A 105,702-nucleotide genomic window follows, 5' to 3' on the forward strand; every position below is an offset into this window, starting at 1 on the left:
CGGGTCCCGCGCCAGGGCGCGAACAAACCCAGCGAGAGGACCTTCGTGGACGTCGACGAACAGTTGCCGTTCACGAACCGCCCGACGAAGGAGGTCGAGCTCTGCCGGCTTCGACAGGTTAGTGATCGAGAATGAGGTTGCGCCGCGACGATCCCCTCGCAGGAACTGCCTCAACTCACCGAAGGCCTGAGGGCGCTGGAAGAACGATGGGCACCCCGTCACCATCACATTCCGTACGCCCGCATAGTCACGCAGGATGCTCGCTGAGAACTCGCCACGGACCGACACCACCTTGCTCTTTTCGCCTATCACCTTCAACAGCTGGACCGCTTCCGCTGGCAGCTGGTGTTCCAGCGGGTTCCACCTCTGCGGAGCCTGTACCCCTAGGCCAAGCACAACGAGCGGGATCTCCAGGCGCGAGAGATCGTCCCCCAGCCTGCGGTAAGCGGCGCGGCGAGCCTCCGAGAACCCGTCGAACTGGATGAAGTTCGCGGCCGACAGGAGGAACTTGTCCGCATACTCGTTGGCGAAAGTGACGGTGTCCCCGAATGTCATACCGGTGCGGTGCCGAAGTCGCCGCCCGTCAAGGACAGCCCCTGCCCCGTCGTCCCACAGAGAGAACGGGCTCTCGGCGTGAATCGTGTTCCCGGCATTGTCATATGAGCTCGCAAGCAGGTCGAACCCCTCCGGAGTCGGCGGGACGTCAAGAAGATCTCGCGCCACTCCATCTGCGAGATACCTGGGGCTGAGGACCGGCATACCGCCGCCCGCCATCACAGGGAGAGCTTCCTCTGAGGGAGCCCGTACGTCGCGAGGTACTCGTTGAAGGTCTCGAACAGTTTCGGAAGCGCTTCGAACATTGGATCGAAGTCCACGGAGTTCTCGATCTCCTCGGTCGTCATCGAGGCAGCGTCGGAGACGGTGAGCGCAGGGAGGTGAAGCGTGCGGGTGAGTTCGGCCGTCCGCGAGTCGTGCGTCAGCCAGAGGCCCGGCCGGCCTGCGAGCAGGGCCGCCATGTTCCCATGGAACCTGGTTCCATAACTCAGTCGGACATACTCCTTGTTGAACTGATACCACGGACGGGTATCGCGGAAGATCCGATAGCGGTGGGCGAAGTAGGCGACGAGTTCGTCACGGCGAACGTCCGGCGCTGTTCCAGCGAGCATGTAGTGAAGTGGCAGTGGCGGCTCTGCGAGCTCCGGATCAGTCATCGCGTCGACATGGAATCGGTGAATCTCGGCAGAATGCACCTCCAACCAGTACTGGTGTTCGAGGATCGCTCGTTGCATTAAAACTCGCTCTTCCTTGGAGCGCAAGTGCGTGGCGTTGTAGAAGAGAACCCCTTCCCGAGGCCCCTTCAGGTACTCCTTCAGCTCGGCGAACGCGTCGGGTCGCTGGAAGAAGGAAGGACACCCAGTGACGAGAGTGTTCTCAACACCAGCCAGTTCACGGAACACTCGCGCCGTAAATTCGCCACGAACACTGATTACCTCGCATTTCTCGCCAAGGAATTTCATGAACTCCACAGCCTCAGGAGGAATGCCGTCCGGAGATATTTCCCCAGACGCGGGAGCCTGGGCACCGAGCCCGAAGATCACCAATGGGACCTCTACCGGCTCAAGGGACTTCTGGAGCGAGCTGTAAGCAGCCCTCTTGCGGTCCGTAAAATTCCCGAATTGAAGGAAATTCGCGCAAGAGAAGACATAGTGAGAACACTGACCATTGATGAAGTCGATGGGCGTTCCTGCTTGGTAGTACTTCCGCCACCCGGACCGGCGCACATCGACAGCCGAATTGAACATCTCGAACGGGGCGCGGCCGTGGATCATGTTGCCCGAGTTCTCGTCGGAGAACGGGAAGTCGTCCACCATGTCCTGGGCGATTCCACCCACAGCGATTGGCTTCATGTCAGTTCCTTCGATCGATTTTCATAGAGGCGTGGCCATCGAGTGCACTACCACCAATAGGTTCAATGGGACGACTGGCGGTCGAGACTGCGAAGGATAGTTTCGTACCACCAACCGTATGAAAACTCCACATAATGGAACGGAGCGGCATTCCACCTATGATGAGGAGTTGTCACTGCGAGCGAATCTGGAAGCATCAGCGTCTGGAACCCGATGTCTCGTGCCCGCTCGTAATAGGGTCGATAGAGTCGGTTCCACTCATCGGCGCCCCGCCCGAGTGCCTGAGGCACTTCGGCACCGTCGATGGACCTCGCCGTGAAGTTCGCGCCGAGCAGGAAAGCTTTGTGCCTGTACTCGCCGAGTGCGGACCAGATCGTCCGCGCTGCCGCGGTCCACAGTTCCAGATGCTCCGACGTGCCGAACGGGATGTGTTCACCGAGCTCGAGCATGTTGCGGAGGCCAGCCGCATGAAACTCGGCGGTAGGCGTCAGGAAGCCGGCACCGCAGGGGTAGACACCGAATCTGTCGTCGACGATGTCCAGAAGGATCGCACCGGCTTTTCCCGCACCTTGCCGAAGCTGCTCGAGAGCGTCGCCAGCGAGGTCCCCTGCCAGCATTCGGCGTTGGAACGCGGAACCGAGGCCGAACTCTACGTCCGCTATGCCAGTCGGCGCTGCGGCACTGATCCACGACTGCCGTGCAACGTAATCGATACACGTCGCGTCGACACTGGGGATCTCAATCAGATCACGCGAAACGCATGAGCCGTACACGAATAAACTAAGACCCTTTTGCGCAGGCACTGCGCCCCCATCAATGGTCAGAGGCATGTCATCCCACCTTCTGAAACAGTCTGCGTACTCGTTGGATGAAGCGACCGATGTCGTACGAGTCCTTCATGAATTCCCGACCTTGCTCAGCCACTACGTTGAACTCGTTCAGATCGCGCATCCTAAGAACGTGACTGGCCATCTGCTCGACGGTGTCGAAAACCTGTTCTTCCGGGTACACGAACTCTGCACCCCGCCACCTGAGGAAGATGCCCTGATTGCCCGCGCAATACGCTTCGCCAGGCCCGACGTGAGAGCCTTCATGCTCGCTCGTGGAGAGGACGAAGCCATACTTACGAGCTTCCTTCCTCACATCCGTCCATCCGACCCACGTTACGGCGTCGTCCATCCCGTTCTCCCGCACAAACTCTTCGCATGCGGCGAAGTAAGCCTGCTCGTGCGGATCCCACGCGATCCAGGGCATTTCCGAAACTTCCTTGCCCAAGATCGACAAAGTGTAGCGCTGGTCAATTTCTCGCAGGCTGCGAAGAAGCTCTAGTGCCCTGAGTAGACCTTTACGGCGGGGGACCGCACCGATCACCGCGAGCCTGAAGAGCCGACCCTCATCGTCCGCCTCAGACCTATCGTAGGAATCAACCTGATAGAAGTTCGGGATATAGTGGACTTTGGCGCGATCGAAACTGAACCGCTCGATCATGTCTTCCAAGCAATGGGGAGCAATCGCTACGAATGCTCCCACCTTGTGCACTGGGATCTGGTCACCATAACTGCGACCGAGCTCGTAACGATGCATGCGAACTACCAGCTTCTGGGTGGGCCGCACATGTTCTGCATACCAGACGGAAGCGGCAGTCAGCCACTCAACCCACACGTAGTCTGCCCAGGCGAGGAGCTGCTTGCTTTGCCGCTCATCATGCATGATCTCGGAAGGCCACTCGTCGACCCTGACTTCGAACCACTCGCGCAGCAACGGGACCGCAGACTTGATGAACTTTAGATCGTGCCCGGCGATCAGTAACCGAGGGCGCATCATCTCCCAGAATGCTGACGCCCCTCTGATGGAAACCACTGACACGAAGTCAGCGACATGGGCGTCCGCAAACTTCAGTCTAGACAGCTTGGTTGAGTTCCTTACGAAGAAGTCGCAAAAGTCCTCCATATCTTCCGACCCGATGCTGCCGCGATCGTGGTAACGGAAGACTAGCCGGAGAGCGTAGTTGATCGTCTTCTCGCCATGGAGCTCGAAGTAACTCAGGCCGCGCGTGAGGAAGCAATCCTCCACGGTTTGCCATGACGTTACCAGCTCACGAAGCTCCCGCCCAGAGTAGTAGTGCATGGAGGAGTTCCCTCCCCCTGGTTGGCGGAGATAATGGAACAGCGGGGTGTCAACGTAGCCAATGCTCTGCGCTTGCGACATGGCCTGCGCTGTGAAGACGATGTCCTCGCCCATCTTGACGCTCTCGTCGAAGGCCAACTGGTGCTCGATGAGAAGATCCTTGCGCCAAAGAGCCGAGCAGTTCAGGCTCTGCTCCCTCGCGATCAGCTCGAGCATTGCAGCGGCGCTCGCGTCATGATCCGGCGACATGCGATCAATGAGCACGCGCCGGTCCTCGCCCAAGTAATGCACTAGCACAGGTCCGCGGACGACATCGTGGGAAGAGCCATCCGCGAGTTCCAGTGCCGCGCGAATGCCCTCTCCATTGACTTCGTCATCTCCGTCCAGGAAAAAGACGTATCGGCCCCGGGCCTGTCTCAGTCCCAAGTTTCTCGGTGCAGACGGGGAGCCGGAGTTCCTTGGCGTCTGCAGCACGTACCAATGGTCGTGCGCCTCTGCGGCGTCCGACAGAAGTGCGAAGGTGGCATCGGTGGAACAGTCGTCGATGAAGATTGCCTCGAAGGACAGGTTTCCGCCGCCGTTCCGAGGCGAAGGGAGTGCGGCCTCGAGTTCACGAAGTGACGCAACGCATCGGCTGAATTTCTCCTCAGCGTTGTACATCGGGACGATGAAACTGATGTCCACCACCGGTCTGTTCACGATTGTTACCTCGCTCATCGGGTTACCTCGAGTACAGGGCGCACGGTGGATTGCTCCGTCAATGCCGGAATGACATCGATCGCTGAAAGTCTAAGACCCGGGCCTAGCGCTCTAGCCGTCATCGCGGGCCTGTCGCGGTGGCCGAGCCCCATGGGAAGCCTGCTGTACTCGCCGTGCATCATGAGGGCCTTGATTTCATGGACGGCCGGCACATCACTTCCATCCACCCAGATGATGTCAGGGGTGCGGAGGAAGTTAGTCGAAGGGACTCGTTCCGTCGAGATCAACTCCTGTGACACCACGTCGACGTCCGGACCAGCGTATTCCGCGTAGTACTTTCCCGTGCGAGAGGACGGGACTTCCCTCGAAACTACGAGCAGAAGTCTGGAGAAGTCCCGCTTTCGCGCCCGGAAGGCCCTGGTCGCCTCTTCAGCATCCCCGAAAGAACTGACAATCGACATCATGGTGGGGGCGGGGCGACTAGAAGTAAATTTCAATCCAAGGAATTGAAGGATCTGTTCAAATCTCTGCCTGTACGTATGGTGCGTCATCGTCACGCGAAAGGCGCGAGCCGTCTTGTCAAGAACATCCTTCTCGGTCAATTCTTCCAGGCGTTCTCTGGTTCGATCGTAGAAGTAGACGTCGTCACCATAGATGCACTCGATTCCTGGCGAAAAATTGCTTACCACCAGAGCGTTCGACGCAGCAAGCTCGAAGACGCGCCGTGCAAACATTGTCCTGGAATCAGTCACCGTATTGAAGTTCAGCCCGAACTTGCTGTTGCGGTAGACCTTTGCTGTGGCTTTGTGCGAGATCGCGGGACTGACAAAGCTGTCGTAGGGCGCCGGAAAGTTTGTCTCTCGATCCAGGCTGCGGAGGTTCCGATCATGAATGACAAGCGGGATGCCTGCCTCCAGGACCGAATCAAAACCCTGCCGCATGGTCTCAGAGCGACGCTCATGAATGTCGTACCACGCGCCAGCGAAGACGGCTCGCTCCTCCAGTTCCCCTACGTGCAGAGGATTGAAATCGCGGGGCTGCGCAGCGAACTGCAGGACCCCCACCCTGTCGTCCGGAAGGAACTTGCGGTACTCGTCGAGAACTTCCTCCGCCGTCGTGAGCACGTAATCGAAGCGCGAAGCGGTTGAGACGAAATCGTTCACCCGGTCATGATAGTGGGTCGGATCCTCCTTGTTCCAGAAGACGCTGGGGATCGATTTCTCCCTACAGTACGCAAGTATGGAGAGAAGGGCGCCGCGATTCTCTCTCGGAAACTTGACCGACGCATAGACCTGCCCTCGCCAAGGCCGGCGGTGAGAATCCACCCCCGACCATGTACTCTCACAGAACAGGAAGTCCGGCTCGAATTCCTCAAGCGTCTCCCGCCAGTTGCCCGGCTCCAAAATTGCGTATTCGAACTCGGGGCTAAACGAGTTGAATGTGAATTCGTCGCAGATCAGGGCCACCTTGAAGCGATGCGCCTCCTTGCTTCCATGTGACCGGTAAGCGTCGCGATTCGCGTCCAACGCGAGGGGAGCCCCGACGATCTCCTTCGCCAGCGACCATGCGATCTGGTCTGATCCGTTTCCGGGCTCGACAGGGCCGCGATCCGGGAAACGCAGGCCCCATCGGGACCTGAATCTTCGGGGCACCCCGTCCAGGAGCCATTGTGGGACATCAGAGTCCTCCGATGCGCCAAGGCCTCCTTCCGGGACGGCTGCGACGACCAGCTCATCCAGGAAGGCCGTCACCCCTCGTGTCCAATGCCGCCCGGAGAGCTCGATTCTGACGACGCCTGGCGGAACAGAGAGGACCTTGACAGTCTCGGATGATCGGGGATTTTCATCACCTTCCTCCACCTCGAGGTAGAAGAAGTACCCGACATGGGGGGAACGATAGTGATGGCCGTTCGGAGCCGAAACGTTCCCCAGCTCATCGATCAGCTTGTATGCGATCAGAGCGGGTCGGTCCGTAACCGGCCCCCTGATGCCAGCCTTGACTCCTATGACAATGTCTCGGACACCCGACGGCACGTCGATGCTCAACGCCAGCTCGTCGATCAGGGTTCCCGCCAGTTGATGATGCTCGAGCACGCAGTCCTCCATGAATATTTTGTCGGCGGTGTGTCAGTTAGCGACGAACCCGACCGGTTCGTCTCCGCCCGAGAACTTCCACTTGATTGCGTCGATGGTCCGCTGAGCAGCCCGGCCGTCTCCGTAGGGATTCACCGCATTCGCCATCCCGAGATAGGCCTCTTCGGAGTCGAAAAGAAGCGCAACTTCGTCGACGAGCCGCTGCTTGTGTGTACCGATCAGCTTCACGGTGCCTACCACCACGGCCTCCGGACGCTCGGTGTTCTCGCGCATCACGAGCACAGGTTTGCCCAGGCTCGGCGCCTCCTCCTGAACGCCGCCGGAATCGGTGAGGACCACATCGGCGAGGCTGAGCACCTGGGTGAACTCGGCGTAGGCGAGGGGCTCGATGAGATACACGTTCTCGAGATTCTCCACCGCCGGGCGGATGGCGGCGCGAACCTTCGGGTTCTTGTGAATCGGGAACACCACGGTGAGGTCCGGGTACTTCCGAGCTAGCTCGGCCACGGCCTGGCCGATGTCTTTCATGGCGGAGCCGAGGTTTTCACGGCGGTGAGCGGTGACCAGCAGGACCCGTCCGGCAGTGCCGGATTCCTTCTCCGAGCGGAGGTCCTCGAGGCGAGAATCCTCGAACGGCACTCGGAGCCTCGCCGCGGCGAACATGAGCGTGTCAATCACACTGTTGCCGGTGACAACGATGTCGTTCTCGCTGACGTCCTCTCGCGTCAGGTTCGCCTTGCTGGTGGAGGTGGGCGCGAGGTGCAGGGCTGCGATCTGGCTGGTCAGCTTCCGGTTCGCCTCCTCGGGGAACGGCGAGTTAATGTCTCCGGAGCGCAGGCCGGCCTCAAGGTGGATCACCGGGATCTGACGGTTGAACGAAGCGATCGCGGCGCTCATGACGGTCGAGGTATCACCCTGCACGATCACAGCATCCGGCTTCTCCTGCTCGAGAATCCCGTCTATCCCCGCAATCACCTTCGCCACGATCGTGTTGAGCGACTGGCCTGCGCTCATGATGTTCATATCGTGATCGGGCACGATCCCGAACATCGTATTGACCTGATCCAGCATCTCGCGATGCTGGCCCGTCACCACAGTGATGCTCTCTAGATCGGGGTCGGCCTCGATCGCCTTGATGATCGGGGCAACCTTGATCGCCTCGGGTCGGGTGCCGTAGATGGTCATGATGCGCATAGCCACGGGATGCCTCTCGTCGTGTGCTTCATTGGTCGTGGAAGGGGAGTTTGTAAGGGCAGGATGGGGGCGATCAAGGGCTGTCCCTATCACTCGGGAGAACGGTGCCGGGGAAGCGCCGTGCCTTCATGTCCTGGGCGAAGACGCTCAGGAAGGGGTCGGGTTCGAGCTCCGGCGCTCTGTCAGTCGGCTCCTCCGGCTCAGGCTCGTCGGGCAGAGTGAGCATCGAGGCGGCTCGCACCGACTCACCCTCGAGGATTGCGTCGCGGAGCAGCGCGGTGGCCTTTTCCTCGTTGCCTTGGGCAAGGTTGTGGGCGAACCAGCGGTACTTGCGTGCCACGTCGACAGCGTCGCCATCGAGCACAACGCGGCCCTTCTCCATCCAGATGGCGCGGGAGCACATGTTCTCGATCGTCTGGGCGGCGTGGTTGACCATGAACACTGTGCCGGCGTCGGCAAGCATGTCGTCCATCTTCTTGGCCGACCGCTCGGAGAACGTGGCATCGCCCGTGGAGAGTGCCTCATCGATCATGAGGATCTTGGGCTCGGCCATGACCGAGATCGCGAACTTGAGGCGAGCACCCATACCCGATGAGTAGGTGCGCATCGGCAGGTCGATGGTCTCGCCGAGGGCAGAGAGATCGGCTGCGGCGGGGAACCTCTCCTCAGCCTCCTCCTCCGAGAGGCCCATCGCGAGGAAACCGAGCTTGATGTTCTCGGCTCCAGTCAGCTCCGGGATCAACGCCGCGCTCACGCCCAGTAGCTGGGGCCTCGCACTGGTCATCACCACGCCCGAGGTGGGCGGTTCAACGCCGGCGAGAACGCGCAGCAGCGTCGACTTACCGGAACCGTTGCGGCCGATGATGCCGACGAACTCCCCGGAGCGCACCTGGAGATCCACCCCGCGGAGCGCGGAGACCGAGACCATGTGCTTGCGCTTCGCGACTTTCCCCAGCAAGCCTTTGCGCGGCGTGCGGTCTGTGCGCTGGGCCTTGTACCGCATCCGGAGCCTGTGGGCGACAACCGTGACCGGAGATTCTTCGGGGGCCACCCAGCGGGTGGTGGTCGGAGCGTCCCCGGTGTTCTCGCTGTCCTGCTCCCACTCAGCGTTGTTCACGGCCATAGCTCGCCTCCCCTCGCCAGAAGAAGATGAATCCGAGAATCAGGATCCCCATCGTGACGGCTGTGGTGAACAGCCAGGTGCTCAGCGGCGGCATGACCCCGTCCATGAGCAGCGACCGATAGATCGAGATGACCTGGAAGAGTGGGTTGGCTTCGATGATCGCAAGTGCCACCGGGTGAGTCACGAAGCGTTCGATCGGGAAGATCACTCCGGAGCCGTACAGGAGGAAGCGGCTGATCACCGACATGATCTGGCTCATGTCCGGAAGGATGAATCCGAGGCGGGCGACCCAGAAACGGATCCCCAGGTTCAGCACATTGTGGATGGCAAAGATCAGGGGGAGGAACACCCACGTCGTGGTGGGTGGTGCAAAGGGCGGAACCATCCAGATCACCAGGCACATCACCACCACCGCGATCACCGAGATCATCGTGTCCCTCACCGCTGACGCCAAGGGGATGGCCGCGCGTGGGAAGTTGAAGGCCCGGATCATCGACTTCCCAGCAGTCATCGCCGACACGCCTTGAGAGATCGCGGCTGCGGTCGAGCGGTACGTCAGGATCCCGATCACCACGAAGGCCGCGTAGTTCTCGACGTCGCCGCGTCCGCCGAGGATGAGACCGAAGATGATGAAGTAGAAGACGGAATCGACCAGCGGCCGCAGTATGAGCCAGACATTACCGAGACGGTTCTTGGCGTTCTGCGTCGCGGCGCGATGGCGCGAATCCATCCAGATGAAGGCCCTGCGGTGCCAGAGCTGCACGATGTAGGCACCCAGCGGCGGACGGATCCCGATAGGTCGCAGCTCGCTGGAATCGAGGCCACGCACCTCGAGAGCCTGTTTGACCTCCGCGATGCTCGTCACCTCGCTGTCTGTTGCACGTCGTGCCATCTCGTCCCTATGCCGCCGTTCCGTACATTCGCTCGTATCGTGCCACCAATGCGCTCCAGGTCCGTGCGCGGGCCACCGCCGTTCCCCCTGCCGCCAGACGCTCCCTCAGATCGCCGTCACTTGCGAGTTCCGCTATCGCCGCAGCCAAATGCTCCGCAGAGCCAGCCGGCATAAGCACCGCATGCACGCCGCCATCGGGATCGGTGACTGTCTCCCGAAGTGCCGGCAGGTCACTGAGGATCACAGGGCGACCCAACGCCAAGGCCTCAATGGGCTTCTGCGGGGTCACAGTACGGGATACAGCACGGTCCAATCGCGGCACCGTCACCACATCGAGCGATTCGACCCAGCGTCGCGCCTCGGCGACGGGCACCCGGCCCGGCAGGTGAACTCTCTCCTGAATGCCGAGCTCGAAGGCGAGCTCGGCGAGACCGGGAGCTGCGACGCCGTCTCCCACGATCACCACATGGAGCCTTTCGCGGAGGTCGGGGGCGGTTCTCGGATCCGTGAGAAGACGCGCTGCCGCGCGCACGAGAGTCTCGAATCCCTCGTAGTCCACCAGGGCGCTCACGGCACCCACGGCGAACGCTCCGTCTGGGAGGTTCAGTCCCACCTCGCGCCGGGCGTCGGCCACCTCGGCATGGTCCTCGAACAGAGCCTCATCCACCCCGTTGGGCACCAGAGTGATGCGGTCACGCTTCACGCCCCTTTCCACGAGCTGCTCCGCCATCGTGGAACTGAGGGTGACCACCGCTGCGGCGTTGCGTGCGAGCTCGCCTTCGCGCTCCCGGACCAGGCGAACCTTCTCGGACCCCTCGGCCGCTGCACGCGCTTGCATGGTGTGGCGGGAAGCGACCCAGGTCTGTTCCATGAGACCGCGCACCTCGAGTACCCACGGGATGCCGGTGGCGGCGCTCACCGCTTGCGCGACGAGGGCATTGCGGTAGTCGGTGGTGGCGTGCAGTACGTGGGGACGCAGGTCCCGCACCACGTCCAACGCAACGTTGACCTCCTGATCCAGGCGCTCCTCCGGGGTCGTCCCGAGGGCGGTGGGAAGCACGCGGCGGTACTCGACCCCGTCAATGACGTCGGTGTCGTCGGCGAGCATCTTGCCCACCATCACGGGATAGCCGGTACGGGTCAACGCCACCGAGCGCATGCCTCTCTCCTGCAGTGCGCGCAGGATCCGGTGGGTTCGCAGCGAGTACCCGGACTGCGTATACGGAAGTGAGTTGGTGATCAGGTGCAGAACTCGAAGTTGCTCTCCGGCACGGTGGGGTGCGCTGGCGAGGGCAGGGGCGGATGGAGCCGCCAACCGGTATCCAGGGCGCAGCAACTGGAGTTCACTCCGCAGTCGTTGTGCATAGGTGGAGCTTCCCCGTCCTTCTGCGTCCAGAATTTCGAGCGCCTCACGCATCTCCCCGCGGGACCATGCGGAGCGGGCGCGGGTCGTGGCCGTGGCCTCGGAGGAGAGCAGCTCGGGTCGGTCCAGAAGGACAGATACCTCGGCGTGCATCGTCGAACGGGAGTGCGGATCCGCAGCAATGCGGTTCTGCGCGTCCCTGACGTCCCCGGCCATGAAGGCACCGAGCGCCGCGGCGCCGATGCCTCCGGGCACCCCGGAAGCGATGGCGCGCAGCGCTCTCCCTGCTCGAATCCGCACGGCAAACGGCAGACGACGACTCACCTGCACCACCAGCAGCGCGGGGTCATCCACCGCATGCTGGAGCGCGGACTGAAGGAGAAGTCGCGCATTGAGCGCCACACGTCGTGGGCTGGGCACTTTCCTCCGCTCGGTCCGGGATCGACCTCTGGGTCGAAAGTCTCCTGCGATCTTAGCGATCCCTGGGAACTTAGCGACGCGTGCCTGGATGGAGACGTGATCGACCTAGCTCAGCCGCGCGAGAAGTTCACAGGAATGTTGTTCAGTCGTTACTTCCGTGCGAACCGCGTTTGCCGCGCGCCCTTACCCACCGATGGCAAGGTCGCGTACCGCGCAAGGACCTCACTCGATGATCTCGACCCGCCCCGTCCGTCGCAGCTTCGCGAGCTTCTCACGCATCACGGACACCAGCTTGGTGGTGCAGTAGGAGCGGGTGGGGTTGCCGGGGACGCGCTGGTGTTGGCGCTCGCTGAAACTCCCCTGGTCTGCTCGCCGAAATTCCCCAGTCTGGGTCGCTCCGTCGACTGAGTCGGGCCTCCCTGGATGCTGGTGGTCTCTGACCACACACCAGCCATCCAGGGAGGCCCGCCACTCATGCTCTTAGAGAGGAGCAGCGTGGACATCCAGGCTCTGCACCGGCAGGGAATCACGATCAGTGAGTTTGCCCGTCGTACCTCAGGTGCTGGTGTAGCGGTAGAGGAACGCGGCCATCGCATCACGCTTGACCGACTGCAGCGGTCGGTACGTACCATCCGACCAGCCCTTGGAGATGCCCGTGCTCTTCATCCAGCACATCTCCTTGGCGAACTGCTGATTCGACCTCACATCGGTGAAGCAGGCCCCCTTCGGGGTGGTGTACCTCGGGGAGTCCGCGTAGCGGTAGAGGAATGCCGCCATCGCATCGCGGGCGATGGGCTGCACCGGCCGGAATTCCCGGCCCTTGGACGTCGCCCAGCCGGTGGTGATCCCTTTCTGGTACGCCCAGACGATCGCCTTGTAGTGCTCGTCGGTGCGCTTGAGATCCCGGAACGGGGAGGTGCGCGGCAACGTCACCTTCGGCGACCCGGCATCACGGTAGAGGAACGCCGCCATCGCATCGCGGTTCACCGAGGAGAGAGGTCGATAGGTGCCGTCGGACCAGCCGGTCGAGGTGCCGCTCTCCTTCATCCACACCATCGCGTCGTAGTGCTCCATTCCCGGGCGTACGTCCGTGAAAGGGCTCGCCGGGGACACCGTGAGCGAATACTGCTTGCCCCGCGTCACGTCGTTGGCGAATCGCGAGGAGATATGGACGTAGAGGTTGCCTGCGGGGACCGTGACCCGCTGCCCCCGCAGGCCAGCGCCGTTGCACTCAGAACCCGTGAGCCCGCGATCCAGGAGCTGCTTGCCCTTGTTGTCCAGAAGCCGGAGGCGATACAGCTCCTCCGTGCCCAGATTGCAGGCGAAGCGGAAGTCCACCTGCACTGTGGTCCGCTTCGACAGCGCAACTCGGAAGTAGTCGTTATCCCTCGCGGCCCAATGAGGATCTTCCAGTGTTGCTCCGACTGTCTTCTGTCCCAGCGCGATCACATCTGCCGTCGCCGTCGTGCCGTTGGGCTCCGTCTCGGAAGCCATTGCTGTCACGGTGGTCTTGAGCGTGTAGGACGCTCCGTACCACTGGGAGCGATAGGTGTCGAGAGAGACGTAGAAGGTCCCGGCCTCTACGAACATGGCCAAGCTGCGGAGCTTCGCACCGCTGTGATCCGCGGGCGTCAGGATGATCCTCTCGATCTGGGTCCCCGAGGAGTTGAAGATCTTCAGTGTCAGGTCGCCCTCAGTCCCCAGGTGGTCGCCGAAGCGGAGGTCGAGCGTGAGCTTGCCCGGCTTGGGTGCCGAGAACCTGTAGAAGTCCGTGACCCAACCGCGGTCCTCGATCTTCCCCTGGACAGTGGTGCCGAGGTCCACGCGCTGGGCCGTGGCTGTGGTGTCGTTCGGCTCCTTCTCCTTCACCGTCGGCGCCGCATGCGCTGCCGACGGATTGAGAAGGCTGGCCATGAGCAGCACGGTGAGCAGGAGCGCCATCAATGCCACCAGGCGGGGTGGCGCGAGAGTACGAGAGTTGTGAACCACAAGAACCTCCGACGAGAAGGGGCAGGAGCGCCTACGCAGACGACCAGGGGAGCCAGTGCTGTCCATCGGCTCTGACGCGCTCAACCTATGGGAGGAGTGCCCGAAAAGTCCGGGTTCAGGACAGACCCGTACAGCCGTCCGCGACGCCGACACGTCCGGACATCACCGAACGAGGTTCGCTCAGTCGATGATCTCGTCGGCCCCATCGCGCCGCAGCGCCTCGAGTCCTTCCCGCATCGCCCGCACGCTCTCCTCGCTGTGCCGGGGCCAGTCCTTCAGCTCGCGCACCACGCGCACCGGTTCGGTGCTGCGGTAGGAGCGGGTGGGGTTGCCGGGGAGGCGCTTGTCGGTGACGTTCGGATCGTCCTCGAGCCGGCCTGTCGGCTCCACGACGTAGACCCGGGGCTCTCCGTCGCCGCGCGCGAGTTGCGCGCCCCAGGCCGCGGCGTGCATCGTCTCGGTGACATACACGTGCCGCAGCGGGGCGTCGTCGCGGTAGTTCGAGGGCTGCGCCGGGGTGAGGAGATCTCCCGGTGCCAGCACGGCCCTGGTGCCGTGGAGGTAGACGCCCTCTTCGTACACCTCGAAGGGGACTGGCTCGCTCATCGCACCCTCGCTCTCCGTCGGGCCAGCGCCCGGCCGGCCCTCATCCTCCCGTATACGGACCTGTTGCGCACCGCCGTGCGGGAATCCCCCGCCCCACACTGGGGCTTGCCCCATCGTCCCCGCACCGCGGCCTCTCGTAGCCTTCAGGCATGACGTTCGCCGGGATCCTCGCCTTCTTCGGGCTCGCGGTCGTGACGATGGATGTACTGGGAGGCGTCATCGCGATCGGCGTGATGCTGCGCGGCGGCACGATGCGACATCTGCTCGCCTTCGCCGGCGGGTACACGGTGGTCATCATCGCGGCAACGCTGATCCTGCGTCCGCTGCTGGAGCTGCTGAACCGGTGGCTGCGGCCCGTGCTGGATTCCGACAACGCGATCGGCGCCGTCGAGATCGTGGTGGGGCTCGCCCTCGTCGGCTTCAGCGTGCACCAGTTCCGGGCCGCGTCCCGACCGCCCGTGCCGCAGGGCCGGCTCGAGCGGCGCTCCACCCCGAAAGCTCTGGCTACCGCTCCGCTGGTGCTCGCGGGCGTCGGCTTCGCGGCGACGGCGCTGGCCGATCCCGGGTTCACGATCGCTGTCGGCATGGCCTCTCAGGAACAGCACCTCGTGCGCCATGTGGCGCTGCTGGTGCTGTGGAACCTCGTCTATCAGCTGCCGCTCGTCGCCGTGCTCACCGCCGCCGCGTTCGGCCGGCACGAGCAGCTCGTCACGCGGGTCATGGAGGTCCTCGGCCCCAGGCGCCGCGCCCTGCAGACAGGTCTCGCCGCCCTGCTCGCCCTCGCGGGCATCGCCGTGCTGGGCGACGGCGCCATCGCCCTGCTCAGCGAACACGTGCCGTGGCTTCGCCAGCTGCTCCTGCTGCGGTGAGCCAAGGGGCGCCGCGGCGGGCCCCGTGCAGGCCCGAGGGTGCGTCCTCGCCCCGCGCCCCGCACGACCTTGGCCCCGGTCAGCACCCAGCGATCGCCGAAAGTTGACACATGTCAGCAAGACCACAACCGATTTCCGCGTCAAGTGTCTGACCGATAGCTGAAGATGTCATCACTCGGCGCTCCGCCTCAAGATTGGGGCACCGATGCGCACGGCTCGTCCCGCTGCTCACCGGTCTGACCGACCTGCAGCTGGCGACCTGGGCTCACCCACCCTCATCGGGCGACGTCACCGCTCCCGAACCCATGCACAGGAGCACCCCGTGACCTCGATAGACCCGCAGGGGGTCCTACACTCTCCGGTAAGCGCTGGCCTGCCAGCGCCCGATGTGCGTGCGCCTGCGCCCCATGCGTCATCCCGGGGTTCGCCGCCTTTCGGCCCACCGACCATCTCGACGGGAGTGCCCCGACATGCTGACGCCTGATGCCGCCGCCGATCTCCAGCACGTCCCGCGGTTGACCTCGCGGGTGCTCCCCCGCCCCGCCCTGCTCGCGCGCCTCGACGGGCCGGCTCCGCTGACCGTGCTGCGCGCGCCCGGCGGCACCGGCAAGACGACGCTCATGGCCCAGTGGGCGGTCGCGACCTCCCCCGACCAGCGCGGCACCCTGATGTGGATCGAGGCCGACGACGGCACCCGCACCCGCACCGGGTTCTGGATGCGCGTGCTGGGCCGCTTCCACGCCCGCGGGCTGCTCGCGGATCGTGCCCTGTACCGGGAGATGGCCTCGATCGCCGACCACGCCGACACCATCCCGGCGACGATCTGCCGCGTGCTCGAGGACCACGGGCAGCCGGTGACCCTGCTGCTGGACGACGCCGGCTCCGCCGCCGACGGCGGCTACTGGGACGAGGTGTGCGAGGACCTGGTCGAGATCCTGCGCCGCGTGTCGTTCGCCCGTGTCGTGGTCGCGGGCCGTTTCCCCACCGTGCTGGAGTCCGTCCGCATCCACGCGGTCCTGGACATCCAAGTGCTCACCGAGGAGCATCTCGCACTCAGCCTCGAGGAGATCTCGACTCTCCTGGACCTGGCCGTCCCCGCCCTGCAGGGCGATCCACGACGCGCAGGAGTCCTGCACCAGCTCGGAGCGGTGCCCTCCTCCCGCCGGCTCGCCTCGATGCGCTGGTCGCTCGGGGTGCTGCAGCACGCCCTCGAGACCCGGCCCACCGAGGAGGATCTCGATCTGGATGACCTGCTGGTCACAGCATCCCGCCACGAGCTGGCCGCCCGCCCCGGAGACCCCGTGCTGCAAGAGTTCCTCGAGGTCACCGCGCAGTCGCCGCTGGTGGACGTCGACCTGGCGCGGCAGCTGAGCGGCCGCCACGACGCCGAGACGCTGCTGGGCACGCTCGAGCAGCTCGGTTCCGGGCAGTGGCTGCGCGGCCCAGAGGGCAGCGCGCCCGTCTTCCAGTACAGCCACCACCTGCGCCTCGCCGCCGCGGCGAACTTCACCCCGCCTACGCCGGCCAGGCTGCGCGAGCTGCACTCGACGATCGCACACTGGCTGGCCGAGGTGCGCGGCGAGAAGCTGGCGGCGATCGAGCATGCGCTGCGGGCCGAGGACATGGCCCATGTCGAGCATCTGCTGATGCGTTCCCATCCCCTGCCTGCGGAGGACGCCCGGCACCTCTCCCGCCTGCTGCAGGCGCTCCCCGCGGCCCGCATCCATCGCCACCCCATGCTGGCGCTCTGGCACGCACTGGTGCTGAACCGCTCCGCCGACACCCAGCCGAGGGCCATGCAGTTCTTCGTCTCCGCGGCGATGATCGGTCGCGTCCGCTCCTCCTCCATCCCGCCGCTGGACCGTGCGATCCGTCAGGGGATCCAGTCCGCTGTGCATCGGATGCTCGGCCAGTCCCGGTCGATGAAGGACCTCGCCCTGCGCGCCCTGCCCGTCCTCGAGAGCGCCGTGGAGGATCCGCAGCGCGATCACCAGCTGGACGGGATCCTGATGACCGCGATCAGCCAGACCGCGACCACCCTGTTCTACGCCGACGACTTCGCTGCGGCGCGCGATGCCCGCCTGCTGCAGGCACGCCTTGCGGAGACCGTGCACCGGGCGCACCACCGCAATGTCGCCCATGCGCATCTGGCGCTGATCCACGCGGTGAGCGGGGACATCACCGCCGCGGCCACCTCCCTGGACCGGATCGATGCCGAGGACTGGCCGCACTCCTGGCGCAGCGGATACCACGACGCCGTGGAGATCATCGCCCGGGCCTGGGTGTCGCTGAACGAGGCCCGCCCCGAGGAGGCGCTCGCGCAGCTGGCCCGCCTCGATCCGCACTTCGCCACCATCGAGTACTGGGACCTGATCACCGCCGTCCGCAGCCTCGCACTGGCCCAGCAGGGCCTCCCGGACGAGGGAGAGGCATTCCTCGCTCGCACCACGGCCGAGCGACGCTCCGAACGCACTCTCCCGTCGGCGATCCAGCGCTTGGACACTGCGGCGGCGATGCTGCGGATCCTCGCCGGCGGCGTGCCCGCCCGTCGGCCCGCAGGCGTGCGGGATGCGCCGGTGGCGGCGATGCTGTCGGCGCTGTCGGCGCTGACCGTCCTCGCCGAGGGGCGGCCCGAGGAGGCGCTGCCGCTGCTGGCACGGGCCGAGCTCGCCGCGACCACCCCGCTGCACCGGATGATCACCGCGATCGCCGGGGTGCACGTGGCCCGCCGTTCCTCGCAGGGCCTGGACCTGGCCGGCTACGGGCTGCAGATCCGCGAGCTCTCCGGCGGCCATGCTCTGCGCTGGCCGCTGGTGCTGCTCTCGGAGGGGGATCGCGAGGCCCTGCTCGGCGCCCTCACCGACTCCGGCCGGGAGCAGGCCGCCGCTCTGCTCGAGGCGGACCTCTCCCGGCTCCCGCCTGGGACGGGCGTGGCCGAGCCCTCCCGCGTCCCGCAGCTGACCGCCCGGGAGCGCGAGGTGCTGACGCTGCTGGCCGAGACCGACCGGCGCAGCGAGATCGCCGCGCGCCTGTTCGTCTCCCTCAACACCGTCAAGGCCCAGCTGCGCAGCCTGTACGCGAAGCTCGGCGCGTCCACCCGCGAGCAGGCCCTGGCCAGGGCGATCAGCGCCGGCCTGCTGCACCCGGCGGACCCGCCCGGCGAGGACCGGTCTCACCGGGACCGACCCCGCAAGGACCGATGACGCGATGACCCGGATCCTGCTGCTGGCCGCGATGCAGTGCGCCGCGCTCGGCGCCCTCACCGCCCCCGCGGTGGTGGCCGTATCCCTGCTGGTGCGGCGCATGGTCGGCGACGACTCCGCGCCCGACGTGTACGCGCTCATCGATGCGGCCGCCGCGCTCACCGCGATGATCGCGGCGCCGCTGTGCGGCCTGCTGGCCGATCGGACGATGAGCCGCCTGGGCAGGCGACGCCCCTGGTTGCTCGGAGGCTCGGTGGTGGGACTGCTCGGCAGCGCCGCCATGGCCTGGGCGCCCGACCCGCTGACCCTGGCAGCGACGTGGATGCTCACCCAGGCCGGGTACAACGCCGTGTTCGCCGCGATCAACGGCCTGCTCGCCGAAGGCCTCGCCCCCACAGACCGCACCCGCGCCGCCGGTATCTTCTCCGCCGCCGCCTTCCTCGGCACCGCCCCGGGGCTCCTCGTGGCGGCCCTGCTGGCCGAGAACGTCCGCGCGATGCTGCTGGTGGCCCCCGTCGCGGCCCTGGCGGTGATCGTGCCGCTCGCGCTGCGGGTGCCAGATCCGCCACTCACGGCGCGGCTTCCTGCGGTCCCGCGCACGCCCCGGCGATGGCTCCGAGCAGTCAAGTCATCGGACATCTCCACCGCGCCGTTCCTCACCGTGCTCGCGATGCGCTTCCTGTTCTCGCTGCAGCTCTCGGCCGGCCTCGCCTTCGCGCTGTACCTGTTCCTCTCCCGCTGGTCCCTCGCCGAGGGCGCGGCCGTGCGCGCCACCTCGCTGACCACCTTCACCGGAGTCGTGGGGGTGGTGGCCGGCTCCATGCTGCTCACCTCCTCACGGTGGCGCAACACGCGGATGACACCGGTGCTCGGTGTCGCGCTGGTGCTGCTCGCCGCCGCGATGCTGGGCCGCGCCCTCGCCCCGACGCTGCTGGTCTTCCATGTCGCCACGGCCGTGGCGGGACTCGCGATCGGGCTGGGCATGACCGCCACCCGCTCCCTGGCCTACGCCCTGCTGCCGGCGTCCGCAGCGGGCTTCGGGCTCGGGCTGGTGGGCGCCGCCGGGAGCCTCGCGGGGCTGATCGCGCCGCTGGCCGCTGCCGCACTGCTCACGCTGAGCACGAGCTGGGGAGCGGCGGACCCTTACACCGGGATGTACACGCTGCTGGCCCTCCCGGCGCTGCTTGGCCTCGCCCTGCTCCCCCTCACCCGGGCGCCGAGCGCTTCCCAGCAGTCCCTCGCGGAGGTCGTTCCGTCCTGAGCCGAGGCGCGCAGCGGTGGGGACGCACGACGATTGCTGTCGCGTCGTGCCGGGGGCGGTCGCTCCGCGCTGCCGCGCGTGCGGTGACGTGCCGCTACGCGGCGCGGGTGTAGGCACCGAGCACCTTCAGCGCATCTCTCAGCGAGTCGGCGGGGAACGGGCCGACGGTGACTTCGTCCCCGTCCGTCGTGCAGGTGAACCAGATGCCCCCGGCGTCCGTGGTGAGAGTGAGAGCGTCACCATCGGGATCGGTGAGCTCGGCGACGTCGAGCGGCAGCATGCGCTCGGGCGCCGCACCGAACCGGTGGGCGGTGATGGGTTCCACGGGGGTCACAGAACTTCTCCAAAGAAGAGCGGGGACAGAGCCCCGCAGACGGGCGTGCTGCCGGATGCCGTAAACGGGCAGGCGGGCAGCAGTGCGGTGAAGTCAGTCTTGAGGAGGAATCGCGCCCGCGCGCTCCGTGCGCCGCCGAACCGCGTCTTTTCACCCCCGGCTCACCCACGAGGGCCATCGGCCGCTCGGGCGAAGGGCTGCGCCGATGGACGCTGAGAGGCTCTCCTTGGATCCGCCCCCGCTGATCCGCCCCGCGCGAGGCACGAGACCCTGAGCGCTGGACCTCGGGACCCTGGAACGATGCCTTCTCCTCGGCGGCCGGGCACCCCGGCGAACCGGCTCCGCGCCGCCGCGAGGCCGTTCCCGAACTCTGGCACTCTCGCCCGGAGAGTGCTAATCTGCTCGTACTTGAGTCGGAGGGACTCAAGGTTCGGCGACCACCGGACGACCGGGGGTCACATCAGAGAGGAGAAGCAATGGCCACCACCGATCCGTTCCGAGAGATGGAGCGATTCGCGGGCACTTTTCTCGATGCTGGACGTCGGGGACCGCGGCAGATGCCGATGGATCTCTACCGCGCCGGCGATCACTACGTCCTCGCGGCCGATCTGCCGGGTATCGATCCCGGTTCGGTTGACGTCGACGTGGACGGTCAGCTCCTGACGATCCGTGCGGAGCGGACCCTTCCGAAGGACGAGGGCGCGCAGTGGATCACGCGCGAACGCACGGGCGGGACCTTCCTGCGCCAGCTCAGCCTCGGACAGGGCCTGGACACCGAGCGGATCTCCGCGAGCTACAGCAACGGTGTGCTCAGCGTGAGGATCCCGCTCAGCGAGAAGGCCAAGCCTCGCAAGATCGAGGTCACCGCTGACAGCCCACCCGCGCAGATCGAGTCCACCGCGACCTGAGGCTCCCCCTGCTGCCGGGCCCCGGCATCCCACGATGCCGGGGCCCGGGCAGCACCGACCTTCCCACGGCGAGCGAAGGAGTGACAGCCATGCATGACGAGCTCACCGCGGCGACGGTGCGCACCTGGGTGGACGGATGGGCCCGCACCCGGGAGTACGAGGTGGTCCATGAGGGCACCTCGCACACCGTCGGTCCGCGCACCGAGCACGGGGATTCGGAGACCGTCCTGTTCCGCTGGAGCGAGGACGAGCTGCGCAGGGCGACCTCCTCTGTCGCGGGGAATCCGGGTCACCTGCTGACCCTCATCTCCGAGGTCGGCGAGGCGCCGCCGGCCCTCGGAGAGACCGGCGATCTCGAACTGATCAGCGATCAGGAGAGACTCATGGTCACCGATATGGAGCTGCAGGACGTCGAGGCCCCGATCGTGCCGGACTCCTGCACGGTCGCCCGCGAGACGTTCGACGGCTGGACGCTCCTCACCGTCATCCAGGCGGGCCGTGTCGTCACCCGAGGACGCATGGCGGTGGTCGACGGCTGCGCCGTGCTCGACCGGATCTACACCGCCAGCACGCATCGCCGGCGGGGTCTGGGCACCTTCGTCACCCGCACGCTCCTGGCGATCGCCCATGAGCACGATGTCGACACGGGCCTGCTCGTGGCGACTGGACGGGGCGTCGAGCTCTATGAGCACCTCGGCTGGACGCCCCTCGCGGACGTGCGCGTCCTCGGCGCCCCGGGGGCGCGGAACCGGCGCCGGCCCTCGCACGCCCAGATCGACGAGGAGCTCGGCTAGCGCAGCCGAGCGTCGGCGTCGATCCTCGCTTCGACGAAGCGCCCCGGGTTCTTCACCCGCCTCTTCGGTCGCTGATCGGAGTCACACGAGCATCGCGTCGTACCCGGAGCGGAAGTCCGGATGCCGGAGCTCTCCGAGCAGCTCCCTCATCCGCGCCCCGCTCAGCACGGTCCCGTGGCCGGAATCGGGGTCGGCGGCGGGCGGGACCGGCAGGCCGAGCCGGAAGGCGAGGTGGGTGACCACCTCGCCGAGGCGCGCGGGCGCGCCGTCGACCGCGTGCAGCAGCACCGGCGGTTCCGGATGCGCCAGCAGGGCGAGGAGCACGCGTGCGAGGTCCTCCTCGTGGATGCGGTTCGTGCGTCGGCGGTGGTCGACGGGGCGTCCCTCGCGCACCGCGCGCAGCAGCCGATCCCGGCCCGGGCCGTAGATCCCGGCGGGGCGCACCACGATCGCGTCGAAGAGCTCCCTAGCTAGGCGCTCCCCGTTCAGGAGGCTCTGGGCCCGGTCGCCGAGCGGCTGCGGGGCATCCTCCTCGGTGAGCACCGGGGCCGGATCGGCACGGTTCGCGTACCCCTCGAACACCCTGGTGGAGGAGACGAACACGGTCCGGGCGGGCCGGTGGGGCAGGGCGGCGGCCAGGTGGCGCAGCGGGGTCTCGTACCCGTCGGCCCCCTCCGGCGGGGGCAGGGTGATGACCATCGCCTCGCAGGCGGGCAGGGCCCCCTCCAGGGGTGAGGAGAGGTCCGCGGCCAGCGCGCGGAAGCCGCTCGGCACGGCGCCCGGATCTCGGCGCAGCGCGAGCACCTCTCCCCCCGCCTCCAGCAGGGCAGCGCCGGTGCGCCCGCCAAGGCGCCCGCAGCCCACCCACAGCGTCCGCGTCGGGACCGGTCCGCTCACTGCCCCACCTCTTCCTCGGTGAACCTGCGCTGCCTCTCCCGCTGGCCGTGGGTGAGACTGCGCATATCGGTGTCCTTGTCGAAGCTCGAGCCCAGCGCGCCGGCGACCACGCCCATCGCCGCGCTCAGCCACGCGATGTCCAGATACCGCGCCAGGACGGGCTCGCGGCCGATGACCTCGGCGAGATAGTCCGGAGCGATGACGATGAGCGCGCTGGTGAAGATCAGCACCACCAGGCACACGTACAGCAGCGCGACGATCATCAGCAGCGTGAGCACTGTCGAGAGGTTGTACAGCAGCACCACGCGAGCCAGCCGCTCGTATCTGGGTGCGTCCCACAGGCGGTTGCCGACGATGAGCCAGGCCGTGATCGCGCCGATCGCGAGGATCCCGATCAGCAGCAGCCGCTGGGTGGTCAGGTGCATCGACATCGACCAGATCGAGCTGTAGAAAATGCCGAAGGCCCCGGTCGCGGCGGCCGCGGCGAGGGCGCTGGAGAGCTTCGGGGCGGTGCGGAGGGGTTCGTTGCCGGCCACCATCCCGGCCACGGTGCGCGCTCCCCCGATCACCCGCGATCCCAGCAGCAGCTGGTGATCGTCAGGGCCCGTCAGCTCCTCCCACTGCGCCCAGCGCCGGGCATAGCGCGCGGCATCAAGCGATTCTGACGTCGGCGCCATGCGCAGGGTGCAGCGCATCAACGCATCGAGGATGCGGCGCCGCGTGGTGAGCACCCCGAGCGTAGGGCAGGAGATCACCGCGATGTTGTGCTCGGGGAAGATCTCGGCGACCAGCGGCCTGCCGTCACGCAGACGCGGGATCTCCGTCAGCAGCAGCACGGCGTCCGGGTCGCCGGAGGACCGCGCCTGCTCCAGCACCTCGGACAGGTCCAGCGTCCCATCCGGGCGCAGCCGGAGCATAGAGGTGCGCACCTGAAGGCGGATCGGCGGGTGGTACACCTCATCGAGGTGCTGCTGCAGGGAGTCCTCGATCGACCTCGCCCGGTGCGTGGGCAGGCCGGGGTCGGCGACCAGCAGCACCGTGGCCCCGGCGGCAGGATCCGGCGCGGGGCCCTGTGGCGAGTTCTGCGTCTCCGACATGCGTCCTACCCTGGCAGATCACCCGGTGTGCGGCCAGCCCTGGTGCCGCGGACGCCCAGTGCTCCTGCCCACGAGCACCAGGACACCCCTGCCGACCAGCCGGTCGCTGTCCTCACCGACCCGCTCCAGTACCGGGCCCCGGCACCAGCGCCAGCGCCACGTCCGCGACCATTGGTTGTAGATCCGCACAACCACCGTCGGCCGGCGCTGTCCCCAGATCCGAGGCGGAGCTCACCCTGCCGGGTCTAGGCTCGAGGTCACCCTGCCCTTCGCCCGCCGGCATCGCCGCCGGTGGCCGTGAGGGCTGATACCAGCCGACAGGAGGGACAGCGATGTCCAAGGTCTCGGACGACGCAGCAGCCCAGCTCACAGCGGTGCTGCGCGACGACATGACCATCGCGGTGGGAGGCTTCGGCCTGTGCGGGATCCCCACCGATCTGATCACGATCGTGCGCGACAGCGGGGTCACCGGCCTCACCATCGCCTCGAACAACCTCGGGGTGGACGGCAAGGGCCTGGGCCTGCTGCTGGAGAACGGGCAGATCGCCAAGGTGCTCTCCAGCTATGTCGGGGAGAACAAGCTGTTCATGCAGCAGTACATCGACGGGCAGCTCGAGGTGGAGTTCGTCCCCCAGGGCACTCTCGCCGAGCGGATGCGCGCCGGCGGCTCCGGGATCCCCGCCTTCTACACCCCCACCGGGTACGGCACCCCGATCGCGGAGGGCAAGCCGACGGCCGAGTTCGACGGCCGCACCTATGTGCTCGAGCGCGCGATCAACGCGGACCTCGCCCTGGTCCACGCCCACACCGCGGATCACTACGGCAACCTCCGCTACCGCCTCACCGCCCGCAACTTCAACCCGCTGGCCGCGATGTGCGGGGAGGTCACCTTCGCCGAGGCGGAGCACCTCGTCGCCCCCGGCGGGATCGACCCTGACGACATCCACACCCCCGGCGTCTACGTGCATCACCTGATGCAGGCCACCGCCGAGAAGGACATCGAACAGCGCACCGTGCGTCCCCGCCCGGAGGTGCCCAGAACCGACGCCCCCCGTACCGAGACGCAGGAGGTGGCCTGAGATGGCCTGGACCCGTGATGAGATGGCCGCGATCGCCGCTGCCGAGCTGCGCGACGGCGAGTACGTGAACCTCGGCATCGGCATGCCGACCCTGGTCGCCAACAACCTTCCTGCCGGTGTGAACATCACCCTGCAGTCCGAGAACGGTGTGATGGGCATGGGGCCCTGGCCCTATGAGGGCGAGGAGGATCCTGACCTCATCAACGCCGGCAAGCAGACCATCACCCTGCTGAAGGGCGCGACGATCTTCGACTCCGCGACCAGCTTCGGGATGATCCGCGGCGGCAAGATGGGTACCGCGATCCTCGGCGCCATGCAGGTCACCGGCACCGGCGACATCGCCAACTGGCAGATCCCCGGCAAGCTCGTCAAAGGCATGGGCGGGGCGATGGACCTGGTCGCCGGTGCGAAGCGGGTGGTGGTGATGATGCAGCACGCCGCCAAGGACGGCTCCGCGAAGATCAAGCACGAATGCTCCCTGCCGCTGACCGGCGTGGGCGTGGTGAATCGGATCATCACCGAGCTCGCCGTCTTCGACGTCACCGAGAACGGGCTGGTGCTCACCCAGCTCGCCTCCGGCGTCACCGAGGACGAGGTCCGCTCCCTCACCGAGCCCGACTTCACCGTCTCCCTCACCCCGGCATCGTGAAAGGTCCCTCCATGCGCTCCAGCGATGACCCGATCGTCGTCCTCGGCTACGCCCGCACCCCCGTCGGCTCCTTCGGGAAGTCCCTCGCGGGCGTGCCCGCCCACATCCTCGGCGCGACCGCCGCGAAAGCTGCGCTCACACGCGCCGGCGTCGCGGCCGACGAGGTCGACGAGTGGGTGATCGGCTGCGTCGGCTCCACCGGACGGGACGCGTACATCTCCCGCCGCGTCGCGATCGAGGCGGGCGCCGCCGTCACCTCCACCGCGATGACTGTGAACCGGCTGTGCGGCTCCGGCATGCAGGCCATCGCGCTCGGCGCCGCCGAGCTGATGGTCGGCGAGAGTGACATCGTGGTCGCCGGCGGGACGGAGAACATGTCCGCCCAGCCGTTCCTGGACTACTCCGCCCGCCAGGGCTACACGCTCGGGGACCGGGTGCTGATGGACGGCACCTCGGCGCTGATCACCGACCCCTTCGACGAGGTGCCGATGGGCGTGACCGCCGAGAACGTCGCCGCCCGCTATCACGTCACCCGGCAGGAGCAGGACGAGTACGCACTGGAGTCCCAGCGCCGTGCCCAGGCCGCCCAGCAGGCCGGGGCCGTCGCCGCGGAGATCACCCCGGTGACCATCAGCGGCAGGCGCGGAGACACCGTGGTCGACACCGACGAGCACCCCCGCGAGGTGACCCTCGAGAAGCTCGCCGCGATGCGCACCGTCTTCCAGCGCGAGAACGGCACCGTCACCGCCGGCAACGCCTCGGGCATCAACGACGCCAGCGCCGCGATGGTCCTCACCCGCGCCTCGGTCGCTGCGGAGCGCGGCCTGACCCCACTCGCGGAGCTCGTGGACTTCACCAAGGTCGGCATCGACCCCCAGGTGATGGGCTACGCCCCCAAGCCCGCGATCGAGAAGATCATGGCCCGCAACGGGCTCGCGAACAGGGACCTGGGGTGGATCGAGCTGAACGAAGCCTTCGCCGCGCAGGCCGTGCCGATCGTGCGCGACCTGGACCTGGACCCGGCGCTCGTGAACCCTCTCGGTGGGGCGATCGCCTGGGGCCACCCGATCGGTGCGACCGGCGCGATCATCTCCGCCCGCACCATCGAGAACCTGCGCGTGAACGACCGCGAGCTGGGCCTGGCGACCATGTGCATCGGCGGCGGGCAGGCCGTCGCCAGCCTATGGCGAGCACTGTGAGCCTGTGGCGAGCACTGTGAACGCCCAGCACGCAGCATCATGAGAGACACAGACCCGTCGGACGAAGGAGTACCCGCTGTGACCACGATCGACTTCGAGGGCGATGCGCCCCAGGTGCCCGCGACCGCATGGGTGGCCCCGAACGCCACCCTGATCGGGAAGGTGACGCTCCGTGAGAACTCGAGCGTCTTCTACAGCTCCGTGCTGCGCGGAGACATGGACTCGATCACGATCGGTCCCGGCAGCAACATCCAGGACGGCTGCGTCATCCACACCGACGAGGGCTTCCCCGCGGTCGTCGGCTCCGGCGTCTCCGTGGGCCACCGGGCTGTGCTGCACGGCTGCACCGTCGAGGACGACTCCCTGATCGGCATGGGCGCCGTGGTGCTCAACGGCGCCGTGGTCGGCGCCGGCAGCCTGGTCGCCGCGGGCGCCGTGGTCACCGAGGGCATGCAGATCCCGCCCGGCTCGCTGGTCGCCGGCGTGCCCGCGAAGGTGCGCAGGGAACTGGACGAGGAGGCCCTCGAGTCTCTGCGGCAGAACGCCCGCACCTACGTCGAGCTCGCCGCGAAGCACCGGGCGGCGATGGCCGGCTGACCTCCGGACCGGTGAGCCGGGAGCCGGGGCCTCGTCTCCGACCCTGACACCGACCCGGACCCGGACCCAGACCCAGACCCAGACCCAGACCCAGACCCAGACCCAAGGCTCCTACTCCCCCATCGGCTCCTCGACGGGTGGGGCAGGAGCATCCGGCTGCGCATCGGGAGCTTCGGGTGCCGCATCGGGAGCCTCGGGCTCCGGAGCCTCCGGAGGCACCTCGGGATCTTCCGGCGGCAGTTCCGGGTCGACGGGCAGCGGTTCCGGATCCTCCGGCGGCACCTCGGGATCCTCGGGCGTCGGCGTGGGGTCGACGGGGAGCCAGGGCGGCGCTCCCCCACCGAGCAGCGGCGGATCCGGGGGCGGAGGCGGCGTCGGCGGACCGGGGGACGTCCCCCCGAGGAGCGGCGGATCCGGGACCTCGGGGGCGCCCGGCTTGCCGGACGGCTCACCCACGATCTCCGACGGCGACCCGTTGACAGGACCCTGCCCGCCACCAGGTGCGAGCACGAGGTCCTGTGTCGGCGGGATCTGCACCGAGGGCGGGGTGTCCGCCGTCGGCGGGGTCTCCACCGAGGGCGGGACCTCCACCGGCGGCAGGGCGTCCGCTGCGGGTGGAGCCTCCACCGTCGGCGGAGCGTCCCCTGTCGGGGAGGAGTCAGAAGTTGCCACGGGCTCAGCACGCGAGGGATCGGCGCCGCTGACCGGTGGCGCCGCCGGGACCGGGGAGGCGTCGGCCGCATCGCCCGTGCCGGGAGCAGGCTCACCGGCCTCCGGGGCCACGTCGTCCGCCTCGTCCTCCTCCTCGATCGCGGGCAGGAGCGTCGGCGGGGGCGTCGCGGCGGGGTCCTCGGCCTCGAGCGGCTCGGGCTCCACGGAGTGGGGGCTGGCCAGCCCCCGTGCAGGCGTCAGCGCGGTGAAATCGCTGCCTGGGTGCTGGGCGACGAGCACGAGTCCCGCTGCCGCCACCAGCACGGCCACACCCGCCGCCACCGGCACTCCGGCCCCTGCGGCGGCGGCCCTCCACCAGGCCAGCCGATGGGCCGCGCCCCCAGCCTCCCCGGCTCCGGCCACCTCTGCGGAACTGGCCGCCTTGGGCACCGCGCCAGGGGCGGCTCCCTGGTCGGCGAGTGGCAGCACCTCGGCAAGCTCCTCCAGCAGCACCGGAGATTCCAGTACGAGCGGCAGCAGGGCCCCGCGCATGCGCATCGACAGTGACCGCAGGTCACGCAGCGCGACGGAGCAGCGCACACAGTCCGCGAGATGAGCGGACGTCCGCTCGGCGCGCGCGGCACTCAGCTGCCCCCGCTCATACCCGCCGAGGTCCGCGGCGATCTGCCGGCAGGCCGGACGCACCGTCGCCCCGTCCACGTGGGCCTGCAGCCAGGCCGTGCGCAGTCCTTCACGCGCCCGCCGGGACAGCTGCGCGACCGCATTCGGGCTCCGCCGCAGCTGCGGCGCCACCTCGCGCGGCGCCAGCCCGTCCACCTCGGTGAGCCAGAGGATCCGCTGCCACTGCTGGGGAAGCGCACTGAATGCCGTGAGCACCAGGTCGCGATCCAGCTGCTCGCCTCCGGTGACCGCGGCCGACGCTGAGGAGTAGGTGGCCTCGACGGACTCGACATCGTCGACGGAGGCCTCCCGCGTCCGTCGCAGGCGATCGACGGCCTCGTTGTGGACCACGCGCATCAGGTAGGCGGCGAACCTGTCGTGCGGCCCTCCTCCGTCGGTGATCGCCCGCAGGACCTTGAGGAACGCCTCCTGGGCCACGTCCTGTCCGTCATGCGAGCCGACCAGGCGCCGCGCCTGCGCGAGCGCCGCCCCGAGGTGACGACGGTAGAGCGCGGCGTAGGCGCCGGTGTCGCCCGCGCGCACCGCGGCGAGCAGCTCCTCGTCGGTCATGGAATCCTGCTGCGCTGCGACATCGCCCTGGCTGGGATGCGTCATGCTCCGAGCCTTTCTCGAAGGAGGATCTGCCGACGCGATCGGGGAGGCACGGGAATCGTCGCGTCCGCGAACTCCACGCACAGGGGAGATTCGAGTATGTCGCGAGCATGACCCAACTCACCAGTATCGAACTGAGATGTAGCGTCCGTCACGTTTCGCGTCATAGAACCGGGCGCCGCTCGTGGAGGGGGTGAACGGTGCCACTGAGGCTGCCGTCACTCCTAGGCCGCAGTACGGAGAACCATGAACAGCTTCGAGATGACTGACCTCGACGGTGACGCCCTCACTTTCATCACCCGTGACGGGAGCACCTGGATCACGTGCACCAGCGGCGCCGACGAGGTGACCGTCGGCCCCTTCCCCAGCCGCCTGCTGCGTGGCGCCCTGACTTCGGAGCCCGGAGCGAACGGACAGTTCACCACGACCATCATCGGCTCCTCGGGCCCCGCGCTCGACCTTCAGGAGGCTCCGACAGAGCTCCGACTGCTCGACCCCGTGAGCGAAGACGCCGACGCTCTCGCCGTGCAGCCAGCATCCCTCGCCCGCCGGGAGGGATGACCGCGCAGGTCTCGTTCGATGCCGCACAGCGAAGCGGCCGGTCCGGGCTCCCCGGCGAACCGGCGGGTCGATGCCCCACACCGAAGCGGCCGACCCGTAGGTTGTGTGCGCCAACGATCCCTGCGCTGCACCGACCCGTAGGTTGTGTGCGCCAATGATCCCCTTAGCGCACGGAACTTACGGCTCGACCGAGCCCCGGGCCTGACCCGCAGGCCGTGGGGGCCGGAAGTCACCAGGGGCCGCAGCGAGCGGCTCCGCCACGGCCCCGGATCTAGCCCGTCACCACGGCGGCCGCGATGGAGGCCCCGACGGTTCGGGCTTGCCGGGAGCTCCCGCGTATCCTGCGTCGATGAACCTCACCCCCGCTCTCATCGGCGCTCTGCCGAAGATCGCCCTCCACGATCATCTCGACGGCGGCCTGCGCGCCGAGACCGTGCTCGAGCTGAGCCGCGAGCTGGGCCTCGAGGTGCCCGGCGTCGACACCGGGGCCGACGGGCGCGACGCCGGGGCCGACGGGCGCGACGCCGTGGCTGATGGGCGCGACGCCGTGGCTGATGGGCGCGACGCTGGAGCTGACGTGGACGACGCCGGAGTCTCCGCTCCCCAGGCCGTCGCCGACTGGTTCCAGGCTGCGGCCGATTCCGGCTCGCTGCCCGCCTACCTCTCCACCTTCGACCGCACCCTCGCCGTGATGCAGACGGCCCCTCAGCTGCGCCGCATCGCTCGCGAGTTCGTCGAGGACATGGTCGCCGACTCCGTGGTCTACGCCGAGACCCGCTGGGCACCGCATCAGCACACCGGTGCCGGGCTCACCCTGGATGAGGCAGTTCAGGCCGTCCAGGACGGGCTCGACGAGGGTGTCGCCGCGGCGGAGCAGGATGGCCGACGGATCGTCGTGGGCCAGCTGCTGTGCTACCTGCGCCATCTCGAGCCCACCGACGATCTGGTCGAGATCGCCCTCGCCCGTCGTGACACCGGGGTGCTGGGGCTGGACCTCGCCGGGCCCGAGGCCGGATTCCCCGCCTCCCGCTTCCGGGCCCAGTTCGAGAAGGCACGCGCGTCGGGGCTGCGGGTGACGATTCACGCCGGAGAGGCCGACGCCCCCTCCTCGATCGCCGACGCGCTGGAATGCGGGGCCGAGCGGATCGGCCACGGGGTGCGCCTGCTCGAGGACATCGTCGGCGACGATCTGGGGCCGGTCGCCGCGCGAGTCCACCGTGAGCAGATCTGTCTCGAGGTGTGTCCCAGCTCGAACCTGCAGACCGGCGCGGCGGCGGATTTCCCCTCCCATGCCGCCGGACCGTTGCACGCACGCGGCTTCGCCCTCGCCCTCAGCAGCGACAACCGGCTGATGAGCCGCACCAGCACCTCCCGCGAGATGACACTGGTCGCGCAGACCTTCGACTGGACGCTGGAGGATCTCCAGCAGGTTGTCCTCTGTGGGCTCGAGAACGGCTTCGCCCCGGCAGAGCAGCGGCAGGCGCTGCGGGACGAGGTCGTGCTGCCCGCGTACCGGGCCGCGGCGCTCGGCGGTGAGGCACCCCGCAGTGAGGCGCTCGGCGGTGAGGCGCTCAGCGAAGAGACGCAGAGCGAAGAGACGCAGAGCGAATAGGCCCCACCGCAGCATGCCGCGCTGGCAGAAGGCGCTGTTCCGGCAGGTGAATCGTGCCTCGGCACAGCGCACTCAGGTGCTGCACCTGCCGACCGACCGCACCGCAGGAACTGGTGAGGGGCGGGATCAGTCCGCGATGACGCCGTGCAGGATCTCGAGGTAGCGGCGGGCGAGCACGTCATCGTCCGCATGCTCAGCGACCCAGTCCCGGCCGCTGGCCCGCACTCCGGCGCGGGAGCGATCCGCGGCGAGGTCCCGCCACAGCGCGGTGAGCGCTTCGACGTCCTCCGGCGGGAGCACATCCCCCGCGCCGGCCTCGCGGACCACGTCGGCCGCCTCGCCATCCAGCAGCGCGGTGATATGCCGGCCGGTGGCGAGCATCTCGTAGAGCTTGGAGGGGACGGTCCAGGCGAACGGCGCCCAGTCCCGCAGGGACACGATGACGGTGTCCGCCCAGGCGTACTGGTTTCCGACCTCGCGGTGCGGGATGCGGGGGATCACCTCCACCGGGGCGCCGAGCTCGTAGGCCAGCGCCGCCAAGGCGGCCGCCTCGACCCCGTGCCCCACCATCCGCACCTGCACCTCCACGCCCTGCTCGTGCAGCGCCGCAGCCGCGCGGACCACCGTGTCCAGGCCCTGGGAGCGTCCCATGTTCCCCAGGTACAGGCACCGCAGTTCCGGGTGATCGCCGGGAAGATGGTCGCGCTGCGGCCGGACCAGGGAGAGGTCGGTGCCGTTGCGCACCACGCGCACCACCCCCACCCCGCGCTCCCGCAGGACGTCCGCGAAGCGTCCGGTGGTGGTGACGACGGCGCGGGCCCCGCTCTGCCAGCCGGTCACCTTCTCATGCACCTCCCCCTTCGCCAGCGCCACCGCCCAGGACAGGGCGCGGCGCAGCGCGCTGGTGTGCACGGTGTGCGCGGCCTCCGGACTGAGCGCGCCGACGGGGCCGACGTGGGTGACCAGATCCGGCCACGCATCCCGCATCTCGACCACCAGGGGCACACCCCACAGCGACGCGAGCGTGCGCCCCACCATCAGGGTGGGGATCGCCGGGGCGGTGGCGATGATGACGTCGGGTCGGGTGCCGGGGCGGGAATAGCGGTGCCGGAGCCGGCGCAGCGCATCCGCTGCCGCGATCAGGTGATCAGCGGTGCGGGAGGCGATGTCCGCGCGATGCGGGAGGAAGGCGGTGCGCAGGATCGTCTCGCCGTGCCGCCCGGTCTCGATGGCACCGACCCGGTGCATCCTGCGCTGCGTGGGCGTCGGGCGTCCGCTCGGATAGTGAGGCACCGGAGCGGCGACCGTGACGCGGTGACCAGCAGCGATGAATCGCTGCACGAGCGCCGACCAGCGTCGCTGCGGCGCCCCGAACTCCGGGGCGTAGTAGTGGGTGAGCAGCAGCAGTCTCATGCGTCCTCGGCCGCCTTGCGGGTGCCGGGGGCGTCGGCGGCATCGGGGGTGGCGGAGTCAGAGCGGCGGGGATCAGCGTCGGAGGCGACGGCTGAGTCGGAGTCGGTGCCCCTCGCCTCGTCGGCATCGGCGGCGTCGGTGTCGAGACCGACTGCCACCTCGGCCTCGCGCAGCGTCGTCGGTGAGGCGTGGCCGGTGTCGGGTGGGCGCAGCCCCGCCTTGGCGGTGGCCGCGTCGATCCGCAGTCGGACCACCTCCGCGGAAGGCGGATCTGCGGACTCGGCATCACCGGCAGGATTGGCAGCACCGGCGGGCTGGGCGGGCTCGGCAGCGCCGGCGGGCTCGGCGGGCTCGGCGGGCTCGGCAGCGTCAACAGATGCGGCGTCGGCAGTGGGATGTGCGGCGGGCAGGGCGGCGATCGCGGCCGACGGGATCAGCACACTGCGAGAGCTCAGCTGACGCGGCATCACGGTGATCGCGGCGAGCTCCCCGCTGGCGTCCTGCTGGTAGATGTCGCGCACGCGACCCACTGTCTTCTCGTCGCTGCCGAGCACGGTCACACCGGCCAAGTGCTGCAGGCGGCGTCGTTCGGCCCGGGCGGACGGCTCTGCTCCGTCGGCTGCGGACTGCTCCTCCGGGCGGCCTCCTGGCACCAGCGCCGCAGCCCCGGCGTTCGTCTGGGCGAAGCCCTCACGCACGGCAGAATCGTCTCCCGGTGCGGGTTCCCGGCGGGCTGCCTGGGCAGAGGCAGAGTCCTCCGACGTCGCACCAGGTCTCATCGATTTCTTCCGAAGGCGATCACAACCTGTGAGTCTACCGACCGCCGCCCGCCGCGGCGACGCCTCGCCAAGATCGTTACCGCTCAGCATCCTGATGCGGCGCCGTGAGCGCGGCGGGAGTTACGAGCGCTGTGGGTGCTGTAGGCGCTGCGGGTGCTGCGGGCACCGCAGGCACCGCGGGCACTGTGGGAGCCGCGGCGGGTCAGTCGACCACGCAACGGCGCACGAACGCCTGCACGTCCTGGATCGGGTCCGCGGCGGTCCGGTTCTGCAGCTCCCGCACCGTATGCTCCCGCACCGCGAGGCTCAGCAGCAGCGAGACGATCGTGCGCGCCAGCATCTTCGGATCCGCGCCCTCGAACAGATGACCGTTCTCCGCCAGACCCGCCAGCACCTGCTCGTGCACCAGGCGCAGCCGGGCGATCCGGAAGCGGCCCGGATGATCCGGGTTCACGATCTCCGCCGACAGCGTGGCCAGCAGCGCCATCGAGTGCTGTCGCGGGTCCCATGGGCCGGCCAGCGCCGCGAGCAGCGACTGCGGAGTGGTCTGCAGCGCGTCGACCGAGTCCAGCAGACCCTGCGCACTGGCTTCGAGGCGATCGACCACGGCCCCGAGCAGCACCTCCTTCGAGGCGAAGTGGTGCAGCATCCCCGGATGCGAGATGCCCACCCGTCGCGAGATGTCCCGCAGGCTCGCCCCGTGATAGCCCCGCTCGGCGAACAGGGCCGACGCGCTGTCGAGGATCGCCTCGCGGCGGGATGAGCCCGCTGCCGGCGCCTCGCTCGGAGACTTGGCCAGAGAATCGGTCCCCTTCCCGCTCGGAGCTGGCGGTGGGGAGAGAGTGCGCGCGGGAGCACCGATCACGGCGCGCAGATCCTCGCCGATGCCCAGCTCGGAGGCGGCGATCGAATCGAGGGTGCGCAGGGCGCGGGCCAGCGGATCCACACTGAGGTACAGGGATCCGCCGCCCGCAGCTTCCTCACCTGCACGGTCGGAGAACATGGCGGAAAGAGGCGCCGGTCCGGCACCCACTCCGGGAGGGCCATTGGTGGCAGCGAGGGTCATCGACGTCTCTCCTTGGTCATGTCAGCGCGCAGCGATCAGCTCCGCGATCTGGATGGCGTTCAGGGCAGCGCCCTTACGGAGATTATCCGCCACCGCGAACAGCACGAGGCCCTTGTCCTCGGGCACCGACTGATCCTGGCGGATACGGCCCACGAACGTGCCATCCTGACCGGCTGCCTCGAGCGGATTCGGGAGTTCGACCACATTGACGCCGGGTGCTGCGGCGAGCAGCTCACGCGCGCGCTCCGCCGACAGCGGCCGATCGAACTCGACGTGGATCGCGAGCGCGTGACCGCTCATCACCGGCACTCGCACGCAGGTGCCCGCGACCGGGAGATCCGGCAGTCCCAGGATCTTCCGGGACTCATGGCGCAGCTTCTGCTCCTCGTCGGTCTCCCCGGAGCCGTCGTCCACCAGGTTCCCGGCGAGCGCGACCACGTTGAAGGCGATGGGCTTGGCGTAGATGCTCGGCTGGCCGAGGTCCACGGCCGAGCCGTCGATCGCGAGCTTCTCGACGTCGCCGACGCCCTTGCGCACCTGACCAGCAAGTTCCGCGACACCGTCGACCCCGGAGCCGGAGACGGCTTGATAGGTCGCGACCTTCAGCCGGGCCAAGCCCGCCTCGTCGTGGAGAACCTTCAGGCTGGGCATCGCGGCCATCGTGGTGCAGTTCGGGTTCGCGATGATCCCGCGCGGCGGGTTCACCAGCGCCTCCGGGTTCACCTCGGAGACCACCAGCGGCACCTCGTCATCACGGCGGTAGGCCGAGGAGTTGTCGACCACGGTGGCGCCCGCCGCCGCGTAACGCGGGGCCAGGGCCTTGGAGGTCGAGCCGCCGGCGGAGAAGATCGCGATGTCGAGCCGGTTGCCGTCGGAGGTGATGTCCGCGGTCTCGGCGTTCTCGACGGTCAGCTCATGGCCGGCGTACTGGACGGTCTTGCCGGCGCTGCGGGCTGACGCGAACACGCGGATCGCGGAGTGCTTGACCGCCCGGTCGGCGAGCAGGGTGAGCATCACACGGCCCACCTGACCCGTGGCGCCGACGACGCCGATGACGGGCCCGTCGGCCGCATAGCCCGGGGTGAGAGAGAAGTCGAGCGTGCTGGTGCTGGTGTTCATCGTCCGGTCCCTCCGTAGACCACGGCCTCGGTCTGCTCGGCGTCGAGGCCGAACGCCGTGTGGATCACGCGCACCGCGTCGTCGAGCCGAGCCTGCTCGGTGACGACGGAGATGCGGATCTCCGAGGTGGAGATCATGTCGATGTTGATGCCGGCCTCGCCGAGCGAGCGGAACAGTCGCGCCGAGACGCCCGGGTGCGATCGCATCCCCGCGCCGACGATGCTGACCTTGCCGATCTGGTCGTTGTAGCGGACCTCGGTGTAGCCGATCGCCTCATGCGCATCTTCGATGGCCTTCAACGCGGCAGGCGCATCCGCCTCCGGGAGCGTCAGGGAGATCGCGACCGTGTCATCCACGGTCGAGGAGTTCTGCACGATCATGTCGATGTTCGCGCCGGAGCTGGCGACCACGTCGAACAGCATCGCGGCGCGGCCCGGGAGGTCCGGCACCTCGACCACGGTGATCTTGCCTTCGCTGCTGTCGTGGGCGACGCCCGAGATGATCGGCGCCTCGAGGCCCGTTGCTGCGAAATCGTCCATCGGGAGCTCCTTGGTCGGGTCGGCGGCGTCGCGTCGAACGACATCCGCGGTACGGAGGGTGACGTCGGGGTCGAGGGGGATCTCGCGCTCGGGATCGTCGGCGACGATCGTCCCCACGCGGCCCGAGTACGAGGAGCGCACATGCAGCGGCACCCCGTAGCGGCGCGCGTACTCGACGCTGCGAGCCATCAGGATCTTCGAGCCGTTGGCCGCCATCTCCAGCATCTCCTCGCTGGAGATCAGCGGCACCCGGCGTGCCGACGGGGCGATCCGCGGATCGGCCGAGAACACGCCGTCCACGTCCGAGTAGATCTCGCAGACGTCGGCGTTCAGCGCTGCGGCGAGCGCCACCGCGGTCACGTCAGAGCCACCACGACCCAGCGTGGTGATCTCCTTGGAATCGTGCGAGACGCCCTGGAAGCCGGCGACGATCGCGACCGCACCCTCATCCACGGCCTCCTGTATCCGGCCCGGAGTGACGTCGCGGATCTGCGCCCTGCCGTGATCACCATCGGTGATCAGCCCGGCCTGCGAGCCGGTGTAGGCGCGGGCGGTGACGTCGACGTTGTTCAGCGCCATCGACAGCACCGCCATCGAGATCCGCTCCCCCGCCGTGATCAGCATGTCCATCTCGCGCGGCGGCGGATTCGGGGCCACCTGCTCGGCGAGGTCGATCAGCTCATCGGTGGTGTCCCCCATCGCGGAGACCACGACGACCACCTTGTGGCCGGCCTTCGCGTAGAGGGAGATGCGCTTCGCGACACGCTTGATCGAGTCGGCGTCAGCGACGGAGGATCCTCCGAATTTCTGGACGACCAGGCTCATGAGGCAGGTTCCTTACGCGGTGGAGGACAGGCGGGGTGATGCGGGTGGTGCGGTGGGCCAGCCGTGGGCGGGCCCTGGACGGGCCTGCCGTGGGGCGGGCCTTGGACGGGCCTGCCCTAGGTGGGCGGGCCCTGAGTGGGACCGCTGGTGGGCGGGCCCTGGGCTGGATCGGTACCGCAGAAATGTTCCCGTTCCGCCGCGCCGATGGGCAGTGCTTTCACTCGCCCGACGCGGCTCCGGGCACCCTGCGAGCGGGCACCAGCCGCCGCCCAGTCTACGAAAATGCCTGGTCCTGGCCACAGTGACCTCGGCATGCGAGACAGGCCCCCTGGTCAGCGCGATTCAGCCCCGTGACCAGCACAACATCCCCCCGGGCGTGGCGTGATCAGGCCAGGCCAGGCAGAGGCGTACTCTCCGCCGCTCACGGGTACTGCTCACGAGTGCTGTCCTCGGGGCCCCCCCACCCCGCCAGCGGGCCCTCCACCTCATCGCCGGGCACCTCCACCTCGCCAGCGGGGCAAAGTTGGGCGATAGATTCCGCTATCCCCCTACTTTGCCCCGCTGGTGCGACGGGACGGGCCCCGCTGGTGCGACGGGACGGGCCCCACTGGCGCGACGGGACGGGCCCCACTGGCGCGACGGGACGGGCCCCACTGGCGCGAGGGCTGCTCTCGGGCAACGCCCGACCCTCCCTCGACGCCAGGATCACCGAAAAGAGAACTCCTCCATGGGGAGGATCGGTGGGCAGAGCAGTGACCTCGGGGTTGTGGATGACGGGGTGGAGGAGCCTCCGCGCGGCGGAGCATGTGCCCATGCCCCGACTCCCCTACCCGCTGCCACCATCGCTGCCGTATGCCGTGTTCACGGCGGCGGAGGCGAAGCAGGCTGGGGTGAGCGTGGATCGGCTGAGGGCGAATGATCTCCGCCGGCTGGGCTACGGGATCTACGCCCGCACGGACGTCGACCTCACGGAGCTCGCGCTCCTGACCGCGATGACCCGCAGCGACCCCCTGGTCGTGGCGAGAGGTCAGAGCGCAGCACGGCACTGGGGCTTCCCGTTGACGCAGGCACTGCAGAGATGGGACGCGGCTCCGCAGATCACCCCCGTCCATCTGACTGCCGGCGATCTCGTCCATCGCGACACGAAGCTCCTGCGTTGGAATCGGCAACGCTTGCGCGCTGAGGAGATCGTCACGATCTCGGACCTGAGAGTCACCAGTCGGATTCGCACCTGGCTCGATCTCGCTCAGGAGGTCTCCCTCGACCAGCTCGTGAAGATCGGCGACCACCTGGTGCGGATCCCGCGCGCCTGGGCGGAGAACCGTCTTGAGCCCTACGCCACGCCCGCCCAGCTCATCGATGCCACACTCGCCTACCCCGGCACCGGCAGGCCACGTCTGAGAGAGGCGCTCACGCTGATTCGAATCGGCAGCGATTCCGCCGCCGAGACGACTCTTCGCCTCGCCGCGGGCCGAGCACAGCTCCCCACCCCCGAGCTGAACGTTCGCCAGTTCACCGATGGGGTTGACCTCGGCGAACCGGACCTGGCCTGGCCCGAGTGGAAGGTGTGCGTCGAGCATGACGGGCCGTCCCACCGCACGAAGGAGCAGCAGGAGAAAGACATCAGGCGTCGGGAGCTCCGGGAAGCGCATGGCTGGATCGAGGTGCAGTCGGTCGCTGTCGACCTCCACAACGGGTGCCGCCGTGGGCTGCAGCGGATGCGGGAAGCGCTCCTGAAGCATGGCTGGCGCCCCACCGCCGACTCCAGCGCACCACGCGCCCCACGCCAGCGACGACCCGCCTCGCGCTCGGCCCCGATCATCTCGCCATCACCGGATCGCGCGAGCCGTCCGGCCAGATGAGTCGCCCAGCCAGATGAGTCGCCCAGCGACGTGATCAGGACGGTGGCGCGGATCGCCCTCCCCGGAGGGAACTGCCACGTGAGCGGGGCAAAGTGGGGTGAATAAGGGTAGCTATCGCCCCACTTTGCCCCGCTCACGCGGCGGGAAAGGTGCACGGGAGGGGGTGCCTCAGGTCCTGGTGACGAGCTCCGCAAGGAGGGCGCGGGCGCCGGTGGTGTGGAGGGTCTCGAGGGCGTGGAGGTAGGGCGTCGTGAATGCCTGCTGCTGGACGAGGTCGCCGAACAGCTCCTCGTCGCGGAGGAAGGCGAGCGGGTCCTCATCGTGCCGGGCTGCGGCAGCCATCAGGCGGTCGTGGAGGCGGTCCACCACCGGCCACTCCTCACCGTTCTCCCCCATGCCCTCGGCGTAACGCGCCCAGGAGGCGACGATCGCGGCGGAGGCGGTGACGTCCCGGCCAGCCTCGAGGTTCTCCCGGATCACGGGGACCAGCCAGGTGGGGATGCGGTCGGAGGACTCGGCGGCCAGGCGGGCCAGGGTGTCCTTGACCTCGCGGTTCGCGAAGCGGGCCATCAGCTCGTCCTTGTAGGCGTCCAGGTCGATGCCGGGCACCTCGGGAACGGCGGGCGTGCCCTCGTGATCCATGTAGAGAGTGCGGGTGAAGGGCGCGAGGTGTTCGTCGACGGCGGCTTCGTCGGCGTAGGTCTGCCCGAGCAGCAGGCCGAAGTAGGCGATGGCCTGGTGGGAGCAGTTCAGCAGGCGCAGCTTCATCAGCTCGTACGGTTCGACGTCCTCGACCATCTGCACGCCGACCTCCTCGTAGGCGGGGCGGCCGGCGGGGAAGTGATCCTCGAGCACCCACTGCACGAAGTCCTCGCTGACCACGGGCCAGGCGTCCTCGATGCCGTAGTCGCTGGCGATCATCTCGATGTCCTCGGGCGCGGTGACCGGGGTGATGCGGTCGACCATGCAGTTGGGGAAGGCGACCTCGGACTCGAGCCAGTCGGCGATCGGGGCGTCGCCGTGCAGGCCGTTCTCGTCGCGCCTGCGTGCGTAGGCGAGGATCATGCGCTTGGCGAGGTCACCGTTGCCGCGCACGTTGTCGCAGGACATGACGGTGAACGGTGCGGTGCCGGCCTCGCGGCGGCGGCGCAGCGCTTCGACGACGAAGCCGAACATGGTGCGAGGGTGCCCGGCGGGGTGCGCGGGATCCGCCCCGGCACCATCCGCACCGTCCGCACCGTTCACAACGTCCGCACCGTCCGGACCGTTCACAACGTCCGCACCGTCCGGACCGTTCGCACCGTCCGGGCCCGCCGCGGCGGCGCCCACGGCGGCGAAACCGGTGGAGAGGTCCGCGGCGACGGCCTCGGTCTCGTACTGGAACTGACCGGTGGAGGGGTTGTAGTTGTAGCCGCCCTCGGTGACGGTCAGCGAGACGATCCGCACCGCCGGGTCGGTCATCTGGGCGAGCACGGCCTCGGGATCGTCGGGCGCGAAGAGGTACTTCGCGATGGAGCCGACGATGCGAGGGTCGCGGGCTCCGTCGGGCGCCTTGGTGACCAGCGTGTACAGCCCGTCCTGGGCGGTGAGCGCATCGCGCATCCGGGCGTCGCCCGGCAGCAGGCCCACGCCGCAGAGCGCCCAGTCGCGGTCCCGGCCGGCGTTCATCAGCCGGTCCAGGTACATGGCCTGGTGCGCGCGATGGAAGCCGCCGACGCCGAAGTGGACGATGCCGATGCGTCGCTCGTCAGGGGCATAGCTCGGCACCGCGACCTCGCCGCGAGTGCCGATCTCGGACAGGGTGGAGGCGTTCAGCGCGGTCATGGCTCATCCTTCGTCGGCGAGTGCGGTGGGAGTCCGACGATACACACCCCGGCGTCAAATGAGCAGACCTATCGCTCACCTGATCCGGGAGTGCGCCGTCCCGGGGCAGGTTCTCGCCACACAGTCGCGACCCCGGTCCCGCGCTCGCCACCCGCGTCCATACCCGCACCCGCGCCCGCACCCGCACCCGCACCCGCACCCGCCGTCACAGTCGCGGCCGCAGCCGCAGCCACACCCATGCCCGACCCCGCACCCTCAGTCGAGCAGTGCGGCGACCTGGTCGGCGAGCTCCGGGGCGAGCACGATGTCGTCGACCAACCCGGAGCGTGCGGCGGCGATCACGGCTTCGGGTCGCCCGACCGCCGGTGCGGCCGCGATCACGCGAGCCCGGCGCAGCTGGTCGGCGCGGACCCCGATCACCCGATCCTCCATGGTGGAGTGCCAGACCGCGCCGCTGCCGTTCAGCAGGATTCCGCAGATCTCGGCGACCACCCCGGCGTCCTGTGCGCGCTGCTGCTCGTCGGGCCGCAGCCGTGCCCACAGGGTCGAGGCTCCGGCGGACCAGGCCCCGATCGACACCATCGCGACGTCGAGCGCGTCGGCCGCATCGAGGGCCGAACGGACCTCCTCCATCGACCGCAGCGAGGCTGCGACCTGCGGGGAGTCGACGATCAACGGGGTGGGCAGCGCCCAGACCTGCCCGCCGGTGTGCCGGCCGAGGGAGTGGACCAGCGCGGAGGACTGTGCGGTGGAGTAGCCGGGGGCGCTGAGCGGCCCGACCAGCTGGACGATGTCCGCCAGGGGCAGCACCCCGAGGGAATCGGGGAGGTGGAGCAGGGTGCGGGACCAGGCGACGCCGAGGCGACCGCCCTCCTGCAGGTGCAGCGGCAGCAGGCCGGCGACCTGTCGTGCGATCGCGGCGCGCATCGACTCCCCCGGGCGAGCGGAGGCGACGGTGACCGAGGAGATGCCGAGCTGCGCGGCGAGCGGGGCGTGATCGCGCCCGGCGGCCACCGGATCGACGACCTCAATGCGCACGATGCCCTCCGCGCGGGCCTCGTCGAGCAGGCGCGCGACCTGGAATCGGGAGAGGTCGTGGCGGCGGGCGAGCTCCACCTTGGAGACGCCGTCAAGATAGTGCTCGGTCGCCAGCGCGACCTTGAGGGAGCGGTCGTCGACCGCACTGCCGTCGGCCGCACGACCGCGGGCTGCGCCGCCGTCGGATGGATGGCGTCTGCCCGCAGCGTCACCACCCGCAACCCCCGCTCCAGCATCCGTTCCGGAGGGCTCCCTGGACCCCATGGCGACTCCTTCCGCACTCATCGCGCGACGAACATCTGTGCCCGCCCCTTGCTCAGTTGAGAGTATATGACTACGCTCACTCTCAGTTGAGCGTCTACAACTATCAAGTGAGGGTCGCGGCAGAGCTGTCGTGTGCTCTCTGCGCGACGCTCTCAGCGCGTCACCCAGCGCGAGACCGACATCGCTGTCGGTCGACCATGTCGGACACCGCCGACCCCCGGCCCGAACCGCTCACAGGAGACCAGTCATGGGACCCCTCTCCCCCTCCCCTCACCCCCGCTCGGGGCTGAGCCTTCCTCCAGGATCGCCGCCACCTCCGCGGGATCCCCGCACCCGCCAGCGTCCCCGCTCGCCGCAGACTTCCAGCGCACCGCAGCCCTTCCGCACGCTCCAGCCCAACCGTCGCAGCGTGCTCGGAGCAGGCCTCGCCGGGCTCGGTGCGGCAGGCCTCGCCGCCTGCGGCGCAGGCTCCGGCGGCAAGGAATCGCTCGTCGTCGCGATCGTCTCGAATCCGCAGATGCAGGACGCGATCAGCCTCATCGACCGCTTCACCGAGCAGCACCCCGACATCGACGTGCGCTTCGTGTCCCTGCCGGAGAACGAGGCGCGCGCGAAGATCACCGCGTCGGTCGCCTCCGGCGGCGGCGAGTTCGACGTCGTGATGATCTCCAACTATGAGACTCCGCTGTGGGCCGCCAACGGCTGGCTCACCGACCTCGAGCCCTATATCGCGAAGACCGACGGCTACCAGCCCGAGGACTTCATCCCCACGATCAAGGACGCCCTGACCGTGGACGGCGCCATGCACTCGGTGCCCTTCTATGGCGAGAGCGCGTTCCTCGTGTACCGCCAGGACCTCTTCGACGCGGCAGGGCTCGAGATGCCCGAGCGTCCCAGCTGGGACGAGCTGCAGGAGTTCGCCGAGGTCCTCCACGACCCCGACGCCGGCATGACGGGCCTCGCGCTGCGCGGGTTGGCCGGCTGGGGCGAGAACCTCGCCCCGATGAACACCGTCATCAACACCTTCGGCGGCCGCTGGTTCGACATGGACTGGGCCCCCGCCCTCGAGTCCGCCGAAGTGCGCGAGGCGGTGAGCACCTACGTCGACACGGTGCGCACCTTCGGCCAGCCCGGTGCCGCGACCTCCGGGTTCGGCGACTGCCTGAACCTGGTCAGCCAGGGCAACGCCGCCATGTGGTTCGACGCCACCTCGATGGTCTCCGGCATCGAGGACCCTCGGTCCTCGACCGTCGTCGGCAAGACCGGCTACGCCCTGGGACCCACCGAGCTCACCGACTCCACCAGCTGGCTGTACTCCTGGGCGCTGGCCATCCCGGAGACCAGCGAGAAGAAGGATGCGGCCTGGGAGTTCATCGCCTGGATGACCCATCCCGACTACTTCCAGCTGGTGGGCGAGGAGATCGGCTGGGAGGCGCTGCCGCCCGGCTCCCGGCTGTCCACCTATGAGATCCCCGAGTACGCGGAGCTCTCGAAGACCTACGCCGAGCCCACCCTGAACTCGATGGCGGCCGCCACCCAGGAGCAGTCCATGACCGAGGAGGTCCCCTACCCGGGCCTGCAGTTCGTGGGCATCCCCGAGTTCCAGGACCTCGGCACCCGCGTCGGCCAGCAGTTCTCCGCCGCGATCGCGGGCCAGAAGAGCGTCGACGAGGCGCTGAAGCAGTCCCAGGGCTTCGCCGAATCGGTCGCCCGCACCTACGGATGGGAAGGCTGAGCCATGTCGACCACCACCGATGCTCCCGTCGGCCGCGGGCCCGACGCGCCGCGCACCCCGTCGACCGACGGACCCCGCGCCCGCCCCGCCCAGGGCGGCGACTACTCCAAAGCCGAGGCCTGGCGGCGCCGACTGCCGCTGATGCCCGCGTTCCTGTTCGTGGTCGTCTGCACCCAGATCCCGTTCCTGCTGACGATCTGGTACTCCCTGCGCTCCCGCAACCTGCTGCGCCCCGAGGGCGAGAAGTTCGTGGGGCTGCGCAACTACCTCGACATCTTCGTCGACTCCACCTTCCGCACCGCGGCGCTGAACTCCATCCTGTTCACGCTGGGCTGCGTGGTCGTCTCGCTGCTGCTGGGGCTGGGGCTCGCGCTGCTGCTGGACCGGAAGTTCTTCGGCCGCGGCTTCATCCGCACCCTGCTGATCACGCCCTTCCTCATCATGCCGGTGGCCGGCGCGATGCTCTGGTCGATCTCGATGTTCGATCCGACGTACGGCCTGGTCAACTGGCTGATCGGGACCGTAGGGATCTCCCCGGTGGACTGGACCAGCCAGTTCCCGATGGTCTCGATCATCATCGCGCTGGTGTGGCAGTGGACACCGTTCATGATGCTGCTGCTCCTGGCGGGCCTGCAGTCTCAGACCGGTGACGTCCTCGAGGCCGCCTCGATGGATGGCGCCAGCGCCTGGCAGACCTTCATACACATCACCCTTCCCCACCTGCGGTTCTACCTCGAACTGTCGGTGCTGCTGGGCGCGATCTATGTCGTCAACACCTTCGACCAGATCTATCTGATGACGGCGGGCGGGCCCGGCACCGCCAGTGCCAACCTGCCGTTCTACATCTACCAGCGCGCGTTCCTCGGCTTCGACATCGGGCAGTCCGCTGCGATGGGCGTGGTCACCGTGATCGCCACGATCGTGATCGCCACCTTCGCGCTGCGCCTGATCTTCACGAGCATCAACTCCAAGGAGCAGTCATGAGCACCGCGACCGCCACCGCCGACGCCCCTCGGCACCCCGCTGCCCGTCCTACCCGGTCGGCTGCACCGATCCGTCCTCGGCGGCCGAAGGGCCAGGTCAGCAGGCATCTGCTGTCCGTGCTGGCCTGGGCCGCCGGTCTGATCTTCTTCGCCCCCGTGGCGTGGATGGTGCTGACCAGCTTCAAGCAGGAGAGCCAGGCGGCCTCGAGCCCGCCCACCTTCTTCTTCACCCCGACGCTGGATCAGTACGCCTCGATCATCGGCACCTCCGGCGCCGGCTCGTACCTGCTGAACTCGGCGATCGCGACCGTCTGCTCGACGCTGCTGGTGCTGGTGCTCGCCGTGCCGGCCGCCTATGCGGTGAGCATCCGCCCCGTGAAGCGCACCCAGGACTTCCTGTTCTTCTTCATCTCCACGAAGATGCTGCCGGTGGTCGCCGTGATCATGCCGATCTATGTGATCGCCGGGCAGCTGCGGATGCTCGACAACATCCTCACGCTGATCGTGCTGTACACGGCGATGAACCTGCCGATCGCGGTGTGGATGATGCGCTCGTTCTTCCTCGAAGTGCCCGGCGAGGTGCTCGAGGCGGCATCGATCGATGGGGCCTCGCTGATGCGCACCATGCGCACTGTGCTGCTGCCGATGGTCGCGCCGGGCGTGGCTGCCACCGCGCTGATCTGCGTGATCTTCGCGTGGAACGAGTTCTTCTTCGCCCTGAACCTCACCGCTGCGAATGCCGCGACGGTGCCGATCTTCCTGATGTCGACCATGACCTCGGAGGGACAGTTCCTGGCCCGGCTCTCCGCCGCCTCGGTGCTGGCGTCCCTGCCGGTGGTCCTCGCCGGCTGGATCGCGCAGAAGCAGCTGGTGCGCGGCCTGTCGATGGGTGCGGTGAAGTAGGCCGGGGCGCGCTCGGCGGGGCGGGCCACATCAGGGGGCATCGGTCCTGTGTCAGGCACCCGCCACGCGCCAGAGGGGCAAAGTAGGCGCCAGCGGGGCAAAGTAGGGGGAATGGCCGCATCTATTCGCCCACTTTGCCCCGCTGGCTGGGCGAAGGAACCGCGCGGCGGCGGGGCGGGGCGCGGGGCGGCTGGGCGAAGGAACCGCGGAGCCGCGGGGCGAGGCGCGGGGCGGCGGAAGGGCGCGGGAGGCGATCCCGCTCGCTGAGCTGGGCGCCGCCGAGGTCTACTCCCCCGGCACGTCGCGCTCGATCTCGGCCATCCAGGCCTTCGCCGTCGCGTCGGCCGGCATCCGCCAGTCACCGCGCGGGGAGAGCGAGCCGCCGGCCAGCACCTTCGGGGCGTTGGGCAGGGCGGAGCGCTTGAACTGATTGGCGAAGAAGCGGCGGACGAACACCGTCAGCCAGTGCTTGATCTCCTCGCGGGAATAGGGGCGCTTGTCGGCGTCGGAGTAGCCGGCGGGCCACTCTCCGGCGTCGACGTCACCCCAGGCCTGATGGGCGAGGTAGGCGGTCTTCGCCGGACCGTAGCCGCGACGCAGCAGGTGATAGAGGAAGAAGTCGTGCAGCGCGTAGGGACCGATCGAGCTCTCGGTGGACTGCGCCTTCTCGCCCTCACGCGCCGGGATCAGCTCGGGACTGATCTCGGTGTCCAGCACCGCCTGCAGCACCTCCGAGGCGTCGTCGCCGAAGATCTCCTCGGCGACCACCCAGCGGATCAGGTGCTGGATCAGGGTCTTGGGCACGCCGGCGTTCACGCCGTAGTGGGACATGTGGTCGCCCACGCCGTACGTGCACCAGCCGAGCGCGAGCTCGGAGAGGTCCCCGGTGCCCACCACGATCCCGCCGTGGTGGTTCGCCAGGCGGAACAGGTAGTCGGTGCGCATCCCGGCCTGGACGTTCTCGAAGGTCACGTCGTAGACCTCCTCGCCGCTGCCGTAGGGATGGCCCATGTCCTTCAGCATCTGGGTGGCGGAGGGACGGATGTCGATGGTCTCGAAGCTCGCACCGACCGCGCGCGAGAGCAGCTCGGCGTTGGAGCGGGTGTGCTCGGTGGTCGCGAATCCGGGCATCGTGTAGGTGAGGATCTCGGAGCGGTCGCGACCCAGCAGGTCCATGGCTCGTGCGCACACCAGCAGCGCATGCGTGGAGTCCAGACCGCCTGAGACGCCGAGCACCGGCTTCGTGCCGCCGGGCTTGTCCCCGCCGATCGCGCTCAGCCGACGCACCAGACCCGCGACCTGGATCGAGAACGCCTCATAGCAGTCCTGGGCCAGGCGGGCCGGGTCGTCGGGCACGAAGGGGAAGCGGTCCAGCTTGCGGCGCAGCGGCCCGGTCGCGGGGCGGCCGACGGGCTGGGAGTCCCCGTCAGGGTCCCAGGCGTCGAAGGAGATCTCGTCGGCCGCTTCCACTCCGAACAGGAGCCGTGCGCGGCTGCCGGCGTACTCCTTCAGGCGTTCGGCGTGGATGCGCCGATTGTCGTCGAAGGTGTTCATGCGGCGCCGCTCGGCCACGACCCGGGAGAGATCGATGTCCGCGATGGTGGCGCGGGGGCCCTGCGGGAAGCGCTCGGTCTCGCCCAGCAGGTCACCGCATTCGTAGATGAAGGTCTGTCCATCCCAGGCGAGGTCGGTGGTGGACTCCCCCTCCCCGGCAGCGGCGTAGATGTACGCGGCCTGGGAGCGGGCGGACGCGGAGCGGGCCATCAACTTGCGCTCGTCGGCCCGGCCGATGGTGATCGGCGAGCCGGACAGGTTCGCGATCACGGTGGCGCCGGCGAGCGCGGCCTCGGCCGACGGCGGGATCGGCACCCACATGTCCTCGCAGATCTCCACGAACAGGCTCAGGCCCGGCACGTCGGGCACCTCGATCAGCTGGTGCGGGGTGAGCTGATGCTCCGTCCGGCCGATGCGCACATTCTCCCAGCAGACGTCGTCCCCCGAGGCGTACCAGCGCCGCTCGTAGAACTCGCGGTAGGTGGGCAGGTGCTGCTTGGCGTGGATGCCCACGATCTCCCCGCGATGGATGGTGATCGCGGCGTTCACCACGCGGTTGCGGGCGGGGACCCGCAGCGGGGCGCCGAGCACGATGAGCGGCATCAGCTCACGGCTGGCCTCGACCACGGCGAGGATCGCCTGCTCGGCGGCGTCCAGCAGCGGCTCCTGCAGCACCAGGTCGTCCAGCGAGTACCCGGTCAGGGACAGCTCGGGGAACACCGCGAGCCCCACCTGCTGCCGGTCGAGGTCGCGCAGCACCTCGAGGTGGCGCTCGGCGTTGGTGGCGGGGTCGGCGAGCGCGACCGGGACGGTGACGGCGGCGGCGCGCAGGAAGCCGTGGTCGTAGATCGAGGCGTGAGGGTCCGACGGGTCGTCATGGGTGACGGTGGGCAGCGCGCGCTCCAGCTGGTGGTCCCGGTCGGGCGCGGCCGGCACATGCCCGCCCGGCACCGGGGCGGAGGCCGGGACGTCATGATGATGCGCCGGTGCGGGGCTCGGCGGTTCGTTCTGGCCCGGCGGCTGCGTCCGGTGCTGACCGGAGGGCTGCGGGGCTGTTGGCTGCGACGCTGAGCTCATGGTGCCGAGCGTAATGGAGCACAGCGGCACCGCGCCGCTCTGCGTCCGTTCGGTCGGCTGCGCTCTGCGGCCCTGTGGCCCCGTCGGCCAGCCCCGTCGGCCAGCCCCTTCGGCTCGCCCCGTCGGCTGGCCCCGTCGGCCGGCCCCGACCATCGCTGGGCACGACGCACGGGTGCAACGCTGACCTGCTATACGTTGATCCGATGAGACCGAGCACGACATCGCGCACGAGAGGGGCCGCATGAACTCGCGCAGGCCCTTGCTGGGCTGGCTGCTGATCGCCCCCAGCCTGATCGGGGTGGCGGCCTTCCTGATCCTGCCGGTGCTGATCGCCTTCGTCGTCTCCCTGTTCCGCTGGGACCTGCTGGGCACTCGCCGCTTCATCGGGATAGAGAACTACCAGGCGCTGCTCTCGGACGGCGCCTTGACCAACTCCCTGCTGGTCACCGGCATCTTCACGCTGATCTCGGTGCCGGTCTCGCTCGCGCTGGGTCTGATCCTCGCCACGCAGCTGGTGCGCGCCCTGCCGGGCTCGGCGATCGTGCGGGTGATCGTGGTGATCCCCTGGGTGTGTGCGCCGCTCGCGCTCGGCGTGGTCTGGAAGTGGATCTTCCAGCCGTCGGTCGGTGCACTGAACCAGATCCTGGGCGTGCGTATCGAATGGCTGACCGATCCGTCGCTCGCCCTGCCCGCGGTCGCCTTCGTCGCGATCTGGCAGAACGTCGGCTACATCTCGCTGTTCTTCCAGGCCGGGCTCACCCGCATCCCCGGCTCGATCTACGAGTCCGCCCGCATCGACGGCGCCGGACCGGCCCAGCAGCTGTGGTTCATGACGGTCCCGCTGCTGCGCCCCACCACGTTCTTCCTCGCCGTCACCCAGGTGGTGGCGAGCTTCCAGGTGTTCGACATGGTCTTCGCCCTCACCGGCGGCGGCCCCCAGCACCGCACCGAGGTGATCGCCTCCCTGATCTACCAGGAAGCCTTCGTCTCCAGCCGCCTGGGCCGCGCGAGCGCGGTCGCGGTGATCCTGTTCCTCCTCCTGGTGGTGATCACGGTGGCCCAGCAGCGCTGGTTCTCCCGCCGCATCACCTACGACATGAGCTGAGAGGACACCGACGAGATGACCACACCGCGCACCGCCACACCGCACGCCAACACCGATGCTCCCGAGGCCACCCCCGCGCGCCCGACGAGCCGACGCCGCCTCACCGGCACGCTGCTCGCACGGCGCCTGTTCGGCCACGGCATCACCTACCTGGTGCTCGCCGTCGCCGCCGTGCTGACCCTGGGACCGTTCCTTTTCTCCGTGCTCACCGCATTCACCTCCACCCGGCAGTTCGCCCAGCAGGGACCGCTGTCGATCCCCGTGCCCCCCGTGCTGGAGAACTTCATCGGCCTGTTCACCTCACCAGACGGCTTCGTCACCCCGGTCGTGGTCACGGTGCAGATGGTCGCCGTGATCCTGGTGGGCCAGATGGTGTTCTCGGTGCTCGCCGCCTATGCCTTCGCTCAGCTCCGCTTCCCCGGCCGTGACCTGCTGTTCTGGGTGTACATCGCGACGCTGATGGTGCCGCAGGTGGTCGTGGTGGTGCCGCTGTACCTGATGATGAGCGAGGTGGGGCTGCGCAACACCTTCTGGGCCCTGATCCTCCCCTTCGTGCTCGGCTCCCCCTACGCGATCTTCCTGCTGCGGGAGAACTTCCGCGGTGTGCCCAGCGAGCTGATGGATGCGATGCGGATCGACGGCGCGGGCACCCTGCGCCTGCTGTGGCATCTGGTGGTGCCGCTGAACCGGCCGATCATCGTGACCCTGGTGCTGATCACGGTGGTCACCCACTGGAACAACTTCATGTGGCCGATGGTGATCACCTCTGGCCCCGAGTGGCGGGTGATCACGGTGGCGACCTCCGCGCTGCAATCGCAGTACAACAACAACTGGACCCTGGTCATGGCGGGTACGACGCTGGCGATGCTGCCGTTGGTGATCCTGATGGTGGTCTTCCAGAAGCAGATCACCCGCTCGGTGGGCGAGGCGACGCTGCGCTGACGCGGACACGCATCGGCGTCACCCGAAGACATACATCACCCCATCACCAGCACGAATGGTTGATGATAGGAGCACTAGTGTTCTCGGAAGGAATCACATGTTGAACCGTCGTACTCTCCTCTCCTCCTTCGCCGCCGCCGGCCTGCTCACCACCGCGGCGGCGTGCTCCCCGTCCAGCGATGACGGCGGCTCGGGCGGCACCCCGGGCAGCGGCGCCAGCGACGCGGGTGGCAGCACCGGCGGGGACAAGGGCACGCTGACCTTCCGGCTGTGGGATGAGAATGCCGTGGCCGCGTACGAGGAGTCCTTCACCGCGTTCACCGCCGAGAGCGGCTGGAACGTGAAGATCGACGTGGTGCCGTGGGCCGACTACTGGACCCGCCTGCCGCTGGATGTGGCCAGCGGTGACGCGGCGGATGTGTACTGGATGAACTCCGCGAACTACATCCAGTTCAAGGACTCCGAGGCACTGCTGGACATCAACGAGGTGATCCCCGACGGCGCGGCCCAGTGGGAGCAGTCCGTGGTGGACCTCTACACCCGCGACGGCGGGTTGTGGGGCGTGCCGCAGATCTGGGACTCGATCGCCCTGTTCTACAACAAGGCCCTGGTCGAGGAGGCGGGCGTGGACCCGTCGGCCCTCGCCTTCGACCCCGCCGCGGAGACCGACTCGCTGCGCGATGCCGGAAAGGCGCTGACCCTGGACGGTGCCGGCAAGCACCCGGGCGAGGACGGCTTCGACGCCGATTCCCGTGAGCAGTTCGGCTTCAACTCGCAGGCGGACCGCCAGGCGATCATCGGCCCGATGCTCGCCTCGAACGGCGCCGAGTGGCAGAAGGACGACCAGTACACCTTCGCCTCTCCCGAGGGCATCGAGGCGTTCCAGTACATGGCCGACCTCATCAACGTGGAGAACGTGGCCCCCAGCGCCGCAGACACCAACGAGAACGGTGACTTCACCCGCGACCTGTTCACCCAGGGCAAGCTCGGCCTGTTCCAGTCCGGCCCCTACAACCTGCTGGCGATCTCCGATGGCGTGGCCGACTCCTTCGAGTGGGCGCTCGCCGCGCCGGTGGCCGGCCCCGCGGGCGCGAAGTCCCTGGTGCACGGTGTGGTCGCGGTGGGCAACGCGAAGGCCGACGAGGAGCAGCAGACCGGCATCACCGAGCTGCTGACCTGGCTGGGCAGCAAGAACGGCCAGCTGCCGCTCGCCGAGAAGGGCGTCTCCTTCCCCGGCCATGTCGACGCGCAGGACGCCTTCATCGCGTTCTGGGAGGAGAAGGGCGTGGACGTCAGCATCTTCGTGGACGCCGCGAAGAACGCCGCTGAGGCCGACACCGGCGCCCGCGCGAATGCTGGCCTCACCGCCGCGATCCCGGTCTTCCAGGAGGTCTTCATCGGCCGCCTCACCGCCGAGGAGGGCATCCCGCAGGCACAGGAGGAGGGCAACGCCGCCATGGCGGAGTGAGCCCGCTGGCTCAGCGGGATCACCTGACCTGCTGAGCATCGGAGGACGACGGGCGCTGGAGCGCACCCTGCGGAAGTATCTCCGCAGCCTGCTCTCCAGCGCCCGTTCTCGTTGCTCAGTCCCTGGGCATCCTCCACCACTCCCCCACGATTCGTCCCCGTAATGTGCCCGCGAAGTCCTGCCCGCGACGGGTTCCGGCATGCCAGTCTGTGCACATGACGCACAGCACACCCGCGGCCGGGGGCACGGGCCGGGGATCGCAGGGGGAACAGGCGCCGCCGCACACGTCCGGCGCCTACGACCACTGGCCGATCCAGTCCGACGGCCCTGCCCACAGCAGTCCCGCGCAGAACGAACCGCCCCTCAGCGGGCCCGCGCAGAGCGCCCCGGTGCGCAGCGGTCCGACGCACGAGAGTCCCACGCACGAGAGTCCCACGCAGAACGGCGCGGCAGCGCCCGGCCTGCAGTCGTATCCCGGACGCGCCACGAGCTACGGCGCGCTGGCCCCGGCGCCCGCGCACCGCACCGACCTCGCCGCCGGCGCAACCCCCGGGATCGTCGCCGAACATGTGAGCCGTGCTTTCGGCAGCGTGCAGGCGGTGCATGATCTGAGCTTCACCGCGCCGCGCGGCGCGGTGACCGCGCTGGTGGGCCCCAATGGCTGCGGCAAGTCGACGCTGATGCTGATGCTCGCCTCGCTGCTGGCCCCGCACTCCGGCCGGGTGCTGATCGACGGCGTCGACCCGTCGGCCGATTCCCCGGCGGTGCGGGCGAGCGTGGGATGGATGCCGGACCAGTTCGGGGCGTGGGACTCGCTGCGGGTGGCGGAGGTGCTCGAGGTGATGGGCCGTGCCTACTTCCTGCCCGGGCCCGAGCTGCGGCAGCGGGTCGATGAGCTGCTGCAGCTGCTGGATCTCGCCTCTCTCGCCCAACAGCCCGCGCACGTGCTCTCCCGTGGGCAGAAGCAGCGCCTGGGTCTGGCCCGTGCGCTCATCCATGGCCCCTCGGTGCTGATCCTCGACGAGCCCGCCTCCGGGCTCGACCCGGCGTCGCGCCGACGCCTGCTGCGGGTGGTCCGCTCGCTGGCGTCTGCGGGGACCACCGTGCTGGTCTCCAGCCACATCCTCACTGAGCTCGAGGAGATGGCTGATCATGTGGTGTTCATGGACTCCGGCCGGGTGGTGGACGCCTCGAGCGTGCGCGATCTGGCGGCTCGGCCGCGCCCCTGGAGGATCAGCTCGTTGGATCTGCAGGCCCTGGCCTCGGCATTGGGACGGCTCGGGGTGCGCCACCGCGGGGTGCTCGGCCCCGATCGCACCACCAGCGGTCATGCAGAGGTGATCGTGCAGCTGCCCGACGAGGCCACCGCCGCCCGCCTGCTCGCCGACCTCACCGCCGCGAAGGCCCAGGTCATCGCATTCGGTCCCGCGACCGGTCGACTCGAGGCCGCCTACCTCGCCTCCGATGCCGCCCACCGTGAAGGAGCCCTGTGATGAGCGCGTCCACCTCTGTGCCCGAAGCGCCCATGCCCGCAGCGTCCGGCGGCCCGGGCTCCAGCGGTCCAGGCTCCGGCAGTCCGGCATCCGGAGGTCCACCCTCCGGCGGGGCTTCATCCGGCGGTCCGGCACCGACTGGTCCCCGCCGTCCCCTCAACGGCATCCTCTCGCTGCGCCCGCGAGGGCTGTGGCTGGTCACCTCGCTCGAGCTGCGGCAACGGATCCGTTCGGGGCGCTGGTATGTCGCGCTCGCGGTGTGGACCGTGGTGCTGCTGGGCATCGGCGGGCTGGGGCTCGCTCCCACGCTGTACACCGCGCAGTGGGATTCCCTCGAGCCGGTCGCTGCGGTGATCTTCAGCCTGCAGGTCATCCTGGTGCTGTTCGCGATGCTGCTGGTGGTGCCGGCGCTCTCCGCCGGATCGATCAACGGTGACCGCACCGCCGGGACCCTCGCCACGCTCCAGGCGAGCCTGCTCAGTCCCTTGGAGATCGTGCTGGGCAAGCTGCTGGCCGGCTTCCTCACGGGCCTTGCGTTCCTGGTGCTCGCCCTGCCCTCGCTGGTGCCGATCGCGGTGCTGGGCGGGATCGGGGTGTTCTACTTCCTGCGGATCGTGCTGGTCATCGCGCTGCTGACGCTGTGCGTGACCGCCGTGGGGCTGGGACTGTCTGCGGTGACGAACCGGCAGCTGGGCTCGGTGGTGCTGGCCTACGTGATCGTGTTCGGTGTGTCCGTGGTGCTGCCGATCGCCTGGGGTTCCTCGGCGATCTTCCTGCAGCAGGAGCGCGAGGTCACCGAGTACTACTCCACCTACGATCACGCCGACGGCGCGCGTATGGGGCGCTGCGTGGCGGAGCAGGGCACCAGCGATGTCCCGCGCGTGGATCTGACGATGCCGATGCTGTGGGGGAACCCGGTGGTGCTGCTAGCCGAAGCGGCGCCCCCGCTGCCGACGGACTACTGGAGGGACGGGGAGGAGAACACGGATGTTCTGCGGCTGATCAAGAGCGGGATGCGCGTCGCCGCCACGATCACCCATCCTTCCCACAACAACTACTGCGAGCCAGGGGAAGAGGGCTATCCCGAGGACCTCGCCGCCATGCCGAACCGGCCGATCTGGCCGATGGGCCTGACGCTGTGGATGCTCGCGGGAGGTGTCTCACTCGCAGTAGCGACCTGGAGGCTCGCGGTGCCGATCCGGCATCTGGGCAGCGGGACACGGATCGCCTGAGGCCGGCTCTCCGTCGGCCCGCAGCACCGGCAAAGACCCGCCCCGAACTCCAGCGCGGAACTCTAGCCCGGCCCTGGCTCCGGACCTGTCGCTCTACAGCTCCCGCAGCCCCGTGACGGAGTCGGGGATGCCGTGACCCGGCGGGGTGTAGTCACCGCTGGCCCGGCCGCCGCTGGCCTGGCCACCGCCGGTGAAGGCTGAGCCTTCGCCACCGAAGTCCGGCAGGGCCCCACGGGAGAGGTCCGCTGCACGCACTGCGGTGTCCTTCGCGCCGGGCACGGAGTCATCGACCCAGAGCCGCTCCCCGGCGGCGTCCAGATCGAAGATCTCCAGCGTGTGGTCACCACCGGCGGCCTGGAGCCGCTTGCGCATCGCGGCCCGCACCGCAGGATCCTTGGCACGATCCGCGCGGGTGCCGATGTCCGGGGCGACCAGGGCGTACGGGCTCTCCCGGCGCACATAGTCCCCGGCCGGCCCATAGAGCAGATCCCTCAGCCCGCGGCGCATCGCCGAGGCGGCGGCGAGCCCGAGCAGGGGCACCAGCACCAGCGCTCCCGTCACGATCCACACCCAGCTCAATGCGGTCGCGACCTGGATCACCTGCAGGAGCACGGCGAACATGATCGCGCCCAGCAAGCCCCAGCCAGCACTGATCCAGCCGGTCAGGCCCACCACTCGCGCTTCCCACGGGTTCACCCGGGCGCGGTGGCTCCAGTCCTCGTAGGTGCGCTGATCGGTGACCTGGTCGCGCTGTCCCGTGGACAGCATCATGGCGGTCCCGGGGGCGAGTGCGAGCCCGAGCAGCATCACGGCCGCCACCGGCAGGGCGAGCAGCAGCTGCACGATGGGAAGCGACGAGCCTGCGTCGACGAGATCCATCGTGGTGAAGCCGACGATCACGGTGACCATGTCCGTGATCCCGAAGATCACCCAGCCGAGCCCGGCGGCGGCCGGGATCACCCAGGTCAGGCTGGCCCAGGACAGCAGCGCCAGCGTGATCACTGCGCCACGAGGGGTGAAGGCGGCACTGGCTGCTTCGCTCCCGGGGCTCGGCGGCAGGTGCCGGCGATCCTGGACCAGGACCTGCTTGGCGGCCTCGCGCCGCTCCTGCGGATCCCGGCCGATACGAGCCGTGGTCCGCAGCGCCTCAGCATCGGTGACGCCCAGCAGCTTCGGCGCGGTGACGGTGCGGCGCACCAGCACCCAGGCGAGCTGCAGCGTGAGGATCGCCAGGCAGAGGGAGGACAGCGGGCCCGCGCCGAGGCCGGTCCACGGCTGCGGCACGCCCAGCAGCACGGCGACCGGCAGGGCGATCACCACCAGCAGCGGCGGGAGCATCAGCACCGTCGTGACCCGCGTGGCGACGGCGCGCTGGAACTGCCGTTCGCTGAGGAAGCGGCGCGGCTGGAGGCCGGCGATCACGCTGGGGGCCAGGGGCACCAGGGCCAGGCTGAGCAGCGTCGCCGCTGCGGGGACCAGCAGGAAGGCGGAGCCCAGCCCGGTGCTGGTGAACCCCAGATCGATCAGTGTCGCCCGGAGGAAGGCAGGTTCCGCGAGTGCGGACAGCAGCGAGAGGAACCAGAACGTCGGCGAGGCGCCGAGGACGTACAGCACCAGCAGCAGGTACCACAGGCCCAGGATCACCAGGGCGGGGGCCCAGAAGATCCGCAGCAGGCGCGTCCGGATCGCGCCCTTCGACTCGGCGATGATCTCGCCGGGCGGGGTGAGGTGGGTGGCCTCGTCCGGCAGCCGTCGGGGCGCCGGCAGGTCCTTCAGCGGCGGCAGCGAGCGGGTGTAGGGCGAGGTCATGGGGTCTCCTGGGAGGCCTCAGACGGCGCGGCGGCCCAGGAAGGCGCGACCCAGCGTCATCTCGTCGGCGTAGTCGAGGTCGCCGCCCACGGGCAGTCCGGAGGCGAGGCGGGTGACCGTGAGGTCGAGGGGGCTCAGCAGGCGGGAGAGGTAGGCGGAGGTGGCCTCGCCCTCGATGTTCGGGTCCAGCGCGAGGATGACCTCCTTGGTCTCCCCCGAACCGAGCCGGCTCATCAGCTGGGTGATCCGCAGGTCGTTCGGACCCACGCCTCCGATCGGATCGATCGCGCCGCCGAGCACGTGGTAGCGGCCCTTGAACTCGCGGATCTTCTCGATCGCGATGATGTCCTTGGACTCCTCGACCACGCAGATGATCTCCTCGCTGCGGCGAGGGTCCGAGCAGATGCGGCACTCGTCCTCGGCGGAGACGTTGCCGCACACCTCGCAGAAGCGCACGGTGTCCTTGACCTTGATCAGCACCTCCGCGAGTCGGCGCACAGCAGCATCGTCGGCGTCCAGCAGATGGAATGCGATCCGCTGTGCCGACTTGGGGCCGATGCCCGGCAGCCTGCCGAGCTCGTCGATGAGGTCCTGAACAATGCCTTCGTACACGTGCCCAACTGTAGTTCCCGGGGCCGACGTGCGGCTCCACAGGGTGACCCACCTGCCACCACGGGTGTCGCACCTGCCCGGAGGGCGGTCATGGGCCGCCGATCACCCGGAGTGGCGACACCCACGCTGGGGCGGTACGGTCATCACCGGGTCGTCGCGTGCTTGCACGGCCCTTTGTCGACTCTGAACAGGACCAGGATCGATGTCCTCGATGCCGTACCCCTACGACTCCGCGGAGCCTGCCTCCGAATGCCAGGTGGCGCAGGCCCCGGAGATCCCCACCGCCGTGGTGTCGAAGCGGGACTTCCCGATGTACGAGATGCCCACCCTGATGGACGGCACCTTCTCGCATCTGATCGAGGTGCTGGAGGCCGCGGGGCTGCACCCGATCGGCCCCGCCTTCGCCCTGCACCATCGCGCCCCGGTCGCGACCAGTGATCTCGAGGTCGGTTTCCCGATCGACGCGCCCCTCACCGAGGCGCTGTCCCTGCCCAGCGGCTATGAGGTGACCGGTTCGGTGCTGCCGGCGGGCCGCGTGGGCTGGGTCTCCCATTTCGGCGGTTACGCCGGGCTGGCCGAGAAGTGGGGAGAGTTCACGGAGCACATCGGCGAGTCCGAGGAGCAGATGATCTACCCCTTCTGGGAGTTCTACGTGACGCCGCCCTCCCAGGGGATGAATCCGGCTCGCCTGCGCACCGACCTGTTCAGCCTGCTCGAGCCGCGCGACGTCTGAGCCGCGCAACCTCTGAGCCTCGCCCCGCTGTTCCCGCTGGTGGGGTCGACGGGCTCTAGCGGGGACGGTTCTCGTCGATGACCTCGAGGACCTTGCCGCCGAGCAGCTTCTCGATGACCTCGCGGCCGTTGCGGTTGGCGCCGGTGGCGTCTGCGTCTTCACGGGTCGCGCCGCCAGTGGGGTCGACATCCGCCATGGCCTCATCGGGCTGGGCCCCTCGAGCCCCCCGGAAGCGCTGCCCCGCCGGGCGGGACGCCTGCGCTGCCTGCGCGGCTTCACGAACCATCGCGGCGCCGCTGCGGGCGGGCACGGGCTGCAGGGGTGCCGCGGTCGACGGCGCGGAGACCGGCGGGGCCGACGGGGCTATCGCCGATGCAGTGGGCCCGGCCGGGCCCGGCCCCGACGTGCTGGTCGCCGCGGTGCCAGCGCCGGTGCCGGCGCCGGTGGTCGACACTGCGGTGCCCCAGGAGGCCGCAGCACGGGCAGTGGCGGTGCTTGCCTGCGCGTCTGCGGAGCTCGATGCGGCATCCGTGTGCGGGGGGATGTTCGCGGAGGCGGCACTCGCGGCCGAGCTCTGTCCCATCGCTGGCACAGCCTGCAGAGCGGGGGCACCCGGCTCCTCGGCGACACCGCCGGCATCGGCGGCCACGACCCCGGAGGGGGCGGGGCCCTCTGGCACGGAACCGGCGGGCGTCAAGGCAGCAGTGGTCTGCGCCGGTCGGGAGTGGACGACGCGGCCTTCGGCGATCGCTCGCTTCAGCGCATTCTGGCCGTAGGTGCGGGGCTGTTCCGGCGAGACGGAGTCCCGGCCTTCGTCGTCCACCACGGGGATCTCGCCGCTCAGGGCGGTGCTGGCAGGCGCGGTGCTGGCAGGCGCGGTGCTGGCAGACGCCGGGCCAGCGGGGGCGGCGCCGACTGCCGTCCCACGGTCCGCTTCTGCCTGATGCAGTGCATCGGACCAGCGTCCGGTGCGCTCTTGCCCAGTGCCGCTGCCCGGGCGCTGCTCGGGAGCCTGCTGCGAGGGGAGTTCATTCCTCGCACCGTGATCGTCCGGCGGATACTCGTCGTGAGGGTCCGGCGGGTAGGGGTCGTCGGGCTCAGGGGCGAAATCCTCGACACGCTCGGAGCCGGAGCCGCCCCGGCCGGACTGGGATGCACGAGCTGCGGCCGCCATGGCCCGTTCGGACGCGCGCTGGCCCAGGGAGACGGGTGGCTCCTCGCGAGGGGCCTGCTGGGCAGAGCTCGCGGCGGCGCTCGTTGCGGTGCTCGAGGCGGTGCTCGCTGCGGTGTCGCGCGGCGGCAGGGAAGCCGCCGCGTCTCCCCATGAAGCCGGATGGGGCCGGTTCGCGTCCGGCTCTGGGCGTGCCGCCTGCGGTCGCCTCGACCCTCCGGGCCCGCCAGCATCTCCGGGGCCGCTCGGGCCACCGTCTCCGCGGGCACCGGGTCCGCTCGGGCCCTCGCCGCCACGTGCGCCGGGACTGTTCGATCCACTCGGTCCACCCGGACCGCTCGTCCCGCTGCCACCGCCGCCGGGGCCGGGATCCTCCCCGACTACTGCCTCAACGGAGACATCGGTGTGCAGGATGCGACGCACTGCGTCAGCCAGATTCTCGCCGGCGGTACCTCGGTGGAATGCATGGACCAGCCCCTCGGTGCGGAAGCCGATCACCAGGGTGCTGCCGTGGGCCCCGTTGACGTGCCCGTTCTGGGACACCAGCGCCCAGCTCGGCCGCCGGATCTGCTGGAGCTCGTCCAAGATCGCGGACCAATGCCCGCGCACATGCTCCGCATCGAGACCGTCAGGTGCTGCAGCGGCCGGTGACGCCTGCGGCGCCGTCTGCTCCATGGGCGCCGACGACGGGCCGCTCGGATCCTGCGCCGGCGTTGCCTGCTGGGCCCCCGAGGACTGCTGCGGCACTGACGGCTGCTGCGTAAAGGGCGGCTCCTGCTCAGGACGGGGCTGCTGGGCCGACGGCTGATTCTGCGCCGCTGCCGCGGGTGCCCAGGTGCTGGGTGCCTGCGCTGCGGGAGCTGGGACGTGGGCGCTCTGCTGCTCTGTGCTCGCGGGGGCGGCCGGGGCGGCGGCCGGAGCGGAGGCGACCGGGGCCTGCGCGTGCTGCGGGGCGGGCTGCTCACGCGGCTCCGTGGGCACCGGGGCGCGGCCCGTGCGGGCCTGACGCGCCGCCTCGACCTTCTGCTGCGCGATGCGTCGCGCCTCGTCACGCGCACCGGAAGCGCCGGGCGCTCCGGGCGCGCCCTGGGCCGGACCGGCCACCGGGGCCCCAGCTCCCGACGGTGCGGCTGCCCCGACCTGGGCAGGACCGTCACCGGCGGCGAGCGCGGCCCGCTCGTTGCGCAGCACCAGACGGGCCGCGAGCAGCTCGAGGTGGAGCCGCGGGGAGGTCGCACCGCTCATCGTCGAGAGCGTCTCGTGGACCAGGTCCCCGCACAGCGACAGATCGGCCGGGGAGAACATGGTGGCCTGGCCGCGCATCTGCTCGAGGTCACCGGCCGGGACCTGCGGCAGCAGATCGGCGCCCTTGTCCGGCACGGCTGCCAGCACGATCAGATCGCGCATCCGCTCCAGCAGATCCTCGACGAAGCGCCGCGGCTCGTGGCCGGTGGCGAGCACATGCTCGACCGCCCCGTACAGCGCGGCGGCGTCCCGCTGGGCGATTGCGGTGACCGCCGTGTCCAGCAGCGCGGTGTCGGTGAAGCCCAGCAGTGCGATCGCAGTGGCGACGTCGAGCCCGCCCTCGCCCGCCCCGGCCATCAGCTGGTCCAGCACCGACATCGAGTCACGGGCGGAACCGCCGCCGGCCCGCACCACCAGCGGCATCACGCCTTCACCCACCTGCACGGACTCGGCGGCGCAGACCTCTTCGAGGTAGGGGCCCAGCACCTGCGGCGGGATCAGCCGGAAGGGGTAGTGGTGGGTGCGTGAGCGGATGGTCCCGATGACCTTGTCCGGCTCGGTGGTCGCGAAGACGAACTTCACATGGTCCGGCGGCTCCTCGACCAACTTCAGCAGCGCGTTGAACCCGGCCGAGGTGACCATGTGGGCCTCGTCGATGATGAACACCTTGTAGCGGTCTCGCACGGGCGCGAAAGAGGCGCGTTCGCGCAGTTCACGAGCATCATCGACACCGCCGTGGCTGGCGGCGTCGATCTCCACCACGTCGAGGCTGCCGGCGCCGCCGGTGGCGAGGTCTCGGCAGGAGTCGCACTGACCGCAGGGGACGTCCGTCGGCCCCTCAGCGCAGTTCAGGCAGCGCGCGAGGATGCGCGCGGAAGTGGTCTTGCCACAGCCGCGCGGGCCCGAGAACAGGTAGGCATGACCGATCCTCCCGGCACGCAGCGCACGCCGCAGGGGCGTGGTGACGTGGTCCTGGCCGATCACCTCGGCGAAGGACTCCGGGCGGTAACGTCGATACAGAGCTATGGCCACTCCGACAGGCTAGTCGAGGGTGCCCACCTTCCTCACCGCTGAGGACGGGCAGGATCTGTGGAGGAACGGTCACCGGACGGCGCGATTCCCCGCTGGAGACCGTCGGCAGCCCCGCCGCATGGGCTTTCAACCAGGTCACACCGCGTAACGCGCGAGGCAGGGCCTACAAGCTCCTCGACGACAACCTCACCTGAGCGATCCCGCTTGCACCTCGTCCTCCGACGCGCGCGCATCGGCCGCGGCCCCAGCCCGCGAGTCGTCGTCCGCGGTCGGAGACGGCGCGGAACGAGCAGGTCCAGCAGACGGGTCCGACGGGTCCGTCTCATCCTCGGCCCGGCCGCTCTGACCAGGATGCTCAATCTCCTCGCCACCCGCCGCCTTCGCCGCCTTCGCCGCCTTCGCCGCGGCCAGCTTCTCCCCACGGCTGTGCAGTCCCTTGCGGGTCGCCGAGAAGACGCCCACCACCACGATCACCGGCACCAGCACTTCCGGCAGCCAGTCGGGGATGTCGAAGGGCAGGCCGATGTCCGGCAGCAGCCCCAGCAGCCAGGCCAGCAGGTCACGCACCGGTCGCAGCAGCATGGCGAAGAACTCCCTGATCGGGGAGAACACCGCCTCGAGGAACTCTTGGACCGGGCGCAGCAGCTGCGCAATCCATTCCCGCACCGGTTCGGTCATCCGTGCGATGGCCTCGAACGCCGGTCGCACCCGCGCCTCGATCCATTCCAGCAACGGGTCGAGCACGCCGCTGAACAGTGCACCGAAGCCCAGCAGCGGCAGCAGGTAGCGCGCTGACTTCGTGATCGCGGCAACCAGCGCGTACCGGGTGGGATGGGCGGTGCGCTTCTCCTCCCGGGCAGCCGACGGAGATCCGTCCGCCGGAACCAGCACGATGCGCTTGACGCCGCGACGGATCTCGACCTCGCCGGCGCCGCCCAGGCCGACAGTGCGGATGGTGATCTCCTCGGAGTTCGCATATCCGCCGCTGTCCATAGGGCGGCGCACCGTGCAGAGCAGCGTCGCGAAGCCGTCCTTGAGGGTGAAGCGGAGGTCATCATCGGCCCAGGGCTCGGCGTCGGCGCTCTCGTCGAGCTCGAGGGGAGAGTCCTCGTCGGCGGCGGAGTTCTCGCCCCCATGGGCTACCGGGGCTTCGCTCTCGTCCGTCTCCGGGGCATCGCTCCCCTCGGGCGCCGGGCCGTCGTCCCCGTCGGCAACCGTGCCCTCACTCGCATCCCGCGCCGCTCCGGAGTCCTCCTCAGCGCTCTCCTCCGGCGGCCTCGCCTTGACCTCGGCCTTCGGATCGTGCTCGATACCGTCGATGACCACGGTGAACGTGGTGTCCAGGAGCCGGTGGCGGACTCGGACCAGGTAGTCGTGACTGCCCGTGGTGCCGCTGTACTCGACGTCTGCGGCGAAGCGGTTCGGTGCCTTCTCCCCGAAGGCCGGCACCGGTCCTTCCGTGGAGACATCGCCCGTCGCCGCCGGATCCGTCGTCGACGACGCGGCGCGGTGGCGATCTAGGTGCTTCTCAGGCATGCCCCTACGATGCACTGCCGTGCACCGCTCTCGCATCCGCCGCTCGGAGGGGAATCGGCAGCCGAGTATCCACCGATCGACGGACTCGGATCGGCGGATCGGCGCGCCGCCACTGTTGCCTGTGCCGCCCGCAGCGCGAAGACTGGGGGCATGAGCGTCTTCGTCTCCCACACCAGCATCGACTGCCACGACGCCTACGCCCTCAGCGAGTGGTGGCGCAGGATCCTCGACTACGGGACGGACCCGGAGGATCCGAACCTTCCCGGACATGAGGAGTGCGCGATCTTCGACCCGGACACCGGCCACACCCTCCTGTTCCTCGAAGTGCCCGATGCCGAGCTGCCGGCCAAGCGCATCCACTTCGACGTGCGTCCGCGCGAGCGCACGCAGGAGCAGGAGATCCGCTGGCTCGAGGAGCAGGGCGCCACCCTCGTCGCCGACCACCGCGGGCAGTACGGGCCGGGCACGGGCTGGCTGACCATGGCTGATCCGGAGGGCAATCAGTTCTGCGTGCTGAAGTCCCCCGCCGAGCGTGCCGCTGCCACAGCGAGCCCGTCGGCCGACTGACCAACCATCCCCAAGCCCCACGATGAGCCACCCCCGCACCCCCAAGGGTCACTAATGTGACCGCATAGCAATTTCATTGAAAGTGCGACCAGGTCGGCGTAGCGTCAGCTGTCGTGAGCACCTCGACACCCTCCCCCACGGCTACGACGCGCCAGCGCAATCCGCTGCGCGCAGTCCTCGGCATCCCCTTCGGCTGGCAGGTCCTGATCGGACTGGTCCTCGGCATCGTCCTCGGGCTGGTCGCTGCCCAGATCGGCCCCGTCGCCGGCGCCGGCGAGGACGGCGGTGACGGCGCGAACTGGCTGACCACCGCGCTGGACACCATCGGCACCATCTTCGTGACGCTGCTGAAGGCCCTGGTCCCGCCGCTGATCTTCCTCGCGATCGTCACCTCGATCGCCAACCTCCGCAATGTCACCAACGCTGCGCGCCTGGCCTGGAAGACCCTGCTGTGGTTCGCGATCACCGCCCTCATCTCGGTCGGCGTCGGCATCACGCTGGGCGTGATCACCTCCCCCGGCGAGAACTCCGGCGTGGACCGCTCCGCCGAGGCCGCCTCCTCCACCCAGGGCGGCTGGATGGACTTCCTCACCGGCCTCGTGCCCGCCAACTTCCTCGGCATCGCCGGGAAGGCCGCGGAGGACGGCTCCGTCTCCCTGAGCTTCAACGCCCTCCAGATCCTGGTCATCTCGATCGCCGTGGGCATCGCGGTGCTCAAGGTGGGGGAGAAGGCTGAGCCGTTCCTCAAGGTCACCGGCTCCGCGCTGGAGATCGTGCAGAAGCTGCTGTGGTGGGTCATCCGCCTGGCCCCGATCGGCACCGTGGGCCTGCTCGGCAACGCCGTCGCCTCCTACGGCTGGGAGGCCATCGGCCAGCTCGGCGTGTTCACCGTCGACGTCTACGTGGGCATGCTCATCGTGCTGCTGGTCGTCTACCCGGTGCTGCTGAAGCTCAACGGCCTCTCCATCGGCTCCTTCTTCCGCGGCGTGTGGCCCGCGACCTCGCTGGGCTTCGTCTCCCGCAGCTCGCTGGGCACCATGCCCATGACCCAGACGGTCACCGAGCGGATGGGCGTGCCCCGCCACTACGCGAGCTTCGCGATCCCGCTGGGCGCGACCACAAAGATGGACGGCTGCGCCGCGATCTACCCCTCGCTGGCCGCGATATTCGTCGCGAACTTCTACGGTGTGCCGCTGGGCATCACCGACTACCTGCTGATCGTGCTCGTCTCGGTGCTCGGCTCCGCCGCGACCGCCGGCATGACCGGCGCGACCGTGATGCTCACCCTCACGCTGTCCACCCTGGGCCTCCCGCTCGAGGGCGTGGGCCTGCTGCTCGCGATCGACCCGATCCTGGACATGGGCCGCACCGCCCTGAACGTCACCGGCCAGTCGCTGGTGGCCGTGATCGTCGCCAAGCGCGAGAAGATCCTCGATCAGCCGACGTACGACGCCACCCGTCGCACCTCCTTCCAGGTCATCCAGGCCGAGGAGACGGCTGCGATCGCCGCGGACGGCCCGGCCGATTCCGAAGCGGCCACCTCTCAGGCGACCACCGGCGAGGGCTCCGGGGGCGACCGCGAGAAGCAGTCCGCCACCGCCTGACACCGAAGCAGGCGAGCCACCGGCACCAGCCGGCAGCAGCACGCGAGCGGGGCAGACATGAGGACTCGGCAATGCCGTTCCCCGTGCCTGCCCCGCTCGCGTCAGAGCAAGGACCCCGCTCGCATCAGAGTGCGCGCCCCGCTCTCCGGCTCGGCCGACGGGCCGGGGTGAATCCGCGCACCACCGGCCCGCCCGCCCTGGCCGCTCACGCCGCCGGACTCTAGAGTGGGGCCGTCAGATCGGCCCGATCCCCCGGGCCTCAGCAGTGCATCTACCTCGGGTCCACGGTGTGGATCGTCCAAGGCGGCACCCCCGTCCGGAGCAGTGATGACCACTCAGCAGACCTCCCCCGCGCCGCAGGCGCCCACCACCCTTCGCCGCGTCGCCGGCACCGCCTACTTCCCGATCGCGTTCGTGGCCCGCTTCCCCTTCGCGATGATGGTCGTGGGCACCCTGACCCTCGTCGTCTCCGCGCGTGAGTCGATCTGGCTCGGCGGCGTGAACTCGGCCGTGGTGGGACTGGGCTCGGCCCTCGTCGGCCCCCTGCTCGGCGCCGCGGCCGATCGGATCGGTCAGCGCCCGGTGATCCTCCTGTCGGGGATCGTGAACTCGCTCGCGCTGCTGGCGATCGCGGCCGTGGCCTTCAGCTCCCTGCCCGACATCGCGGTGCTCGCGGTCGGCTTCGTCATCGGCGCCTCCTCCCCGCAGATCGGCCCGTTCTCCCGCAGCCGCCTGGTGCACCTGATCCTCACCCGCCTCCCCAGCGGCCGGCGGGCCCACAGCCTGAACGCCACTATGGGCTACGAATCCGCCGCCGACGAGACGGCCTTCGTGTTCGGGCCGGTGGTGGTGGGCCTGCTCGCGACCACCCTGAGCCCCGCCGCCCCGATGATCGGGGCCGCGGTGCTCACGCTCCTGTTCGTCACCGCCTTCGCGCTGCATCCCACGGCCAAGGTCGCCGCACCGACCGCCGAGGAGCCCGTTGCCCAGGCCCCCGCCAGGGAGCTGCGCACGCTCCGCGTGCTGGTGGTCGTCGCCGGCGCGCTCGGCGTGGGCCTGTTCTTCGGCACGGTGCTCACCTCGCTCACCGCCTTCCTCGCCGATACCGGGAACGGCGATTCGGCCGGGCTGGTCTACGGCGTGATGGGCGTCGGCTCGACGATCCTGGCGCTGTCCGTGGCGCGCTTCCCCGAGCGGTTCCGCCTCTCTGCGCGGTGGCTCGTGTTCTCCGCGCTGATGCTCGCCTCGATGATCGGCTTCGGGCTCGCGGGCGGCCTGAGCGGCCTCATCGTGGCGATGGCGATCGCCGGGATCGGGATCGGGCCGACGATCGTGACGCTCTACAGCCTCGCCGCCGAGCGCAGCCCGCAGGGCCGCTCGGCGACCGTGATGACCATGCTCGGCTCGGCGACGATCGTCGGCCAGTCCGCCGCTTCCGCCCTGACCGGCGCGGTCGCCGAGGACGCCGGCTCCCAGGTCGCGATGTGGCTGCCCGTCGGCGCGGCCGCCCTGGTGGGGCTCGCCGCCGTCGTCAACGCGCTGGCCTGCCGCGGCGCGGAGGTCGTGCACCCGCCGGCGCATGAGCTGAGCGACGATGAGCTCCGCGAGGAGGCCCGCGCGCTCACGGAGCTCCCCACCGAGCACCTCTGAGCGCACCTCGTCGGTCGCCTCCGCCGGCCCCGCCCTCACCGTCGCAGCACGTGGCGCAGCGCCTCCTCGAGGGTGCGGTGCGCGGGCTCGAAGCCGCTCCCCCGCAGCCGCGCGTCGGAGACGTTCTGATCGGTGCGGATCAGCTCGTCCGCGGCCGCCCCGCCCAGCACCAGGCGTGGTCCGAGCGGCGGCACCGGCAGCAATGCGGGCCGGTGCAGCACCATCCCGAGGGTGCGGGCGAAGTCACGGGCGCTCACCGGCTGCGGCCCGACGCCGTTGACCGGCCCGTGCAGCTCGGCGCTGAGCGCGGCGTGGGCGAAGCTGCGCACGATGTCATCCAGCGAGATCCACGAGGTCATCGCGTCCCCGGCGGTGAGCCTGCCGCCCACCCCGGCCAGGAACAGCGGCAGCTGGGGCAGCAGCGGGCCGCCACCGTCGGTCAGCGCCATCCCGGTGCGCACGTGGGCGACCCGCACCCCGGCGTCTGCGGCGGCGCGGGTCGAGCCCTCCCAGTCCCGCACCAGATCGGCGAGGAAGCCCTCGCCGCCCGGATCCGCCTCGGTGAGCAGCTCGCCCGGGCGTCGCGGACCGTAGATCCCGATGGCGGAGGCCTGGACGAGCGCGGCCGGCCCCTCCCGCATCCCGGCGAGGGTGCGAGAGATCAGCGCTGTGCCGTTCACGCGTGAGCCGCGGATCTCGCGGCGGGCCGTCGGGGTCCAGCGGGTCGCAATCGAGCGGCCGGCGAGGTTGATGACCACGTCGATGCCCTCGAGGTCGGCCGGGTCCAGCTGCCCCGCTCTCGGGTCCCAGGAGATCTCCCCCGGGCCCACCTGGTTCTCACGCACCATCCGATGCACCGTGTGCCCGCCGGTCTCGAGCAGCGCGGCGAGCTGGGTGCCGATCAGGCCCGAGGAGCCGGTGATCGCGATGGTGCGGCGCGGGGTGTCGACGAAACGGGCGTGGAAGTCGAGGTCGTCGTGCAGCTGGCGGGCACGGAAGGCGAGCAGGCGGCGGATCTGCGACTCGGCGAGCGGGGTCAGACGCTCGAGCCTGCGCGGGAGCTCGAGCTCGATGCTGTCGTGGAGCGCGGTGGCGCTGCCGTCGGCAGCGTCGGCGGTGCCGGCGTCGGCCTCGATGCGGTGCTCGTGACGCCAGGTGCGCCAGGGCCCGCGGACCTGCTGGTCCACGAAACGGCCCTGCGGGTCATGCTCGAGATGGCGCAGGATCCAATGCGGGCGCAGTGCGGTGGGCAGCGCCGACGGGCCGAGACGCACCCCGACGAGCCGGCCGACCTGCACCCCTCCGGCGTCCGGCGCATCGGCCGAGGCGAGCCCGGGCGGGGTGAGCCGCACCAGGGCGCCGGGGCGGTCATGCCAGGCGAGAACCTCGGACGGCGGGTGCGCAACCCGGTGGACGGTCTCGACCCTCATAGCGTTTCCTGACCTCGACGAACGGGTCCCCTCACGGTACGCATCGCGGGACTGCGAGGGAAGGGGCCGCGGGCTCGCATCGGCCGCTCGCGGCGCGAACACGCCTCCGATGCGCAGCACCATCCTGGCCACCGTGAGCCACAGCGTCCAGGGGGTGAGGTCCAGCAGCCAGGCGACCCCCGGGTCCGGGCCCCGTGGTGGGGCGATCTCCCGCAGGGGACCGGGGGCCGAGGACGGCACCGCCTCCGGGCAGAGAAGGACCCCTCGTGCACCTGCCAGAGCTCACCTGCCCTTGCTGCCGTCAAGCCCTGGGGGAGTTCAGCAAGATGACACCGCACGAGGGGTCGCAATAAGTGTAACGGCTCTCCAGCCCCGATTTCGAGCCCCTGCTGAGCGACTCCGGTCACGACACGCCGGAAGGGGCGGCGGGATGCCCCCCACCGACTCCCCTCGGCGCCGCACGGCAGCTCCACCTGGACGAATACAAGCACCCGGAATACGAGTTGCATAACGACCCGGCTACGGGAGGCTGAAAGACCCCTCAGAGCCCTGAGTGTCCGGTATGTTCCATCCAGCACTAAGAGGTGACTGCAGTCACCCCTGCACGCGACGCCAAGGGTGCCGTCGCTTCCCCTATTCCCAGGAGCCCTCATGATCGCCGAAATGATCAACGGCGCGAACAACCTGATCTGGTCCATCCCCCTGATCGGGCTCTGTCTTCTCGCCGGCCTCTACTTCACCATCCGCACCGGCCTCCTCCAGGTGCGGAACATCCCCGACATGCTCGCCCAGCTGAAGAAGGGCGAGACCTCCCCGGACGGCACCTCGTCCTTCCAGTCGCTGATGATGTCGCTCGCCGGCCGCGTCGGCATGGGCAACATCGGTGGCGTCGCCACCGCCATCGCCTTCGGCGGCCCCGGCGCCGTGTTCTGGATGTGGGCCTCCGCCTTCCTCGGCGCCGCCACCTCGTTCATCGAATGCACCCTCGGCCAGATCTACAAGGAGAAGGACCGCGACACCGGCGAGTACCGCGGCGGTCCGGCGTATTACTTCGAGAAGGCCTACAAGCACAAGGCCCCGGGCCTGTCGCTGTTCTACGGGATCCTGTTCTCGATCGTCACCATCCTCGCGATGAGCTTCTTCCTGCCGGGCGTGCAGGCCAACGGCATGGCTTCCGCGATCAACAGTGCCTGGGGCATCCCCACCTGGGTGACCGCCATCGGCCTGGTGATCGGCCTGGGCTTCATCGTCATCGGCGGCGTCAAGCGCATCGCCCACTTCGCGGCGTTCGTGGTGCCGGCCATGGCGATCCTCTACATCATCATCGCGCTCGTGGTGCTGTTCTTGAACTTCACCGAGATCCCCCGCGTCTTCGGGCTGATCTTCTCCAGCGCATTCGGTGTCCAGCCGATCTTCGGCGCGATCGTCGGCCTCGCCATCAAGTGGGGCGTCCAGCGCGGCATCTACTCCAACGAGGCCGGCCAGGGCACCGGCCCGCACGCCGCTGCCGCCGCCGAGGTCTCCCACCCCGCCAAGCAGGGCTTCGCCCAGTCGTTCTCGGTCTATATCGACACCCTGTTCGTGTGCTCTGCGACCGCCTTCATCATCATCTCGACCGGAATGTTCAACACGTTCTCGAATGAGGAGTGGGCCGACGGCACCTCTCCCGTGATCGGCAGCGGCGCCGGGGAGATGCCCGTGGATGTCGAGCCGGGGCCGAACTTCGTCCAGACCGGCCTCGACTCGGTCTTCCCGGGCTTCGGACCGTCGTTCATCGCCGTCGCGCTGGGGTTCTTCGTGTTCACCACGATCGTGGCCTACTACTACATGGCCGAGGTGAACCTCAACTACCTCACGCGCAAGATGAAGAACCGCGTGCTCGCCCGCGGGATGCTTCGCCTGCTGCAGGCTCTGGTGCTCGTCTCCGTGGCCTACGGCGCGGTGAACACCGCCGGCGCGGCCTGGGGCATGGGCGACATCGGCGTGGGCTCGATGGCCTGGCTGAACATCATCGGCATCCTGGTCATCCAGGGCCCCGCTCTGAAGGCGCTCAAGGACTACCGCGAGCAGAAGAAGGCAGGTCTGGACCCGCAGTTCGATCCGCGCAAGCTCGGCATCCAGGGCGCCACGTTCTGGGAGATGCGGGCCGACGGCCACTCCCTCCAGGGCAAGACCGGCGAGGAGCTGCCGCCCGCGCAGCTGGGGATCGACACCAAGAGCTGATCCCTCGACACGCACCGCAGTGAAAGCCGAAGGGCCGGACCGTCATCGCGACGGACCGGCCCTTCGGTCATTGCACCTTCGTTCCGGCCGACAGCTCAGCTCAGCCGCGCCCCGGGCGCCTGGGTCAGCGCCGCATCGGTCTCGGGGATCTCTCCGAGCACCTCGTCGATGCGGGCCCTGACGTCGGCATCGAGCGTGATCCCCGCAGCCTTGACGTTCTCGGTGATCTGTTCGGGGCGGGAGGCGCCGATGATCGCGCCGGCCACGTTGTCGTTGCTGAGCACCCAGGCCACGGCGAGCTGCGCCGGGGTGAGGCTGAGCTCCTCCGCGATCGGGAGCAGGCCCTGCACCGCGGTGAGCACCTCGTCGTTCAGGAAGCGCTTGATCATGTCCGCGCCGCCCTTCTCGTCGCGGGCGCGCGACCCCTCGGGCGCCGGGGTGCCGGGCCTGTACTTGCCGGTGAGGATGCCCTGGGCGACCGGCGACCAGACGATCTGGGAGATGCCGAGCTCACGCGAGGTGGGCACCACGCGCTCCTCGATCACGCGCCACAGCATCGAGTACTGGGGCTGGTTGGAGACCAGCTGGATGCCGAGCTCGCGGGCCAGCTGGTGGCCGGCGCGGAGCTGATCCGCGTTCCACTCGGAGACTCCGATGTACAGCGCCTTGCCGGAGTGGACGACGTCCGCGAAAGCCTGCATCGTCTCCTCGAGCGGGGTGGCGACGTCATAGCGGTGCGCCTGGTAGAGGTCGACATAGTCGGTCTGCAGTCGGCGCAGCGAGGCGTCGATCGACTCGCGGATGTGCTTGCGGGACAGACCGGTGTCGTTGTGCCCCTTGGGGCCGGTGGGGAAGTACACCTTGGTGAAGATCTCGAGCGACTCGCGCCGCTCAGCCTTCAGCGCCTCGCCGAGGACCACCTCCGCGGCGGTGTTCGCGTAGGTGTCCGCGGTGTCGAAGGTGCTGATGCCGGCATCGAGCGCGGCGCGCACGCAGGCGCGGGCACGGTCATCCTCCACCTGGGAGGCATGGGTGAGCCAGTTCCCGTAGATGATCTCGCTGATCTTGAGGCCGGAGCGGCCGAGGTGACGATGTTCCATGCGGAAACCCTATGGCCGCAGAGGAGGTCTATCGTGGTGAGCCACGACACATTCCCATCGGCCCCTCGAGCGAAGGACTCGCCATGACCGACCTCTCCGCCTCCGCTCCCCCGCAGTTCACCCGCACCGCGGCACCGCCCGGCCCGCAGGCGGGCCAGCCGCCCGCGCCGACGCTGCCCGAGCCGTCCGCCTCGGACGACGTCCTCGAGATGGCGCCGACGGTCGAGGACGAGTACTTCTCCCGCGTCGCGTTCACGGGCGCGGCGGTCGCGCAGATCCAGCGCCTGATCGACCGCAACGGGCCGCTGATGTTCCACCAGTCCGGCGGCTGCTGCGACGGGTCCTCGCCCATGTGCTTCCCCGAAGGCGACTTCCTCACCGGGGACGCCGACGTGAAGATGGGGCACGTCGAGGTGCCGCTGCCGGACGGCACCACCAGCCCGCTGGACTTCTGGATGAGCCGCGAGCAGTTCGCCTACTGGCGCCACACCCACCTCACGATCGACCTCGTGGATGGGCGCGGCGGCGGGTTCAGCCTCGAGACGCCCGATGGGAAGCGGTTCCTGACCAGGTCCAGGATGCTCGCACCCCGAGGAGGAACAGATGACGCCGCCGAATGACCCCACCGCCGGGGGAACCCTGCCGCCGCCGAGCGAGCCGCCGCTGACTCCGCCCGGGTATCCGCCCACGGCTCCTCCCACGGAGCCGCCGACGCAGCCGCCGGGTTCACCGCCCACCGGTCCGCCGATGCCTATCCCTGGCCGGCCGCCCGAGCCGAGCCCCGAGCCCGCCCCGGAGCCGCCGACGCAGCCCGAGCAGCCACCGCCGGTGGATCCTCCGCCCGACGCGCCGCCCACGACGCCGTTCTGACCGGCGGGTGCCGGCGATGTCCGCACCCCGATCGACCTGCTCCTGCTGCATCAGCCGCCAGCGCGGGGCCCGGACCCTGCCGCCATCACCCTCGAGAGCTTCCACTGGGACCTCCCCGAAGCCTGAGCAGCAAGCAGATGTCACAGATCCGGCGCGGCCGGTGTCTCCCTTCCGACGGGCCCCTCCCGGGCCCCTGAGGGAAGGCACCGACATGTCCGCAATCACTCCTCTGCACACCGCTCCGCCGGCGCGTCCCGCCGCCCGGATCCCGCTCGAGCACGACGGGGGCTTCGCGCGCCTCGTGCTCTGGGCGACGCGCCGGCCGTACGGGAAGGCGCTGGATCCGGTGCGGGCCGCGCTCCACCACGGCGGCGTGCTCACCGCCTCGCTCGTGCTCGAGGCGAGCGCCTCCCGCTGGAAGCGGCTCTCTCCTACTTTGAACGCGCTCGCGGTGATGGTGGTGGCGCGCGAGATCGGCTGCTCCTGGTGCATCGACTTCGGCTACTGGGAGAACCACCGCCGCGGCGTGGACCCGGCGAAGCTGCAGGCGATCGGATCCTGGCGCACGAGCAGCGTCTACTCACCGCTCGAACGGGCGGTGCTGGAGTATGCGGTCGCGGCGACGCAGACGCCGTCGGCCGTGACCGACGAGATGGTGCCCCGCCTGCGGGAGGATCTCGACGACGCGCAGGTGGTCGAGCTCGCCGCGCTGGTCTCGCTCGAGAACTACCGCTCGCGCACCAACGCCGGGCTGGGGCTGACCAGTCAGGGCTTCAAGGACAACTGCGACGTACGCTGAGCGCGGCTCCGCGAACCGCAGCGAAGGGCGCGCCATGAACACCGCATCGACCGCGCATCACGAGACCTTCGAGGTGCATCGCCGCGCCCTGCTCGGCGCCGCCTACCGGGTGCTCGGCACGGTGGCCGACAGTGAGGACGCGGTCCAGGAAGCCTGGCTGCGCTGGCAGGACGTGGATCTCACGATCGTGCGCGAGCCGCGCTCCTACCTTTTGCGGGTGGTGACCCGGACGGCGCTGAACATCGTGCGCTCGCGAGACCGGCGACGCGAGGAGTACATCGGCCCCTGGCTGCCCGAGCCGGTCTCGACCGACGCCTCCGCGGAACCGGGCCGCGCCGCGGAGATCGCCGACGAGGTCTCGCTCGCGCTGCTGGTGGTGCTCGAGTCCCTGTCCCCGCTCGAGCGGGCGGCGTTCGTGCTGCGCGAGGTGTTCGCGCTGCCCTATCCCGAGGTGGCGGAGACTCTCGAGCGCTCCGAGGCCTCGGTGCGGCAGCTGGTCAGCCGCGCGCGAGCCCACGTGCGCGCACGGGCGCCGCGCCATCCGGTGGACGAGAGCGCCCACCGCGCGCTCACCGCCGCCTTCCTCGACGCCGCGCAGGGAACGGTGGCGCTGACGGAGATGGTCGCGATGCTCTCCCCCGAGGTGGTGCTGACCACCGACGGCGGCGGCGTGAGGCGAGCCGCGCGGCGCCCGATACATGGCACCTCGAACGTGCTCGCCTTCATCGCGGGGATCATGGCGAAGCCCGAGGTCATGCAGCTGTCCTGGCGGATGGCGGAGCTCAACGGTCGGCCGGCGCTGATCGGGCACGAGGGGCCGCGGATCGACTGCGCGGTCTGGATCGAGGCCGACGGTGAAGGCGCCGACGCCGTGGTGACCCGGATCGACATGCTCCGCAATCCGCAGAAGCTCGGCGCGATCCGGGTGTGAGCCACCGGCCGGGTCACGTCCGGAGAGCAGTGGGCGACGCTGCCCGCCGCGCTCCGGCGGACCGGTCGGACGGCCCATTCTTTACAGATCCGGACATGGGGTCGAGGGTGGAGGGATGGCTGAATACACGACGACCAACCCGACCACGGGACGGACCGACAAGGAATTCACCACCCTGGACAGCGCCGAGGTCGAGCGCGTGCTCTCGCGCTCCCACACCGCCTACACAGAGTGGCGCGCCACTGCCGCGCAGGAGCGCGCCTCGATCCTGGAGCGGGTCGCCGATGCCTACGACGACCGCTCCCGGGAGCTGGGAGAGCTGATCGCCGTCGAGATGGGCAAGCCTCTGCAGCAGGCCATCGGCGAGGCCGAGCTGGCCGGCTCGATCTATCGCTGGTACGCCACCCATGGCCCCGAGCTGCTGCAGCCCGAGCAGCTGGATCCGCAGGGCGCGCAGGAATCGCTGGTGCAGACCGAGCCGATCGGTCCTCTCGTCGGAGTGATGCCCTGGAACTACCCCTACTACCAGGTGGCGCGCTTCGTCGCCCCGAACCTGATGGTGGGCAATACGATCATCCTGAAGCACGCGGAGATCTGCGCCGGCTCCTCGGAGATCATGGCGCAGATCCTCCATGAGGCCGGGGTCCCGCAGGATGCCTATGCCAACGTCTTCGCCTCCCACGACCAGATCGCCGACATGATCGCCGACCCGCGGGTGCGCGGGGTGTCCCTCACCGGCAGCGAGAAGGCGGGTGCGGCGGTCGCGGAGACCGCCGCCAAGCACCTGAAGAAGTCGGTGCTGGAGCTCGGCGGCTCCGATCCGCTGATCGTGCTCGACGATGGCGACCTCGAGCAGGTCGCCCGGACCGTCGCCACCGCCCGGCTGTCGAATGCGGGCCAGGCCTGCAACTCCCCGAAGCGCATCATCGTGCCCACGGCTCGTCTCGAGGCGTTCGTCGCGACCATCGTCGAGAGCTTCGAGTCCGCGACCCTCGGCGATCCGTTGGACGAGGACGTCGACGTCGGCCCGCTCTCCTCGGTCGGTGCGCGCGACGGCGTCGTCGACCAGGTTCGACGCGCCGTCCGGCAGGGCGCGACGCTCCATACCGGCGGGCAGGCGCTCGATCGCGACGGGGCCTTCATGCAGCCCGCCGTGCTCACCGGGGTCACCGAGGACATGGACGCCTATGCCGAGGAGATCTTCGGCCCTGTGGCTGTGATTTACGGTGTCGACTCGGAGGACGAGGCCGTGACGCTGGCCAACGACGTCGACTTCGGTCTGAGCGGTTCCGTCTGGGGCACCGATCTCGAGCGCGCCCAGGCAGTCGCCGATCGCCTCGACGTCGGGATGGCGTACATCAACGAGCACGGGACCACCTTGCCCGGCCTGCCCTTCGGCGGCGTGAAGCGCTCCGGCTTCGGCCGTGAGCTCGGCCGGTGGGGCATGGGAGAGTTCGTCAACGTCCGGCTGCGGCGCACCTCGGCCGCCTGATCTCCGGCCGTCGTCGCCTGCAGCCGGGAGAGCCGACCCGCCCGGCCTCAGGCGGCGATGAAGGTCCGCGCCACCAGGCGGCTCACGCCCGGCAGGCCGAGCGTGCGACGGCCGATCTGCTGCAGCCTCAGCTGCGCGGGGCTGGATGGAGTGAAGAACGAGGCGCTGCGCCGCCCCGAACGCTGCACCTTCTCGACCGTCGGCCGCCACCGTCGCTCGTACTCCGCCAGCCCCGCTTCGACGTGCGGGCCCGTCGCGCGCAGGCTCCGGGCCAGCGCCTCCGCTCCGGCGATCGCGACCGAGGTGCCCTGGCCCGCCAGCAGGGACGGGGCGTGCGCGGCGTCCCCGGCCAGCGCAATCCGGCCACGGCTCCAGCGCGGCGCGATCGCCTGGGCGACGAGGTCGTCGTAGAAGCTCTCCGGGGCATGGGCCAGGGCCCGGTCCACCTGCGGGTGCAGCCCCGTGAAGTCCCGCTGGAGCCGTTCCCGGTCCGGCTCGGGACGCTTCGTGCCCGCGCCCTCGACGCGCTCGGCGAGCATCACGCCGACGCGGGTGTCGTCGGCCGCATACGCCCAGCCGACGCGCCGCACGGTATCGGTCATCAGCATCCGCTCCCCCAGGTCGGCGGCGAGTTCCGGATCCTCGTAGAGGTAGCTCGCGACCCGGTAGCCCATCGGCACGATCGCCCCGTGGCCGGGCGAGACCTGCTCCCGCACCGGGGAGCGCACCCCGTCACAGGCCACCACCAGATCGGAGTCCAGGGTGGTGCCATCCGCGAGCTCGACCACGGCGCGGCGGGCACGGGCCGCGCCCTCGAGCCCGGCATCGCGCACCGCCACGACCTGCGCGCCGTAGCGCAGATCCACCGAAGCCGGCAGCACCGAGAGCAGCCCCAGCTCCACCTCGGGACGCAGGATCGAGAAGTAGCGGCCGCCCGCCGCCTCGACCAGGGGGCCGACGTCGATGCGGCCGGAGTCGACTCCGTCAGGCGTCCCGTAGCGCACGCCCTCGAACTCATGTCCCCGGGAGCGGAGCTCCTCGAGGATGCCCATCCGCTCCGCGGCGTAGAAGCCGGGGCCGAAGAAGTCGATCATGTAGCCGCCGCCGCGCGGGCCCGGGGAAGATTCCAGCACGGTGACATCGTGGTCGGGGGCGAGTTCGTGGGCGAGGGCGAGGCCGGCGATGCCGCCCCCGATGATCGTGACGTCCATGGCCCGACGCTACCCGCTGGGCCAGCACCCGCCCACCCCAGCCCTGCCCAGCCAGCCCAGCCCAGCCAGCCCTGCCAGACCGAGACTATTGCGCCGGTGACGACTCATGCGCATGTCACCATCGGTCCTCACGGTCACAAAATCTGACCGTCACCGGGCCGGCACCGGGTGGCGCTGGGGCGGCGCCGAGCTAGGCTCCGGCCGCCGGGAGCTCCCCGGTCTCAGCAGGTGCCGCCCCCGCACCATCCCGCGTCGCGGCGACCTCGGGGATCGCACCGGTGACGGTCATGGATCCCACGACCACCGCGTCGTCCGCATCAGGGTCCGTGCCCGCCGCGAACTGCGACCAGTAGAGCCGGTGATAGGCGCCCTCGGCCTCGAGCAGCACGTCGTGGGAGCCCTGCTCGACGATGTCGCCGTGCTCCATCACCAGGATCACGTCCGCGTCACGGATGGTGGAGAGGCGGTGGGCGATCACGAAGCTGGTGCGGTCGCTGCGCAGCGCCGCCATCGCCTCCTGCACCAGCACCTCGGTGCGGGTGTCCACGGAGGAGGTGGCCTCGTCGAGGATCAGCAGTGCAGGGTCGGCGAGGAAGGCGCGGGCGATGGTGATCAGCTGCCGCTCACCGGCGGAGACGTTCGCGCCCTCGTCCTCGATGAGGGTGTCGTAGCCGTCGGGGAGGGTGTGCACGAAGCGGTCCACGAAGGTCGCGGTCGCGGCGGCGGCCACCTCCTCGTCGCTCGCCTCGAGGCGACCGTAGCGGATGTTCTCACGGATGGTGCCGCCGAACAGCACCGCGTCCTGCAGCACCATGCCCACGCGCGAGCGCACGGCGCCGCGGTCCAGAGCCCGGATGTCCACGCCGTCCAGGCGGATCTGCCCGGCGTCGATCTCGTAGAACCGCATGATGAGGTTCACCAGGGTGGTCTTCCCGGCACCCGTGGGGCCGACGATCGCGATCGTCTGTCCGGGTTCCGCGACCAACGACAGGTCGGTGATCAGCGGCTTCTCCGGGGTGTAGGAGAAGGCGACGTGATCGAACTCGATGCGGCCACGGGTGGGACCGGTGAGCTCGGCGCGCTCGATCCGGCGGCGCGGTGCGACCGCCCCACCAGCTCCGGCCGCACTGTCGGCTGCGGTCGCACTGTCGGCGCCGATCGCTCCGGCGTCCGTTCCGGACGGCTCGGTGATCTCCCCGTCGGCCTCCTGCTCCTCGGCGTCCAGCAGCTCGAAGATCCGCTCCGCGGAGGCGACGCCGGAGATCAGCATGTTCGCCATCCCCGCCACCTCGCCCAGCGGTGCGTTGAACTCGCGGGAGTACTGGATGAAGGCGGTGACCTGGCCGAGCGACATCTGCCCGGCGGCGATCCGCAGACCGCCCACCACGGCGATGCCGACGTAGCCGAGGTAGGTCACCCACTGCATGATCGGCATGATCATGCCAGAGTAGAACTGGGCCTTGAATGAGGCTTCCCACAGCTCCTCGTTGCGCTCGTCGAACTGCTCGCGCATCGAGTCCTGGCGGTCGAAGACGGTCACCAGGTCGTGGCCGGTGAAGGACTCCTCGACGTGCCCGTTCAGGCGCCCGGTGTTGCGCCACTGCGCCGTGAACAGCTTCTGGGACTTCGCGCCGATGAGGCCGATGACCACGGCGGAGATCGGCTGGGCGACCAGGGCGATCAGCGCCAGCTGCCAGGACAGCCAGAACATCATGATCGTGATGCCCACAATGGTCAGCACCGCATAGACCAGAGACGCGAAGGCCTGCTGGAGGGCGGTCTGGACGTTGTCGACGTCGTTGGTGGTGCGGGAGAGCAGGTCGCCGCGCTGGCGCGTGTCGAAGTAGGACAGCGGCAGGCGGTTGACCTTCGCCTCGATCTTCTCGCGCAGCACGTAGACGATCTTCATGACCACGTCGTTCAGCAGCCGGCCCTGCAGCCAGTCGAACAGTGCGGCGACCAGGTACATGCCCAGCACTATCAGCAGCAGGCGGCCGAGGGCGTCGAAGGCGACGCCCTCCCCGGTGAGGAAGCCGTCGAAGATGACGTCCATCGCGTCGCCGAGGATGGTGGGTGCCCAGACCGTGAGCACAGTCGAGATGATACCGAAGGCGAGCACCACCGTGAGGCCCAGCTTGTGATCGGCGAAGGTCCCCGCCAGTCGCAGCGCGGAGGGCCAGAAGGCCTTGGCCTTGCGGGGTGCGGACTCGCCCCATTCGCTGCTCATCGAGTCCTGCATCTCGAGGATCTCGGATTCGGTGAGCTCGGCGGTGCTGCCGTCCTGCTTCTTCGTGGAGTTCTTCTTCTCGCTCATGCCGTCGCCTCCGCGGTGATCTGGGAATCGACGATCTCCCGGTAGGTCTGCGAGCTGACCAGCAGCTCCTCATGGGTGCCGCGGCCCACCACTCTGCCCTCCTCGAGCACCAGGATCTGATCCGCGGAGGTGATGGTGGAGATGCGCTGGGCGACGATGAGGGTGGTCGCGCCCTGAGTGTTCTTCGCGAGGCCCTCGCGGACCTTCGCGTCGGTGGTGACGTCGAGCGCCGAGAAGGAGTCGTCGAAGACGTACACCCGGGGAGCGGCGACCAGGGTGCGGGCGATGCACAGGCGCTGGCGCTGGCCGCCGGAGACGTTGGTGCCGCCCTGGGAGACGGTCGACTCGAGGCCGGTCGCCGCGCTCTGGCCCTCGCCGGTGCTGCGGTCCGTGACGAACTCGGTGCCCTGGGCGACGTCGAGCGCGCGCCACAGCTGGTCGTCGTCGGCCGTCGGATCCCCGAAGCGGAGGTTGTGGGCGATGGTGCCGGAGAACAGATAGGGCTTCTGGGGCACGAGGCCCACCGCGCGCGAGATCGTGGCGCGGGCCAGGTCGGTGACGGGGACGCCGTCCAGCAGCACCTGGCCGCTGGTCGCGTCGTGCAGGCGCGGGATGAGGCTGACCAGGGTGGTCTTGCCCGAGCCCGTGGAGCCGATGATGGCGGTGGTCTTCCCGGCCTCGGCGGTGAAGGAGACACCGTCGAGCACCGGCGATTCGGCGCCGGGGTAGGCGAAGGTGACGTCGCGGAACTCCACGGTCGCGCCGCCGCCGGTCACCTGGAGGGCGACGGGCTGGGCGGGCTCGGCGAGGGTGGGGGTGGTCTCGAGGACCTCCCCGATGCGCCTGCCGCTGATGATCGCGCGCGGGAACATCATGAACATGAAGGTGCCCATCATGACGGCCATCAGGATCTGCAGCAGGTACTGCATGAAGGCGGTCAGCGCGCCCACCTCGACCAGCCCCGCATCCACGCGGTGGCCGCCGAACCAGAGCACGGCGGCGGTCGCGAGGTGGAGCACGACGGTGATGGCCGGGCCCATGATCACGAACAGCCGGCCGATCCGCACCGAGGTGTCGGTGAGGGTGGCGTTCGCGCTCTCGAAGCGGGCGGTCTCGTGCCGCTCGCGCACGAAGGCCCGCACCACGCGGATGCCCATGATCTGCTCACGCATCACGGAGTTGATCGAGTCGATGTTGTCCTGCATCCGCTGGAACAGCGGCATCAGCTCCTTGACCAGGAAGCCCACGATCACCATCAGCACCGGCACGGACACCCACACCAGCCAGGACAGCCCCGGATCCTCCTGGATCGCCATGATGATCCCGCCGATGGACATGATCGGCACCATGACCATGAAGTTCAGGGTCATCAGCACCAGCATCTGCACCTGCTGGACGTCATTGGTGGCACGGGTGATCAGGGTAGGGGCGCCGTAGCGGCCCATCTCCTCGGTGGAGAAGCGGTCCACGCGCGTGTAGACGGAGCGGCGGATGTCCCGGCCCATGCCCATCGAGACCCGCGCCCCGAACCACACCGAGGCGATCGCGGTGATCACCTGCACCATCGCGACGATCAGCATCACACCGCCGACGCGCCAGATGTAGTCGGTGTCTCCCGTGGCGACGCCGTTGTCGATGATGTCGGCGTTGAGGCTGGGCAGGTAGAGGGTCGCGAGCACGGTCGCGAGCTGGAGGACGGCGACGGCGGCCACATGCGGCAGGTAGGGCCGGAGGTGGCGCCGGATCAGGGTCCAGAGCATGGGGTTGGTCTCCCGGAGCAGGGTGGAACGGCCCGGCCGACGGGGTGAGCGGCCGGGGTCTCGAACGAAGAATAGGACGGCGAGAGGACAGATCCTGTCCTCGCACCTCGGTGCCGGACCCGGTGACGGTCTCGCCTCCGATCCATCCTCGCCTGCGCGGCAGCGCCCGCGCATCCTCTTTTGGTCGGAGATCCCGAGCGCCCGGGCAGGGGCTCGAGTCTCGGGCCCGGGTGCACTCCCGCGGGAGATGTCAGGACATCGCCCGGCTGAACTTCTCCGCCTGCTTCGTGGGGCCGGTGACCACGATGGTGTCCCCCTCCTGCAGGACGGTGTCCTGGGTGGCGGGCTGCCAGGCGGCACCGACGGGCTTCACCGAGGTGACGGTGACCCCGTAGCGGCGGCGGATGCCGCTGTCGCCGAGCCGGGTCCCGGCGAGCTCGGGGCTCAGCGCGGTCTTGACCATCGCGAAGTCGGTGTCGATCTCGATGAAGTCCTGCATCGTGCCCAACACGATATGGGCGACTCTGCGGCCCATGTCCTTCTCCGGATAGATCACGTGCGAGATGCCGAGCTGCTCGAGGATCAGACCGTGCGGATCGCTCACGGCCTTCGCCCAGATCTTGCGGATGCTGAAGCGCAGCAGCAGCGAGGTGACGAGGATGCTGGCCTGGATGTCGCTGCCGATCGCGATGACGACGCGGTCGAACTCGGGGAGGGAGAGCTGGCGCAGCACCTCCTCCTGGGTGGCGTCCGCGACGACGGCGTGCGTGAGCTTGCCGTTGAGCGCCTGGACGGTGTCCTCCCGCACGTCGATGCCGAGCACCTCGGCGCCCTCGTCCATGAGCTCGAGGGCGAGGGACTGCCCGAAGCGGCCCAGGCCGATGACCGCGACCGATCTCTCGGAGGTCGGGCCGGAGGAGGGACCGGTGCGGAAGAGTCTGTGCTTAGCCAATGATCGGCCTTTCCTTGGGGAGGTCGTAGAGGAGTGTGCGGCGGCGGAGGGCGAGTCCCGTGGCGACGGTGATCGGACCCAGTCGGCCGATGAACATGAGCGCCACGAGGATCAGCTGCGCGCCGACGGGGAGGTCCGCGGTGATCCCGGTGGACAGGCCCACGGTCGCGAAGGCGGAGACCACCTCGAACAGGATCTCGTCGAGGGAGTAGTCGGTCATGAGCATGATCGCGACGGTGGAGGCGACCACGAGGCCGACCGCCATCACGATGACGGTGATCGCCTGGCGGTGCACCGCTCGCGAGAGCCGCTTGCCGAAGACCGTGACGGCTCCGGCGCCGCGCAGCTCGCCGAGCATGAGGAAGAACAGCACGGCGAAGGTGGTGACCTTGATGCCGCCCGCGGTGCCGGCGGGGCCACCACCGATGAACATCAGCAGGTCCATGCCCAGCCAGGTCGCCGGGTCCATGGCCGAGGTGTCGATGGTGTTGAAGCCCGCGGTGCGGGTCTGGGCGGACATCGCGAAGCCGTTGAGGATCCGCAGGTGAGGGGGCATCCCGCCGAGGGTGGCCGGGTTCGCCCACTCGAGCGCGGTGATGTACACGGTGCCGAGCACGAGCAGCAGCGGCGTCGCGGCGAGGACGATCCGGGTGTTCATGGTCCACAGGCGCACGGTGCCCAGGTGCCTCATCAGCTGCATGAGCACCGGGAACCCGAGGCCGCCGAGCACCGTCGCGCCGCTCGTGGTCAGGAGCACCACGGGGTCGTCCCAGAAGGACATGAGGCTGTCGCTGTAGAGCGCGAAGCCGGCGTTGTTGAAGGAGGAGACCGAGTGGAAGACGCCCAGCCACAGCGCCCGGCCCCACGTCTCGCCGTAGGTGAGCGCGAAGCGCAGGGTGAGGATCGCCGCCGCGATCGCCTCGATGGCGAGAGAGATCCGCACGACGCTCATCACGAGGGTGCGCACGTCCTCGATGCCGAAGCTCTTGACCTCCGCGGCGGCGGTGAGCTTCGAGCGCAGGGACAGCTTGCGCACCACGGCGATGCCCACCACGGAGGCGAAGGTCATCACGCCGAAGCCGCCGAGCTGGATCAGCGCGAGGATCACGACCTGCCCGAAGACGGTCCAGAAGACGGGGGTGTCCACCACGATCAGCCCGGTCACGCACAGCGAGGAGACCGCGGTGAACAGCGCCTCCATCGCCCCGGCGCCGCCGGGGCCGGTCGAGGCGGCAGGGTGCATCAGCAGGAGCGTCCCCAGGACGGCGCAGAGGCCGAAGGCGAGGAAGACGGTCCGCGCGGGGCGCGGTCGTCGGTCGATGCTGGAGGGCCGAAACAGCCCATGTGATGGCACGCGCGGAATGCTACGCCTGCTCCGGAGCGGCCGACGCCCTCGATGATGTGACGGTCGCCGCAGCGAAGGCCCGGGCCCTCGAGGGGCGCGCCGAGAGGCTCGACCAGGATCGGGGCTTGACCTTGATCAAGCCTCAATCCCGCACCCTGGCACCAGGAGCCCCCGCACAGGGCGGGTCACGGCTCCTCGGACAGGAGGCAGATCATGACGTCCTCGCAGAGAACGACCCCCGCCATCGAGGTGCGGGGACTGCACAGGGCCTACGGCGAGCTCGAGGTGCTCAAGGGGGTGGACCTCGAGGTCGCGCGCGGCAGCATCCTCGCCCTGCTCGGCTCCAACGGCGCCGGCAAGACCACGCTCGTCCGCATCCTGCCACCCTCCTGAGGGCGGATGCCGGCAGCGCTCGCGTCGACGGCGTCGACGTCACCGCCGATCCTCGGGCGGTGCGCCGGTCGCTAAGCCTCACCGGCCAGTTCGCCGCCGTCGTCGAGATCCTCACCGGCAGGGAGAACCTGCGCCCCGCGGGGATCTACGGCCCCGGCCGTGACCACCTGATCAGAACCGTCCAGGAAGGGCGGTCCGTCGAGCACGACCGCCGCACCAACCGGATCCACGAGGTCGATCTGGCACGGGCGATCGTCGCGCTGCTGTCGGCGCCCGAGCCGCCAGCGCTGCTCCATGCGGCCGACGGCGCACCCGCCAGGCTCGGTGAGGTCGTCACACATCTCGCGCAGCGGCTCGGCGTGCCCGTCCCGCCCCGCGTCTCCCCGGATCCTGGTGCGGGCACGGTGCTGGACGCCGCCGCGCTGCACGAGCTGCTGGGGCATCTCGAGGTGCCGGACTACCGGGCAGGGTACGACGCGATGCTCGAGGACGCCTCGCTAGCCTGATCGCTCAGCGGGCGCCGTCCGGGGCGTCAGACTCCCGCGGCCCTCCGCGAGGCCAGTGCGAGCTTCTCGACGAGGTCTTCCGGGATCGGCTTCCGTGCCGTGAACGTGATGCCCGTCGTCGTCGCCTTGAGCCCAGCGGCCGCGATCTCCTCGGCGTGCTCCACGAGCGCCTCCGCCTGGAGGTACAGACCGCACTGCTTCGTGAACGCCGCATAGCCCCCGACGATCATGCCGTCGATCCGGAATCCCGGCATGTCGTAGGCCACGACCTCCTCCGCCTCGGACAGGGTGCGGGCCAGCGTCGCGCGCAGCTCCTGCAGCAGGGGCCGGAACGCCTCGGGGCGCTCGGCGATGTAGGCGTCGTGGTCGGAGGTCGCCGTCATGGGGGCCAGCGTACGCCGGGCGCTCAGCCATCGTCGGCCGTGAGCTCCGCGAGCAGCGCCTGCACCCGGCGATCGATGTCGTCGCGCACCAGGCGCATCCGCTCGGCGCCCTCGATGCCGCGCTCGGAGGGCTCGTCGGTGACCCAGGTGTCGATCGTCCCGGCCATGTCGGGGACGGGATCGACCACGGCCTCCTCGCCGAGCACCACGACGCGGTCCACGCGGGCCAGCAGCGCGGGGTCGATCGGCTTGGTGACGGCGGCGCTCATGTCCCCTCCGACCTCGGCGACGACCTCGGCGGAGAGTGCGTTGACCGCGGTGCCGGGCTTCGTGCCGGCCGAGTGCACCTCGACGGCGCCCGCGGCGCGGGCCTCCATGAGGGCGGCGGCCATCTGGGACTTGCCGCCGTTCTTCACACAGACGAACAGGACGGACGGGGTGGTGGACGGGGCGCTCATGCGGGGATCTCCTCGGGGGCTGCGGTGGTGCGGGCGGAGGAGGGAACGGTGGGATCGCCGGGGAAGAGCCGTCGGCCCATCCACAGTGAGACGTAGACCAGGGCGACCAGCACGGGGACCTCGATGAGGGGGCCGACGACGCCCGCGAGCGCCTGACCGGAGGTGACGCCGAAGGTGCCGATCGCGACGGCGATCGCGAGCTCGAAGTTGTTGCCGGAGGCGGTGAAGGCGACGGTGGTGGACTTCGCGTAGTCCATCCCCACGGCGCGGCTGAGCAGCAGCGAGCCCACGAACATCAGCACGAAGTAGGCCAGCAGCGGCAGCGCGATGCGGGCCACGTCGACCGGGGCGGAGAGGATCGCATCGCCCTGCAGGGCGAACAGCAGCACGATCGTGAACAGCAGGCCGTAGAGGGCGAACGGGCCGATACGCGGCAGGAACCGGTTCTCGTACCAGTCCCGGCCCTTGACCCGCTCCCCGAGCACCCGGGTGAGGAAGCCGGCGACCAGCGGGATGCCGAGGAAGACCAGCACGCTGAGCACGATCGCGCCGACCGAGAACTCCACCGTGGTGGTGGACAGGCCCAGCCACGAGGGCAGCACCTGCAGGTAGAACCAGCCGAGCACGCCGAAGGCGAAGACCTGGAAGACGGAGTTGATCGCGACCAGCACGGCGGCGGCCTCGCGGTCGCCGCAGGCGAGATCGTTCCAGATCAGCACCATGGCGATGCAGCGGGCGAGGCCCACGATGATCAGCCCGGTGCGGTACTCGGGCAGGTCGGCGAGGAAGATCCACGCGAGGGCGAACATGAGCGCCGGGCCGACGATCCAGTTCAGCACGAGCGAGGTGATCATCAGACGACGGTCGGCGCTGATGCGGCGGGTCTCGTCGTAGCGCACCTTGGCGAGCACGGGGTACATCATCACCAGCAGTCCCACGGCGATCGGGAGCGAGACCCCGGCGATGCTCACGGACTCGAGCGCGGGCGCGATCCCGGGGACGACGCGTCCCAGCATCAGGCCGAGGCCCATCGCGAGCAGGATCCAGGCCGGCAGGTACCGGTCCAGGAACGACATCTCCCCGACCACACCGGTGGGTGCGCTGGTCGCTTCGGTCGTCATGTCGGGGGTCGTCATATCGAGCACTGCCTCTTCCCATAGACGGATGTCGATGCGAACGCTAGCCTGTCGCATAGACGAACGTCAATGTAAGGTGCGTCCATGTCCTCCTCCACCGCCTCTCGCTCCGTGAGCATCTCGATCAGGGCCTCCGCCGAGGCTCCTGCGGAGTCCTGCGAGCCCGGGACCTCGACCGCCGACGGCTGCTGCGTGCTCGGCGCCGGCCTGATCGACGTCGTAGAGGCGGAGCACCTGGCGCTGCGGTTGAAGGCGCTCTCGGATCCGACGCGCCTCCAGCTGCTCTCCCACGTGGCGGTGCGCGGCTGCGGGGACGTGTGCGCGTGCGATCTCGCCGAACCGCTCGGGATCTCGCAGCCCACCGTGAGCCACCACATGAAGAAGCTGGTCGAGGCCGGGTTGCTGACCCGTGAGCAGAAGGGCCGCTGGGCGCACTATTCAGTGGTCCCGTCCGCCTTCGCGGAGCTGCGCACCTTCCTCGACCTCCGCTGACCCGCCCCTCCTCGGTGATCCCTCCCCTCCTCGGTGGTGACCTCCGCGGCCGCGTCGAGGGGCTCATCGCAAGGCTCGGAATCCGATCCTCGGAGTCTGCGCCCCGGAGGGCCTGAGCCTCAGCTCGTCACGAGCGCCGCCACGATCGGCAGCACGATGGTCATGACCAGGGCATTCAGCACCATGGCGGCGCTGGACCAGCCCCCGGCCTCGGTCGAATCCGCGAGCACGCGGGAGGTGCCGATACCGTGCGATGTGAGGCCCACCGCGAAGCCGCGCGCCCGCTCGTCCCGCACCCCCGCGAGGCTCAGCAGCGCCCGGCCGACCACCGCGCCCAGGACGCCGGAGATCATCGTGAGCACCACCGCGAGCGGTACGGAGGCCTGGAGCACCTCGGCGATCGACAGGCCCACGGGGGAGGTCACCGAGCGGGGCAGTGCGGCTCGGAGCAGGTCGTCCTCGACGCCGAACGCGCGCAGCACCCCCACCGTGATGACGATGCTGAGCACTCCGCCTGCGGCGAGCGCCGCGACCACGGCGGGCGCCGAGCTGAGCAGCGCCTTCCCGTTGCGCAGCAGCGGCAGGGCGAGGGCGACCGTGGCGGGCCCGAGCAGCATCGTCAGCAGCGCGACCTGCTCGAGATAGACCTCGTACGGGAGCCCCGTGAGCAGCAGGACCGCGGCGACGACTGCGGTGGTGACCAGCACCGGTGAGAGCACGCCGGGCCGGCCGAGCCTCTGATGGAGCCAGTACGCCCCGAGATACGCGGTGAGGGTCAGGGCGAGCCCGAAGACGGGCAGGTGGATGAGGGTGCTCATGCCGCCTCCTCCTGTCGCCGGTCCCGGCGGCGGTCCTGCTGGCGCAGCAGCGCCTGCAGGACCATCCCGGAGACGATCAGCGGCACCAGGAAGGAGCCGCCCACGGCGAGCGCGAGCGGCAGGGCGTTCTCGGCGAGGGACTCGAGCTCGAGGACGATCCCCACGCTGGGCGGCACGAACAGCAGCTGCAGATGCGCGAGCAGCGGGGTCGCGGCCGGATCGGCGACGCGCACCACGGCGCGGGTGGGGCCCAGGATCCCGAGCACGACCAGCAGCACGATCCCGAGTACCACGCCGGGGACGGGCAGGCCGAGCAGGGCCGAGACGGCCAGGCCCACCAGCTGCGCGAGCAGCAGGACCACGAGGCCGAGCAGCACTGGAGGCAGGAAGGCGGCGCGTGACATCCCGGTCAGGGTAGCCCGAGCCGTCCCGCAGGAACCGCGTTGACCACGGCCGACGGGCCCCGCACACTTCCCCCATGCCCTCCTCCGCACCCTCCTCCGCGTCCCTGTCCTTCCCGCTGCGCGGCGACCGTGTGCTGCTGCGCCCCTTCGAGCCGGCCGACGCCGACGCGGCCCATGCCGTCTACGGGGACGAGGAGGTCATGCGTCACGTGGGTGAGGGCGGTGCGGTCTCGCGTGAGGAGACGGCGCAGATGATCGAGGGCTACCGACGTCACCAGCACGAGCACGGATTCGCCTGCTGGGCCGTGGTGGACCATGGCACCGGGGAGCTGATCGGTGACGCGGGGCTCGAGATCACCGCGCACGGCGTCGAGCTCGGCTACACCCTGACCCGCAGCGCCTGGGGCCGGGGCCTTGCGACGGAGGCCGGGAGGCTGTGCATCGCGGCGGCGTTCGGCCCGCTCGGCCTGCCGCGGCTGGTCGCCCTGGCCGACGTCGACAACCCCGCCTCGCTCCGCGTGCTCGAGAAGCTCGGCTTCCGACGGGCGGCGGAGGTGGCGGCCTTCGGTCGTGCACATCACGCCCTCGAGCTCGCCGCGCCCGGGGACGAGCAGGCCTCGCCCTCCCCGGCATGAAGCGCAGCTGACCTGGGAGGACGCCCGGGGTCGGGGGTGTGCGCAGGCCGACTGCGGCGCGGGCCACAGGAGCGGAGGATCACGCCGGACTTGCCCGGACCGGCCGTCCTCGCCCAGCGTGGAGCCCTTGCGCAGGCCCTTCCACACGGCCCTCGTCCACCCCTCGGAGGTCTCCGGGATGTCCAGCAGTTCTCTGCACACCACGCTCGATCGACGTGCCGCGCTCCGCGGCCTCGGCCTCCTCGGCCTGACCGCCGCCGCCGGTCTGTTCGCCGATCCCCGGGCGCATGCTGCGAGTGATCTCGTGGTCGTCGACCAGAAGGACACCGGCCCCTGGGAGAAGGAGAACTGCGGCCCCGCCGCAGCCGTGATCGCGATGGTCGCCGCCGGCCGCACGGTCGAGCACTACGTCCCGGGGACCGCGGGCGCCGAGCCGGGCGGGAACGCCCGCGCCGTGATGGAGATGCGCGCCCGCTGCGGCATCTCACCCTGGGGCGAGCCCGAGATCAAGACCGTCGACTGCGTCGGCGCCTATCTCGGGAACCTCGAGACGGGGATCCGTGAGGCGGAGGGCACCGCCACGCGCGCCCAGTACCGGGAGGGGCTCGAGGCGGCCGCTCGCGGCTCGGTCGTGATCCTGCATATCCACCACGGCACCCTGCTCGGCGAGGACGCGGACTACGGCCACTTCGTGGTCGCCCAGGGCGAGGACGCCGACGGGAACATCCTGGTCTCCGACCCGGGGCGCGCCCAGAGCATCGGCATCACCGCCTACCCGCCCGAGCACCTCCTCGAAGCCCGACAGGGACACGCCGCCATCGTCAGCTGACGGCGGCCGCACCGCTCGCCGGGGGCCAGCGGGCCGGGGCGCCGGGGTGCCGGGGTGCCGGGGTGCCGGGGTGCCGGGGTGCCGGGGTGCCGGGGTGCCGGGGTGCCGGAAGAGAATCCTCGCCGTCTGCGGGTCTGCGGCCAGCTGCTGTGCTCTGCGGGAGGCGGTCGTGCAGCGTGGTCGCTCGTCGCCCCCTCCCAGCGCAGTACACCGGGACCGGGGCAGGGACCGGGACCGGGGCAGGCACCGCAACGAGTCGTAGCTTCGGTACCGCAAAGAGGGGCTGAGCGGTACCGAACCTACGACTCGATGACCTCCCCGGTACCGAACCTACGACTCGATGACCTCCCCGGTACCGAACCTACGACTCGATGTCCGCCCCGGTACCGAACCCACGACTCGGGCCATCGCCCCACCTCAGCCCATGAAGATCCCGTTGCCCGGGCCGAGGGGCAGGTCGAAGAAGAAGAACACCGCGAGGATGAGCGTCCACACCACCCAGAACGGGATGACGAACGGCAGCATCCGGGCCATCAGCGTGCCCAGGCCCGCGCCCGGCTCGTACTTCCGCAGCATGCCCAGCAGCACGATCATGTACGGGTTCATCGGGGTGATGACCTGGGTGGCGGAGTCGCCCACCCGGAACGCGGCCTGGGTGAAGGCGGGCTCGTAGCCGATCAGCGCGAACATCGGCACGAACACGGCGCCCATGATCGCCCACATGCCGGAGCCGGAGATGATGAACAGGTTCAGCACGCTGGCCAGCAGGATGAAGCCGATCACCGCACCGAAGCCGGTCAGTCCCACGTTCTCGAGGCCCGCCGCGCCGGTGACCGCGATCCAGGTGCCGATCCCGGACCAGTTGAACAGCGAGATGAAGTTGCCCAGGATGAACGCCAGCACGATGAACGGCAGCATCTCCTTGAGCGCGTCGGACATCATCTGGACCGCGTCGCGGGTGCTGCGCAGGGTGCCGACGATGACGCCGTAGGCGGTGCCGACCACCATGAAGTACGCGACCACGATGAACACGATCGAGCTCAGCAGCGGGGACTTGGGCAGGAAGCCGCCCTCCTCGTTCCGCCACGGGGAGCCCGCCGGCAGCACGGCCACCAGGATCAGTGCGGTGAGCACGACGCCCGCCAGCACCGCGACCAGCAGTCCCTTGTTCTCCTTCGGGGTGAGGGCGGCGCGCATGTGCTCGGCGCTGTCCGCGGAGTCCTCGGCGCCCTCGACGCCGATCTCGTCCACGGGGACGTTCTGACGCGTCAGCCGGGGCTCGATGAGCTTGTCGATGATGAAGCCCGCGACGAAGCCCAGGATGAGCGAGGCGGTGATGTTGAAGAACCAGTTCGACACCGGGTTCACGGCGGTGAACTCGAAGCCGGGCAGCGCCTCCATCACCGAGGTGGTGATGCCGGCGAACAGGGCGTCCAGCGAGGTGGGGAAGATGTTGGTGGAGTAGCCGGCGCCGGCGGCGGCGAAGCCGCCCAGCAGACCGGCCACGGGGTGCCGGCCGGCCGCCTTGAACACGAGCGCCGCGAGCGGCGGGACCACCACGAAGGCGGAGTCGGCCATGATCGAGGAGATCACGCCCACGAAGCCCACCACGTACGGGAGCAGCCACGCCGGCGAGGAGCCGAACAGCTTGCGGATCCCGGCGGCGAGCAGGCCCGAGTGCTGGGCGATGCCGATCGCGAGCAGGATCGGCATCACGGTGACCAGCGGCGGGAACCCGATGTAGTTGATGCCGAGGTTGGTGGTCAGCCAGGCCATGCCCTCCCCGGTGAACAGGCCCTTGATCACCGTGGGCTCCTCCGAGCCGGGAACGATGACGACCACCCCTCCCATCTGCATCCCGGTGGAGACCAGTCCGGTGATCACGAACAGGACCATGAACAGCATGAATGGCTCGGGCAGCTTGTTGCCCGCCCACTCCACCCAGTTCAGGGCCCGATCGGTGAAGCCGGTCTTCGTCGGCGTGGTCTGTGCGGCGCTCATGGTGACTCCAGTCGGGTCGGGTGAGTGGCGGCTGCCGGTGGGTCGGTTCGTGCCCAGCGCGGCGGACTGCGGTCTGTGGAAGAACTGCGGTCGTTCGAAGTGCTGCGGCCAGTGAAAGAACTGCGGCCATTCAGGGGCGTGCGGTCAGTCGAAGAAGCCGGGGACGTCGATCGCTCCGCCCGCCGCCTCGAACTCCTCGGCGACGGCAGCGGCCAGGGCCGGATCGTGCAGCACATCGAGCACGGTGGCGGCGAGGCCGTAGGCGCCGTCGGCCGCGGCGGTGCGCGCGTCCTCGGAGACGGCCCAGGCCGCGAACTCCCGGGTGTGGAGGGCGACCTCCGGCGGAGCGATCCGGATCACCGGGTGGATGCCGGGCACGCGATAGCTGACGTTGCCGAAGTCGGTGGACGCTGCGAGGGAGGGCGAGACCACGCCGTGCGGCAGCGGGTCCCGGCCGCGCTGGCGCTGCGCCTGGACCCAGCGCCCGGTGAGTGCCTCGTTGGTGCGCACGGGCAGCGACGGCGGATGCTCGTCCCACTGGACGCTCACCCCGACCCCGGCCATCAGTGCGGCACCGCGGGCCACGTCCTCCACCCGGCGGGAGAGGTCCTTGAGCGTCTCCGGACGCTGCGAGCGCACATACAGGTCGAGCCGAGCGCGGTCGGGCACGACGCTCGCCCGCTCGCCGCCCTCGCGGATCACGGCGTGGATGCGGTCCGTCGGCGGGGTCTGCTGGCGCATCAGCCCGATGCCCTGGTACATCAGGCTCGCGGCGTCCAGCGCGTTGCGGCCCATGAACGGCTGGGCAGAGGCGTGGGCGGTATGCCCGTGGTACTCGACGGTGAGGGTCCTGCGACCCAGCCAGGTCTGATCGGCCAGGTCATAGCCGTACGGATGGGCCATCACCACGGCGTCCAGCCCCTCGAAGGCACCCTCGCGGGCCATGTACTCCTTGCCGGTGTGGCCCTCCTCGGCGGGGGTCCCCAGGAACACCACCCGTCCGGGCACGGCCGACGGGTCCGCCTTTGCGAGCGCTGCGAGCGCCAGGAACGCGCCCAGCCCCATCACGGCGATGACGTTGTGGCCGCAGCCGTGGCCGACGCCGGGCAGCGCGTCGTACTCGGAGAGGATCGCGAGCGTCGGCGCATCGTCGTCCTCGGAACCGGCACCGGCACCGGCACCGGCACCGGCACCGGAGATCTCGGCCCGGATCGCGGTGTCCAGCCCGTGCACGCCCGCCTGGGCGTCGATCCCGTGCGCGGCGAGGACGTCGGCGATGGCGCGGGCGGAACGGTGCTCCTCGAAGGCGACCTCGGGATGCTCGGCGAGGTCGAGCATCAGCGCGACCATCTCCTCCGCGTCGGCCTCCACCTGCGCCTCGAGCTGGTCGTGCAGGGCTGGGGAGGCCCCGTCGAAGGTGGAGCCGGGGTGGGTGGAGGTCCGCATCGCCACCTCCCGCTCCTCGTCGAGCTGGCGGAGGTAGGCCGTGGAGACCTCGGTGTGCTGGGCGCCGGGACGCGCTGTCGACTCGGTCGTCATGCGGGACACGGTAAGTCACACGGCCACCTTCAGGGGCGAGCATCCGCGAGAGGATTCCGCGAACATGCCGGCCCGCCGCCCCGAGCGACAGGAGCGTCATCACCCGCGCTTCTCCGAGAACGGTACGATCTGGACAGCGCCCTGCGGCGATCCCGCAGCCGCGCCTCCTGTGCGGACCGCTCACCCTGCGATCCGTGGTCGCCTCTCGGCGGCCGCCCCCGTCGCCCCTGCGGCGACGAACCGTCGTCCCCCGACGGCCAGCGCCACCGCCCACCGGTGACGCCCCGCCGTTCGACGGCAGCGCCTGCCGCCCCGAGCGGCAGTTCCCGGTCGCCGTTCCCACGGCGGTCCTTCCCCGGGTCGTCATCGTCGTCGACTCCTCTCCTGCGCCGTCCCCGCGGCGCTGCTCCCCGGAGGCTCTCCATGAGTGCAACGTCCCCATCCGCCGGCGCCACCGCGCCGAGCGCCGACCGCGGCGCCTTCTCAGGCCGGACCGCGTTCATCTTCGCCGCCATCGGCTCTGCCGTCGGCCTGGGCAACATCTGGCGCTTCCCGGCCGTGGCCTACGAGAACGGCGGCGGCGCGTTCATCCTGCCGTATCTGGTCGCGCTGCTGACCGCCGGCATCCCGCTGCTGTTCCTCGACTACGCGCTCGGGCACCGCTGGCGCGGCTCGGCGCCGGCCGCCTGGCGCCGCTTCAGGCGCTGGACCGAATTCATCGGCTGGTGGCAGGTGCTGATCGCCCTGATCATCGCTCTCTACTACGCGCTGATCCTGGCCTGGGCCACGAACTACACGATCTTCTCCTTCGACCAGCGCTGGGGCGATGACGCCGGTGCGTTCTTCGGCGAGTACACCCAGGCTCTCGGCGGGGCCGATGCCACCGTCAGCTTCGACTTCGTACCGCCGGTGCTGATCTCGATGATCGTGGTCTGGCTCGCGGTGATCGTGGTGATGGCCCTCGGCGTGCACAAGGGCATCGCCGCCGCCTCTGTCATCTTCATCCCGCTGCTGGTCGTCATGTTCATCATCCTGGTGGTGCGCTCGCTGTTCCTGCCCGGCGCGATCGACGGCCTGGACGCCTTCTTCCAGCCCAACTGGGCCGCGCTGACGGACCCCGGCGTGTGGATCGCGGCCTACGGCCAGATCTTCTTCTCGCTCTCGGTGGCGTTCGGCATCATGCTCACCTACGCCTCGTACCTCAAGAAGAAGACCGACCTCACCGGCTCCGGCCTGGTGGTCGGTTTCGCGAACTCGGGCTTCGAGATCCTCGCCGGCATCGGCGTGTTCTCCGCGCTGGGCTTCATGGCCCAGGCACAGGGCGTCGCCATCGACGAGGTCGTCACCTCCGGGGTGGGCCTGGCGTTCATCGCCTTCCCGACCATCATCAGCGAGGCCCCGGCGGGCGCCATCATCGGAGTGCTGTTCTTCGGCTCCCTGGTGCTGGCCGGCTTCACCTCGCTGATCTCCATCGTCGAGGTGGTCATCGCTGCGATCCAGGACAAGTTCGGCATGGCGCGCGTGCCGGCGACCCTCGCGGTCAGCGTCCCGATGGCCGTGGTCTCCATCGTGCTGTTCTCCACCACCATGGGGCTCCCCCTGCTGGACGTCATGGACAAGTGGGCCAATGAGTACGGCATCGTCGCGGCCGCCGCCGTGTCCACGATCGTCGTCTCCTACGTGGTGCGGGGCCTGCCCACCCTGCGCGACCACCTCAACCAGCGCGGCACCTTCCCGATCGGGAGGATCTGGATGCTCTGCGTGGCGGTGATCGCGCCGCTCGTGCTCGGCGTCTCGCTGATCCTCAGCACGATCACCCTGGTCACCTCCGAGACCACGTACAGCGAGTACCCCGGCTGGTTCAACCTGGTCTTCGGCTGGCTGATGGCGATCGCCTTGGTGGTCATCGCGATCGGGCTGTCGCTGATCCCGTGGTCGAAGAACTCCAACCTCTACAAGACGGACTCCGACGGCGATCCGATCGCCCCGGAGGTTGTGGCCGGCAAGGGCCTGGTCACGGATCCCGAGGCCGCGACCCCGCACGAGCTGCGCAGCGCGCCGTGACCTCGGGGCGGCGCGGAGAACGGCCGGCCGAGATCCGGCCGGACCTGCACCGCCCCCGTCCGCTCATCCGCCGCTCTGCTCAGACCGTCCTTCCCACCACACAGGAGTGATCATGTCCTTCGCCTCCATCGTCATGATGATCATCGCGATCGTCACCGTCTGGGGCGGCCTCGTCGCCGCCATCATCAATCTCAGGCGCCACCCCGAGACCGACGACTGAGCCGGGCGGGCCGCCCCGGCCCGCCGGCCCCGGCCCGCCAGCCCCGGCCCGCCGGCCCCGGCCCGCCGGCGATTGTGCGCTGTGGACCTATGCGAAGCACTCGCATAGAACCACAGCGCACTTTCGTCGCACCCGGCACCCGGCGCCGCGCGGGTGCGGGTGCGGGTACGGATGTGAGAGCCGGAGCGGGTGCCGCCATCCGCCAGACGCGGCCAGCCGCCGGGCGCCGCCACCGACCGGGCGCCGCCACCACCACCGGCCAGGCGCGGCCACCCGCACCCGCACCGTTCCTCCACAGTGCTGCGGTCTCCACAGGGCGCAGCCCCCATCGGGATGCCTGTCGCGTGACGCCTACGGTCTCGGCATGCGTGCGATCCCCCTCCCCGCGGGCGCTCTGCTCTCCCGCAGCCGCTGGCGAGACATGGGCGTCTCCAGCAAGCGTCTGGCCGGCACGCAGTTCGTCCGCCCCCTGCCCGGTCTGCTCACTCCCCGGGCGTTCCCTGCGTGGTTCGACGACATCGTCTCCGCGCTGCAGAGGACCGTGATCCCCGGCGCCGTCCTCAGCCACACCACTGCTGCCGTCCTGTACGGAGTGCCGGTCCCCCTCGATGTCGATGACGGGGTGGGACTCCTCCTCCACCTTCGCGACCCGCGCAGCGGCCGACGGCGGTTGAGCCTGTTCGCGCCCCGGCATGACCCGAAGGCTCCCCCGCTGACCGAGCCCGACCGCCTCGGACCAGGCCACCCGGCGTTGACGCTGACGCTGCCTCACCTGCACTGCCGTGTCCCACCCGGGTCGCAGCCGAAGGCGGGGCGGCACGTGACGGTGCACCGCATGGCCCCCGGTGCCACCAGAAGGTGGCGCGGGCTGATCCTCTCCTCACCCCCGGAGCTGCTGCTCGAGCTGGCGCTCCTCCTCGAGCACGATGAGGTGGTCATCGCGATCGATCACTTCCTGGGACCGAACAGCTCCCTCCCGGGGACCACCTGCGAAGCCGTCGGCCGTGCTCTCGAGCCCTACCGAGGACGGCCCGGATACCGCAGGGTGATGCGAGCACTCGCGGATGCACGCGAAGGGGTCGAGTCCCCCGGGGAGACGCGGACCCGCCTGCTGGTGACCCGCGCCGGGTTCCCCGAACCCACGCCGAATCTCCGCGTCCAGGACCCGGACAAGGGGACCCTCCGGCGGATCGACAACGCCTACGCCTCACACCTCATCGGCATCGAGTACGACGGCGACATCCACCGCAGCAAAGGCGCGTGGAGAGAGGAGCACGCACGGCGGGACTCGCTGGAGTCGGCCGGCTGGACCCTGCGGCGATTGACCGCCGCGGACATCCGCGAGCCCGGCCGCTTCCTCAGCGCGCTGCGGCGCACCTTCCTCGCCGCCGGTGCTCCCGCCCCGCCCGAGAGCGCATGGCAAGGGGACGCGGGCGCCGCACTGCGTCGCCCGATCACGCCGCCCCCTCGCCGCTCCCCGTCATCCGATGTGCGCTGAGGACTCATCTGGAGCACGCCCATAGGTCCTCCGAGCACAATCGACGTCTGCTGGGGAAGGGTCCGCGGGGCAGGGCAGGGCAGGGCGGGGTAGGGCAGGGCAGGGCACGGGCAGGGCCGACCCGGGTACGGGCTCGGGTCGCGAGGCCAGGGCCACGTCCGCACTGGCCCGTCACCGGTACAGCGGCAGCTGCACGCCCAGCCAGTACACGCCGATCACGGTCAGGGCCGTCGCGGCCAGCACCGCGACGTCCAGCGCGGTGACGCGCAGGTAGGCGAGGCGCAGGGTGCGGCCGGCGGGGTTGCTCGCGCCGTAGGTGAAGCCGCGGGTCTCGAGGGCCTCGACAGTGGTGCGCACGTTCTTGGCGGTGTTGAGCATGATCGGGTAGAACGCCGTCACCGCCATCACGCACCATTGCCAGACCACCCGCCAGCCGAGGAACCCGCGGGTCGCGGGTGGGGCGTTGCGCAGCCGCTGCCCTTCGAAGACGGTCACATACTCGTCCACCAGGATCGGCAGCATGCGGTAGCCGTAGCTCACGCCGAAGGCGAGCAGCTCGGGGGCGCGCAGGGCCAGCAGGGCATCGGAGAGCTTCTCCGGGTCCAGGGAGACGAAGGCGGCCATGGACGCCATCGAGACGGCGCCGAGCTTCAGATTCAGCTCGGCGAGCGCGACCAGCGTCGTGAGGTCGCCGCCGAACAGGAAGGCGGCGACGAACAGGGCGATGATGTCCGCGCCGAGGCCGATCACGAACAGGCCCAGCACCAGCGGACCCACCCGGGCGAGGATCACCGAGACGATCCCGAGCACGAAGAAGCCGATCAGCACGGTGAGGTTGTGGGTGAACCAGGGGGCGAACGCCATCACCAGATACCAGGCGATGACCATGCGCGGGTCCATGCGGGAGAAGAGTCCGCCGCGGGTGGAGTAGGCGGTGCGCAGCAGCTCCAGGCGCACCCAGTCGATGCTGAGCACGTCATGGGTCTTGCGGGCCATCAGGACTCCTGCAGGGGATCGAGGGCGGCAGTGGGGGCGGTCGACAGGGCGGGCGCAGCCGACGGGGCGGGCACAGCCGACAACGCGGGCACGGCGGACGACGCGGGCGCAGCCGACAGCGCAGACGCAGCCGACGTGCCGAGCACGGACGGGTCGGGCAGCCATGTCCGCAGCTCCGCGGCGGTCAGCGGCAGCGGGTCCAGGCCCAGCTCGTGCGCGATCCGGGCGGCCTGCGGCGGGACCAGGCGGGCCTGGGCGGTGAGCTCGGGGCGGGAGAACAGCTCGCGCGGGGTGACGTCGGCGAGCACCCGGCCCTGGTCCAGCACGATGACGCGGCTGGCCCAGGAGGCGACCAGCTCCATGTCGTGGGTGGCGACCACGGCGCAGCGCACGGTCTCGGCGAGGGACTCGAGCATTCCGGTGACGTCGTGGCGGGAGCGGACGTCGAGGCTCGAGGTGGGCTCGTCCAGCAGCAGCATCGTGGGCCGCATGGCCAGACCGATGGCGATCGTGGCGCGGCGCTGCTGACCGCCGGAGAGGGTGCGGCCGTCGCGTTCGGCGAGCTCGACGAGGCCCACCCGGTCGATCACCTCGTCGACCCGCTGCTGGGCTCCCGGCACCTTCCTCCCGACGGGGAAGAGGGCGACGTCGGCCCGCACGGTGTCCTTGAGGAACATCTGCTGCGGGTGCTGGTAGAGGTAGGCGACGTGCTCGGAGAGCCGGGCGGCGGAGCGGGAGCGGGTGTCGATGCCGTCCACGGTGACGGTGCCTTCGCGGGGCACGATCAGGCCGGTCAGCAGCTTCATGAGGGTGGTCTTGCCGGCGCCGTTGGTGCCCACCAGCGCGACCCGCTCCCCCACGTGCAGCTCGAGGTTCAGATCCACCAGCACCGGGGCGAGCTCCCCTCCGACGGTGCGATAGCCGTGGTGGATGCCGGTCAGGGTGGCGACGGGCTCGGTGCGAGCCGCAGTCGCGACGAGCGCAGTCGGGTCGGCGATCTCGTCTCCCGCCCCCGTCGGCCGCTCCCCCACCTGCAGGCGCAGCATCGCGACGGCCGAGGGCACATCCAGCGCCACCCGCTCCGCGCCGACTGCGGCGGTCAGGGCGACCGCGTCAGGGGCGGGGATGCCGTGGGCCTCGAGGTCGCGGTGGCGGTCCATGGCCTCCTGCACGGGCAGGTGCCACACCGGGGCGCCGTCGGCCATCAGCACCACCGAGCGGGCGAACTCGGCGATGAACTCGGCATGGTGCTCGATCGCGACCACGGTGATGCCGTGGCGCTCGTTGAGCTCGCGCAGCCGCAGATAGATCTCGCGGGCACGCGCCGGATCGAGCTCGGCGACGGGCTCGTCGACCACGATCACCTCGGGGCGCATGGCGAGCACCGCGGCCAGCGCGACCAGGTGGGCCTGCCCGCCGGAGAGCTGCCAGACGAAGCTGTCCCGCAGGTGAGTGATGCCCAGCTGCTCGAGGGCCTCCTCGGTGCGCTCGCGATAGTCCTCGTGCCCGAAGTTCAGGGGCCCGAAGGCGATCTCGTCGCGCACCGTCGGCCGCACCAGCTGGTTCTGGAAGTCCTGGTAGACGTAGCCGACGCGGCTGGACAGCTCCGCGACGCTCGACTCCCAGGTGTCCACACCGCCCACGTGCACGGAGCCGGCGTAATCGCCGTTCCAGTAGTGCGGCACCAGACCGTTGAAGGTCTTGCACAGCGTGGTCTTGGCAGAGCCGTTGCCCCCGACCACCGCCACGAAGTCGCCGCGCTCGATCGTGAGATCGACATTGCGCAGCGTGTCGCGGTCGGTCCCGGGATAGCGGAAGGACAGGTCCTTCACGACGATCACGGGATCCGACGGTGCCGCGACGATCGGATCCGCCGCGATCGGGTGGGCAGTGGTCGGGGGAACGGTCTGCATGATGCTCCTGCTCGTGGGGGCCAGCGGGCGTTCGGCGCCTCAGCGCCCGGAGGTCCCGGCGTCGGTGGCGTCCGCCGCGACGACCTCCTCGGCCTCACGCCCCGCGTCGGGAGTGGAGCGGGAGAGGCGGAACAGGAGGATCGCCACGAGCATCACCACGGCGATCGCGGCGACGGCGATCAGCAGGAACCATTTTCCGAACTGGTCCAGGAAGTCCGGCTCCCAGGCACCGGCGCTGATGTCGAAGGCCTCGAGGAAGGCGAAGCCGAAGGAGGCGATCGCGAGCAGCAGCACGAAGCCGACGAACATCGGGGTCTTCGGTGCATCACCCGGGATCGGCTCCCCGGGGACGCGCGGACGCATGCCCATCAGGGGCTCGATCTTGCCGTGCAGGGCGGGGATCAGCCACATCGCGGGGATCGCGCCGAGCAGGATGCCGCTCATGATGACGTCGACGCCCAGGCCCAGGATCTCCAGGGTCAGGACCGACTCGGGCAGGCCCTCGACGTACTCGGCGTCCTCGACGCCGACCCACACCTTGCCGAGGTCGACCACGGCGGAGAGGATCTTGTCGATGAGGATGATGGCGACCGCGCCGATCGCGATCTGGAGCCGGTTGCGGGGGTTCCGCACCAGGGAACCGCCGATGTAGATCGCGAGGAACATCTGCAGGTAGCCCTCGATCTCGGCGAGGCCGGAGAAGTCACCCATCAGCAGATCGGTGAACACGATCTCGCCCAGCGGGGCGCCGAGCGCGGCCCAGAACGGGGAGAGCAGGGCGGCCATCGCGAGCGGCACGAAGATCATGTTCGAGACCGAGATGTCGACGGGGCCGATCGAGGGGTCCGGGACGATCTCCAGGATGATGTTCGAGAGTCCGAACAGGGACATCGAGAGCACGAAGACCATCAGCTTCTGGGAGGTGGTCAGCTCCGCGCGGCGCACGCCGTCGACGACGCCGCGCAGGGTGCCGCGGCGCTGGTCCGTGGCGGGAGGTGAGGGGATCTGGGTGGACATGGCGATGCTCCTTGGACGAGGAAAGGCAGGCGGGCGGGGTGAGGCGGCACTGCGGGAGAAGGCACTGCGGTGAGGCGGACCCGACGCGGTCGGGGTCCGGTCAGGGCGCCGACGGGGGTCGGGGCCGGGTCTCGGGGCGGTGGCGGACGGGTCAGGAAGGTCAGGGGCCGACGGCCAGCTGCGCGGCGAGCAGGTCGATGACCTGGGCCGGGGAGTCGAGCACGTGGTCGGCGTCGCCGCTGGTGAGGGCCGCGTCGAGGTCGGCGTCGGAGTCCTTGCCGCCGCGCAGCAGGCAGACGGTGCCGATGCCGGCCTCGCGCCCGCCGCGGCCGTCGTTCAGGGCCTTGTCCCCGACGTAGATGACCTGCGACCGGTCGGTGGCGAGTCCCGCGAGGGCGGCCTCGAAGATCGCGCGGCCGGGCTTGCGCACGCCCACCTCGTCCGAGTAGGCGGAGGGGCCGATCATCGCGGTGAGCCCGTAGCGGGCGAGGATCTCGCGCACGCCCTCGCCGGAGATGGTGTTGGAGACGATGCCGACGACGATCCCCTGCTGATGGCACCACCGGATCAGCTCGAGCGCGCCGGGGCGCGGCGCCGGGAGATTCTTGAAGCGGTGCAGGGTGAGGGAGAGCTGCGGGGCCTCGAGCCGCAGGGCGGCACGCAGCGGGGCGGGCAGCCCTGCGCCGACGAGATCGCCCCAGAGCATGGCCGGATCGATCTCTTCGTGCCGAGGGGCCTGATCGGCGGCGGCGTCGCGGGCGCGCTTGCGGGCACGGTGTCGCTCCCAGCCCTCGGCGGCGGCGCGCTCGGCGGTGGCTCGGTCGATCGGGCTGCCGATCCGCTCGGACAGCGCCACGATCTGGGCGGCGACCGCCGCGAACCGCTGCGGGTTCGGAGTGGACAGGGTGATCACCCCGCCGTGGTCCAGCAGCAGCGCGGGGCGCCGGGCGGCGACGGCCGACGGCGCGGGGTCGTTCTCACCGGGCAGCGCGGTCCCGTCGGCGGCGGCGACGTCACCCACGGCACCGTCGGGGGTCAGGGTGCCGCTGACGGTGGCGCCCGCGGGGTCGGCAGCAGCTGCGCGGGCGGCCGACGCCTCGAGCGCTGCCCGCAGCGGTGCCAGCAGTCCCTCCGGGGTCTCGAGCACCAGGTCGGGAGTGTCGGTGACGCGGAAGGGCGGGTGGTCGGTGCGGCGGTCGCGGGTGATCACCACGGCGCCGACGCCGGCGCGGCGCCCGGCCACGACGTCGCGGTCCAGGGTGTCGCCGACATACCAGGCCTCCTGCGGGTCGACGTCCAGCGCCTCGGTGGCCAGACGGATCATGTCGGGATGCGGTTTGCGGATCCCGACCTCGTCGGAGTAGATCTGGACGCCGAAGGTCTCAGCCAGACCGAGGTGCTCGAGGATCGCGCGATGTGCCCGGCCCGAGTGGGCGTTGGAGACGATCCCGAGGCGGATCCCACGAGCGGCGCATTCGGCGAGCAGCTCGGTGATGCCGGGGCGCTGGTGGTGGTCCGCGACCAGGGGCGCCATCGCGGCGAGCAGCTCGCGGGCGTCCAGGGCCAGGGCGCTGCGCACCGTCGCGGGCAGGTCCGCGAGCAGGAAGTCCTCGACGATCTCGCGCGGGCCGAGCTCGCGCGGGGAGAGCCGACGGCTGGCCGCGTTCTTCCACAGCGACAGGGCGGTGCGGCCGGTGCGCAGGGACTCCTCGACCTCGGCGAGCTCGAGGTCGGCGCCGACGGCGCGCGCCCGCTCCACCACGATCTCGGCGAGCTCCCGAGCCCAGGTCACGCGCGAGGAGGTGGAGATGACCACCCCGCCGAAGTCCAGCAGCAGCGCCCGCGGGGCGGGCAGGGCCGCTGCAGGCAGGGCCGGTGCCGACAGGTCCGGTGCCGACAGGTCCGGCGCCGAAGGCACGGGGCCCCCTTCCGGCGGGAGGTGCATGCCGGTGAGGTCCGGCTGCGAGGAACGAGGCGCAATGCTCACGTCTCTCCGATCATGAGGGGAACGGCGCGAGGCCGGGATCCCGACGCCGCATGAGCAACGCTAGGAAGAGAGTCCGGTGGGTTCATGAACTCCGGGTGAACCTCCCGGCACGTCTTCGTCTCTGGACCTGAAACTCTTCAGTCCTGCCGGTCAGAACCCGAAAAGAGTCGTGTAGACCGGTCTCATGAGCTCCCCCGCCGACAGGACCGCCCTCCGGATCACGTTGGCGGACGTCGCTCGCGCAGCGGGGGTGTCGTCGGCCTCGGCGTCGATGGCGCTCAATGATCGTGACGGGGTCGCGCCGGCGACCCGGGGGCGGGTGCTGGCCGCGGCGCGGCAGCTCGGCTATCGGCGCCGGTCACGGGGCACCGGTCTGATCGGGGTGCTGCCCACGGACCTCGGGAATCCGTATCACACGGACGTCATCGCGGGGATCGAGGCCGAGGCGGAGAGCCTCGGGCTCGGGGTGGTGATCGCTCACGGCCGGCGGGACGGCGCCCATCTGGAACGGCAGCTGCAGCGGCTGCTGGAGCTCGAGGTGGACGGGATCGTCGCGGTGACCACCTGGCTGAGCCCGCAGGCGCTCGAGCAGGCCGGACAGCGGGTGCCGGTGGTGGTGATCGGGCGGATGCAGGATGCGGTCACCGGCACCGACTCGGTGCTCAACCACGACCAGGCTGGAGCGGCACTGGCCGTGCGCCATCTGGTCGAGCAGGGGCATCGGCAGCTGGCCCATGTCACCCTGTCCACCCGGCCGGGGCCGGCGATGCGGCGGGCGGGCTTCCTGGCGGAGGCGGAGCGCCTGGGTCTGCGTGAGAGCGCGCAGGTGATCGGTCCCGATCCGGCCGCGGCCGACGCCGGCATCGAACAGCTGCTGCGGGCAGTGCGCCGTGGCGACTCCGACGCCCCCACCGCCGTCTTCGCGGCCAACGACATCGCTGCGGTCACCGTGCTGCATCTCGCGGCCGACCGCCACATCGAGGTCCCTGCGCAGCTCAGCGTGGTCGGCTACGACTCCTCCGCGGTCGCGCTCACCGTGCGCCCCCATCTGACCAGCGTCAATCAGCCCCGGCAGGAGATGGGCCGCCTCGCCGCCCAGATGCTGCGCGAGCGGATCGCGGGCCGGGAGCACGACACATCGAGCGTCGTCGACCCGGTGCTGACCCTCCGCGCCTCGACCGGTCCCGGCCCGGCGCTGCACCGACGTGTCCCGCCTTCACCGTCGCCGTCACCGTCACCTTCACCTTCACCTTCACTGTCACCGGCCCCGCTCCCGCTCCCGCACCCGCACCCGCACCCGTACCCGCTCCCGCACGGTCGGTGACCGCCCATTGTGCGCTGACGACCTATCCGCTGCGGCCACATAGGTCCTCAGCGCAGAATCGGCGGTCGCTCCTCCGTCTCCTCGGCATCGGCCGCATCGTCCGCGTCGTCCGCGTCGTCCGCGTCGTCGGCGCCTTCGACGCTGCCGGACACCAGGCACCAGGCACCAGGCACCAGGCACCAGGCATGCGCTACCCTTCCGGCATGCACCTGCGCATCGACTATCCGCACGGCTCTGGGACGAGCCGCGCTGTCGTGCGCGCGCCGATGCCGTGAGGCAGGCGAGGTGAGATAGCACCGCTCGACTCAGAGCCCCAGGCGAGGACCACACGGTCCTCGCCTTTTTTCGTCGCCACGGCGAGGGGTTCGCACGAGGTTCCTCGCCCTTCCGGAAGGACCTCTCCATGACCATCGCCCCGACCCCGCCGCACAGCTCCCCCGAGGAGATCCTCGCCGAGCTGGAGCGCACCACGGACCAGATCATCGGCCGCGAGGACCTGCTGACTCGGCTGCGCGAGGGGCGGCCCCTGCGCGTCAAGTTCGGCGTCGACCTCACCGCCCCGGACCTCCACCTCGGCCACGCGGTGAACCTGTGGATGATGCGCACCCTCCAGGACCATGGCCACACCGTGATCTTCCTGCTCGGGGACACCACCAGCCGCATCGGCGATCCGACCGGCCGCAGTGCCTCACGCCCAGTGCTCACCGAGCAGCAGCTCCTCGACAACGCCACCTCGTTCCTCGATCAGGTGACCCGGGTGCTGCGTTCCGAGCCCGAGCTGCTGCAGATCCGTCGGAACTCCGAATGGTTCGACGAGATGGGGGTCGCCGGGCTGCTGTCCGAGCTCAGCCTGATCACGCACGCCCACCTGATCTCCCGCGACATGTTCCGCTCACGGATCACCGCCGGAACAGAGATCGCGATGCATGAGCTGATCTACCCGGTGCTGCAGGGCTTCGATTCCGTCGCCTTGGAATCCGACCTGACGATCGTGGGCACCGACCAGCTGTTCAACGAGTCGATGGGACGCGAGCTGCAGGTCAAGCACGGGCAGGCACCGCAGACGATCATCACCAGCACCGTCACGCCGGGCCTCGACGGCGGGCCGAAGCAGTCGAAGTCGCTGAACAACTACGTGGGCCTGTGCGCCGCGCCGGAGGAGAAGTTCGGTCGGCTGATGACGCTGCAGGACGAGCTGGTGGGCACCTGGGCCCGCGTCTACTCCGACCTTCCCTTCGAGCGGGTGGAGGAGCTCGGCCGACGGGCGGGTTCCGGAGGCGCTGCGGCCCGGGATGCGAAGCTCGATCTGGCCGAGGCGATCGTCGCCCGGCACGATGGCGCCCCCGCGGCGAGTCGCAGCCGTGAGGAGTTCCTCCGTGTCTTCTCCGCACGGGAGCAGCCCCGCGAGATGGCCCCGCTCGCGCTGAGCCGCACGACGATGACCGCACTCGACCTGGTGACGACGGCGCGCCCCGAGCTCTCCCGCAGCGAGGCACGGCGCCTCCTGGCCGGTGGCGGGGTCGAGCTGGAGGGGCGCCGCTTCTCAGATCCGGAGGAGCTCCTGACTCTCTCGTCCTCTTGGGTCCTGCGCGCAGGGAGGAGGCGCTGGTTCCGGCTCGAGATCGCTGAACCATCGGAGCGTGGCGGAGGCGCGCCTGCCTGAGACGCGGTCGCGCCCGGGCATCGCCGGTGCGCGAGCGCGCGCCGCTGCCCGTTCGCCCAGGCCCCGAATGTGACCTGCGTCGGTCCGGTTCGCACCACCCTGGGGTGTCAGGTACGCTATCCACTGCTCTTATAGAGCGCTGGAGGATTCGCCTAGCGGCCTATGGCGCACGCCTGGAACGCGTGTTGGGTTAACGCCCTCGGGGGTTCAAATCCCCCATCCTCCGCCAGCTGAAATAGCCTCTGACCTGCGACTTGATCGCATGTCAGGGGCTATTTCCATGTCCGGGCACGGTACGGCATGAGCAGCGCAGTCCAGGGTGCGGAGCCAGGCGCCCGCGGCGTCGCGCACTCGTGACCGCATCGGAACCTCGCCCTCGATCGGCCGCGTCCATGCACGTCA

At 69.6% G+C, this 105,702-nt stretch carries 82 protein-coding genes, 1 tRNA gene, 1 other RNA gene and 1 pseudogene; 39 read left to right on the top strand and 46 right to left on the bottom strand.

The features are described 5' to 3' along the window. The 11 genes from ACT3SQ_RS09985 to arr form a co-directional block, all read right to left on the bottom strand. A partial coding sequence (locus ACT3SQ_RS09985) for a polysaccharide pyruvyl transferase family protein (RefSeq protein ID WP_444601085.1) occupies nt 1–759 on the bottom strand: 759 nt, incomplete at its 3' end. Between the two features lie 14 nt (nt 760–773). Beyond that, the gene (locus ACT3SQ_RS09990; protein ID WP_444601086.1) at nt 774–1,907 is read right to left on the bottom strand and encodes a polysaccharide pyruvyl transferase family protein; all 1,134 of its coding nucleotides are present in this window, start codon (nt 1,905–1,907) and stop codon (nt 774–776) included. A gap of 62 nt (nt 1,908–1,969) precedes the next feature. Beyond that, nucleotides 1,970–2,737, bottom strand: coding sequence for a DUF6270 domain-containing protein (locus ACT3SQ_RS09995; RefSeq protein WP_444601087.1), 768 nt, complete (start codon nt 2,735–2,737; stop codon nt 1,970–1,972). A gap of 1 nt (nt 2,738) precedes the next feature. After that, the gene (locus ACT3SQ_RS10000) at nt 2,739–4,751 is read right to left on the bottom strand and encodes a glycosyltransferase (RefSeq protein ID WP_444601088.1); all 2,013 of its coding nucleotides are present in this window, start codon (nt 4,749–4,751) and stop codon (nt 2,739–2,741) included. Beyond that, nucleotides 4,748–6,826, bottom strand: a complete 2,079-nt coding sequence (locus ACT3SQ_RS10005) for a CgeB family protein (protein WP_444601089.1) — start codon at nt 6,824–6,826, stop codon at nt 4,748–4,750. The genes ACT3SQ_RS10000 and ACT3SQ_RS10005 overlap by 4 nt, the downstream gene beginning before the upstream one ends. A 33-nt stretch (nt 6,827–6,859) precedes the next feature. After that, nucleotides 6,860–8,011 carry a non-hydrolyzing UDP-N-acetylglucosamine 2-epimerase gene (gene wecB / locus ACT3SQ_RS10010; protein ID WP_444601090.1) on the bottom strand — a complete coding sequence of 384 codons (1,152 nt, stop codon included), beginning with the start codon at nt 8,009–8,011 and terminating at the stop codon, nt 6,860–6,862. Between the two features lie 82 nt (nt 8,012–8,093). Next, a complete protein-coding gene (locus tag ACT3SQ_RS10015; RefSeq protein ID WP_444601091.1) occupies nt 8,094–9,143 on the bottom strand; it encodes an ABC transporter ATP-binding protein in 1,050 nt (349 codons plus the stop codon). Further along, nucleotides 9,124–10,035 (bottom strand): ABC transporter permease, encoded by a 912-nt coding sequence (locus tag ACT3SQ_RS10020; RefSeq protein WP_444601092.1) that lies wholly within the window; start codon nt 10,033–10,035, stop codon nt 9,124–9,126. Before ACT3SQ_RS10020 ends, ACT3SQ_RS10015 begins: the two co-directional genes overlap by 20 nt. Nucleotides 10,036–10,042: 7 nt before the next feature. Then, nucleotides 10,043–11,752, bottom strand: a complete 1,710-nt coding sequence (locus ACT3SQ_RS10025; protein ID WP_444601093.1) for a glycosyltransferase — start codon at nt 11,750–11,752, stop codon at nt 10,043–10,045. A gap of 621 nt (nt 11,753–12,373) precedes the next feature. Then, entirely contained in the window at nt 12,374–13,759 is a 1,386-nt protein-coding gene (locus ACT3SQ_RS10030) for an S-layer homology domain-containing protein (protein WP_444601094.1), read from the bottom strand. A 228-nt stretch (nt 13,760–13,987) separates the two neighbouring features. Further along, nucleotides 13,988–14,413 carry an NAD(+)--rifampin ADP-ribosyltransferase gene (arr, locus tag ACT3SQ_RS10035; RefSeq protein ID WP_444601095.1) on the bottom strand — a complete coding sequence of 142 codons (426 nt, stop codon included), beginning with the start codon at nt 14,411–14,413 and terminating at the stop codon, nt 13,988–13,990. A gap of 149 nt (nt 14,414–14,562) precedes the next feature. Here arr and ACT3SQ_RS10040 point away from each other — a divergent pair, with 149 nt between their 5' ends. The 3 genes from ACT3SQ_RS10040 to ACT3SQ_RS10050 all read left to right on the top strand — a co-directional run bounded on the left by ACT3SQ_RS10040 (nt 14,563) and on the right by ACT3SQ_RS10050 (nt 19,746). Continuing rightward, nucleotides 14,563–15,282, top strand: a complete 720-nt coding sequence (locus ACT3SQ_RS10040; RefSeq protein WP_444601096.1) for a hypothetical protein — start codon at nt 14,563–14,565, stop codon at nt 15,280–15,282. Nucleotides 15,283–15,752: 470 nt separating this feature from the next. After that, nucleotides 15,753–18,485: a LuxR C-terminal-related transcriptional regulator gene (locus tag ACT3SQ_RS10045; RefSeq protein ID WP_444601097.1), complete on the top strand. Its 2,733-nt coding sequence runs from the start codon at nt 15,753–15,755 to the stop codon at nt 18,483–18,485. A gap of 4 nt (nt 18,486–18,489) precedes the next feature. Further along, nucleotides 18,490–19,746 (top strand): MFS transporter, encoded by a 1,257-nt coding sequence (locus ACT3SQ_RS10050; protein ID WP_444601098.1) that lies wholly within the window; start codon nt 18,490–18,492, stop codon nt 19,744–19,746. 94 nt (nt 19,747–19,840) lie between these two features. Here ACT3SQ_RS10050 and ACT3SQ_RS10055 read toward each other — a convergent pair whose 3' ends face one another. Next, complete coding sequence (locus ACT3SQ_RS10055; protein ID WP_444601099.1) at nt 19,841–20,080, bottom strand: hypothetical protein; 240 nt, start codon at nt 20,078–20,080, stop codon at nt 19,841–19,843. Between the two features lie 476 nt (nt 20,081–20,556). Here ACT3SQ_RS10055 and ACT3SQ_RS10060 point away from each other — a divergent pair, with 476 nt between their 5' ends. Then, nucleotides 20,557–20,988, top strand: a complete 432-nt coding sequence (locus ACT3SQ_RS10060; protein ID WP_345075458.1) for an Hsp20/alpha crystallin family protein — start codon at nt 20,557–20,559, stop codon at nt 20,986–20,988. Between the two features lie 89 nt (nt 20,989–21,077). Further along, nucleotides 21,078–21,782: a GNAT family N-acetyltransferase gene (locus ACT3SQ_RS10065; RefSeq protein ID WP_444601100.1), complete on the top strand. Its 705-nt coding sequence runs from the start codon at nt 21,078–21,080 to the stop codon at nt 21,780–21,782. 81 nt (nt 21,783–21,863) lie between these two features. Here ACT3SQ_RS10065 and ACT3SQ_RS10070 read toward each other — a convergent pair whose 3' ends face one another. Beyond that, entirely contained in the window at nt 21,864–22,679 is an 816-nt protein-coding gene (locus ACT3SQ_RS10070) for a sugar nucleotide-binding protein (protein ID WP_444601101.1), read from the bottom strand. Beyond that, nucleotides 22,676–23,776 carry a hypothetical protein gene (locus tag ACT3SQ_RS10075; protein WP_444601102.1) on the bottom strand — a complete coding sequence of 367 codons (1,101 nt, stop codon included), beginning with the start codon at nt 23,774–23,776 and terminating at the stop codon, nt 22,676–22,678. Before ACT3SQ_RS10075 ends, ACT3SQ_RS10070 begins: the two co-directional genes overlap by 4 nt. A gap of 332 nt (nt 23,777–24,108) precedes the next feature. On the opposite strand from ACT3SQ_RS10075, the gene ACT3SQ_RS10080 reads away from it, so the two are divergent. The 4 genes from ACT3SQ_RS10080 to ACT3SQ_RS10095 are packed head-to-tail and all read left to right on the top strand — an operon-like array spanning nt 24,109 to nt 27,300. After that, nucleotides 24,109–24,855, top strand: a complete 747-nt coding sequence (locus tag ACT3SQ_RS10080) for a CoA transferase subunit A (RefSeq protein WP_444601103.1) — start codon at nt 24,109–24,111, stop codon at nt 24,853–24,855. Between the two features lies 1 nt (nt 24,856). After that, nucleotides 24,857–25,504 carry a CoA transferase subunit B gene (locus tag ACT3SQ_RS10085; RefSeq protein WP_442332740.1) on the top strand — a complete coding sequence of 216 codons (648 nt, stop codon included), beginning with the start codon at nt 24,857–24,859 and terminating at the stop codon, nt 25,502–25,504. Nucleotides 25,505–25,515: 11 nt separating this feature from the next. Continuing rightward, nucleotides 25,516–26,703 carry a thiolase family protein gene (locus tag ACT3SQ_RS10090; protein WP_442332739.1) on the top strand — a complete coding sequence of 396 codons (1,188 nt, stop codon included), beginning with the start codon at nt 25,516–25,518 and terminating at the stop codon, nt 26,701–26,703. A 39-nt stretch (nt 26,704–26,742) separates the two neighbouring features. Beyond that, a complete protein-coding gene (locus ACT3SQ_RS10095) occupies nt 26,743–27,300 on the top strand; it encodes a gamma carbonic anhydrase family protein (RefSeq protein WP_442332738.1) in 558 nt (185 codons plus the stop codon). Nucleotides 27,301–27,411: 111 nt separating this feature from the next. On the opposite strand, the gene ACT3SQ_RS10100 is transcribed toward ACT3SQ_RS10095, so the two are convergent. Next, nucleotides 27,412–29,247, bottom strand: coding sequence for a sigma-70 family RNA polymerase sigma factor (locus tag ACT3SQ_RS10100; protein ID WP_444601104.1), 1,836 nt, complete (start codon nt 29,245–29,247; stop codon nt 27,412–27,414). A 243-nt stretch (nt 29,248–29,490) separates the two neighbouring features. Here ACT3SQ_RS10100 and ACT3SQ_RS10105 point away from each other — a divergent pair, with 243 nt between their 5' ends. Beyond that, complete coding sequence (locus ACT3SQ_RS10105; RefSeq protein ID WP_444601105.1) at nt 29,491–29,805, top strand: hypothetical protein; 315 nt, start codon at nt 29,491–29,493, stop codon at nt 29,803–29,805. A gap of 349 nt (nt 29,806–30,154) precedes the next feature. Beyond that, the gene (locus ACT3SQ_RS10110) at nt 30,155–31,417 is read left to right on the top strand and encodes an adenosine deaminase family protein (protein ID WP_444601106.1); all 1,263 of its coding nucleotides are present in this window, start codon (nt 30,155–30,157) and stop codon (nt 31,415–31,417) included. A 126-nt stretch (nt 31,418–31,543) separates the two neighbouring features. Here ACT3SQ_RS10110 and ACT3SQ_RS10115 read toward each other — a convergent pair whose 3' ends face one another. From ACT3SQ_RS10115 to ACT3SQ_RS10135, 5 genes are all read right to left on the bottom strand, one after another. Beyond that, nucleotides 31,544–32,830, bottom strand: a complete 1,287-nt coding sequence (locus ACT3SQ_RS10115; RefSeq protein WP_444601107.1) for a glycosyltransferase family 4 protein — start codon at nt 32,828–32,830, stop codon at nt 31,544–31,546. After that, the gene (locus tag ACT3SQ_RS10120; RefSeq protein WP_444599662.1) at nt 32,827–33,528 is read right to left on the bottom strand and encodes a hypothetical protein; all 702 of its coding nucleotides are present in this window, start codon (nt 33,526–33,528) and stop codon (nt 32,827–32,829) included. The genes ACT3SQ_RS10115 and ACT3SQ_RS10120 overlap by 4 nt, the downstream gene beginning before the upstream one ends. 283 nt (nt 33,529–33,811) lie before the next feature. Then, nucleotides 33,812–34,675 carry a TetR/AcrR family transcriptional regulator gene (locus ACT3SQ_RS10125; RefSeq protein WP_444599661.1) on the bottom strand — a complete coding sequence of 288 codons (864 nt, stop codon included), beginning with the start codon at nt 34,673–34,675 and terminating at the stop codon, nt 33,812–33,814. Between the two features lie 21 nt (nt 34,676–34,696). Then, nucleotides 34,697–35,794 carry an aspartate-semialdehyde dehydrogenase gene (locus ACT3SQ_RS10130; RefSeq protein ID WP_444601108.1) on the bottom strand — a complete coding sequence of 366 codons (1,098 nt, stop codon included), beginning with the start codon at nt 35,792–35,794 and terminating at the stop codon, nt 34,697–34,699. Then, nucleotides 35,791–37,158 carry an aspartate kinase gene (locus ACT3SQ_RS10135; RefSeq protein WP_441445297.1) on the bottom strand — a complete coding sequence of 456 codons (1,368 nt, stop codon included), beginning with the start codon at nt 37,156–37,158 and terminating at the stop codon, nt 35,791–35,793. Before ACT3SQ_RS10135 ends, ACT3SQ_RS10130 begins: the two co-directional genes overlap by 4 nt. A gap of 812 nt (nt 37,159–37,970) precedes the next feature. On the opposite strand from ACT3SQ_RS10135, the gene ACT3SQ_RS10140 reads away from it, so the two are divergent. After that, a complete protein-coding gene (locus ACT3SQ_RS10140; protein WP_442331956.1) occupies nt 37,971–39,020 on the top strand; it encodes a hypothetical protein in 1,050 nt (349 codons plus the stop codon). Between the two features lie 168 nt (nt 39,021–39,188). Here the strand turns inward: ACT3SQ_RS10140 and ACT3SQ_RS10145 are convergent, their stop codons facing one another. Beyond that, entirely contained in the window at nt 39,189–40,844 is a 1,656-nt protein-coding gene (locus tag ACT3SQ_RS10145) for a mannitol dehydrogenase family protein (protein WP_441445299.1), read from the bottom strand. A gap of 255 nt (nt 40,845–41,099) precedes the next feature. Beyond that, nucleotides 41,100–42,146 (bottom strand): sugar-binding transcriptional regulator, encoded by a 1,047-nt coding sequence (locus tag ACT3SQ_RS10150; RefSeq protein ID WP_345075479.1) that lies wholly within the window; start codon nt 42,144–42,146, stop codon nt 41,100–41,102. A 409-nt stretch (nt 42,147–42,555) separates the two neighbouring features. Here ACT3SQ_RS10150 and ACT3SQ_RS10155 point away from each other — a divergent pair, with 409 nt between their 5' ends. The 3 genes from ACT3SQ_RS10155 to ACT3SQ_RS10165 are packed head-to-tail and all read left to right on the top strand — an operon-like array spanning nt 42,556 to nt 45,767. After that, nucleotides 42,556–43,881: an ABC transporter substrate-binding protein gene (locus tag ACT3SQ_RS10155; RefSeq protein ID WP_345075480.1), complete on the top strand. Its 1,326-nt coding sequence runs from the start codon at nt 42,556–42,558 to the stop codon at nt 43,879–43,881. A gap of 3 nt (nt 43,882–43,884) precedes the next feature. Beyond that, on the top strand, nt 43,885–44,865 hold the full coding sequence (locus ACT3SQ_RS10160; protein WP_441445301.1) for a carbohydrate ABC transporter permease: 981 nt from the start codon (nt 43,885–43,887) through the stop codon (nt 44,863–44,865). Continuing rightward, on the top strand, nt 44,862–45,767 hold the full coding sequence (locus ACT3SQ_RS10165; RefSeq protein WP_444601109.1) for a carbohydrate ABC transporter permease: 906 nt from the start codon (nt 44,862–44,864) through the stop codon (nt 45,765–45,767). Before ACT3SQ_RS10160 ends, ACT3SQ_RS10165 begins: the two co-directional genes overlap by 4 nt. 285 nt (nt 45,768–46,052) lie before the next feature. Here the strand turns inward: ACT3SQ_RS10165 and ACT3SQ_RS10170 are convergent, their stop codons facing one another. Continuing rightward, on the bottom strand, nt 46,053–48,398 hold the full coding sequence (locus ACT3SQ_RS10170; protein ID WP_444502463.1) for an NAD(+) synthase: 2,346 nt from the start codon (nt 48,396–48,398) through the stop codon (nt 46,053–46,055). 241 nt (nt 48,399–48,639) lie between these two features. Between ACT3SQ_RS10170 and ACT3SQ_RS10175 the strand changes: the two genes are divergently transcribed. The 5 genes from ACT3SQ_RS10175 (at nt 48,640) to ACT3SQ_RS10195 (ending at nt 54,638) form a co-directional block, all read left to right on the top strand. Further along, the gene (locus tag ACT3SQ_RS10175; protein WP_441445304.1) at nt 48,640–49,503 is read left to right on the top strand and encodes a carbohydrate ABC transporter permease; all 864 of its coding nucleotides are present in this window, start codon (nt 48,640–48,642) and stop codon (nt 49,501–49,503) included. Between the two features lie 15 nt (nt 49,504–49,518). Continuing rightward, nucleotides 49,519–50,445 (top strand): carbohydrate ABC transporter permease, encoded by a 927-nt coding sequence (locus ACT3SQ_RS10180; RefSeq protein ID WP_441445305.1) that lies wholly within the window; start codon nt 49,519–49,521, stop codon nt 50,443–50,445. A gap of 97 nt (nt 50,446–50,542) precedes the next feature. Next, the gene (locus ACT3SQ_RS10185; protein WP_442331953.1) at nt 50,543–51,913 is read left to right on the top strand and encodes an extracellular solute-binding protein; all 1,371 of its coding nucleotides are present in this window, start codon (nt 50,543–50,545) and stop codon (nt 51,911–51,913) included. Nucleotides 51,914–52,128: 215 nt separating this feature from the next. Continuing rightward, a complete protein-coding gene (locus ACT3SQ_RS10190; protein ID WP_441445307.1) occupies nt 52,129–53,406 on the top strand; it encodes an ABC transporter ATP-binding protein in 1,278 nt (425 codons plus the stop codon). Next, the gene (locus ACT3SQ_RS10195) at nt 53,406–54,638 is read left to right on the top strand and encodes an ABC transporter permease (protein ID WP_441445308.1); all 1,233 of its coding nucleotides are present in this window, start codon (nt 53,406–53,408) and stop codon (nt 54,636–54,638) included. The genes ACT3SQ_RS10190 and ACT3SQ_RS10195 overlap by 1 nt, the downstream gene beginning before the upstream one ends. A gap of 93 nt (nt 54,639–54,731) precedes the next feature. Here ACT3SQ_RS10195 and ACT3SQ_RS10200 read toward each other — a convergent pair whose 3' ends face one another. Both ACT3SQ_RS10200 and recR read right to left on the bottom strand, forming a co-directional pair. Next, nucleotides 54,732–56,447: a hypothetical protein gene (locus tag ACT3SQ_RS10200; protein ID WP_444502458.1), complete on the bottom strand. Its 1,716-nt coding sequence runs from the start codon at nt 56,445–56,447 to the stop codon at nt 54,732–54,734. A gap of 18 nt (nt 56,448–56,465) precedes the next feature. Then, entirely contained in the window at nt 56,466–57,059 is a 594-nt protein-coding gene (gene recR, locus ACT3SQ_RS10205; RefSeq protein WP_441445310.1) for a recombination mediator RecR, read from the bottom strand. 202 nt (nt 57,060–57,261) lie between these two features. Here recR and ACT3SQ_RS10210 point away from each other — a divergent pair, with 202 nt between their 5' ends. Further along, on the top strand, nt 57,262–57,792 hold the full coding sequence (locus tag ACT3SQ_RS10210; RefSeq protein ID WP_441445311.1) for a transcriptional regulator: 531 nt from the start codon (nt 57,262–57,264) through the stop codon (nt 57,790–57,792). 55 nt (nt 57,793–57,847) lie between these two features. Here the strand turns inward: ACT3SQ_RS10210 and ACT3SQ_RS10215 are convergent, their stop codons facing one another. Continuing rightward, nucleotides 57,848–61,240, bottom strand: coding sequence for a DNA polymerase III subunit gamma and tau (locus ACT3SQ_RS10215; protein WP_444601110.1), 3,393 nt, complete (start codon nt 61,238–61,240; stop codon nt 57,848–57,850). 186 nt (nt 61,241–61,426) lie between these two features. Then, nucleotides 61,427–62,776, bottom strand: coding sequence for a hypothetical protein (locus ACT3SQ_RS10220; protein ID WP_444601111.1), 1,350 nt, complete (start codon nt 62,774–62,776; stop codon nt 61,427–61,429). Nucleotides 62,777–62,926: 150 nt separating this feature from the next. Between ACT3SQ_RS10220 and ACT3SQ_RS10225 the strand changes: the two genes are divergently transcribed. The 3 genes from ACT3SQ_RS10225 (at nt 62,927) to ACT3SQ_RS10235 (ending at nt 66,597) form a co-directional block, all read left to right on the top strand. After that, complete coding sequence (locus ACT3SQ_RS10225) at nt 62,927–63,343, top strand: VOC family protein (protein WP_441445314.1); 417 nt, start codon at nt 62,927–62,929, stop codon at nt 63,341–63,343. Nucleotides 63,344–63,456: 113 nt separating this feature from the next. After that, complete coding sequence (locus tag ACT3SQ_RS10230; protein ID WP_444601112.1) at nt 63,457–64,947, top strand: dicarboxylate/amino acid:cation symporter; 1,491 nt, start codon at nt 63,457–63,459, stop codon at nt 64,945–64,947. A gap of 327 nt (nt 64,948–65,274) precedes the next feature. Continuing rightward, the gene (locus tag ACT3SQ_RS10235; RefSeq protein WP_444601113.1) at nt 65,275–66,597 is read left to right on the top strand and encodes an MFS transporter; all 1,323 of its coding nucleotides are present in this window, start codon (nt 65,275–65,277) and stop codon (nt 66,595–66,597) included. 35 nt (nt 66,598–66,632) lie between these two features. On the opposite strand, the gene ACT3SQ_RS10240 is transcribed toward ACT3SQ_RS10235, so the two are convergent. Both ACT3SQ_RS10240 and ffs read right to left on the bottom strand, forming a co-directional pair. Continuing rightward, nucleotides 66,633–68,027 carry a TIGR01777 family oxidoreductase gene (locus ACT3SQ_RS10240; protein WP_442332782.1) on the bottom strand — a complete coding sequence of 465 codons (1,395 nt, stop codon included), beginning with the start codon at nt 68,025–68,027 and terminating at the stop codon, nt 66,633–66,635. Between the two features lie 252 nt (nt 68,028–68,279). Then, nucleotides 68,280–68,376, bottom strand: an RNA gene (ffs, locus tag ACT3SQ_RS10245) — signal recognition particle sRNA small type. A 302-nt stretch (nt 68,377–68,678) separates the two neighbouring features. Here ffs and ACT3SQ_RS10250 point away from each other — a divergent pair. Then, nucleotides 68,679–70,250 carry an alanine/glycine:cation symporter family protein gene (locus tag ACT3SQ_RS10250; protein WP_441445318.1) on the top strand — a complete coding sequence of 524 codons (1,572 nt, stop codon included), beginning with the start codon at nt 68,679–68,681 and terminating at the stop codon, nt 70,248–70,250. Between the two features lie 95 nt (nt 70,251–70,345). Here the strand turns inward: ACT3SQ_RS10250 and ACT3SQ_RS10255 are convergent, their stop codons facing one another. Next, nucleotides 70,346–71,350, bottom strand: a complete 1,005-nt coding sequence (locus ACT3SQ_RS10255) for an aldo/keto reductase family protein (protein WP_441445319.1) — start codon at nt 71,348–71,350, stop codon at nt 70,346–70,348. 209 nt (nt 71,351–71,559) lie between these two features. Here ACT3SQ_RS10255 and ACT3SQ_RS10260 point away from each other — a divergent pair, with 209 nt between their 5' ends. The 4 genes from ACT3SQ_RS10260 (at nt 71,560) to ACT3SQ_RS10275 (ending at nt 75,442) form a co-directional block, all read left to right on the top strand. Beyond that, on the top strand, nt 71,560–71,970 hold the full coding sequence (locus ACT3SQ_RS10260; RefSeq protein WP_444601121.1) for a DUF779 domain-containing protein: 411 nt from the start codon (nt 71,560–71,562) through the stop codon (nt 71,968–71,970). 461 nt (nt 71,971–72,431) lie between these two features. After that, the gene (locus ACT3SQ_RS10265; RefSeq protein ID WP_441445320.1) at nt 72,432–73,019 is read left to right on the top strand and encodes a carboxymuconolactone decarboxylase family protein; all 588 of its coding nucleotides are present in this window, start codon (nt 72,432–72,434) and stop codon (nt 73,017–73,019) included. Nucleotides 73,020–73,053: 34 nt separating this feature from the next. Continuing rightward, the gene (gene sigJ / locus ACT3SQ_RS10270; RefSeq protein ID WP_441445321.1) at nt 73,054–73,950 is read left to right on the top strand and encodes an RNA polymerase sigma factor SigJ; all 897 of its coding nucleotides are present in this window, start codon (nt 73,054–73,056) and stop codon (nt 73,948–73,950) included. A gap of 115 nt (nt 73,951–74,065) precedes the next feature. Further along, a complete protein-coding gene (locus ACT3SQ_RS10275) occupies nt 74,066–75,442 on the top strand; it encodes an NAD-dependent succinate-semialdehyde dehydrogenase (RefSeq protein ID WP_441445322.1) in 1,377 nt (458 codons plus the stop codon). 47 nt (nt 75,443–75,489) lie between these two features. Here ACT3SQ_RS10275 and ACT3SQ_RS10280 read toward each other — a convergent pair whose 3' ends face one another. The 5 genes from ACT3SQ_RS10280 to ACT3SQ_RS10300 all read right to left on the bottom strand — a co-directional run bounded on the left by ACT3SQ_RS10280 (nt 75,490) and on the right by ACT3SQ_RS10300 (nt 83,033). Beyond that, nucleotides 75,490–76,653, bottom strand: coding sequence for an FAD-dependent oxidoreductase (locus tag ACT3SQ_RS10280; RefSeq protein WP_444601114.1), 1,164 nt, complete (start codon nt 76,651–76,653; stop codon nt 75,490–75,492). A gap of 190 nt (nt 76,654–76,843) precedes the next feature. Further along, complete coding sequence (locus tag ACT3SQ_RS10285) at nt 76,844–78,967, bottom strand: ABC transporter ATP-binding protein (RefSeq protein ID WP_444601115.1); 2,124 nt, start codon at nt 78,965–78,967, stop codon at nt 76,844–76,846. After that, nucleotides 78,964–80,727 (bottom strand): ABC transporter ATP-binding protein, encoded by a 1,764-nt coding sequence (locus ACT3SQ_RS10290; RefSeq protein WP_441445325.1) that lies wholly within the window; start codon nt 80,725–80,727, stop codon nt 78,964–78,966. The genes ACT3SQ_RS10285 and ACT3SQ_RS10290 overlap by 4 nt, the downstream gene beginning before the upstream one ends. A 250-nt stretch (nt 80,728–80,977) precedes the next feature. Beyond that, nucleotides 80,978–81,679, bottom strand: coding sequence for a potassium channel family protein (locus ACT3SQ_RS10295; protein WP_442331972.1), 702 nt, complete (start codon nt 81,677–81,679; stop codon nt 80,978–80,980). Beyond that, on the bottom strand, nt 81,672–83,033 hold the full coding sequence (locus tag ACT3SQ_RS10300; protein ID WP_441446291.1) for a TrkH family potassium uptake protein: 1,362 nt from the start codon (nt 83,031–83,033) through the stop codon (nt 81,672–81,674). Before ACT3SQ_RS10300 ends, ACT3SQ_RS10295 begins: the two co-directional genes overlap by 8 nt. 204 nt (nt 83,034–83,237) lie before the next feature. Here ACT3SQ_RS10300 and ACT3SQ_RS10305 point away from each other — a divergent pair. After that, nucleotides 83,238–83,923 (top strand): annotated as a pseudogene (locus ACT3SQ_RS10305) (ATP-binding cassette domain-containing protein). Nucleotides 83,924–83,949: 26 nt separating this feature from the next. Here ACT3SQ_RS10305 and ACT3SQ_RS10310 read toward each other — a convergent pair. The 3 genes from ACT3SQ_RS10310 to arsB are packed head-to-tail and all read right to left on the bottom strand — an operon-like array spanning nt 83,950 to nt 85,900. Continuing rightward, nucleotides 83,950–84,306: an iron chaperone gene (locus tag ACT3SQ_RS10310; protein ID WP_444601116.1), complete on the bottom strand. Its 357-nt coding sequence runs from the start codon at nt 84,304–84,306 to the stop codon at nt 83,950–83,952. A 23-nt stretch (nt 84,307–84,329) separates the two neighbouring features. Further along, nucleotides 84,330–84,764, bottom strand: a complete 435-nt coding sequence (locus ACT3SQ_RS10315; protein ID WP_442331971.1) for an arsenate-mycothiol transferase ArsC — start codon at nt 84,762–84,764, stop codon at nt 84,330–84,332. Further along, a complete protein-coding gene (gene arsB, locus ACT3SQ_RS10320; protein WP_441446288.1) occupies nt 84,761–85,900 on the bottom strand; it encodes an ACR3 family arsenite efflux transporter in 1,140 nt (379 codons plus the stop codon). The genes ACT3SQ_RS10315 and arsB overlap by 4 nt, the downstream gene beginning before the upstream one ends. Nucleotides 85,901–85,984: 84 nt before the next feature. Between arsB and ACT3SQ_RS10325 the strand changes: the two genes are divergently transcribed. Further along, on the top strand, nt 85,985–86,392 hold the full coding sequence (locus tag ACT3SQ_RS10325) for an ArsR/SmtB family transcription factor (RefSeq protein ID WP_441446287.1): 408 nt from the start codon (nt 85,985–85,987) through the stop codon (nt 86,390–86,392). A gap of 119 nt (nt 86,393–86,511) precedes the next feature. Here ACT3SQ_RS10325 and ACT3SQ_RS10330 read toward each other — a convergent pair whose 3' ends face one another. Together ACT3SQ_RS10330 and ACT3SQ_RS10335 are read right to left on the bottom strand one after the other, a co-directional pair. Continuing rightward, nucleotides 86,512–87,210, bottom strand: a complete 699-nt coding sequence (locus tag ACT3SQ_RS10330; RefSeq protein WP_441446286.1) for an LrgB family protein — start codon at nt 87,208–87,210, stop codon at nt 86,512–86,514. Further along, nucleotides 87,207–87,614 (bottom strand): CidA/LrgA family protein, encoded by a 408-nt coding sequence (locus ACT3SQ_RS10335; protein WP_441446285.1) that lies wholly within the window; start codon nt 87,612–87,614, stop codon nt 87,207–87,209. The genes ACT3SQ_RS10330 and ACT3SQ_RS10335 overlap by 4 nt, the downstream gene beginning before the upstream one ends. Nucleotides 87,615–87,688: 74 nt before the next feature. Here ACT3SQ_RS10335 and ACT3SQ_RS10340 point away from each other — a divergent pair, with 74 nt between their 5' ends. Both ACT3SQ_RS10340 and ACT3SQ_RS10345 read left to right on the top strand, forming a co-directional pair. Further along, nucleotides 87,689–88,249, top strand: a complete 561-nt coding sequence (locus ACT3SQ_RS10340; RefSeq protein WP_441446284.1) for a GNAT family N-acetyltransferase — start codon at nt 87,689–87,691, stop codon at nt 88,247–88,249. Nucleotides 88,250–88,427: 178 nt separating this feature from the next. Next, nucleotides 88,428–89,078, top strand: a complete 651-nt coding sequence (locus ACT3SQ_RS10345; protein WP_442331970.1) for a hypothetical protein — start codon at nt 88,428–88,430, stop codon at nt 89,076–89,078. A gap of 417 nt (nt 89,079–89,495) precedes the next feature. On the opposite strand, the gene ACT3SQ_RS10350 is transcribed toward ACT3SQ_RS10345, so the two are convergent. Both ACT3SQ_RS10350 and ACT3SQ_RS10355 read right to left on the bottom strand, forming a co-directional pair. After that, a complete protein-coding gene (locus tag ACT3SQ_RS10350; protein WP_444601117.1) occupies nt 89,496–91,079 on the bottom strand; it encodes an AbgT family transporter in 1,584 nt (527 codons plus the stop codon). Nucleotides 91,080–91,223: 144 nt separating this feature from the next. Next, nucleotides 91,224–92,618: a M20 family metallopeptidase gene (locus tag ACT3SQ_RS10355; protein ID WP_444601118.1), complete on the bottom strand. Its 1,395-nt coding sequence runs from the start codon at nt 92,616–92,618 to the stop codon at nt 91,224–91,226. A 423-nt stretch (nt 92,619–93,041) separates the two neighbouring features. Between ACT3SQ_RS10355 and ACT3SQ_RS10360 the strand changes: the two genes are divergently transcribed. The 3 genes from ACT3SQ_RS10360 to ACT3SQ_RS10370 all read left to right on the top strand — a co-directional run bounded on the left by ACT3SQ_RS10360 (nt 93,042) and on the right by ACT3SQ_RS10370 (nt 96,400). After that, a complete protein-coding gene (locus tag ACT3SQ_RS10360; protein ID WP_444601119.1) occupies nt 93,042–94,682 on the top strand; it encodes a sodium-dependent transporter in 1,641 nt (546 codons plus the stop codon). Nucleotides 94,683–94,794: 112 nt separating this feature from the next. Continuing rightward, nucleotides 94,795–94,902: a methionine/alanine import family NSS transporter small subunit gene (locus tag ACT3SQ_RS10365; RefSeq protein WP_441445778.1), complete on the top strand. Its 108-nt coding sequence runs from the start codon at nt 94,795–94,797 to the stop codon at nt 94,900–94,902. 364 nt (nt 94,903–95,266) lie between these two features. Beyond that, a complete protein-coding gene (locus ACT3SQ_RS10370; RefSeq protein ID WP_441445777.1) occupies nt 95,267–96,400 on the top strand; it encodes a hypothetical protein in 1,134 nt (377 codons plus the stop codon). Between the two features lie 171 nt (nt 96,401–96,571). On the opposite strand, the gene ACT3SQ_RS10375 is transcribed toward ACT3SQ_RS10370, so the two are convergent. From ACT3SQ_RS10375 to ACT3SQ_RS10390, 4 genes are all read right to left on the bottom strand, one after another. Beyond that, complete coding sequence (locus tag ACT3SQ_RS10375; protein ID WP_444601120.1) at nt 96,572–97,396, bottom strand: energy-coupling factor transporter transmembrane component T family protein; 825 nt, start codon at nt 97,394–97,396, stop codon at nt 96,572–96,574. Then, a complete protein-coding gene (locus ACT3SQ_RS10380; RefSeq protein WP_441445775.1) occupies nt 97,396–99,309 on the bottom strand; it encodes an ABC transporter ATP-binding protein in 1,914 nt (637 codons plus the stop codon). Before ACT3SQ_RS10380 ends, ACT3SQ_RS10375 begins: the two co-directional genes overlap by 1 nt. 39 nt (nt 99,310–99,348) lie before the next feature. Continuing rightward, nucleotides 99,349–100,326, bottom strand: a complete 978-nt coding sequence (locus ACT3SQ_RS10385) for a cell division protein FtsQ (protein ID WP_441445774.1) — start codon at nt 100,324–100,326, stop codon at nt 99,349–99,351. A 160-nt stretch (nt 100,327–100,486) separates the two neighbouring features. Continuing rightward, on the bottom strand, nt 100,487–102,244 hold the full coding sequence (locus ACT3SQ_RS10390; protein ID WP_442331966.1) for an HAD family hydrolase: 1,758 nt from the start codon (nt 102,242–102,244) through the stop codon (nt 100,487–100,489). A 253-nt stretch (nt 102,245–102,497) separates the two neighbouring features. On the opposite strand from ACT3SQ_RS10390, the gene ACT3SQ_RS10395 reads away from it, so the two are divergent. From ACT3SQ_RS10395 to ACT3SQ_RS10405, 3 genes are all read left to right on the top strand, one after another. Further along, complete coding sequence (locus ACT3SQ_RS10395; RefSeq protein WP_444502594.1) at nt 102,498–103,637, top strand: LacI family DNA-binding transcriptional regulator; 1,140 nt, start codon at nt 102,498–102,500, stop codon at nt 103,635–103,637. Between the two features lie 403 nt (nt 103,638–104,040). Next, entirely contained in the window at nt 104,041–105,300 is a 1,260-nt protein-coding gene (gene tyrS, locus ACT3SQ_RS10400; protein WP_441445771.1) for a tyrosine--tRNA ligase, read from the top strand. A gap of 141 nt (nt 105,301–105,441) precedes the next feature. Further along, nucleotides 105,442–105,529: transfer RNA gene (locus ACT3SQ_RS10405), tRNA-Ser, on the top strand. The last annotated feature ends 173 nt before the right edge of the window (nt 105,530–105,702 follow it).

Origin of the sequence: Brachybacterium sp. AOP42-C2-15, assembly GCF_052377065.1 — a bacterium.
Taxonomy (GTDB): domain Bacteria; phylum Actinomycetota; class Actinomycetes; order Actinomycetales; family Dermabacteraceae; genus Brachybacterium.

Coding starts and splice junctions, on each gene's coding strand:
- ACT3SQ_RS10240 (WP_442332782.1), bottom strand. CDS start 68,027: ATGAGGGTCGAGACCGTCCACCGGGTTGCGCACCCGCCGTCCGAGGTT.
- ACT3SQ_RS10140 (WP_442331956.1), top strand. CDS start 37,971: ATGCCCCGACTCCCCTACCCGCTGCCACCATCGCTGCCGTATGCCGTG.
- ACT3SQ_RS10210 (WP_441445311.1), top strand. CDS start 57,262: ATGTCCTCGATGCCGTACCCCTACGACTCCGCGGAGCCTGCCTCCGAA.
- ACT3SQ_RS10225 (WP_441445314.1), top strand. CDS start 62,927: ATGAGCGTCTTCGTCTCCCACACCAGCATCGACTGCCACGACGCCTAC.
- ACT3SQ_RS10030 (WP_444601094.1), bottom strand. CDS start 13,759: ATGGCGCTCCTGCTCACCGTGCTGCTCATGGCCAGCCTTCTCAATCCG.
- ACT3SQ_RS10050 (WP_444601098.1), top strand. CDS start 18,490: ATGACCCGGATCCTGCTGCTGGCCGCGATGCAGTGCGCCGCGCTCGGC.
- ACT3SQ_RS10325 (WP_441446287.1), top strand. CDS start 85,985: ATGTCCTCCTCCACCGCCTCTCGCTCCGTGAGCATCTCGATCAGGGCC.
- ACT3SQ_RS10115 (WP_444601107.1), bottom strand. CDS start 32,830: ATGAGACTGCTGCTGCTCACCCACTACTACGCCCCGGAGTTCGGGGCG.
- ACT3SQ_RS10385 (WP_441445774.1), bottom strand. CDS start 100,326: ATGTCCACCCAGATCCCCTCACCTCCCGCCACGGACCAGCGCCGCGGC.
- ACT3SQ_RS10170 (WP_444502463.1), bottom strand. CDS start 48,398: ATGAGCTCAGCGTCGCAGCCAACAGCCCCGCAGCCCTCCGGTCAGCAC.
- ACT3SQ_RS10045 (WP_444601097.1), top strand. CDS start 15,753: ATGCTGACGCCTGATGCCGCCGCCGATCTCCAGCACGTCCCGCGGTTG.
- ACT3SQ_RS10275 (WP_441445322.1), top strand. CDS start 74,066: ATGGCTGAATACACGACGACCAACCCGACCACGGGACGGACCGACAAG.
- ACT3SQ_RS10395 (WP_444502594.1), top strand. CDS start 102,498: ATGAGCTCCCCCGCCGACAGGACCGCCCTCCGGATCACGTTGGCGGAC.
- ACT3SQ_RS10065 (WP_444601100.1), top strand. CDS start 21,078: ATGCATGACGAGCTCACCGCGGCGACGGTGCGCACCTGGGTGGACGGA.
- ACT3SQ_RS10195 (WP_441445308.1), top strand. CDS start 53,406: ATGAGCGCGTCCACCTCTGTGCCCGAAGCGCCCATGCCCGCAGCGTCC.
- ACT3SQ_RS10290 (WP_441445325.1), bottom strand. CDS start 80,727: ATGCTCTGGACCCTGATCCGGCGCCACCTCCGGCCCTACCTGCCGCAT.
- ACT3SQ_RS10235 (WP_444601113.1), top strand. CDS start 65,275: ATGACCACTCAGCAGACCTCCCCCGCGCCGCAGGCGCCCACCACCCTT.
- ACT3SQ_RS10280 (WP_444601114.1), bottom strand. CDS start 76,653: ATGGACGTCACGATCATCGGGGGCGGCATCGCCGGCCTCGCCCTCGCC.
- ACT3SQ_RS10075 (WP_444601102.1), bottom strand. CDS start 23,776: ATGTCGGAGACGCAGAACTCGCCACAGGGCCCCGCGCCGGATCCTGCC.
- ACT3SQ_RS10185 (WP_442331953.1), top strand. CDS start 50,543: ATGTTGAACCGTCGTACTCTCCTCTCCTCCTTCGCCGCCGCCGGCCTG.
- tyrS (WP_441445771.1), top strand. CDS start 104,041: ATGACCATCGCCCCGACCCCGCCGCACAGCTCCCCCGAGGAGATCCTC.
- ACT3SQ_RS10360 (WP_444601119.1), top strand. CDS start 93,042: ATGAGTGCAACGTCCCCATCCGCCGGCGCCACCGCGCCGAGCGCCGAC.
- ACT3SQ_RS10095 (WP_442332738.1), top strand. CDS start 26,743: ATGAGAGACACAGACCCGTCGGACGAAGGAGTACCCGCTGTGACCACG.
- ACT3SQ_RS10135 (WP_441445297.1), bottom strand. CDS start 37,158: ATGAGCCTGGTCGTCCAGAAATTCGGAGGATCCTCCGTCGCTGACGCC.
- ACT3SQ_RS10190 (WP_441445307.1), top strand. CDS start 52,129: ATGACGCACAGCACACCCGCGGCCGGGGGCACGGGCCGGGGATCGCAG.
- ACT3SQ_RS10015 (WP_444601091.1), bottom strand. CDS start 9,143: ATGGCCGTGAACAACGCTGAGTGGGAGCAGGACAGCGAGAACACCGGG.
- ACT3SQ_RS10105 (WP_444601105.1), top strand. CDS start 29,491: ATGAACAGCTTCGAGATGACTGACCTCGACGGTGACGCCCTCACTTTC.
- ACT3SQ_RS10365 (WP_441445778.1), top strand. CDS start 94,795: ATGTCCTTCGCCTCCATCGTCATGATGATCATCGCGATCGTCACCGTC.
- ACT3SQ_RS10080 (WP_444601103.1), top strand. CDS start 24,109: ATGTCCAAGGTCTCGGACGACGCAGCAGCCCAGCTCACAGCGGTGCTG.
- ACT3SQ_RS10100 (WP_444601104.1), bottom strand. CDS start 29,247: ATGACGCATCCCAGCCAGGGCGATGTCGCAGCGCAGCAGGATTCCATG.
- ACT3SQ_RS10310 (WP_444601116.1), bottom strand. CDS start 84,306: ATGACGGCGACCTCCGACCACGACGCCTACATCGCCGAGCGCCCCGAG.
- ACT3SQ_RS09995 (WP_444601087.1), bottom strand. CDS start 2,737: ATGCCTCTGACCATTGATGGGGGCGCAGTGCCTGCGCAAAAGGGTCTT.
- ACT3SQ_RS10285 (WP_444601115.1), bottom strand. CDS start 78,967: ATGAGCGAGAAGAAGAACTCCACGAAGAAGCAGGACGGCAGCACCGCC.
- ACT3SQ_RS10160 (WP_441445301.1), top strand. CDS start 43,885: ATGTCGACCACCACCGATGCTCCCGTCGGCCGCGGGCCCGACGCGCCG.
- ACT3SQ_RS10145 (WP_441445299.1), bottom strand. CDS start 40,844: ATGACCGCGCTGAACGCCTCCACCCTGTCCGAGATCGGCACTCGCGGC.
- ACT3SQ_RS10370 (WP_441445777.1), top strand. CDS start 95,267: ATGCGTGCGATCCCCCTCCCCGCGGGCGCTCTGCTCTCCCGCAGCCGC.
- ACT3SQ_RS10180 (WP_441445305.1), top strand. CDS start 49,519: ATGACCACACCGCGCACCGCCACACCGCACGCCAACACCGATGCTCCC.
- ACT3SQ_RS10380 (WP_441445775.1), bottom strand. CDS start 99,309: ATGCAGACCGTTCCCCCGACCACTGCCCACCCGATCGCGGCGGATCCG.
- ACT3SQ_RS10340 (WP_441446284.1), top strand. CDS start 87,689: ATGCCCTCCTCCGCACCCTCCTCCGCGTCCCTGTCCTTCCCGCTGCGC.
- sigJ (WP_441445321.1), top strand. CDS start 73,054: ATGAACACCGCATCGACCGCGCATCACGAGACCTTCGAGGTGCATCGC.
- ACT3SQ_RS10175 (WP_441445304.1), top strand. CDS start 48,640: ATGAACTCGCGCAGGCCCTTGCTGGGCTGGCTGCTGATCGCCCCCAGC.
- ACT3SQ_RS10350 (WP_444601117.1), bottom strand. CDS start 91,079: ATGAGCGCCGCACAGACCACGCCGACGAAGACCGGCTTCACCGATCGG.
- ACT3SQ_RS10060 (WP_345075458.1), top strand. CDS start 20,557: ATGGCCACCACCGATCCGTTCCGAGAGATGGAGCGATTCGCGGGCACT.
- ACT3SQ_RS09990 (WP_444601086.1), bottom strand. CDS start 1,907: ATGAAGCCAATCGCTGTGGGTGGAATCGCCCAGGACATGGTGGACGAC.
- ACT3SQ_RS10040 (WP_444601096.1), top strand. CDS start 14,563: ATGACGTTCGCCGGGATCCTCGCCTTCTTCGGGCTCGCGGTCGTGACG.
- ACT3SQ_RS10200 (WP_444502458.1), bottom strand. CDS start 56,447: ATGACCTCGCCCTACACCCGCTCGCTGCCGCCGCTGAAGGACCTGCCG.
- arr (WP_444601095.1), bottom strand. CDS start 14,413: ATGAGCGAGCCAGTCCCCTTCGAGGTGTACGAAGAGGGCGTCTACCTC.
- ACT3SQ_RS10020 (WP_444601092.1), bottom strand. CDS start 10,035: ATGGCACGACGTGCAACAGACAGCGAGGTGACGAGCATCGCGGAGGTC.
- ACT3SQ_RS10130 (WP_444601108.1), bottom strand. CDS start 35,794: ATGAACACCAGCACCAGCACGCTCGACTTCTCTCTCACCCCGGGCTAT.
- ACT3SQ_RS10220 (WP_444601111.1), bottom strand. CDS start 62,776: ATGCCTGAGAAGCACCTAGATCGCCACCGCGCCGCGTCGTCGACGACG.
- ACT3SQ_RS10375 (WP_444601120.1), bottom strand. CDS start 97,396: ATGGCCCGCAAGACCCATGACGTGCTCAGCATCGACTGGGTGCGCCTG.
- ACT3SQ_RS10085 (WP_442332740.1), top strand. CDS start 24,857: ATGGCCTGGACCCGTGATGAGATGGCCGCGATCGCCGCTGCCGAGCTG.
- ACT3SQ_RS10315 (WP_442331971.1), bottom strand. CDS start 84,764: ATGAGCGCCCCGTCCACCACCCCGTCCGTCCTGTTCGTCTGTGTGAAG.
- ACT3SQ_RS10260 (WP_444601121.1), top strand. CDS start 71,560: ATGGCGCCGACGGTCGAGGACGAGTACTTCTCCCGCGTCGCGTTCACG.
- ACT3SQ_RS10345 (WP_442331970.1), top strand. CDS start 88,428: ATGTCCAGCAGTTCTCTGCACACCACGCTCGATCGACGTGCCGCGCTC.
- ACT3SQ_RS10335 (WP_441446285.1), bottom strand. CDS start 87,614: ATGTCACGCGCCGCCTTCCTGCCTCCAGTGCTGCTCGGCCTCGTGGTC.
- ACT3SQ_RS10255 (WP_441445319.1), bottom strand. CDS start 71,350: ATGGAACATCGTCACCTCGGCCGCTCCGGCCTCAAGATCAGCGAGATC.
- ACT3SQ_RS10250 (WP_441445318.1), top strand. CDS start 68,679: ATGATCGCCGAAATGATCAACGGCGCGAACAACCTGATCTGGTCCATC.
- ACT3SQ_RS10355 (WP_444601118.1), bottom strand. CDS start 92,618: ATGACGACCGAGTCGACAGCGCGTCCCGGCGCCCAGCACACCGAGGTC.
- ACT3SQ_RS10125 (WP_444599661.1), bottom strand. CDS start 34,675: ATGACCCTCGCTGCCACCAATGGCCCTCCCGGAGTGGGTGCCGGACCG.
- arsB (WP_441446288.1), bottom strand. CDS start 85,900: ATGACGACCCCCGACATGACGACCGAAGCGACCAGCGCACCCACCGGT.
- ACT3SQ_RS10000 (WP_444601088.1), bottom strand. CDS start 4,751: ATGAGCGAGGTAACAATCGTGAACAGACCGGTGGTGGACATCAGTTTC.
- ACT3SQ_RS10150 (WP_345075479.1), bottom strand. CDS start 42,146: ATGGGGTCCAGGGAGCCCTCCGGAACGGATGCTGGAGCGGGGGTTGCG.
- wecB (WP_444601090.1), bottom strand. CDS start 8,011: ATGACCATCTACGGCACCCGACCCGAGGCGATCAAGGTTGCCCCGATC.
- ACT3SQ_RS10090 (WP_442332739.1), top strand. CDS start 25,516: ATGCGCTCCAGCGATGACCCGATCGTCGTCCTCGGCTACGCCCGCACC.
- ACT3SQ_RS10165 (WP_444601109.1), top strand. CDS start 44,862: ATGAGCACCGCGACCGCCACCGCCGACGCCCCTCGGCACCCCGCTGCC.
- ACT3SQ_RS10110 (WP_444601106.1), top strand. CDS start 30,155: ATGAACCTCACCCCCGCTCTCATCGGCGCTCTGCCGAAGATCGCCCTC.
- ACT3SQ_RS10330 (WP_441446286.1), bottom strand. CDS start 87,210: ATGAGCACCCTCATCCACCTGCCCGTCTTCGGGCTCGCCCTGACCCTC.
- ACT3SQ_RS10265 (WP_441445320.1), top strand. CDS start 72,432: ATGTCCGCAATCACTCCTCTGCACACCGCTCCGCCGGCGCGTCCCGCC.